We start from the raw sequence: 99,151 nt of genomic DNA on the forward strand, positions 1-99,151 counted from the left end.
CGACGGGGTCGGGGTGGCGGTGGGCATCGCTGTTGCCCATCGCCGGGATCCAGCCGCGGCCCTCCCGGCCCTCCCAGCCATCCCGGCCCTCCCGGACCGACGCGACCAGCATGCCGTCCCAGTCGGCCAGCGACACCTCGTCGTCGGGCCCGTACGGGCCGTTCCACACCTCGACCACGTCCGCCTCGCCGAAGCCGAACTTCCAGTTGCAGCCGATGCAGGTGGCGTGCGGGTGGGCCGGGACGACCAGGCCTCCGGAGCGGCGGATCTCGCGCGCGTACTTGCCGAAACGGTTGTCGCGGGCGCGGTAGCGCCAGTCGATGAACGTCCCGGGGTCCGTGCCGAGCGCGACGACATGGCCGTTACGGGTCGTGACCTCTTCGCCCAGCATGACCAGCAGGTCGTCGCCCGCCTCGTCGGCCCAATGGGCGTGCGCGGCATGGGTGTTGTGCTCCGAGGTGTTGATGAAGTCCAGGCCCGCGGCGCGGGCGAGGGCCGCGATCTCCGCGGGGGTGCGGCGGCCGTCGGAGTACCAGGAGTGCAGGTGGCAGTCGCCGCGGTACCAGGCGCGGCCGCGGCCCTTGGCGCGCGTGGGCGGGTACGTCGGCTTCACGACGGCACCCTGCTCGCCGTAGGTGAGCGTGATGGTGATCTCGTACGGGAGTCCCTCCGGGGCCACGGTGTAGGGGCCGAGGGCGATGTACCAGGTGCCCTCGCGGACCGGGCCCGGGATGTAGCCGGGCGTCGCGTCGTCGGCGCGGATGAAGAACTCCGTCCGGGCCCCGCCCGACCAGCCGCGGAAGCCCTTGCCGCCCAGTTCCGTGCCGCGCTGGTCGAAGATGCCGATGTCGAGCGCGTTGCCCGCGGTGCCGGCCGGGACGGAGGGCTTCTCGTAGGTGTACGCGATCTTGATCTCCCGTACGCCGTCCGGGACTTCGACGGGCAGGTACACGAAGTCGGGAGAGCCGGTGGGCAGCGTGCCGCGCACCGTCCTCGTCTCGTGGTCCGCTGCTGCGTCGGCAGCCTCGCTCGGGAAGCTCACGCTTCCCAACGTAAGCGCGGCGGCGGCTCCCGTCACGAACAGGGCGCGTCTTCCGATGCCGTGGTCGTCCTCGCACATGCTGCTGCTCCCAGGGTGTGGGGTGTGGCAGGGGATGGCACGTACCAGCTTCGTATTCAGCCGTTAACTCCCGTGCAAGGGAAGGGAATCGGCAGCTTTCATCGGTGCTTCCAGGGGACGCTTCCAGGGAGTGCTTCCCATGGCTTCCGAGGCGTTGCCGAGCCATGGTCGAAGGCGTGCCCGACCGGTCGGTATGGACTCTGGAGGCTGGTCAGGCTAGGAAGGGGCTCATGCGGATCTCCACCACGATCTTCCTCACCGACGAGACGATCAGCCCGACCCTGCTCGCCCCCGAGCTGGAGCGGCGCGGTTTCGCCGGGCTGTATCTGCCCGAGCACACGCACATCCCGGTCGAACGGACGACGCCGTATCCCGCGGGCGGCGAGCTGCCGCCCGAGTACGGCCGCACCCTCGACCCCTTCGTCGCGCTCGGCCAGGCGGCGGCGGTCACTTCGGGGCTCGGCCTCGGCACCGGTATCACCCTCGTCGCCCAGCACGACCCCATCGACCTCGCCAAGCAGATCGCGACCCTCGACCATCTCTCCGGCGGCCGCTTCACGCTCGGCATCGGCTTCGGCTGGAACGTGGAGGAAGCCGCCGACCATGGCGTCGACTGGCGTACGCGACGGGAGCTCGGCCGGGACCGGATGGCGCAGATGCGAGCACTGTGGGCGGCGGAACCCACCGCGTACGAGGGCGACTTCGGGTCCGTGCGCGCCAGCTACGCCTACCCCAAACCCGTACAGAAGCCGCGCGGGCCGGTCGTCGGGCCGCGCACGCTGATCGGGGGAGCGGCCGGGCCGAAGCTCTTCTCCCACATCAGCGAGTACGCGGACGGCTGGCTGCCGATCGGTGGCCGCGGGCTGACCGAGTCGATGCCGGTCCTGCGGTCGGCCTGGGCCGAGGCGGGCCGCGACCCGGCGGCGCTCCAGGTCGTGCCGTACGCCGTACTGCCCACCCCCGGCAAGCTCGCGCACTACGCGGACCTCGGCATCGAGGAGGTCGTGCTGCAACTGCCGCCGGCCGGGGAGGCGGAGGTACTGCGTGTGCTGGACGACTACGCGAAGTACGTGTAGCGCGCCATCTGTGCCTGATCAATGCGACCGTATGCTCGAAGGATGACGACTTCCGCGAGCTCCGGAACCGGGCCCACCGCGAACGCCATGCGGAGGGCCCTCAAACGCGCCCGTGACGGCGTCACGCTCGATGTCGCCGAGGCGGCCGTGCTGCTTCAGGCGCGCGGCGAGGACCTCGACGACCTGGCGGCGTCCGCCGGGCGGGTGCGGGACGCGGGCCTGGAGGCCGCAGGCCGGGCCGGCGTCATCACGTACTCGAAGAGCGTGTTCATCCCGCTCACCCGGCTGTGCCGCGACAAGTGCCACTACTGCACCTTCGTCACCGTTCCCGGCAAGCTGCGGCGGGCCGGGCACGGGATGTTCATGTCACCGGACGAGGTGCTCGACATCGCGCGGCGCGGCGCCGAACTCGGCTGCAAGGAAGCCCTGATCACCCTCGGCGACAAGCCCGAGGAGCGGTGGCCCGAGGCGCGGGAGTGGCTGGACGCGCACGGGTACGACGACACCATCGCGTACGTCCGGGCCATCTCCATTCGGATCCTGGAGGAGACCGGGCTGCTGCCGCATCTCAACCCGGGTGTCATGACGTGGACCGACTTCCAGCGGCTCAAGCCCGTCGCGCCCAGCATGGGGATGATGCTGGAGACGACCGCCACCCGGTTGTGGTCCGAGCCGGGGGGCCCGCACTACGGGTCGCCCGACAAGGAGCCGGCGGTGCGGCTGCGGGTGCTGGAGGACGCGGGGCGGTCGTCCGTGCCGTTCACCAGCGGGCTGCTGATCGGGATCGGGGAGACGTACGAGGAGCGGGCCCAGTCGCTGTTCGCGCTGCGGAAGATCTCGCGGGCGTACCACGGCATCCAGGAGTTGATCATCCAGAACTTCCGCGCCAAGCCGGACACCGCGATGCGCGGGATGCCGGACGCGGAGCTGGACGATCTCGTCGCCACGGTCGCGGTGGCGCGGCACATCATGGGGCCGTCGGCCTGTCTTCAGGCCCCGCCCAATCTCGTGGACTCCGAGTACGGACGGCTCATCGGCGCCGGCATCGACGACTGGGGCGGGGTCTCGCCGCTCACCATCGACCACGTCAATCCGGAGCGGCCCTGGCCGCAGATCGACGCACTCGCCGAGCAGTCGGCCGCGGCCGGCTTCGAGCTGCGGGAACGGCTGTGCGTGTACCCGGAGTTCGTGCAGCGCGGCGAGCCGTGGCTGGATCCGCGGTTGCTGCCGCACGTACGGGCGCTGGCCGACCCGGAGACCGGCCTGGCGAATCCCGACGCCCTCGTCCAGGGCCATCCGTGGCAGGAGCCGGACGAGGCGTTCACGGCGTCCGGCCGTACGGATCTGCACCACACCATCGACACCGAGGGGCGTACGGGCGACCGCCGGAACGACTTCGACGAGGTGTACGGCGACTGGGAGGAGCTGCGGGAGGCGGCGGCGCCCGGGATGGTGCCGTCGCGCATCGACACCGATGTGCGGGCGGCCCTCGCGACGGCGGCCGACGACCCGACCCGGCTCACCGACGACGAGGCGCTGGCGCTGCTGCACGCGGACGGGCCCGCCCTGGACGCGTTGTGCCGTATCGCGGACGACGTCCGTAAGTCGGTGGCCGGCGACGAGGTCACGTACATCGTCACCCGGAACATCAACTTCACCAACGTCTGCTACACCGGCTGCCGCTTCTGCGCCTTCGCACAGCGCCGCACGGACGCCGACGCGTACACGCTGTCCCTCGACCAGGTGGCCGACCGGGCTCAGCAGGCCTGGGAGGTCGGGGCGGTCGAGGTCTGCATGCAGGGCGGGATCCACCCCGACCTGCCCGGCACCGCCTACTTCGACATCGCGCGCGCGGTGAAGGAACGCGTTCCCGGCATGCACGTGCACGCCTTCTCGCCCATGGAGGTCGTCAACGGTGCGACCCGCACCGGGATGTCGATCCGCGAGTGGCTGACCGCCGCCAAGGAGGCGGGCCTCGGCTCCATACCCGGCACGGCGGCGGAGATCCTCGACGACGAGGTCCGCTGGATCCTGACGAAGGGCAAGCTGCCGACGGCGACCTGGATCGAGGTCGTGTCGACGGCGCACGAGCTGGGCATCCGCTCGTCCTCGACGATGATGTACGGGCACGTGGACCAGCCCCGCCACTGGCTCGGCCACTTCCGGACGCTGTCCCGGATCCAGCAGCAGACGGGCGGGTTCACGGAGTTCGTGACGCTCCCGTTCATCCACACCAACGCGCCCGTGTACCTGGCGGGCATCGCACGCCCCGGCCCGACCATGCGCGACAACCGCGCGGTGACGGCGATGGCGAGGCTGTTGCTGCACCCCCACATCCCCAACATCCAGACCAGCTGGGTGAAGCTGGGGACGGAGGGCGCGGCCGAGATGCTCCGCTCCGGTGCCAACGACCTCGGCGGCACGCTCATGGAGGAGACCATCTCCCGTATGGCGGGCTCCAGTTACGGCTCGTACAAGTCCATCAAGGACCTGATCGCGGTGGCGGAGGCGGCGGGGCGTCCGGCGAGGCCGCGGACGACGTTGTACGGGGAGGTGCCGGAGGAACGGCAGCGGGCGGCGTCGGCTTCGGACGGGCATCTGCCGGAGCTGCTGCCGGTGCTGGACTGAGACCGGACTGCGACCGGACTGCGACCGGACTACGACTGGACCGAGCTGTCCCACAGAGCAGTGGGAGGAGGTGGGTGCCCGTGGCGACCCGACGACGGCTGCCCGCCCGACGAAGGCTGTCCCCGTGGGTCTGGGTCACCGCGCTGACCCTGGGCGCCCTCGTGGTGGTCGGCGCCCTGGCCGTACGCGCCGAGCAGGCGGCCCAGCCCAAGCCGACCGCCTCCGCGAGCCCTTCCGCTTCGGCAAGCCCGTCCGCGCCGGTGGCGGTTCCGGACGACTCGGGCACGGGGCGGCGCATCGTCTACTCCCTCGGGCAGCGGCGGGTGTGGCTGGTCGACTCCGGCAAGGACGCCCGCCGCACCTTCACGGTGTGGCCTGGCTCGGTGAGCCCACTGCCGGGCACGTACACGGTCACGTTCCGCAATGCCTCCGCGACCGGCTACGACGGCGTACCGATCGAGAACGTCGTCTACTTCTCCACCCGCTCCGGCGTCTCGATCGCGTTCTCCAACGCCGAGGACGGCTCGTCGCCCCCGCCCGCCCCCGGAGTCGAGACGGGCGGCATCCGCGTCCGCAGCGCCGACGGGGACGCCATCTGGGGGTTCGGTGCGACGGGGACGACGGTTTCCGTGGTCGAGTAGCCCTCCGGAGCTGGTGAGTTGGGCCAGACTGGGGTCGGGCGGGCGAGCGGGACATGACGGAGGGGACGTACGGATGACGCGGGCACGGCCGTCGATGCAGCAGCTGATCAGGGAGCGCAGACGGCACGGTTTCGTCGGCCGGGGTGCCGAACGCGCCGCGTTCCGGGAGAACTTCGACCTGCCGCCGGAGCATGAGCGGCACCGGTTCCGGTTCCATGTGCACGGCAACGCGGGGGTCGGGAAGACCTTTCTCGTACGGGAGTTGGAGCAGGTGGCGCGGGAGCGCGGGGCGCTGACCGCGTACGTCGACGAGGCGGTCGGGAGCGTGCCCGAGGCGATGGCGGCGCTGAGTGCCCAGGCCGCCCGCCAGGGCCACCGCTTCAAGGAACTCGACCGGCTGCTGGCCACCCATCGGGAGCGGCGGCACGAGGCGGAGTCGGCAGCCGTGGCGACGCTGGAACCCGAGCACGAGCACGACCCCGAGCCCGCGATGAGATCCGGACCGTCCGGATCATCCGGGCCCTCCGCCGGCAGCATGACCGTGGCGCGGGCGGGCCTCGTCGGGCTCGGCATGGTGCCCGTCGTCGGCCCCTTCGCCGGAGCCCTCGACCCCGCTCAACTCGCCCACGGCACCGACCGGTTGAGGGAACGGCTCAGCGCACGGCTGCGCAACCCGGAGGACGTACAGCTGGTCCTGTCGCCCGAGCGGGTGCTCACGCCGGTGCTGCTGAAGGAACTGTCCGAGGCCGCCGTCGATGTCCCCTGGATCGTCCTGTTCTTCGATACGTACGAGAGGACCGGGCCCTTCCTCGACGGCTGGCTGCACGAGGTGATGACGACCGACCGGCACGGCGGCTCCCTCCCCGCGAACACCGTGGTCGTGACGTCCGGCCAGCGCCCCCTCGACGCCGCACGCTGGGGCGGCTTCGCCGACTTCGTGAGGGACGTACCGCTGGAGCCCTTCACGGAGGCGGAGGCGCGGGAACTGCTCGCCGACCGGGGTGTCGTGTCGGAGCCCGTCGTCGACGAGGTGCTGCGGCTGACGGGCGGGCTGCCGGTACTGGTGTCGACGCTGGCCCAGGCGCGGCCGGCCGATCCCGACGACGTGGGCGATCCGAGCGCTACCGCCGTCGAGCGGTTCCTGAAGTGGGAGCAGGATCCGGTACGCCGTGCCGTGGCACTGGCCTGCGCCCTGCCGCGGCGGCTGGACGCCGATGTCTTCCGGGCGGCCGTGGAGTGCCCGGAGGAGGAGGCGGAGGGGCTGTTCGCGTGGTTGCGGGGGCTTCCGTTCGTCAGCGATCGCGGGGATCGGCTGCAGTACCACGATGTCGTACGGGTGCCGATGCTGCGGTTGCAGCGGCTGCGGTCTCCGCTGGGGTGGGCCGAGCGGCACGGGCGGCTGGCGGAGACGTTCGGGGCGTGGCGGGCGGAAGCCGAAGCCGGCCTGGACGCCGATGAGTTGTGGGCCGAGGAACGGTGGCGCGAGCTGCGGCTCGCCGAGTCGTATCACCTGCTGTGCGCGGGGCCGCGGGCCGCCTTGCCGGTGGTGCTGCGGGACGCCGTGGACGCCTGTGGTGAGGGCGAGGTGGTGGCCCGGCGGTGGGCGCAGGCGCTGGCGCAGGCGGGGGAGGACGCCGATGCGGAAGCGGTCGGTGTGTGGGGGAGCGAGCTGCTGGAAGCACTGGCCCGGGGCGGGACCCTGGAGGCGCTGGGGTTGCTGCTGGCTCGGGGCGGCTTCGACGCGCGGGGGCAGGCGGTCGTCTGCTGGCGGCGTGGACTGGAGCTCGCGAACGAGGGCGAAAACGCCAGGGCAGTGGGCGAGTTCGACCGTGCTGTCGCGCTCGATCCGGAGCTGGCGGCGGCGTACCACGGCAGGGCGGTCGCGCGATCGCACACGGGCGACTACGCCGCCGCCATCACCGATCTGGACCGTGTCGACGAGCTCGCGCCCGGCAGAGCGCGGACCCTCATGGTGCGCGGTGAGTACCACCGGGTCATGGGGAACCACCATGCGGCCCTCGGGGATCTGGACCGGGCGATCGACATCGACCCGGCGATGAAGGACGCCTGGGCCGCCCGCGGCGTCACCCGGCACCGGCTCGGCCACCTCGGCAAGGCGATCGCGGACCTGGACCGGGCTCTGGAACTGGATCCGGAGTTCGTCTGGGCCCTGGTGCGCAGGGCACGCGTATGGAGGTCGCGGCACAGAGAGGCCGAGCGCATGGCCGACTTGGACCGTGCCGTCGCCCTGGCACCCGACTCGGAGTGGGTGCTCTGCGAGCGGGGTGACGCCCTGAGCGGTAGGGGCCGTCACGAGGAGGCCCTGGCGGACTACGACCGGGCCATCGAACTCGACGGTGAGTACGCGTCGGCGTACGCGAGCCGCGGGGCCTGCCGGCGCAAGCTGGGGCGCCACCGGGAGGCGCTCGTGGACCTGTACCGTGCCGTCGACCTCGAACCGGAGTACGCCTGGGCGCTCTGCCAGCGAGCGATCGTCCACCTCGAACTGGACGCCCCTGAACAGGCGTTGGCCGACACGGACCGGGCGCGGCGCATGCGACCCGACGATGCGTGGATCCTCGCATGGCGCGGCAAGGCACTGGCCGCCCTGGACCGCCTGGACGAGGCGCGCACCGGCCTGGACCGGGCTCTCGAACTGAACCCCGACTACGCGACGGCCCACCTCACCCGAGGCACGGTGCTGGCCCGGCTCGGGCGCCACCTGGAGGCGTACGAGGACCTGAACCGCTGCTTCGAACTCCTGCGCTCCCATCCCTCGGACCGGGTCGACCTCCACCGGACGGCCGAGGCCATCGAGAGGGTCCTCGACCTTCCCGGCGCCGACCGGGCCCGCCTCGCCCCGCTCCTCGCCGAGGTCGTCGCAGTCCGTGACGGCGCCCGTGCCGAGGGCGCGGAGTAACGCTCAGCGCGGCCCCGAGGACGCCGTGGCCGCCCGCCCCACCGCCCCCGGCAGCTGCACCACCAACAGCACGACCCCGCTCAGCACGAAGACCCGCAGAGCCGCGTCCAGGCCGTTCCAGTCCTCCGACTGCCACATGGAGAACCACTCGCCGCCGATGGCGATGAAGCCGGCGCCGAACAGGAGCATCGTCATGAGCAGGCCGGCCGTGCTCGCGCGGCGGGCCCGGGTCAGGTCCAGGCGGCGCAGGCCCGTGGCGTAGAAGACCGTGGCGGCGATGAGGACGAGGGCGGTGAGCGTCTCCCAGGCGATGATGGCGATGTAGGCGATGTCCTGGAGGGTGCGGGACTCGATCGCGCGCCACATCAGGTCGTCGTCCTTGAAGGTCGTGTCCATGGCCAGGACATGGCGTACGAACTGCTGGTTCGTGCCGAAGTCGGTGATGTTGCCGAACGCGACCAGCGCCATGTACAGGGCGACCGTGCCGGTGAGCAGGGCCGCCGCGACGGGGAGGGCCCGTCCTTCGGTCTTCGTCATGTATGTCCCCCTGTGGTGTGTCAACTCCGCTCGTTGACAAGGGTGTTGGCTTCTCCTGTATTCCCTGTTCCCGCCGGTTTCTCTGATCGTGCACTCGACGGGCCACGAGCCACAGCAGATCGACAGCGACGCCGTCACAGCCCAGTACCACTGAGTCGTTGACCAACTCGTCGAGAACCACGCGAGCGCCGCCGACCGCTTCGACGGTGCCCGTGACGACCTGGCCACGGACCACACGGCTCGATGACGCGGCTTGAGGTCCCGGGCCGGGAGGTTGCCGGGTCATCCTGGACCTGGCGCGGTGACCGAGTTCAACCGCGGACTAGGGTGCCCACATGTCGCTGGTGGGAAGGGACTTCGAGCAAGCGCGGGTTCAGCGCCTGCTGGCGGATGCGCGCGACGCACGCAGCGGGGCGCTGGGGCTGCGGGGCGCACCGGGGATCGGGAAGTCGGTCCTTCTCGACCATGCTGTGTCGATCGCCGAAGCCGAGGGCATGCAGGTGGTCCGAGGGGCTGGGATCGAGTCCGACTACGAGCTGGCGTACGGCGGCCTGCACCAGCTTCTGTTTCCCCACCTGGATCGGTTGGACGCCTTGCCCGTTCCCCAGGCGACGGCGCTGCGTTGCGCTTTCGGGCTGGCCGAGGGAGACGAGGCCAACCGGTTCCTGATCTCCGCCGGCACCCTGTCGTTGCTCGCCGATCTGGCCGAGGAAGCCCCGCTGCTGTGCGTGGTCGATGACCTGCAATGGCTCGACCAGGGTTCCGTGGAGGCGCTGTTGTTCGCGGCCCGCCGCTTCGTGGCCGACCCGATCGCGGTGCTGTTCGCGGTGCGCGATACGTCGGTGCCGTCCGCGATCGCGGGCGTCGAGGTGGTGGATCTGTCCGGCCTCGCCGCGCCCGATGCCGCCCTGCTGCTCGACGACCACGCACCGGAACTCGGCGAACGGGTGCGGACCAGGGTTCTCGCGGAGTCCGGCGGCAACCCCCTGGCGATCATCGAACTCGGGTCGTCGCGGCTCGCGGCCCGCGATGCCGACGAGTCCGACCTGGCCGAGCAGGTCGGCCCGCTACCGGTGACCCGCCGTGTGCAGGAGGCGTTCCGTCACCAGATCGTGGAGCTTCCCGACCCCACCCGGCGCGCGCTTCTGGTGGCGGCAGCCGACACGGCGGCGCCCCTGGCGACGATCCTGCACGTGATCGAATTCCTCGGTGGTGCCGCCGGCGACCTGGCGCCTGCCGAACGCGACCGGCTGGTGCGGATCGACAGCCGGATCGCGTTCCGCCACCCCCTGGTACGGGCAGCCGCCTACCAGGACGCGCCGCTGCACCGGCGGATCGAGGTACATCGCGCGTACGCCGAGGCCCTGCGCGCGGACGCCGATGCCGACCGTCGGGCCTGGCATCTCGCTGCGGCCACCACCCAGCCCGATGAGGCGGTGGCCGCCGAACTCGAAGGCGTGGCGGAGCGGGCCTGGCACCGAGGCGGCGCGATGGCGGTGTGCGCCGCCTACGAACGCGCCGGTCGGCTCAGCAGCGATCGGGAGTTGAAGGCCCGGCGTATCGCCCGGGCCAGCCAGGCCGCGTTCGATGCGGGCAAGGCCGACCGCGCCGCCCGTCTCGCGGCCGAAGCGCTCGCGCTCACCGCCGACACCGGGGTCCGGGCCGATGCCATCTACACCCGTGGCGCCGTGGAGTACGAACGCACCTCGCCGCGGGCCGATGCGGAACTGACGCTCGAGGCCGCCGCGTTGGTGCGCGACACCGATCCGGAGCGCGCCGCGCTCACGCTCTACGAGGCCGCGCACGCCGCCCGGCACGGAGCGGCGCACGACCTGCTGCAGCGTGCGGCGGATCTGATGCGCGGGTTCACCCCTCCCGAGCACTGGGCACCCGTGGTCGCCGCCCTTCTCGGGTGGGCGGAGCTTTTCGCCGGACGCCCCAAACCGGCCGTCGGCGCGATGCGCGATCTCCACACCGCCACCCGCGGAGACGGACACGACCTGATGCATCGCATCACCGCCGGGTTCGGCGGGCTCATGATCGCCGACGAGGACGGAGTCGTCGCCGGGACCGAGGACATGCTGGCCGTGGTGCGGGCGACCGGGGCGCTCGGGTGGGTCCCGTACACCTTGAACGTGCTTGCCGTGGCGCGGCTGTTGCGCGGCGAGTTCGCGGACGCCCGCGCGTGTGTGGCGGAGGGCGTTTCCGTGAGCGAAGAACTCGGGAACACGACCGAGAGCCTGGCCCACCGGTCGGTGGAGGTGTGGCTGCACGCCGTGTCGGGTGACGAGGCACGCTGCCGGACTCTTGCGGAGGAGGTGCTCCCGCGAGCCCGAACCCGGCACCGGGTGAATGCCGAGATCGCGGCTTGGGGTCTCGGGATGCTCGACCTTTCCGCCCGGCGTTTCGGGGACGCGCTCGACCGGCTCGAGGAAGTCTCCCGGGGACCTGCGAGCCGCGACCTCCTGGTGCGGGCGGTGCCGGACCTGGTGGAAGCGGCCGTGCGCGGCGGCATGCCGGATCGCGCCCACGGACCACTGGCGGCTTTCCTGCACTGGGCCGAGCACGTCGACCGCCCCGTCGCCAGCGGGCTCGCCCTACGGTGCCGGGCCTTGCTGGCCGACGAGAACGACGCCGACGCGCTGTACGCCGAGGCGCTTCGGCTCCACGAGCGGCACGGCGGCCCCTACGAGCACGCCCGCACCCAGCTGGTCTACGGCGAGTGGCTGCGGCGCCGTCGTCGCCGTGCCGAGGCCCGCGGCCATCTCGCGGCGGCGGTGTCCGCGTTCGAGCGCCTCGGCGCGCAGCTCTGGGCCGAGCGTGCGCGCGGCGAGCTGGCCGCCTTCGGCGAGCGGGGCGACGAGCCTCAACGCAGCGGCCCGCTCACCCTGTTGACCCCGCAGGAGCTGCAGGTTGTACGGCTGGCCGCCACCGGTCACACGAACAAGGCGATTGCCGCACAGCTCTTCCTCAGCCCACGGACCGTAGGCCACCACCTCTACAAGGCGTACCCGAAGCTCGGCGTCACCGCCCGCGCCGAGCTGGCCCACCTCGTCTAGAGCCGGCCCACCTCGTCCAGTGACTGACGCCGGTCGTCGGTTTCCCGGACACCAGTCACGATGACTGATTCGTCAGCGGTGAGCCCCGCCTAACGTTTCCGACATCAAGGCAGCGGCCGCTGGCCGCAGGCCGTATGACGAGGAGACGACAATGACGAAGTACTTCCTGAGCCTCCCGCACGACTCCGCCGAGGAGCCCACGATGGAGGACATGGACCCCGCGGAGCTGCAGGAGATGATGGCCGCGGTCGGTGCGTTCAACACCGCCATTCAGGAGGCGGGCGCGTTCGTGACCGCCGGCGGCCTGCAGCCCCCGTCGAGCGCGACCACGGTGGACTACTCCGGGGACAGCCCCGTCCTCACACCGGGCCCGTTCGTCAAGGCCGATGAGTACCTCGGTGGCTTCTGGATCATCGAGGCCGAGAACGACGACGTCGCGATCGAATGGACCAAGCAGGCCTCGCGGGCGCTGCGCAGCAGGATCGAGGTGCGTGCCCTCCAGGAGGAGCCCGGTGCCTGACGGTCGCCGGAGGGCCTGACCGCGACGGACACCAGCACATCGCGAGGTTCGGCGGGGACGATTCGTGCATGACGACGAGCATCGATGGCCGGAGGACCGCAACAACGGCCCCGGGTGCGCCTGCACCTGGGGCCGCAGCTCTGCCAGAGCACTTCCACGGACCGACGCCTACTTTGCACCGTGGGTCAGAGACAGGGCACCGGGGCCGAGCACGTTCCCACCCACAATTCGCAAACCGTTCCGGCTCTCAACCCGCTGTTCCCATTCGATTACAGTGCTGAGCTGTCGGCCGTACGGGACGGCAGCCGTGCGGGACGGGATCGGAGGAGGCCTCGGTGGGTGCGACGTCCGGTGCCGTCTGGGGGCGTGCCGAGCAGCAGGACTTCCGTAGCCGGGTGCGGGGCACACTGCTCGGCGCGGCCCTCGGTGACGCGCTGGGCTCGCCGGTCGGGGACCTCTCGATGGACGAGATCCGGGAGGCGCACGGCGCGGAGGGGCTCGTCGATCTGACCTTCGGGTACGGCAGACGCGGCGCCGTCTCGCATCTGACGCAGCTCACCCTCTTCAGCCTCGACGGACTCATACGCGCCCAGGTGCGCCGGGACACCGGCGCCTGGCATCCGCCGACCGATCTGCACCGCGCGTATCTGCGGTGGGCCGCCACGCAGCACGACTGGGGGCCGGACGAGCGTCGCAAGGAGGACGGCTGGCTGGCCCGCGAGGAGTGGCTGTACGCGCGCCGCGAGCCCGCCCGCGCCTGTCTGCTCGGCCTCGGCGACGACATGATGGGCACGCTGGACGGGCCCAAGAACCCGGAGGAACGGGGCGTCGAGGCCGCGGCCCGCTCCGCGCCCTTCGGGCTGCTCGTCGGCTGGGAGCCGCAGCTGGTGATGCAGCTCGCCGTCGAGTGCGCGGCACAGACCCACGGGCACCCCACCGCCTACCTGGCGGCAGGCGCGTACGCCGTGATCGTGCACGGACTCGCCCGCGGCGAGAGCCTTGACGCCGCCGTGCAGCGCTCGCTCCAGATGCTCGCCGCACGGCCGGGGCAGCAGCCGGTCACCGACGCGTTGCAGCACGCGCTGGGCGCCGTACGGCAGGGCATGCCGTCGCCGGCCCGGATCGAGGAGCTGGCCGGGGAGGGTACGGCGGAGGGGCTGCTGTCGGTCGCCGTGTACTGCGCGCTGGTCGGCGAGGACACCCGTCACGGGCTGTGCCTCTCGGTGAACCACGGCGGCCAGTCCGGTGCCGCCGGCGCCCTCACCGGTGCCCTGCTCGGCGCCCTCCACGGCGAGACGGCCCTCCCGCCGGCCTGGCTCGCCGAACTGGAGGGCCGCCCCACGATGCTCGTCCTCGCCGACGACTTCGCGATGGAGATGACCCAGGGGCCCGCGCTGCACGGTCCGGCGGGGTCGTCGCCGGGGTGGCTGGCCCGGTATCCGCGGGCCTGAGCCGCCAGGCTCCGTGCACTGATGCGACGCGCATGTGACGGACGCCGACGCGCACGCATGTGACTGACGCCGACGCCATGTGACTGACGCCACAGGGACGCCGGGTGCCGAGCGGACAGGGCTGGTTGTGGAACTTTCCCTACGCGCCCGCATACGGGCCGGTGACCCCCAGGCCTTCGCCGAACTGTTCGGCGCGCATGCCAGGGCCGTCTACAGCCATGCCGCCCGGCTGACCGGAGACCGGGGCATCGCGGAGGACGTGGTCTCCCTGACCTTTCTGGAGGCATGGCGCCTGCGGGAGAAGCTGAGACCCGACGCCCCTGAACCTGAAGAGGGTGACGGTCTGCGGCCCTGGCTGTACGGCATCGCCACCAACGTCCTGCGCAACACACGACGGGCCGCCCAGTACGTCTACGTCCGCACCCAGGGCTCCCAGAAGATCATGGAACTCGGCACCCAGATCTTCCGCCGCTCGGACTGGACCGCCGTCGACGGCAAGCGCTCCGGACTGGCCCGGATCACGGTGCTGTCGGGCCCGAACCTCCCGGGGCATCAGGCCCCCAAGGGCACCCCGGAGGACATGACGCTGTCCGCCGACCCGAACGTCACCACCTACCGCGAACTGGAGGCCCTTCCCACCGACCCCGACGCACTGCTCAAGAAGATCTACGCGGACACCGAGGGCCAGGGACCGACCCAGGAGGAGGCGGTACTGGAGGCGATCGGCGACATGCTCGACGACGCCATGCTTCTCCCCGAGCTGGACGCCGCGCTCTACCGCGCCGCCGCGAAGATCCCGGGCGTCAGGGTGGTCGAGAACGCCAAGGACTTCGCCGGCCGCCCGGGTATCGGCCTGAGCTTCAAGGAACACGACGAGAACGACGTGTGGGTCTTCGACAAGAAGTCCCTCAACTACCTCGGCTCCAACGTGGAGGCGCTGCTCGGAGTGGGAGTCGTCGACAAGGTCGGTGACGAGCCGAAGAGTTGACGTCCGGTCAGCACGGAGGGTGGCCGCTCCTCGATCGAGGAGCGGCCACCCTCACGGTCGTACGCAGGCGCAGCTCAGTCCTTGACCGGCGCCCCCACCACACCGTCCGCCGCACCCGCCGGAGTCGGCACCGCCGCGGCCGCCGAACCCGAGCCGCCGCCATCGCTGTTGATCTTCGCGATGAGCGCGTCGCGCTCCGGGGTGTCCTCCGGCTTGATGTACCCGATGAGGATGTACAGGACCAGCGAGACCGCGAGCGGGATCGACACCTGGTACTGGAGCGGGACGCCACCGTCGACGTTCCAGCTGATCGGGTAGTTGACCAGCCAGAAGGTGAGGAGGCCGACGCCCCAGCTGATCAGCGCCGCCGTCGGGCCGCTCTTGCGGAACCAGGGCAGCAGGCCCAGCATCAGCGGGATCGCGATCGGGCCCATCAGACCGGCGACCCACTTGATGACGACGGTGATGATGTCGCCGAAGAAGTCGGAGTTGACCTGGGTCGCGATGGCCATCGACAGGCCGAGGAAGAGCAGCGTGGCCCAGCGCGCGGCCAGCAGTCCCGCCCGGGTGTCCCACTCGCGCGCCTTGCGCGAGACGGCGGGCATGATGTCGCGCGTGACGACCGCCGCGATGGCGTTGGCGTCCGACGAGCACATCGCCATCGTGTGGGAGAAGAAGCCCACGATGACCAGGCCCAACAGGCCGTGCGGCAGCAGCTGTTCGGCCATCAGCGCGTACGAGTCGGCAGGCACGTCCGTCTTGATGATCAGCGGCGCGACCCACATGGGGAAGAACAGCACGAGCGGCCAGATCAGCCAGAGCGCGGCGGACAGGGCGCCCGAGCGCGTCGCGGACTTCGCGGAGTCCGTGGCCATGTAGCGCTGGGCCTGGTTCCACATGCCGCCGTTGTACTCGAAGGTCTTGATGAAGAGATAGGCGACCAGGAAGACCATTTGGTAGTCGCCGGCCAGCGGGTCGGAGTGGTTCTTGAGCGCCGGCTCGTCCCAGACGTTCCACAGCGTGCCGAAGCCGTTCAGTTCGACCATGACGGCGACCAGCATCGCGATACCGGCGACGAACTGGATGATGAACTGGCCGAGTTCGGTCAGCGCGTCCGCCCAGAGCCCGCCGACCGTGCAGTAGACGGCCGTCACGGCGCCGGTGATGAGGATGCCCGTGTTGAGCGAGACACCGGTGAAGACGGACAACAGGGTCGCGATGGCGGCCCACTTGGCGCCCACGTCCACGATCTTCAGCAGTACGCCGGACCAGGCGAGGGCCTGCTGGGTGGGCAGGTTGTAACGGTTCTTCAGATACTCAAGGGGCGAGGACACGTGCAGTCGGGAACGCACCCGGTTGAGCCGGGGCGCGAAGGTCTTCGCGCCGATCGCGATACCGATGGCGATGGGGAGAGACCAGGTCACATAGGAAGTGACGCCGTACGTGTAGGCGATGGCCGCGTAACCCGTGAACATCACCGCGCTGTAGCCGGACATGTGGTGCGAGATGCCGGACAGCCACCACGGCATCTTGCCGCCGGCCGTGAAGAAGTCGGAAACGTTGTCAACCCGTTTGTGGGACCAGACGCCGATCGCGACCATCACACCGAAGTACCCGATCAGCACGGCCCAATCGAGACCGTTCATATGCACCCTCCCGCGATCCGCCTTGTGAACTGCGCTGAACTGCAGTGACGTGCATGGCACTTCACCGGCGCAGGCCAGGGCGGCCGCGAAGTGCCCGCTCATCGTGGGTTCGGCGGGCGCGCGGCGACAACAGTCCGACAGGTCAAGAGGAAGCAAAAAAGTTCTGCTTGGTGACCTGTGTTCACATTCATGACCGGCCGCAGAGGGGTCGGTCCGTCGGCCTACCGCATCAGCTCACCGGCGTTGACCAGCAAGGACTGTCCGGTGATGGCGCGAGCCCGGTCGGAGGCCAGGAAGACGGCGGCGTCCGCGACGTCCCCGTCGGTGGCCAGCTCCGGCAGGGCCATACGGCTCGTGAGCCGCTCCAGGACTTCTGCCTCCGGTACGTCCTCGGTATGCGCGGTGAACTTGACGTACGCCTCGACCGGCGGGCCCCACATCCAGCCCGGCAGTACGGTGTTGACCCGTATGCGGTGCGGGCCCAACTCCCTCGCCAGGGAGTACATCGTGCTCGTCAGGGCGCCCTTCGAGGCCGCGTACGCCGCCTGCCGCACCTGTGTGGGGGCGGCCACCGACGACTGCGTACCGATGATGACGACGGACCCGCCGTTCGCCTTCAGGGCGGGCAGACAGGCGCGGGTCATCCGCAGGGTGCCGAGCAGGTTCACGTCGATGACGGCCTGCCAGGTGGTGAAGTCCGCGTCCTCCAGGCCGCCGAAGTAGCTGTCCCAGGCGGCCACATGAACGACGGCGTCGAGGCGCCCGAAGCGCTCGCTCGCGAGCTCCGCGAGCGCCTCGCACTGCCCCTCGTCGGTGATGTCCGTCGCGCGGTACGCCGTCTGCGCGCCCTCCGGATCGATCTCCGCGGCGGCCTTGGCGAGATTCGCCTCCGTGCGCGCCCCGAGCACGGCGTTGCCCCCGTCGCGTACGACCGCCGCCGCGACCTGATGCCCGAGTCCGGCACCGACCCCCGAGACGATCACGGTCTTGCCCATGAGCAGCGACATCCAGATGCCTCCCTGACTCTGGCGGATTGTCTGACGGGGCGTCAGAGTATGGGCGTCCGTCGGAGGAAGGAAGGGGAGCGACGTGAGCGAGGAGACCCGCAGCGAGGTGTACGCGGAGCTGGCCGCCGTGGGACCGTACGGTGTCCACCCCGGCCACGCCCTGATCACCATGGTCGAGCCGCATCCGGGCCACGAGTACGCGTACAACCGCTGGTACGAGGACGACCACTACTACGCCGGCGCGATGGCGATGCCCTGGATGTACGCCGGCCGCCGCTGGGTCGCCACCCGCGACCTCCAGCTCCTGCGCTACCCCGAGAAGTCGGCGGTCGCCCAGCCGGTCACCGCGGGCTGCTACATCTCGACGTACTGGGTCACCGAGGGCCGTTACGACGACCACATGAAGTGGACCGTGGGGATCAACAAGCGGCTCAACCGCGACGGCCGTGTCTATCAGGACCGCACGCACGTCTTCACGGCCTTCCAGGACCACGAGGCGACGGTGTACCGGGACGGGGCGGCGGGTCCGCGCGACTTCCACGCGCTCGACCACCCGTACGCGGGGCTGGTCGTCGAGGTCATCGACGCGGAAGGCCCGGAGGAGCGCGGGGAGTTGCTGGAGTGGCTGCGCGCCAAGCACCTGCCGAAGCGGCTCGCGGGCTCCCCGGCCGCGATGGTCACGATCTTCCGCCCCACCCCGCTCCCCGGCGACCGCATGTCGTACGTGAAGCAGGTCGAAGGCGTCGATACGCGGCTGACGTTGCTGTGGTTCCTGGAGGCGGACCCGAGGGAGTGCTGGGAGGACTGCTTCACGGGCCTCGACGAGGCAGTCACCGAAGGGGGTCTGGGGAGGGTGGAGCTGGTGGCCCCGTTCATCCCGACGGTGCCCGGGACGGACCGTTACGTGGACAAGCTGCGGTGAGCCCTGGCCCTGGGCCCTGACCCTCAGCTCTCCTCGCCGACCGCCGCCGCGACCGGCCCTGGGATGTCGGGTCGGTCGCGGCGGCGGGCATCCCCGACTTCTGCCGCGGATCACATGTGGACGACGGGCGCCGCGTCGGGGTCGGTGGCGGGTACGCCGCGTCGGTAGAGGACCACGCTGATGACCAGGCCGACGGCGAAGAAGACGGCCGACCACCAGTAGGCGGTGGAGTAGGCCTCCAGGCCGGACTGGGCCTGGACGGCGGGGTCCCTGGGGTCCTTGCCGACGAGGTAGTCGGTGGCGGCGCTGGTGGCGAGGGTGTTGAGCAGGGCCGTGCCGATCGAGCCGCCGACCTGCTGCATGGCATTGACGGTGGCGGAGGCGACACCGGAGTGCTCGGCGTCCACGCCGGCGACGGCCAGGCTCATGGCCGGGGCTATCACCAGGCCGAGGCCGAGTCCCGCGACCAGGATCGGCGGCAGGACGCCGGTGGTGTAGCTGCTGTGGAGGTCGAGGCCGGTCAGCCAGACCATGCCGGCGGCGGCCAGGCCCATGCCGAGCGGTACGACCGGCTTGGGGCCGAGTCGGGGGATCAGCACGCTGGTGGCGAGGGTGGCGCCGATCATGAGCGCGGCGGTCATGGGCAGGAAGGCGAGCCCGGTCTCGACGGGGGAGTAGCCCAGGCTCTGCTGCAGGTAGTAGGTGAGGAAGAGGAAGACCCCGAACATCCCGGCGCCGCTGATCAGTACGGAGATGAAGGAGGCGCCGCGGTTGCGGTCGAGCAGGACGCGCAGGGGCAGCAGGGGGTGGGTGGTGCGGGTCTGCCACCAGGTGAACGCGGCGAGCAGTACGGCGCCGGCGAGCAGGAAGCCCCAGGTCTGCGGGGAGCTCCAGTCGTGGCTTTCGGCGTTGGAGAAGCCGTAGACCAGGCTGAACAGGCCGCCGCCGACGAGGAGGGCGCCGGGGATGTCGATGGTGGAGGTCTTGTCGCGGGTGGTGCGCTGGAGCAGGAGGACACCGCCGACGAAGGCTACGGCGGCGAAGACGAGGTTGACGTAGAGGGTCCAGCGCCAGTCGGCGTACTCGGTGAGCAGGCCGCCGAGGAGCAGGCCGATGGCGCCGCCGGCGCCGGCGATGGCACCGTAGACACCGAAGGCCCTGGCGCGTTCCTTGGCGTCCGTGAACGTCGTCGTCAGCAGGGCCAGGGCGGCCGGGGCGAGCAGCGCGCCGAACACGCCCTGCCCGGCACGGGCGACGATGAGCATCTCGAAGTTCGCGGCGGCGCCACCGAGGGCCGAAGCGCCGGCGAAGCCGACCAGGCCGACCAGGAAGGTCATCTTGCGGCCGAACAGGTCGCCTATACGGCCGCCGAGCAGAAGCAGGCTGCCGAAGGCGAGGGCGTAGGCGGTGACTACCCACTGCCGGTCGCCGTCGGAGAAGCCCAGGTCCTTCTGTGCGGAGGGCAGGGCGATGTTCACGATGGTCGCGTCGAGGACGACCATGAGCTGGGCCACGCCGATGACGGCGAGGATCCACCATCTGTGGCGGGGCGGTGACTCGGCGGACGGGAGGGTGGACACGGTGGCAGTGGCGGCGGTGCCGGGAGTGTCGGCACTGCCGACCGTGTCTGCCGTGTCTGCGGGGGTTTTGGACATGACGAAGCTCCGTATGAAGTGGGACGAGGGGATGGGACGTTCGGTGGTGAGGGGCGGGACGGCTGCGTCGTCGGAGCTCGTCACGTTGTGCGGTCACCGTCGGCCGCGCGTCGCGGCAGGAGGGACCTGAGGACGTTCAGGCCGCCCAGGCGCTCGGGCGAACGGCTCCCGCGTGACGACGGCAAGAGGTGTCACAGGGAAGGACGGCTGCCTTCAGCTCGGGCGCGGGTCCCTCCAGTGCCCGGTGGTGGGCTTCGGGGGCCGAGGCCGAGGCGGGGGAGTGGGTCGCCGAGGTGGGGGAGTGGGTCTGCCAGTACTGGGCCTGGCGATTGAGTTGGCTGATCAGCGGCATGAGATCGGTCGCGGCGGGGACGCCGGGTATGCCCAGGCGATCTCCCCACTCCTCCCCGAAGGCCCGCCGCAGCACGCTGTCGATGAGGTGGCGCAGCTGTTCCTCGGACAGGACGGCGCCCGGCGCGCCGGCCATCGCGCGGGCCTGTGCGTCGACCATGGCGGCGGTCAGTGCCGTCGAGTTCTCGTCGGGGGCGGCCGTCGTGGCGGCCAGCAGGTCGTGCAGACGACGGGCGCCGGCGTGGTCGACCACGTCCTTGTGAAGGTTTTCGTCGAGTCCCAGGAGATGGGCGACGTACGACCAGTACTGGTAGAGGGAGCGCTCCTCCTCGGGCGTGATGTCGATGCCGACGGCGGCCAGGGCCTGGAAGGCGAAGAGGGTGAAGCCGAGCCAGGTGCGGGCCATGTCGAGCTGACCGATCGGCAGACCGCGCACGCCCCCGTCCCAGTCCGTAAGGCCCGTGGCCCGCATACGGGCATGGGCCAGCCGGAGCTCGACGGTGGCCAGGTACCCCGGTCGCCCGCGCAGCAGCCCTCCCGGCCGTATGGTCTGGCGCGCCCACACCCCGGTCTCCGCAAGCCGGCGTGCGGCAGCCATGTCCGCCGCCGGCCTGCCTGTTTCGGCCAGCAGCCGTGCGGTGGCCGGGGAGGCGTAGATGTGCGCGAGCGCGCCGGTGATCGAGCAGAGCCCGAACCACATGGGGGGCACGGACAGGCTCACGACATCGCCCCTGTGGAGCATCGGCGGGTCCACCCAGGAAGGGGTGGTCTCCAGTTGCCTCAGCAGCGCGCCGACGGCCGCGGGGGGCCGTTGGCCAAGACTGGGCAGGCCGCGCCTTAGGCCCGCGTCGAGGGCACGCCGTGCCCGCGGGCCGTAGAGGTTCAGTTCGGCGATGACGGCATCGGCGAGCGGATCCCCGGCGGTGAGCAGGGGCACCACATGGTCGGCCTTGGCGCCGTACCGACGGCGCGCCGCTTCCAGGTCGGCCACGCGTTCGGGGGCCTTGCGGGGTGTGTGGTTCGCGTCCATGGGGCTCTCACTTTCGAGCAGGTGCGGCGGTCCGGCCGCCAGGTGAGGGGAGAGACGTGCTCGTGTGCCGATCCGCGCGGATCAGAAGTGGTTTCTGACACCTGTCAGGTCGTCTGACACCTGTCAGGTTAGCCTCATTCTGACAGGTGTCAAGTAAACTGTTCGTGGGTCGCGAGAGGGCCGCCCTGGCGCGGCTCGAGGCCGTGAGGCAGACGCAGCAGTCTTGGAGGCAGCGGTGGGAGCAACAGCCGAATCCACTCGACGGCCGGGGCGCCCCGGCGCGGAAACTCTCGCCGTGTTCGGGGAGGAAGGCATCCTGCAACGAGGCCTTGAGGCCTTCGCGGAGCTGGGCTACGAGCGTGCCTCCGCACGCGAGCTGGCCCGCCGCCTCGGTGTCAGCCACAACTTCATCAACGACCGCTACGGGTCCAAGGCGGCCTTCTGGCGCGCGGTGGTGGACTCCGCACTGGAGGCGCAGCTGGCGCACCTGCCACAGGCGGATCCCTCACTCGACGACGCCGAGCGTCTGCGGCAGCTCATCACGGGCTTCTACCGGAGCGCCGTGGACACACCGCGGATCAAGCGGATCATGCTCGATGAGTTGTCCCGGGACACCGAGCGACTGGACTACCTGTACGAGCGCCACATCGCTCCGACCCTGCAGCTCATGGCGCCGAGCATCGAGCGGCTCGTCGCCTCCGGGCGCATGGCGCCCATCCCGATGGACGTGCTGTTCTTCGCCGTCATCCCTCCCGTCTCGGGAACTCTGGAGGGGCCTCTTGTACGGCGTCTGGGCAGGCCCGTACCCGCGGCGGCGGAGCAGCTGACGGCCACGGCGGAGTCACTGGCGGCGATCGTGGTCGACGGACTGCTCGCGACAGGTGCGGCAGCGCACCTTGGAGAAGCGGCCATCCAGGTTCGCGGGACAAGGACAGAGAAAAATACAGCCCCCTCGGCCGGGACGGCGGACCAGTCGAGAGGGCTTTAGCGGTAATGCGTATGGAGTTGTCGATCGGTGATGCGTATGGAGTTGTCGGTGGAGCGGTCGGCCGAGGGTCACGGACCCTCGCGTTTCACTCCTTGACCGATGTCACGAAGACGCTCCACGCCTCGGCGGGAAAGGCCAGGGTCGGGCCCTCGGGGGCTTTGGAGTCGCGGACGGCCAGCGCTGCGGCGGTGGGTGATTTGACCTCGACGCACGCGCTGTTGGGGGAGGAGTACGAGGACTTCGTCCATGTCTTCGTGGCGCCTTGCAGAATTGCCATGTTCGCTCCGATGGTGAATCGCTGGCCGAGGTCACCGGGCCATTGGGGCCACAGCGCAGTTCCCGCCAACTTTGTTGATCGAGTGGCGTGATCGACGCTACTCGCCAACTTCCCCATTCGGAGGAGCCGTTCACTCGTCCGGATGACATATGCCAGCCGCTACTTTTGCTCTGGCGCACCGGGGTATAAAATCCGCGCGCTTCAACCCAAGTCGCCTCAGCCGCCCCAGGAGCCCCAGTCGCCTCAGCCGCCTTCGCGGGCGTACTCCTTCGCGATGTCCGCGATGGTCTGACGCGACTGGTCGGGGTTGAGAGCCTGGGCCCGCAGGTGCTCGTACATCAGGCTGTACTTCTGCACATCCGGCGCCTTCTCCAGATACAGGTCGCTGGTGACGCCCTCGATGTACACCACGCTCGAATCGGCCGCGTCCGCGAACTCCAGGATCGCGTACTGCCCGGCCAGGCCGGAGTGCGCGCCCACCTCGAACGGCAGTATCTGCACGGTGATGTGCGGGAGTTGGGCCATCTCGGTGAGGTGCTCCAACTGCTCGCGCATCACATGGCGGCCGCCGACCACCCGGCGCAGGGCCGCCTCGTCCAGCACCACCCACAGGCGCAGCGGATCCTTCTCCGCGTTGATGCGCTCCTGCCGCCGCAGCCGGACCTGGACGCGTTTCTCGATCTCGGCGTCCGAGGACTCGGGTGATCCGCCGCGGACGATGGCTTCGGCGTACGTGTGCGTCTGGAGAAGTCCGGTGACGATCTGAGGTTCGTAGACCCTCAGTGATTCGGCGTCCGTCTCCAGGCCGATATAGACGCTGTACGGGATGTCCCCGAACGCATGCCACCAGCCCTGCTGACGCGAGGCCTTGGCCATCTCCATCAGGCCCTCGACCATCCGCTGGTCCTCGACCTCGTACACCCCGCACAGATCGCGTACGTCGCGCGGGCTGATGCTGCGCCGGCCGTTCTCCAGGCGGCTGATCTTCGACTGCGAGACGAGCAGGCGCTCGGCCACCTCTTCGGCGGTCATGCCCTTCAGCTCTCGAAGCCGGCGCAACTCCTGGCCCAGCCGGCGTCGCCTGACGGTGGGATTGACATTGGACGCCACGGGACGTGCACCTCCGGCTGCGTGCGGCCTGTACTTTGCGTGTCTGCTGTTGAGCAGATTGCCACCAAGGTGCTTGCCAGCGCTGGGAAACAGCGGATGCGCTCCGCTGGGGGGCCAAGAAGTTATCTGCGGGTGCGTTGTGGCTGGGCGCGCAGTTCCCCGCGCCCCTAGGAGGCCTGCGGCCTCCTTCGGGGCACGGGTCGCGCCCGCGCGGCGGACCCGCAGATTGATACCAGCCCGCGCCCTTTACGGGGCGCTCGTGTGCGGAGACATGGCCGCGCGGGGCGGCGGGCCGTGTCGTCGTCCGGACGTACGGCCCGTCGCCCCGCGCGGCTCAGCGGCTCCCGAACCGGGTCTTGGGGACTTGCGGTGCGGCGCTGACGGTGGGTGGTGCTGGGTGGTGCTGTGTGCCGTGGAACAGCGGCTCAGTGGGCCACGGCGCGCGCCATCGATCCTCGGCGCGGTTGCATCGGAACGCCCCGTGCGGGTTCCGGTGCGGGCCTGGCTCCAGCGGTGGCCTGACGGCCGGCCGATGGTGCCGGGCTGCGGCGCGGCTGGGCGGCCACACCGTTCTGGACGTCCATCACGGCATGCGCCACGAGGCCGCCCATGGGGTCGTGCCTGATCAGATCCCGGAGGCGGGAGCGCGAGGAGCGCCCTTCGTTCCCCGGGTAGAGGTGCTTGCCCAGTCCGACGGCGTGCGCCAGCGCGGCGAGCGCGGCGGTCCGCGGGTCCGGCGGTACGCCGGTGCGGATCGCACTGTCCAGCCGGGCCTTGATCTCCCGGCTGATCTCCGTGTCCGTCGCCTGATAGCGAGTCGTCGGAAGCACCCCGCACATCTGGCCCGCCACGGCATGCACCATGCCGCACCGCTCCAGATGCGAGAGATATGTCTGGCGCAGCCCCAGTCGGGGCCCGCCAATCCAGTGAACGGCACGCACGGGAGCGCCACGCCTTCGCAGCAACTCCAACGCGCAGTCCAAAGTCGGATCTCCGGTCGGCCGTGGTACTACCACGGCGATACGATCCCCGTCTGGGGCTATCCGTCCGGCCAGCGCCAGCTCCACTAGCTGTGCTCCGGCCAGACCAAGGTCGAGCGACTGCGGCTGTGCGGTGGTACCCGTGGTCGGGTCCAGCGCCAGCAGCAGAAGCTCCTCCGGAATTGTTCTGCGGCTCCTGCCCATCCATGCCTCCCCGCGTGGATGAATGACAGGGTGACCCCTCTCACAATGGTCTGTCGAGGGTGCGTGACCGGAATGTAGTGGAACCAGTAGGTATGTCGTTCTCGTCTACCGCAGAGGTTAAGCCCCCACACAGGACACTGGTACATGGTTCGGACAGCGATGGCCGGGCATCTGTTGGCGGCTCTTCAAGGGTTCGTGGTTCGGTTGGGCGCACGGTGAGTGGCGCATGGAGGAGGCATCGGTGGCGGGCGAGTCCCCCGACAGGTCGAAGCAGCACGAGTCGTCGGCAGAACCGACGTCGGGGAGCACGGCTCCGGTTCCGGACCCCTCCCGTGCCGGGGGTGGCTCCGGTGGGGGCGGCTCGGACTCGCGTCCCGCGGCGGGCGCCGATCCACGCCTCGCGGTGGCCCGCGAGGCGGTAGCGGCGGCTTCTCGCGTGGACACGGCTACGGCGGTGTTCTCCACGCGGGGGGCCACGAAGCGCGGCGGGGGCTCGAGGACGGACGTGTCGGGCTCCGGCGCTTCGGGTAAGGGCTCATCGAGTACGGGCCCTTCGGGTGCGGTTGCTTCGGATACGGCAGAGGCGGAGGGCTTGACTGCTGAGGGTTCCCCCGAGCGGGAGGGCTCTGAGGATTCTCCGGGCGCGGAAAACGCTGTGGAGGACGCCGCGGAGTCCGGTGCGAACGGCTCCCAGGCGGGTGACTCGCGGCTGCGGGACGCTGTGGCGGCCTGGGTCGCGGGTTCGGACGAGGCGGAGGGCGAGGCTTCGCGGGAGGCCGATGCCGAGAGTGACGGTGACGTCGAGGACGACGGCGACGCGGAGGTGTCCGACGCGGTGCCTTCGACCGACACCGTCGACGAGACGGGTACGGAGCCTGCGGATACGGATCCTGCGGGTGCGGACGCTGCCGATGGGTCGCGTACGGACTCGGACTCGGAGGCGGACGCCGTCGACGAGACGGGTTCGGCCTCCGAGCCGGAGGACGACGAGCCGCAGGACGCCGTCGCGGCGGCTCCGGCCGGGGACGATGTTGCCGCCGACGGCACGGCGAAGAGCGACGCGGAGGGTGCCTCCGACGCCGTTGCGGACACGAAGGCGGACACGAAGGACGACCAGCCTGCGGGCGGCCGCGGCATCAGTGCGGACGAGCCGAAGACGGACGCCGTTCACGCCTCCGAGGCGTCGGCTGCGTCCGGCGCCGACGACGGAGCCGCACCGGCCACCGCCGCCCAGGACACTGACGCGGAGCCCGCCTCCAGCGCGGCCGCGGACGGTGCTTCCGAGTCGACTGACGCCAAGGACGACGGCTCCGCAGGCAGCTCCGATGCGGAGGCCGCGGAGGCCGCGGAGGCCGCGGAGGCCGCGGGAGACGCGGAAGACGCCGATCGGCCAGAGGCCGAGTCGGCGGGCGATGCCGACCCGACGTCTTCGACGTCCGAGTCTTCGACGTCCGAGTCCGCGACGTCTGACGCCGAGCCCTCGGACGAAGGCACCCCGGCGGGCGCCCAGCCGCGCGGTGAGGCCGCTTCGGCCGCCACTGCCCAGGACGCCGACGCGGCTCCCGCCTCCGGCACTGACACCGACTCGGACTCGGACTCCGGCTCCGCGGCCGACCGCGACGTCGACGCGAAGCGCGACCCCCGCGCCGACCCCCGCGCCGACCCTCGTGCCGATGCCACAGCCGCCCCGGCTGCCGATCGGGACGCCGCCGCAGCCAAGCCCGACTCCGGCGAGGCTGCCGACACGGAGACCGAGGGCGAGAGCGAGGGCGAAGGCGAGCCCAAGCCCCCCGTAGACCAGCCCACCGCTGCCTTCAAGGTGCGGTCGCCTGCCGTGGATCAGCCCACGACCACGCTCAAGGTGGGCGACGCCAAGCCGGACGGGAAGGAGCCGGAGGGCGAGGAGGACGCCAAGCCCTCCACCGCCAAGCCCGCCCCCGAACGCGACTCCGATCGCGAATCCGAGCGCACCAGCAAATTCGTCGCGCTCAAGCCGCTCGACGAGCCGGCGCGGCCGACGGAGAAGCCCGCCGTTCCGCCGGCCGCCGAGACTGCTGCGATTCCGCAGGTCGGGCCCGAGCGGACGGCTCAGCAGCCGCTGCCGCCCAAGCCGCCGCTGGATCTGCTGGCGGAGCTGACGAACACGCCGCCGCCTCGGGAGACTCCGGTGCGGACGATCGTGCGGCGGGTCAAGATCTGGACGCCGCTCGTCCTGCTGCTGGCCGTGGTGTTTGCAGTCGTACAGGCGGTACGCCCGCTGCCGACCCCCGCCCTCGCGCTGACGGCCGACGAGACGTACGCCTTCAAGGGCGACAAGGTCTCCCTGCCGTGGCCGGGCGAGGGCCAGGGCTGGATGGACGTGAACGGCATCGGCACGGTCGACAACTTCGGCGAGCAGCAGCCCGTCGCGATCGGTTCGGTCGCCAAGGCCATGGTCGCGTACGTGATCCTCAAGGATCACCCGATGAAGCCCGGCGACGAGGGCAAGAACATCCCCGTCGACGCCAAGGCCGAGACGGAGGGCGGTTACGACAAGGACGGCGAGTCCACGCTCAACACCATCAAGGACGGCGACACCCTCACCCAGAGGCAGGCCCTGGCCGCCATCATGATTCCGTCCGCGAACAACGTCGCGCGGCTGCTGGCCCGTTGGGACGCAAATGGTTCCGAGGAGGCGTTCGTCAAGAAGATGAACGACGCCGCCGCGGACCTCGGGATGAAGAACACGAAGTACACCGACCCCTCAGGGCTGAAGGAGACCACCGTCTCCACCGCCGAGGACCAGGTGAAGCTCGGCAACGAGCTCGTCCAGATGAAGGCGCTGACGGACATCACCAAGCTGCCCACCTGGAAGGACCCCTCGGGCAAGAAGTGGCAGAACTACAACCGCCTCGTCCCGTACGACAACGCCATCGGCATCAAGACCGGCTCGACCACCAAGGCCGGCGGCAACCTGCTCTTCGCCGCCACCGAGGACGTCGGCGGCGAGACCGTCACCGTCGTCGGCGCGATCCTCGGCCAGCACAAGCCGCCGATCATCGACACCGTCAACGCGGTCAGCAAGACCGCGATGATCGCCGCCCAGGACACGCTGACCTCCAGCAAGATCCTGAAGAAGGGCGACGTCGTCGGGTACGTGGACGACGGGCTCGGCGGCCGGACCCCGGTCGTCGTCACGCAGGACGTCTCGGCGGTGGGCTGGGCCGGGAAGACCGTCAAGCTCAACCTGAGCGACGGCGGTACGGCTATTCCGAACGAGGCGAAGGCGGGAACCAAGGTCGGCTCGCTGAGCGTCGGTGACGGTACGGGCGACGCCGTCGAGGTCCCGGTCGCCCTCGAGTCGGACCTCACCGAACCGGGCTACGGCTCCAAGCTGACCCGCGTCAGCTGACCAGTCGGCCCGCGTCGGCTGACGGGCTGACCCGAGTCGACTGACGGCCGTCGCGCCCCAGAAATGAGGTGACGGCACGTACGTCCCCCTGTCATAACGGGACGTACGCGTCGTGGACATGGCAGGCCACAGCGCCCCGCCGACCGCGCCCCACCCGGGGCGCTCTCCGGCGGGGTGCGTGCTAGCGTCGCGAGAATCGGGGCAACCAGAACGGGGCAGGTCGCCGGCCGCGGGGCCCGGCCGGAACAATGGGAAATGGGACACGGGGAGAGCCTTCACGTGGCGACAGCGGAGCCGACGCACGCCGAAGACGCCGAGCCGAGCCGAGGAGGAGCCGGCCCGCGAATACGGGTGCATGCGCGACAGGTCGACGGCCACGACACACATGAGACGCGTAAGGGCAGTGAGAGCACCCCGCCCCCGCCGCCGTCCCCGACCTCCTTCGCCCGCTTCCTCCATCACCCGATCACCCTCGCCACCGTCCTCGCCGGTGTGCTGCACGTCATCTGGTTCTTCACGTTCGCCAACAGCGGCGGCGACCTCGCCGCGCAGGACGCGTGGGCGGAGTTCGTCGGACGGCACCCGGACTCGGCGTACAACCTCGCCTGGTACGGCGGCATGCACCCGGTCTCGTACAGCTTCGTGTCCCCGTATCTGATGTCGGTGCTCGGCGTCCGTACGACGATGATGATCGCCGGAACGGCCTCCGCGGGCCTGCTCACCCTGATCCTCATGCGCAGCCGGGCCGTACGGGATGTGAAGTGGCCCGCGCTTGCCGGAGTCTTCGCACTCGTCTGCAACGCCGTGTCCGGCCGTGTGACCTTCGGTCTCGGCATGGTCTTCGCGCTGGGCGCGACCGCCGTCGTCTTCTGCTGGCCCTACCGCTGGCGCCACAAACGCTGGGCGAAGGCCCTGTGCGCCGCCCCGCTCGCGGCGATCGCGACCGCCGCGTCCCCTGTGGCCGGGCTCTTCGTGGGCCTGGTCGCCGTCGCGCTGTTCCTGCAGAAGCGCCGCCCGGGCGCCTACGCCCTCGGCCTCGCGCCCGCCGCGGTGGTGGGCGTCTCCGCCTGGCTGTTCCCGTTCTCCGGTACGCAGCCGATGATGTTCGGGTCGGTCATCCTGCCCTTCCTGTACTCGGCGTTCATCTACTTCCTCGTCCCCAGACAGTGGAAGACCGTCCGCATCACGGCCGCCGTGTACGGGCTCTCCGTGCTCCTCGTCTGGCTGATCAGCTCGCAGATCGGCTCCAACATCACGCGTCTGGCGATGCTCTTCGCGGGCGTCGTGCTGCTCGCCGCGCTGCCGTTCACGGTGCCGCGCTCGCGCAGGTGGTACGCGCTCGTCGTCGCCTCCGTCGGGTTCGTCGCCTGGATCGGCTTCAAGGCGGTGGACGACACCGTCAACGCGATGCCCGCCGCGTCCTGGGCACGCGAGCTGGCCCCGCTCGTCAACCAGCTCCAGGTCGTGGACGCCGAGAAGGGCCGCGTGGAGGTCGTACCGGCCCGCTCGCACCGCGAGGCGTCCGCGCTCGCGCCGTACGTGAACCTCGCCCGCGGCTGGAACCGGCAGGCCGACATGGAGCGCAACCCGCTCTTCTACGACGACACGCTGAACTCCGCCAACTACCACGAGTGGCTCAAGCGCTGGGCCGTCCACTACGTCGTCCTGCCCAAGGACAAGCCCGACGGGGACGGCGGCGAACGCGAACGCGAGCTCGTGCAGCGCGGCCAGCCCTATCTGAAGCAGATCTGGGGCGACGCGAACTGGCAGCTCTTCAGCGTCACCGATCCCACGCCGCTCGCCGACCCGCCCGCCACCGTCGAGCGCGCCGGACAGGACGAGCTGACGATCAAGGTGACGCAGGCGGGGCGGGTCCTGATCCGTATCCCGTACTCGCCATGGCTCGGCCTCGTCGACGCCGAGGGCAAGAGCGTCACGCCGCCGCAGGAGACCGAGGAGTCCAAACGGCTGCGCGAGGACGACGACGAGATGCCGAAGACGTACACGAATCCCAACGGCTGCCTGATGGAGGCGGAGGAGGACGCGAAGGGCGACGAGTGGACGGAGCTGCTGGCCCCGGAGCCCGGCACCTACCGCCTGGCGGCGCGCTACCAGCTGCCTCGGGGCACGGGGTGCCCCGAGGAGCTGCGGGAGGCGGTCAGGACGGGCGTCGCCGCCGAGTGACGCCCGGCGTCACTTCACGTACGGATCAGGGATCAGGCGACGGCCTTCTCCACCGCCGCCACGACCTCCGCGGACTCCGGCTCGGTCTGCGGCGAGAAGCGGGCGACGACGGAGCCGTCGCGGCCGAGGAGGAACTTCTCGAAGTTCCAGCGGATGTCGCCGCTGTGCCCCTCGGCGTCCTCGGTCGGCACGAGCCGCTCGTACAGCGCATGCCGTCCCTCCCCGTTCACCTCGACCTTCTCGGTCATCGGGAAGGTCACGCCGTACGTCGCCGAGCAGAACTCCGCGATCTCCTCGGACGTGCCGGGCTCCTGGCCCATGAACTGGTTGCAGGGCACCCCGAGCACGGTGAAGCCCTGCGCGGCGTACCGCTCGTGCAGCCGCTCGAGCCCCGCGTACTGCGGAGTGAGCCCGCACCTGGAGGCCACGTTCACGACGAGCACGGCCTTGCCCTTGTACTGGCCGAGATCGGCGGAGCCGCCCTGGAGAGAGTCGATGTCGACGTCGTAGACGGATTCGGAATTGGTCATGCCGGATTCGTTGTTGGTCATGTCCGGATGCTAACCGGGCTGGGTAAGGTCGCCGGCGTGACCACGGTGAATGGGATCTACGAGACACTCGACGACCGTTTCCGCACCGGACGCTGCACGTTCGGGGACGTGCGCCTGGAGCGCCTCCACGACGACTGCCGCTGGGCCGAGGGCCCGCTCTACCTCCCCGCCTGGCGCCAGCTGGTCTGGAGCGACATCCCCAACGACCGCCTTCTGCGCTGGGACGAGACGACGGGCGCGGTCGGCGTCTTCCGCGCGCCGGCCGGACACAGCAACGGCAACACCGTCGACCGCCAGGGCCGCCTGATCACCTGCGAGCAGGGCAACCGGCGGGTGACGCGCACCGAGCACGACGGCCGGGTGACGGTCCTGGCCGACCGTTACGACGGCAAGCGCCTCAACAGCCCGAACGACGCCGTCGTACGCTCCGACGGCACGCTCTGGTTCTCCGACCCCGACTTCGGCATCATCACCGACTACGAGGGCCACCGCGCGGACAGCGAGATCGGCGCGTGCCACGTCTACCGCGTCGACCCGGCGACGGGTTCCGTGAGCCTCGCCGCCGACGGCTTCCGCGGCCCGAACGGGCTCGTACTCTCCCCGGACGAACGGCAGTTGTACGTCTCCGACACCCGCCTCAACCAGGTCCGGGTCTTCGACGTCCACGAGGACGGCACGCTCTCCGGGGACAAGGTCTTCGCCGAGTGCCGCCCCGGTGGCGGGGTCTTCGACAACATCCGGTTCGACGACGAGGGCCGCCTGTGGGTCGCCGCCTGCGACGACGGCGTCCACTGCTACGACCCCGACGGCACCCTCATCGGGCGCCTGCTGATCCCCGAGACGGTGTCCAACATCGCGTTCGGCGGCCCGAAGAACAACCGGATGTTCATCACGGCCACCACGTCGCTGTACTCGCTGGTGATGTCGGTGACGGGGGCGCCGCGGATTTGACGGGACGTCGAGTCGAGGACCGGATCACGACGGGGCGAGGCGGTGGCGGAGGCCGGTTGTGAGCTGGGCGACCGCGTGGGTATAGAGGCCGGTCCGCAGGTCCTCGGGGCTGTTGCGGCGGGTGCGGAAGTGCAGGGAGGACGAGGCCGCGCACTGGCTCGCCTTCTCGGCGATCGCCGCCGCACTGATCTGCCCCCCCCCGGAGACTGGCGACTTGACCGGCGAGGGCGTCTGGCCGGCCGGTTGTCACCACCGCGTCCCGAAGTGCGTTCCTTTGTAACGGTGGGCTGCCGGATCCGGCCCCTCCGCCGGGTCGCGGGTCACGGTGGGAGGAGTGTGTGAGCCATCTGGAGGGGGACCAGAATGAGCGAGAATCCGTCCAGCCAACCGGGGCCGTACGGGCAGCCAGGGCCGTATGGGCAGCCGGGTCCTTACGGGCAGCAGCCGCCGGTCCCGCCGCCACCGCCGGCCCCGCCGATCACCGATTACGGTCAACCACCGGCGCCGGGCGGCGGGAAGAGGAAGGCGGGGCTGATCGCGGGCGCGGTCGCGCTGGTGGCGGCGATCGCCGTCGGCGGGTACTTCGTGATCGGCGGGAGCAGCGGCGGCGGTTCCGCGAGCATCGCGGACGACGGGCCGCACAAGCTGGTCGCGGCGGACACCGCGCTCGGCGAGTACCAGAGGACCGAGGGCCAGAACGGGCTCATGTCGCCCGCCGAGCAGAAGGACGCCGAGTCGTGGGGGGTGAAGGACCCGAAAGACGTCTTCGCCAGCTACGAGGTGAGGCAGCCCGGCGCCGTGAGGCCCGACAAGTGGCTGACGTTCGCCGGTTTCTACGGCACGATCGACGACCCGGAGAAGGCTGTCGACGCGCTCTTCGCCGGCATGGAGAAACGGATGACGGACGACGAGGTCACCTTCGACTTCGTCGGCGCCCCGAAGGAGTACCGCCCCGGCTCGCTGGACGGCGCCATCCTGAAGTGCCAGAAGTCCACGGCCAAGAACCCTGGGGAGGAGCCGCCCGAGGTGGGCATCACGTGGTGCGCCTGGGCCGATCACAGCACGCTCGGCCTCGTGTCGCTCATGGAGCTCGCGGACGTCAGGATCGGCGGGTCGACCGATCCGGAGGGAGGTGGCCGAGATGACCGCACAGCTCCGTGAGGAGATGCGGGTAAAGATCTGACGCCCTGCAACAAGCCGCGGTAACCGCGACGGCAAGTCAAATCTCAAGATCAACGTCGAGAACCCGCTTTGACGAGAACCTCGCCCGCCGGAGTCCGGTAGTAGAGCACCGACCGCCCCGCCCGCCGCCGCTGGACGAGCCCGGCGTCGAGCAGGACCTTCAGGTGGCGGCCGACGGAGCCGAGCCCCTGCCCCGTGACCGCCACCAACTGACTCGTACTCAAGGGGGAGTCGAGCAGCGCGAGCACGCCGGCCCGTGCGGGTCCTAGTAGCCTGTTCAGGCTCCCGGGGGCGGCGGCCGGCTCGCCCCCGGCCAGTGCGCCGGAGCACGGATACACGACCGCATACCGGTGCGGCTCCTCCCAGGAGACCCAGCCGTGCCGCTGGGGCGTGACCGGTACGAAGAAGAGCTCGGCGCCGGAGATCTCGCGCGGCGGATACTCGTGCAGGTTGACCTGGAGCCGGTTCTCGCCCAGCCAGCGCATGCCCGGCCGCATCGCGTCGAGCGCGGCGGCCCAGCCGCCCTGGCTCAACTGGGCGGTGCGGGCGACGACATCGGCTTCGAGTACGCGTCGCCGCCGGGCCCAGTAAGGGCGTACGGCTTCGGCCCAGACGTACTGGAGCAGGTCGGCGGCACGGGTGGGAAGGTCGTCGCGGTCCTGGAGGATGCGCGGCAGCGGGTCGCCGCGCAGGGCGTGCGGGCCGCCGCCCAGGGCGACGGCGAGGTGGGCGCGGGCGGCTTCGGGGGACACGTCCCGTACGCGTGCGACTTCCGCCTCAAAGTCCTCAGGCTCTCCGGTCGGGGTCGGCGTGAGGAAGTCGGCGATCCACTCCTTGCCGAGACCGGCCCGGACGAGGGCGGCAGTGACGGGATCGGCGGCCAACCGCCGTCTGTACTCCGTGAGATGGGCATCGAGCCAGGACCGCTCGCCGGGATGCGCGGCCGTCCCCGCGTGCAGCGTCTTGAGACCGGCGAAGGTCTCGGCGAGCGGGGACAGGACGAAACGGCTCCCGGCGAGGGTGTCGGCGTTGACCTGCCACCAGCCCATGCCCGTATGCCCGCCCGCCGCTCACCGTTGTTGTGGTTTCGCCTCAGTGCGAAACATTAACGGCCGGGATGCGGACGCTCCGAGACTCCGCTCATGCGCTCCTACCGATCCCTGTTCCGCACACCGGAGTTCACGCCGCTGTTCCTGACCTCCTTGGTCCAAGTGGCCGCGCAGACGATGAGCGGTCTGGCCCTGGGCACCTTGGTGTACGCGGCCACCGACTCGCCCCTGCTCTCGGCGCTGAGCATGTTCGGGCCGTCCCTGGCCCAGGTTCTGGGCGCGACCACGCTCCTGTCGGCGGCCGACCGGCTGCCGCCCCGCGCGACGATCACGGGCATCGCCCTGGCGTTCGCGACGGGTACGGCGATCCTGGCGACGCCCGTGCCCCTGTGGGCGACCTTCACCCTGATCCTGTTGCTGGGTCTGGTCGCCTCGCTGGGCGGAGGAGTCCGCTGGGGCTTGCTGAACGAGATCCTGCCCAAGGACGGCTATCTGCTCGGGCGTTCGGTCTTCAACATGGCGACCGGGATCATGCAGATCACGGGGTACGCGACGGGCGGCGCCCTCGTGGCGGTTCTGTCCCCGCGCAGCACGCTGCTCACGGCCGCGGCTCTGTACCTGGCGGCGGCGATCGTGGCCCGCGTCGGCCTGACCCGCCGCGCGCCCCGAGCGTCCGGCCGCCCCTCCGTGGCCGAGACCTGGCGTACGAACGCACGCCTGTGGTCGTACGCACCCCGCCGCAACGTCTACCTGCTCCTCTGGATCCCGAACGGACTGATCGTCGGCTGCGAGTCGCTGTACGTCCCGTACGCTCCCGACCACGCGGGCCTGCTCTTCGCCTGCGCGGCGCTCGGGATGTTCGTCGGGGACGTGACGGTCGGCCGCTTCCTCCCGACCCGGGTACGGCCCCGGTTCGGCATCCCGCTGCTCCTGCTCCTGGCTGCGCCGTACCTGGTGTTCGCTCTGCGGCCGGGGGTGCCGGTGGCGGCGGTTGTCGTGGCGGTGGCCTCTGTCGGCTTCGGGGCGAGCCTGGTCCAGCAGGAACGGCTGATGGCCCTCACCCCGTCCGAACTCAGCGGTCACGCCCTGGGGTTGCACTCCGCTGGGATGCTCACGATGCAGGGGGTGAGTGCCGGGCTGGCGGGGGCGGTGGCTCAACTGACGTCGGCGGGTGTGGCGATGGTGGTGATGGCTGTTGCGTCGATCGCGGTGACGGTGTCGCTGTCAGTCGCGGTCGCGGGCCAGCGTGAGGAACGACGTCCAGGTGGCGGGGGTGACGGTGAAGAGCGGGCCGTCGGGGGTCTTGGAGTCGCGGATGTGGATGGCTGAGGGGTGGGCGGCTACCTCGACGCAGTCGCCGCCCTCGCTGCCGCTGTAGCTGGACTTCCGCCAGTCGTAGGCGACTTCGAGGCAGGCGCCGCCCTGATCGCTGCTGTAGGTCGACTTGAACCAGTGCAGTGCGCTGCTCATTGCTCTCCCAGCAGACGGTCCAACAGGCCCCTGGTGTCTTCGGTGTTGAGGGCCTGAGTCCGCAGCATCGCATACTTCTGAGCGAGGATCGCCACCTCGTCCGGATCACCGACCAGCTGGCTGCCGCGTTGGGTTTCGCTGTAGGCGAGGCGCTGGTGATCGGGCGTCTCCAGCAGAACGAACGGCCCGTCGAGGGCGGCGTGCATGGTGCGCCCGAACGGCAGGACCTGCAGGGCAAGTCCGGGCAGTTCGGCGTACTCGCGCAGTCGGCGCAGCTGTTCCACGTACACCTCCTTGCCGCCCAAGAAGTCCTGAAGCACCGCCTCCCAGATTACGAAGCTGGTGGTCGGCGGCACCTTGCGGTGCAGAATCTGCTGGCGCTCGATACGCGCCGCGACCTTCTGCTCGATCTCGTCCTCGTCGTAGACGGGAACGCGGCTGCGGAAGACCGCCCGGGCGTAAGCCGTCGTCTGCAACTGACCGGGCAGCACCTGGTTCTGGTAGGAGGAGATCGCGATCGCCTCCTGCTCGCAGTCGACGAACTCCTCGGCGAAGCGCGGGATCAGGTCCACCTCGGGCATGTTGTCCACGGCTGCGGCCAACACCCCCCTCGTGTCGAGGATCTTGTCCAGCAGCTCCGCGAAGTCCTCCTTCAGCGGCCGTCTGCCCTGCTCGATCGACGCGATGGTCTCCTCATCCACCAACGCCCGCTCGGGGAGGGTGCGTTGGGTGAACCCGGCCGCCCGCCTCAGCACAGCCAACTGTGCACCGACCATCTTCATCGCCGACGCGTTCTTGCGCGAACGTTTCCTGGAGTTCATGCCGGTCCAACTCCCCACCGCAGTACGTACGTTCACTGCGACAGGCCCGTACAAGAAATCCGTACGAGCACACGCACTGCTCCATAATGAACACAGAGCGTGACACTCGTCCCGTGAACAACGAAAACTCACCCGCTCCCCGCGAACGCTTCTACCGGCGCGAACGCCAATCCATCCCGGCGGCAAGGGAGTTCACAAAGGGCGCGCTGAAGGACTGGGGCGTACCGGCAGAGACGTACGACGATGTCCTGCTGTGCGTCAGCGAACTCACCACCAACGCCCTCCTCCACGGCGTGCCCCCGGGCCGGGGCTTCCGGCTCTTCCTCCTCCCGTGCGGCGACGGAGCGCTCCGCGTGGAGGTCCACGACAGCGGTGACGGGGAGCCGCGCGTCGTGCCGTCCGAGGGAGAGTCGGGGCGGGGCCTGCTGCTCGTGTCAGCGGTGGCGGAGAAGTGGGGCGTGGCCGAGCGGGACCCGGGGAAGATCGTCTGGTGTCAGTTCGGGTCCGCCAGGCGCGAGGGGCGACCGTAGGTGCAGAAAGCGTAAAGGGTGCAACTGTTTCCGCTGCCGTACCGCTCTGCTCGTATGTGAACATGCGCATGCTCAAGGTCAACCTGGCGATCGCCGCGGTCCTGGTCCTGTTCGTCACCGTGGCAGGCCTTCGCGCCGTGATCGACTCCGGTATGACCTGGACGTACGACAAGGTCTTCGAAGAGACCGGCGAGCTGTACGACGTGATGGCGACCGCCGACGACGACATCTGGGTGGCGGGCGACAGCTTTCTGCTGCACGACGACGGCAGCGGATGGCAGCGGCGTCCCATGCCGGCGTCGTTCGGCGGCAGCCTCTTCGAGCATGTGCGCTTCGACGCCGTGGGCTCCAGCGGCATCCTACTCACGGCGACCATGGAGGAGCCGGAGGAGGGGCAAGCGCCGCACATGGCCCGCTGGGACGGCGCGCGCTGGACGGCGCTGCCCGAGCTGCCCGACGGCCACCCGGTCGCTGATGTGCGGGCTTTCGCCGCGGACGACATCTGGGTCCTCGATGGCGACGCCGGCGCGTCCCACTGGGACGGCGCCCGCTGGACCGCCATCGACCTGCCCGTCGCCGTCACCTCACTCGACGGCGTCGCGTCCGACGACCTGTGGGCGGTCGGACACCACTACCCGCACGGTCCCGACGAGGGTCCGGGGTTCCCGGGCGCCCAGCCCGCCACCGTGCACTGGGACGGCCGCGCCTGGAAGCCCGTACCGACGCCGGAGTACCACTACGCAGTTCCGGCGCCGGAGCAGCTCGCCTACTTCACCGAGGTCGTCGCGCTGGCCAAGGACGACATACGTGTCTACGGAGACCACACATCCATCCCCGAGGACGACGAACCCGACCCCGCCCCGGAGGCCCTCCGGGTGCGCTGGAACGGCACGGGCTGGATCAAGCTGCCGAACTCGAAGGGAGCCTGTTCCGATCTCGGCCGCTGGGTCCGTGACGGTGAGCGCGGGGTGGTCCTCAGCGCCGGCCGGTACCTCACCGCGGGCGGCAACTGCGAAGGGATCTCGCTGTCAGAGCTGCCGAGCGCCGACTGGATCGAGGCCGGCTCACAGCAGTCGCTCCGGCTGAACGCCATCGCGGCGGTCCCGGGGACCGACAAGATCCTCGGAGTGGGCTCCGCCGAAGCTGCCCATGACGGCAGTTCCACGAGCAGATCGGTGATCGTCAGCCTGGAGCGTTGAAGGTCGCCTTCCCGCAGCCCTCAGCGCGCCACGAACTGCGTGAGGATCGCCTGGACTTCGTAGATGTCGACGCCCTTGGTGAAGGTCTTCTCGATCGGGGCGGGGGTGCCTGAGATCCAGATCTTCAGTTCGGCGTCGAGGTCGAAGTGGCCGGCGGTCTCGACGGAGAAGTGGGTGATGCTGCGGTACGGGACGGAGTGGTACTCCGTCTTCTTGCCGGTGATGCCCTGCTTGTCGATCAGGATGAGTCGGCGGTCGGTGAAGAGGATGGTGTCGCGGATCAGCAGGTACGCGGCGTACACCTGCTCGTCCTGCCCGAGCAGTCGCGCATAGTCGTGCTGGGCCTTCGCCGGATCGATGGTGTGGGCGTTTCCGAACAGTGCCATGTCAAGTCCCCCAGTGGATGGTGAAGTTGGCGGCTCGCGTACCGCCGGCTCACTCTTCAGTGTCGCAGGAGGTCGGCGTAGGCGCGGGTCTGCTCGGAGGCGTTGCGGTGCCAGTCGGCCTGTGTGCGGTGTTCCTCGGCCAGGGAGGGTTCGGCGGTGACGAGCTGGTCGTAGACGGTGGCTGTCTCGTCGTGGACGGTCGCGAGGGCGAGCCGGTTGGCGCGTACCGCTTTCGCGTGGCCGCGGTAGGCGGTGAGCAGCGTGAGGGGGTCGTCGCCGACGGATGACGAGGGGGTCGCCGGGCCCTGGGCGTGCAGGGTGCTGTAATCGGCGTTGAGCTTGTCGGCCTGTGCGTCCAGGTCCATGCGGCGGGTGTGCAGGGCGGAGCCGCGGGTGCGCAGGCTGGCCTCGTACGCGTGGGAGCCGGGGAAGCGGACCGCGTCCAGGCCCGAGGTGATCGCGTGCGGGCGGTCCGGGCGCAGGGCGGCGTAGCGGGTGTCCGCTTCCGCCGCCACGTCGAGGGTCTTCAGGTCGGGAGGGAGGGCGCTGCGCCCGGTGGCCGCCCAGGCGTGGACGTCGCCGTACCACTTCTCGTGGGCGGACTGCCGGGTGATGCCGGCGGCCTCGCCGATCTGGTACCAGGTGGTGCCGCGCTCGCGTTCCGCGACCACCGCCTCGCGTACCACGTCCTCCACGCGGCGCTGGAGCCGAAGGGCGGTGCGGAGGAGGTCGCCGGGCTCCGGGTCCGGCTCGACCGGTATGGCATCGAGGACGGCGTCGGCCAGTTGACGGAGGGTCAGGGCCAGGGCGACGCGGGACTCGTCTCGGGGCGACAGCCTGTGGAGCTCGTCCGTGGCGGGGACGGCGGCCGGAGCGGAGGGCGTTCCGGAGGACGAGTCTGAGGCATCGGTCATGGCGTCAGGCTAGACCTGACATCCGGTCCGCGTCGGGCTTTGCCGATGGGGCCCCTAGCCGTACTCCGTCATTACTCCGTCATTCGTCTTCCGGGGCTTCCAGCTCCATCAGCCGCTCCGCGATGTCGTCCGCCCACTCCTGAGCCCACCGGCGGAGGTCTGTGATCGCCTCGCCGTCGTCCAGTCCGTGGGCGACGAACTCCCTGTCGTCGATCCACTCCGTGCCGGACAGGCGGGTCTGGAGATCGGTGAGGTCGAAGGTGTCGGGGGCGTGGCGGCGGCCCAGTTCTTCGAGTTCGGGGCGGCTCCAGCGGGCCGCGGCGGCTCGGACGTCGACGAGGTCGCGGACGAGGCCGCGATCGGCGAGGGCGCGGACCTTCGTTCCGACGACGTCTTCTAGGGAGAGGGTCAGTCCGTACTCGGTCTGTACGGGCGGATGCCAGAGGGCTTCCTTGTACAGGTCGACCTCGTACTCAGCGTCGCTCCCCGGCTCGGCGTCGCTCCCCGGCTCGGCGTCGCTCCCCGGCTCGGTGACGATCAGCCGTGCGGCGAGCGGTTCCGCATCCGATGCCCGTACCTCCCAGCCCCGCTCCTCCAGCACCGCGCCCACATCGGCGGCGATCTTCTCCAACGCCTCCGGGCTCTCGGTGGCGAACTCCAGGTCCTGGCTGAGCCGCTCGACCAGCCCGTGCGCCCGTACGGCGGTCCCGCCGGTGAGCGCGAGCGGATAGGGAGCGCCCGCGGCGAGCACGTCGGCGAGCAGGCGGCGGTACGGGTGGGCCATGCACCGATTATCGACCGGGGGTTTCGGCTGTGCGCTCCGTGGCCCACGTGGGAGTGATCGCCTCATCACCCTCCGTTCAACTTTCCCCGTGCGCTCGGGACCCCTCCCCAGTCATCTGGGGGAGCATAAGGAACCCGTAAAGGGTCAAGAAGTCCTGTCCGTACGGCAGTTGGGGGAGTGAATCGGTATGAGTGGGTCCGAAGAGCCGTCGGGTGTCGGTGGGACGGGAGAGCCGTCGGGCGGACCGGAGTCCACGCCGCCGCCCTCCGAGTGGCTTACCTACCAGCTGCCGGAGGACGCGGAGTACCCGGAGGAGCCGGAGGACGCCGTGCCCGAGGACCCGTGGCGGGCCGCGGCAGCCGGGCTGTTCAACCTCTCCGGGCTCGGGCTCGGGTATGTGCTCCTGAAGCGCTGGCCGCTGGCCGCCCTGTGCTGGATCGCGACCGGCTGGCTGCTGGTGGCCGCGCTGCCCGCCGACCCGGACGGGGTGCCGGACGGGGCGGTGTGGGCGTACGGCCTCGTGCTGGTGCTCGCCGCGGCCCACGGGGCGTGGCTGGGGCGCCGTACGCGGCTGACGTTGCCGTGGCGGTCGACGGTCGCCGCCGGGCTCGGGCTCGTGCTGCTCGCCGTGCCGGCCGCCAGCGCGGTGGGGTACGAGGCGGCGCGGGAGGAGGCGTATCAGCAGATGCTTCTCGACCGGCTCGCCAAGACGGACCGGCTGGTCACGGCCGCCGCGCGGCGCGACGGCTTCGCCGAGGCCAAGGGGGACTACGAGCGGGCGCTGAGGGCCTACCGTGCGCTCGGCGACGACCATCCCGGCAGCCGGGCGGCGCAGCACATCCCCGACCGTCTCGACCGGTACTACGCCGCCGTGGCCGCGCCGTACCGCGAGAAGGAGTACTGCGAGGCCCTGGAACCGCTGCGGTATCTGTGGAAGCTGCCCGACACGATGGGCAAGCGGCTCGGCTCCCTCGCCGACTGGCCCGTCCGGCCCCTGGCCACCTCGCTCTACGAGTGCGGCATCACGAACCTCGGCTCCGACGCCGTGACCGAAGCGGACGCGAACGGCGGCGCACTCGCCGAACTCCTGCGTACGTTCCCCGACTCGGCGCAGGCCGCCAAGATCGGACCGGCCGTCAGCGCGGAGATCGCGAAGCAGTCCAAGGCTCTGAAGGGCCAGGCACCCTGCCCGGCCAGCGAGGAGTTGCAGCTCATCAGCAAGACCATGGTCGACCTGCCCGCGGGCAGCCCCGGGGACGGGCTGCGCACGGACGCCGTCAACGCGGTGGAGTCAGGCGCCTACGCCTGCGGGGTCGACGAGTTCAAGGACGACAAGTTCGGTGCGGCAGCCGAGACGCTGGGCGACTTCGCCGACAAGTACGAGGACAACAAGAACGCGAAGCGGGCCCGGCAGATCGCCATCGCCGCGGAGATCGCCGCCGAACGGCCCGAGGCGGGCCGGAAGCTGCCGCCGTCCCGTGGCCCGGGCGGCGCCAGGATGCCCATGGAGATCAGCAACGACGCCCCGACCGCGGTCGAGTTCCTCTACACCGGCCCGGTCACCGGCAGCATCTACCTCCCGGCCTGCGCCGACTGCACCGAGTACTCCAGCGAGTCCGAGGCCGCGAGTGCCGCCTGCTCGAACAGCGGCATCGACTACCCGACCAACTATCTCAACCTGCCCGCCGGCAACTACCACACCCTCGTCAAGTACGCCGACGAGTCCGACGAAGGTACGGAGGGCGTGGAGAACAGGGCCGACGGCATGCGGATCGATCCCGGCTACACGTACACCAACTGCACGTACGTCGTGAGCGAGAGCAGTTACCCGGGATACCCCGGCCTTCCGGGCCTTCCGGCCCTGCCTGAACTCCCGGAGATCGAGCCGATCGAGCCGATCAAGCCCCTTGAGCCGACCGTGTGACTCACTGGTCGAGCCGACCGTGTGACTCACTGGAACCGGCGCAGCACCATCCTGATGGTCCCGTCCCGCTCCGTCGTCTCCTCGGTCAGGTCGAAGCCCTGGGCCGCCAGGGTGCTGGAGGTGAGGTGGTAGGCGTGGCGGGCGGTCACCTTGCCCAGCCAGGTCTCGTCGTGCTTCCTGCGGTCGTACTCGCTGATCACGGCCAGGTAGTGGCCGTCCTCCTGGTGCAGGAAGCCGATGTCGTTCGAGGCCCGGCCGATGTGTGCGCGGCGGACGATGACATGGGCGCGGTCGGAACGCCGGTCGCCCTGGTAGCCGTACAGCGGCTGAGCTGCGTCGTGGACTTCCACGTCGTCGTAGCCGACGTCCGCGAGTGCGGCGCGCAGGGCGTCCGGGTCGGTGATCTGAGTGGTCATGGTGGTGAAGTGCGACATGGGAGCCTCCGGGTTTCAGGGACCGAGCGGTTCGAGGGGGACGACGAACTGGCGCTCCGCCTCGACCGCCTCGTCGAAGGACGCGGACTGGGCGCGGCCCTCCCGCATCCAGGCACGCAGCGCGCCGATGGTCTCGCGCTGGGACACCGACAGCGGGACCTGGCGGGCGAGCGCGGCGAGGATGTCGTCGGTGGTGAACTCGCGGTCCTGGTGGAAGCCGACGTACATCGCGTCCACGATCGTCTGCTCGATCTCGGCACCGACGTACCCCTCGGACTGTGCCGCCAGCCTCGCGATGTCGAAGTCGGCCGGCAGCCGGCGGCGCTTGCGCAGGTGCACCGAGAAGATCTCGGCGCGTTCCTCGGCGGTGGGCAGGTCGAGGAAGAAGATCTCGTCGAAGCGGCCCTTGCGGAGCACCTCGGGCGGCAGGCTGGAGACGTCGTTCGCGGTGCCGACCACGAAGCAGGGCGCTGTCTTCTCCTGCATCCAGGTCAGGATCGTGCCGAACACGCGGGTGCTGGTGCCCGAGTCGCCGCCGCCGTGGGCGAGGGCCTTCTCCATCTCGTCGATCCACACCACGCACGGCGCCACCGTCTCGGCCAGGCGCAGCGCCCGGCGGGTGCGCTCCTCCGCCTCGCCGACCAGCGAGCCGAACAGGGCGCCGACGTCGAGCCGCAGCAGCGGCAGCCGCCACAGCCCGCCGATCATCTTGGCGGTCAGGCTCTTGCCGGTGCCCGGGATGCCGATCAGCGCCATGCCCTTGGGCGAGGGCAGGCCGTAGTCGCGGGCCTCCTGGGTGAAGGCGCGCTCCCGCAGCCGCAGCCACTGCTTGAGTACGTCGAGACCGCCCACGTCGTCCGGGGTCTCGTGCACCGGATAGAACTCCAGCGCCTCGCTCTCCCGGATGACCTCCTTCTTCTCCCGTACGACCGCTTCGATGTGCCGGTCGTCCAGCGCGCCGTCGCGGACGATGGACTTGGCGTAGGCGCGACCGGCCTGCGCGGCCGTCATGCCAAGGGCCGCCTGGCCCAGCTTCTCCCGTCCGCCGGGCGTCAGATCGACCTTGATCCCGGGTGTCTTGGTGAGCCCGCTGAGCACGCCGTCGAGTTGCTCGCCGTCGGGCAGCGGGAGTTCCAGCACCTCCGTCTCGTTCTTGAGCTCCTCGGGGACCGTGCGGGTCGGCGAGATGACGACGATGGACTTACGGGTGAACTTCAGCCGCTGCGCCGTGTTGCGCAGCTTCCGCTTCACCTGGGGGTTGGACCAGCAGTCGTGGAAATCCTTCAGTACGAAGGTGATGTCGCCGTCCGCCTTCTCGATCTGCTCGATCACGGTCAGCGGATCCCGCGCGGAGGGCAGGTTGCCGGGCTTGCCGCTCAGCGCCTCGAATCCGTCGGCCAGATCCCAGGCGAGGCAGGGGCGCCGTCCGCGCTCGCAGACCTCGGCTATGGCCTGTAGCGCCCGTTCCTCTTCGAGGGTGACGACCACCACGAGGGTGTAGCGGGCCCGCAGGAACAGGTCGAGTTCCGCCTCGAAGGTCATCTGCTCTTCTGCGCCGGCGTTTTGACGGGCCTTTTTGTCAAAGCTCATGCGGCCGTTGTCGCTCTTCATTCGCCCACCTCGATGTCTACTGGCTGACGGTGCGGACCCGCGGGTGCCGGGGGAGGGGCGAGCGGGTCGATGCCGGTGAGGGTCAGGCGCCCGTCGGGGTGGATGACCACCTCCGCGTCCGGTACGGCGTCGAGATCGTGCAGCGCGTACCGGTCGCCGAACAGGTGCACCGTCTTGTTGGCGGAGCCCCGCAGGCCCCGGGCGATGCGCTGCCCGGACTCGTACCGCCCGGCGAGCAGCACGTCGACCGAGTCGCACAGGGCCGCCGCCTCCGGCATACGGGTCACCTCCGACCAGCGGTAGCCGGTGAACAGAACGGCCGACAGGGAGGTCTCGGCACGGATGCGTGCCAGCAGGCGCAGGACCGGCTCGCGCTGCTGAAGCGGCTCACCGCCGCTGATCGTCACTCCCTCGACACGGTCACCGAGGCGCACGATGCGCTCGAACAGTTCGTCCACGGTCGTCTCGCCGCCGCCCCGTTCATGGGTCTCGGGGTTGAAGCAGCCGGGGCAGCCGAGCGTGCAGCCCTGCACCCAGACCACGGCGCGGGTGCCCGGGCCGTTGGCGGCGCTGTACGGCTCGAAGCCGTGGAGGCGCAGCCCCCGCTGCGGCCCCCGCTGTGATCGGCTCACGAGCCCGGCCCGCGCCGCACTTGTTCGTCGACGCGCTGCTGGAGCACCGCCTGGGCCTCGGCGGTCAGCTCGCGTTCCACGACCTCGCCGCCGAGCGCCTTCTCCAGGTCCTCGGTGAGGTCGAGGCAGCCCGCTCCGGCCACCCCGCGCACCTCGATCCTGGTGGTGCCGTCCGGTGCGATGAACACCTCGACTTCCTGCAACTCCATATGCCCTCTCCCTCTCCCTCTGCCTCGCCCTGTCCCTGTCCCTACGTCAGCTTCACCACGGGGTAGTCGCGGTGGGTGACCCGCCCGCTGACCAGGTCGTGCGCGGTCAGCAGCAGCCGCTTGTTGGCATCGATGCCGAACTCCACGCGAAACCGCGCCTGCCCGGCGGACGCGGGCGGCTTGGCGTGCAGGAACATCGGGCTCTGTTCGTTGATCCAGAAGCGGTTGCGGATGTCGTCGTCCTCGGCCGAGATCTCCCGGACCCGCCAGGCGCCCGACGGGTCGCACACCAACTCGGTCTCGCCGGTGGAGCCGTCGTGCCGCCGGCCGGCGAGTTCGTAGATGGCGATGCCTAGGTCGCGCTGCCCGTCCTGGGTCGCGCGGACCGTCATGGTGTGGACCGGCTCGGTGGTGGGGTAGGCCGTACCGGCCTTGACGCAGGTGCGGTACTCGTACCGGCCGCTCTTCCGGTCGAACCAGCGCACCGCGTAGTCGTGCTGGATGTGGTCGTAGAAGTCCGTACCGGCCGCGAAGGCCGCGGCGCCACGCGCCACCGCGTCCAACGGCCGGTCGCTGAGGACCCGTTCACGGCCGAAGATGCGCTCAAGGGTCCGGCGTACGGACGGGATCAGGCTGCTGCCGCCGACCATCAGCACCGCGGCCAGATCGTCCTCGTCGTAGCCGCGGGTGGCCGCCGCCCGCAGCGCGCGGCGTACGACCCGGTCGATACGGGAGTACAGGTCCCGCCGGTCCAGCAGGTCCTCGAACGACACCACGCGCTCGCCGGGTGGCTCCGCGCCGCTGCGTATCAGGTCGATGCCGAGCACGGCCCCGGTGTCCGGGTTCATGACGCTGATCTCGGCCCGTTCGCGGCCCGGCTCCGACAGGGCCTCCTTGGCGCGCTCGCACTCCACCAGCAGGGCCCGGCTGAGCCGGCGTACGTCCTCGTCGCTGTCGCGGCGTCCGCAGCGGGCGAGGAGTTCCTCGTAGATCCACTGGTCGATGGTGGACCCGCCGATGTCGTCGCCCGCCTTGCCCAGGACCCGGCAGTACCGGCCGGAGCCCGCGCGGTCGTCCTCGTCCTGTACGCGCACCACGGCCGCCTGGACCGTGCCGCCGCCGAAGTCGAACATCAGGTAGGCGTGGCCGGGCCGGATGTGCGCGCCGTAGCCGAGCACCGCCGCCGACGGCTCGTCGATCAGCCTGAAGCGGGGCATGCCCGCCGTCTCGGCGGCCTCGGCGAGCCAGTCCTCGTAGTGCTCGAACGACTCGACCGGGGCGGTCAGGGCGATCTCCTCGCCCTCGGTGCCCGCCTCGACGGCGGCGAAGGCCAGGACCGTGGACAGGAAGTCGCGGCCGGCCTCGTCGTGCGACACCTTCCGCCCGCCCACGGCTATCTTCTGCGGGCTGCGGTTGGAGATGTAGCGCTTCATCCAGCGGAAGGTGCCCGCCGCGTGGTATTTGCCCGCCGACAGCACCTGGTCCCCGAGGAACTGCCGTCCGTCCTCGGCGTAGTGGATCACCGACGGCACGACGGGCACGCGGTGGGCGCCGTGTCCGAGCAGGCGTCCGTAGTCGGGGATGCCGACGGTCACGCCCTGGCCCGACGCCTCGTCCCAGACGGCCGCGACGGTGTTGCTCGTACCGAAGTCGACGCCCAGTCTGCCCGCCATCAGCGGACCTCCTTCTTGTGCGTCTCGTCCACTGGAGGGTTGTTCTCTGGGTGCGGGTTCGTTGTGGCTGGTCGCGCAGTTCCCCGCGCCCCTTCGGGGCGCTCAACACCAGCTTTGCGTATGGTGCGTCCGTCCAAGGACAAGCCCACCACCCGGATCAGCACCTGCTCTCCCGGCGCGGGCGTCGTCGCCGCGCTCAGCGGCTCGTGGCGGTTCGGGTCGAACGGCTGCGGTGCGCCCGCCTCACCGATGGTGTCGACGCCCACGTCCCGGAGCAGACGCAGCAGCCGGGTGCCGACCTCCACGACGTCAGCGGTACGCACCTGCGCGCTGCCCGAACGATGCAGATGAGCCTGTGTCGACAACTGCACCAGCGGCGAGCCGATCGTCGTCACCAGCTGTTCCAGGTCGGCGCGGGTCCGTTGCCTGGCGCCCTCTTCCGCGCCCTCGCGGGCCCGGGTGAGCTCGGCCCGCAGTCGCTCGACGGTTTTGTCGCGCTCGGCGATCTCCAGGCGGGCCTCTCTCAACTCACGCCGCAGCCGCAGAGTTTGATCCGCGTTTCCCGGCAGCAGCCTGCGCAGCGCCTGGGTGGCCCTGGCCATGATGGTGCTCATCGCCTCCCCTTCCGTTTGCCCTTGGGCCGGTGCGGACGCCGACGGGGCGCGTGGCCTTGTGGGGTCTCGTCGTCGGTGAGCTCGACATCGTGGGCCGCGGCCTGGTCGCCGTACGAGGCGTCGAGGAGTTCGACATCGTGCCGGTGGCGCCACCGTACGAGTGCGGAGATGAGGTCGAACCAGGCGCGTTCGGCGCTGGAGAGCTTGCCGGACGACTGCGCGAAGCTGCGTATCCCGGCGGGATCCAGCTCACCGAGGGGCGTACGGACCAGGGTGTCGAGCTTCGACAGCTTGCGGGTCCACCAGAGCATGCGCCCGTCGCTCGACCCGCTGGCCAGCAGTGTGCCGTCCGGGCTCACGGCCAGGCACTCGACAATGTTTCGGTGGCCCCGGAGTTCCCCCGCCGGGTCGCCGGAGGGCAGATGCCACAGCCGTACGACGCTGTCCTTGCCGGCACTTGCGAGCAGCTTGCCGTCCGGTGTCATGGCCAGCGCCCGGATGAGGTCGGTGTGCCCGGTGAGTACGCCCGCGGGCTCACCCGAGGGCAGGTGCCACAGCCGGACGGTGTGGTCGTAACCGCCGCTGGCCAGCAGCGAGCCGTCCGGGGTGATGGCCAGGGAGCCGACATGGTCGGTGTGGCCCTCCAGGGTGCGGATCGGCGCACCGTCGGGCAACCGCCACAGCCGCAGATTTCCCTTCTGGCCCCCGCTGACGAGCATCGTCCCGTCCGGGGTCACGGCCAGGCACGGGACCCAGAGCCCGTCTGCCCGGAGGGTGGTGGTCGGGGTCAGCCGGTCCGAGTTCAGGCGCCACAGCTGTACGTTCGGGCCGTAGCCGCCGCTGGCCAGGAGGTTGGCGTCCGGGGAGAGTGCGAGGGCGAGGAGATTGCTGCCGAGCACCCTGTTGCGCCTGGCCATGGTGTGGGAGTACTCACCGGCCGGCTCGCCCAAGGACTCCGTACGCCCGATGCGACTGGACACGGTCAGGTTCCAGAGCCTGATCCCTCCGCCCTGGTCTCCCGTGACCAGCAGCCTGCCGTCAGGCGTGGTCGCCATCGTCAGCACACGCTTCGCGTCGCCGCCCGCGAGCCGGCCCATGGGGGTTCCCGTGGGAACCCGCCACAGCTGGGTGTCTCCCCTGCTGCCACCGGTGAGTACCAGTTTCCCGTCGCGGGTCATGGTCAGGCACTGGACGTCGTGGGCCGCTTGGATGACCTGTGCCTGCTGCTCGCCGAACGGGCTCGAGGCGGGGAGTTCCACGGCGCAGGCGTCCCTCGCCAGCCGCACCAGTTCGGCGAGGGCTTCCCGGTCGCTGTGGGCCAGCTGCCAGAGCGCGGCCCCCGCCGTCCGTATGACCGGTGCCGCCCGCTCCACCGGGGCGTCGAGCGCCAGCCGCCACAGCTCCTCCCACCGCTGGGCGGCCGTCAGCGTCTGGACCGCCGCGTCCCACTCGATCTCGGACACCGGACCGGCTTGGCGCGTGGCCCCGTCGGCGACCACCCGTACCCACTCGAGGCGCCCTCCCGCGCGCGCCTTCTCGGCCAGTCGTCGGCGCAGCGCCTCCCCGGCCCCGGCATGGATGCCCCGCAGCAGGCTCCCGTCGAAGTCGAGGTCGGCGTAGCGGTCGAACTCGCCGGCCAGGAACAGCACCACGGCATGCCGACCGGGATCCGAGGGGCTCCGGCCCGTCTCCGCGAGCATTTCGGCGATGCGCGCGTCGCCGGTCGAGACCACCGCGTCCGCCGCGGCGTCGACCGCGTCCTGATCCTTGACGTTCCGGAGGGCACCGCGCGCGATCTCGCCCACGACCGGATCCGAGGAGTGCACGAACGCATCGGCGAGTACGGCCACCGCGTCGGCCGTGCCGAGCGCCGCCAGCTCCTCCGCCGCCCGGTGGCGCCGCCGCGCCCCGAACATCCTGGACGTGTCCCTGATCCCGGCAGCCAGCCGGTCCAGCCGGGGATCACTCATCCGGCCACCTCATCCGGCCACCTCATCCGGCCTCCTGGCCTCGCGTGTCTCGCAGACCAACGTGTCTGCCGCGCATTGTGGTGCGACTCCGCCGGGACCCCTCCCGAGCCGCTCTCCGCTGATGCACCGTCAGAGAGTGGCGGCCGTACGCCGATGTGAAGGTCGGGGACGCGGGCGGCCTGATTCCGTTCGCGTGATTGACCGGGTCTGGTCAGATCGCGATTCTGGAGCGGAGGACTGAACGCGAAGCACTCCTGTGAATGCCGCGTCCAGTCTGTTCTGGTATGCCAGTAATGATCTGTTCGATCCTGAACCCCCACGCAGGAAGGCAGGAACAGACATGCAGAAGATCCGGGAGACCCAGGAGATCCACGAGATTCGGGACGTCCAGGAGACGCCTGACGCGCCGGTGGTGACCGTCGCCGGCGAGACCGGCTGGCAGTCACCGGAGTACGAGGTCGTCGAGACCGCCCTCGAAGTGACGGCGTACGCGCTGGCCACGCGGTAACCCCGGCGTCGTGCTGCTGCAGGTGCTCGGCACCGCGGCCGGTGGCGGACTGCCCCAGTGGAACTGCGCGTGTCCCGGCTGTGCCGGGGCACGCGACCGTCCGGAGCGGCGTCGCCGCCACGCGTCCCTCGCCGTACGAGCGGACGCCGGCCGCTGGTACATCGTCAACGCCACCCCCGACATCGGGGACCAGATCGAGGACACCCACGCGCTGCACCCCGGCCCCGGCGCCCGGCAGACCCCGGTCGCGGGCGTCGTCCTCACCGACGCCGAACTCGACCACACCCTCGGCGTGGCGAGACTGCGGGAGGCGGACGCCGTGGAGCTGGTCTGCACCGCCCCGGTACGCGAGGCGCTGCTCGCCGGTCCGCGCCTCGGAGCCGTCCTCGGACCGTATACGGACCTGCTCTGGCGGGAGTTGGGCCCTGGCGGTCCCGACGGCCCTGGCGGCCCTGGTGGTCCCGACGGCCCGGACGGCCCGGACGGCCCGGACGGCCTCGGCGGTCCCGACGGCCTCGGCGGTCCCGACGGCCCTGGCGGCCCCGACGGCCTCGGCGGCCAAGACCCGCTGCCGCTCGGCTCGGAACTGGAAGCCACCGCCGTGCCCATCGCCGCCAAACGCCCCCGGTACGCGGCGGGAACGGGCGACGACGACCCGCACTGGGTGATCGCCCTCGTGCTCCGCGAACCCGCCACCGGGAAGTCCCTCCTCTACGCCCCCGCCCTCGCCGCCTGGCCGGACGCCCTGCAAGAGGCCGCCGAGGCAGCCGACTGCGTCATCGTCGACGGCACCTTCTGGGACGAGGACGAGCCCGTGCGCACCGGGATCTCCAGCAAGACCGCAAGCGGCATGGGCCATCTGCCGATCGAGGGGCCGGGCGGCACCGCACACCGTCTGACCGGACTGCGCGCCCGCTGCCTGTACACGCATCTGAACAACACCAACCCGCTGACCGACCCGGACGACGACCGGCACAAACAGCTGGCCGACCGGGGACTCGAGGTCGCCGTCGACGGAATGGTCATCGAGCTGTGACGACAACACCCGTACGGGACACCGACACCCAGCAAGGCCCTTGGAGCCGCCCGGAGTTCGAAGAGCGGCTCCGCGACGTCGCCACCACCCACTACCACGACCGCCACCCCTTCAACGTACGGATGCACGAGGGCACCCTGACCCCGGCCGAGCTGCGCCGCTGGATCACCAACCGCTTCCACTACCAGCGGCACATCCCCGTCAAGGACGCCCTGATTCTCGCCAAGTTCGAGGACCCGGCACTGCGCCGCATGTGGCTGCGCAGGATCGTCGACCACGACGGCGTACAGGAGGGCGAGGGCGGCATCGAGCGCTGGCTGCGGCTCGGCGAGGCTGCCGGACTCGACCGGGAACTGCTGTGGTCGGCCGAGGACGTACTGCCCGGGGTGCGGCTCGCGGTCGACGGCTACGTCAACTTCTGCCGGCTCAGGTCCCGGTTGGAGGCCGTCGCCGCCTCCCTCACCGAGCTGTCCGCCCCCGGCCTGATGCGCAGGCGCATCGCCGCCTTCGAACACCACTACCCGTGGATCGAGGCCGAAGGGCTCGCCTACTTCCGTACCCGCGTCGGACAGGGCAGCCGCGACAGTGCCGAGGCGCTCGACCTGGTCGTTCGGTGGGCGCGCAGCCGAGAGGAGCAGGAACGGGCCGTCGCCGCGCTCACCTTCAAGTGCGAGGTGCTGTGGTCGCTGCTCGACGCCGTCGACGCGGCAGGGGAGCGGCGGTGAAACCCATGGCGAAACCCATGGCGAAACCCATGAGGGAGGCGCCCCCGGACTGGAGCCCGGTGCTGAGCCGGTCCGTCACCCTCCGGCACGACCGGGTGCGCGGCACCGACCTGCTGCTCAGGCCGGAACGCGTCGTCGTGCTCCGAGGCGGCGCGGGCACCGTCCTGAGGCTCTGCGACGGCGAACGCACACTCGGGTCGATCGTCGCCGAACTGGCCGAGCGCTTCCCCGGCGCGCCCGTCGCCACCGAGGTCCCGGAGTTCCTGGGACGGCTGCGCGAGGAGGGCTGGGTCCGATGACCGGCTCACCCACGGCCCAGGTCGCCCCTCCCTGGGCGCTGCTCGCGGAACTCACCCACGGCTGCCCACTGCACTGCGCCTACTGCTCCAACCCGGTGGAACTGGTCCGCAGATCCGCCGAACTCGACACCGCCGAGTGGGCCGATGTCATGCGCCAGGCCGGGGAGTTGGGCGTCGTCCACACGCATCTCTCCGGCGGTGAACCGCTGTTGCGGCGCGACCTGCCCGAGATCGTCGCGGCGGCCGAAGCGGCAGACATCCACACCCAGCTCGTCACCAGTGGCGTCGGCCTGACCCGGGACCGGCTGACCGCCCTCACCGACCACGGGCTGCGTAGCGTCCAACTGTCCGTGCAGCACGCCGAAGCCGCCGCCTCCGACCGGATCGCCGGGCACCGCTCCTTCACCGCCAAGCGGAAGGCCGCGACCCTGGTCGGGGAGGCAGGACTGCCGCTCGGCCTGAACGTCGTACTCCACCGGGACAATCTGGACGCGCTCGACGCCCTCATCGACCTGGCCCTCGACTGGGGAGCCGAGCGGATCGAGCTGGCGAACACCCAGTTCTACGGCTGGGCGCTGGTCAACCGCGACCGGCTGCTGCCCGGCCGGGACCAGATCGAGCGGGCGCGGGCCGTCGTCGAGGCCCGGCGGGAGCGGCTGGCCGGAACCATGGACGTGGTGTGGGTGGTGCCCGACTACGTCGACGGGACCGCCAAGCCCTGCATGGGCGGCTGGGGCGCCGTCTCGCTGACCGTGGCCCCCGACGGCACGGTGCTGCCCTGCCCGGCCGCCGCCACACTGCCGGGGCTCGACGCCCCGAACGTCAGGGACCGTTCCCTGGAGTGGACCTGGCACCACTCGCCCGCGTTCAACCGCTACCGGGGCACCGACTGGATGACCGGCCCCTGCCGCTCCTGCCCTCAGCGGGACACCGATCTCGGCGGCTGCCGCTGCCAGGCGTACGCACTTACCGGTGACGCCTCCCGCACCGATCCGGTGTGCGGGCTGGCCCCCGATCACGGTCTGGTGAGGGCGCTTGTCGACACGCCGCGCCGCCCGGGAGTTCCGACGGCCCCACGTTCCTTTGCTCCAGCTCCACGTTCCTTTCCCCCGCGGGGCGTCACCCCGCGCGGCGATCGGCTCGGGTGACTCGTACCAGTGACTCGTACCAATGACCCGCACCAGTGACCCGTACCAGAGCACTTCCGACTTCCAATCCCCACTTGGAGGACCAATGCGACCGACCAGCAAGCGCAGGACCCGTAGACCGATGACCGCGGGCACGGCCCTGTCCCTGGCCGCCGGCCTGTTACTCGCCGGCCTCACCGGGCTCGGGTCGTCCGCCCAGGCCGACACCGCGACCACGGCTGCAAACCCCGCCGCCCCGGCCGCAGTTGACGGCGTACCGACATCCGTCAGCACCCTCACCACCGGCCTGACCGTCCCCTGGGGCGTCGGCTGGATGCCCGACGGCTCACACGCCCTGGTCACCGAGCGCGACGACTTCCGGGTCTGGAAAGTCGCCCCCGACGGCGCCAAGACCCAGGTCGGAACCGTCCCCGAAAGCCAGACCACCAACGGTGAGGGCGGACTCATGGGGGTCGCCGTCGACCCCGACTGGGCCACCAACCACCACGTGTACGTCATGCACACCGCCGCCGAAGGCAACCGCATCGCCCGCATGACGTACGACGGCACCTCGCTCAGCGGCTACAAGGTGATCCTCCAGGGCATCGCGAAGGCCCGGTACCACAACGGCGGACGGCTCGCCTTCGGCCCCGACGGCTATCTGTACGCGACGACCGGCGACGCCCAGAACACCGCCCTCGCCCAGGACCGCAACTCCCTCAACGGCAAGATCCTGCGCCTGACCACCTCCGGGAAGCCGGCCCCCGGAAACCCCTTCGGCAACCACGTCTACAGCCTCGGCCACCGCAATCCGCAGGGACTCGCCTTCGACCGCAACGGGCGGTTGTGGGAGGCCGAGTTCGGCAACACCCGGTTCGACGAACTGAACCTCATCAAGCCCGGCGCCAACTACGGCTGGCCCACCTGCGAGGGCACCTGCTCGGTCGCCGGGATGACCAATCCGAAGAAGACGTGGACCACCGGCGAGGCCTCGCCCAGCGCCATCGCCATCGCCGACAACGTCGTCTACATGGCCGCGCTGCGCGGGCAGCGCCTCTGGCGCATCCCCATCGAGGGCGACACGGAGAACGTGGGCACGGCGACGGCGTACTACGTCGGTACGTACGGACGGCTCCGTACGGTGGTCAAGGTGCCCGGCCGTGACCAGCTCTGGCTGACCACCACCAACGCCGACGCCAACGGAGGCCAGCCGGACGGCGCGGACCGCGTCCTGCGGGTGACTCTCGGCTAGGCGCTCCGCTGGAAATGCGGGTTCGAAACTGCGGGTGCGTCGTGGCTGGTCGCGCCCACGCGGCGGAGCCGCAAATTGACAGGGCCCCGCGCCCCTAACGGGGCGCGGTAACGCGGCGGTCCGTCTTGGGCTGTGACAGCCACAGGGCGACCGCCTCCGAGATCGGCTGTCCGGTCTCCAGTTCGACGAAGCCGAACTGGCCGCCCTGATTGCACTCCAGGAACCACCAGATGCCGTCCTCGTCCTCGGCGAAGTCGAAGGCGGCGTACGCCAGTCCGGCCAGGGCGACGTACTCGTGCACCGACGTGGCGATGCGCGAGGGCACCGAGACCGCCTCCCAGGCGTGCCCGGTGTCTCCGTAACGCCCGTCGACCTGGCCGGGCTCGGCCGTCTTCCGCGCGGCGAACAGCCGGGTGCCGACACAGGTCAGACGAATGTCGGCACGCTTGGGTATGTACCGCTGCAGCAGCGCGGGACCGGCTGCGACGGACGAGAAGTCCGCGTCGGATCCGATCAGGGTGGTCGGCAGGGCAAGCCCGGAGTCACCGGGCGGCGGTCCCGAGGCGGACTTCACCACCACGTGCCGGTGCTCCTCGGCGAACTGCTGTGCCAGGCGCGGGGCCGTGGTGAACACGGTCGGTGGTACGGCGAACCCGCTGAGGTGAGCGACCCTCGACTGCCATGGCTTCAGGCGGGCCCGGTCGGCGTTGTGCGGATGGTTCATCCATCGGGTCGAGGCGGAGTGGAGCATTCCGTACAGCGCCTGACGGGTCTCGGCGGTCAGCCACGGCGAGGGGTGTGCCGCGTGCGCGGCCGGTTCGCCGGGCCTGCGCATCCACACGGAGCGCAGGCCACGCATGCTGAGCACATGCCCGTTCACCGACAGGTGGCCGTCGAAGTCGCCGTGGGCGTATTCGACGGACAGCACGGCCTTGCCCGGCAGGTCGGCGGGGTCAAGGCGCATCACGGGTGTCCCCGTCTCGTGCAGCTTGCTCACCACCATGTCGGCGGTCACGTCCTCCTCGGACGTGAGGATCAGCACGGTCATCCGTTACGGGTCGTCAGTCGTCGAAGTGCGTCTGGGAACCGGCGGTGGACGTCGTCGTGCCGGCCGCCAGGAGGAGGGCCCGGTCACTGACGGCGGGGCGGCCGTCGGGAAGCACGTTCAGCTGGCGCGACGCGTCGAAGCGGTAGGGCGTCACCACGGTCGGAAGCCCTCTGGGAAGGGCGTAGTTGAGGGTGAACGGTCGCACTCGAAACCTCCAAGGTCGCGTGTTGCCTACATACGTCCTTACGTGGTCCTTGCGTAAGGAATTCATCACTTTCTGCCACATCGGGGTGAAGGTCATCACATTGCCTGCCCGCCTCCTTCATGCCTTCAGCATCAACTGCATCGCTTGTTCTCAAGTTCCCCACAAGCCACACAACGTATGGAGGATCACAACCGTCACAGGGCTGCCAAGGGTGACCGATTCCTTACTCACAGGAGATCCGTCAGGAGATCCGTCGGGAGATCCGTGCTGGGCCCTCGTTACTGGCCCACCCTCCCGTCGATGCACTCGCGCAACAGGTCGGCGTGCCCGCAGTGACGGGCGTACTCCTCGATCCTGTGGACCATCAGCTCCCGAACCGCGATCCCGTCCCTCCCCAGACGCTCGCTCAGATCCGGGTGCTCGGCCAGCGCGGCGTCGGTCGCGGCCTGCTCGCGCGCCAGAGCGGAGTACGCGGCGTCGACCTCGGCCTGCTCGGCGACAGCCGCGTCGAAGTCCGCGTCCCTCTCGCCGTACAGCTTCGGCAGCGGATCATCGTCGGTGATCCAGTTGCGCCAGTCCCGTTCCACCTCGGCGAGGTGCCGAAGCAGGCCGAGCAGCGACATCGTCGACGGCGGAACCGACCGACGGGCCAGTTGCTCCGCATCCAGGCCCTCGCACTTCATCCGCAGGGTCTTGCGGTAGTCGGTCAGGTAGTCCTGCAGCGTCGCAAGCTCGCCGTCCGGACCGGCTCCTTCGCTGTGGCGGGGGTCGTCGTCCGGGTCAACCCACATATCGGGGTAGATGGTTGACCGGGTCCACCGTGCGGGTTGATCAGTCATGCGTTCCATGCTTGTCCGTGAGAGCCCGGGCCTGCCACTGAGTTTCGCTGCCGTGCTGTCGGTAGCGGCTGACGGTGTGCCGGTATAGCGTGGTGACTCAGCAGTCGTGGTTCCGAAGTCCTGTTCGCCCGTGATCACGATCACGGGCGTTATTGCTGTTCAGCGCCTCTCCGGACCAGGGCGATCACCTCCCCGGGCGCGCAGGGCGCGGGCCCGGTTTTCCCTCGAAGGACACAGTCATGGCCAAAGGCACTGTCAAGTGGTTCAACAGCGAGAAGGGCTTCGGCTTCATTGAGCAGGAGGGTGGCGGCCCCGACGTCTTCGCCCACTACTCCAACATCGCCAGCCAGGGTTACCGCGAGCTGCAGGAGGGGCAGAAGGTCGAGTTCGACGTCACCCAGGGCCAGAAGGGCCCGCAGGCCGAGAACATCCGCCCCGCCTGATCCCGCAGTCTCAGTACGGATCCCGCAGTCTCAGTAAGCCGGAGCGCCCTCGTGGCTCAGCCACGAGGGCGCTCCTGGGTCATGCCGGGTTACTGCCTCCAGGCCCAGTGCAGGCGGTCAAGGCCGCTCTGGTTGTTCACCGTCAGGCTGAGGTTGGTGCCCGTTCCCTGGAGGGTGGTGAGGGAGTAGGTGTCTCCGTTGCGCAGGCCGGGCCAGTAGACCGAGCCCATGCCCAGTTCGCGGATGGTGTCGGTCGCCGCCTGGATGTAGGCGATCTCGCTGGAGCCCTTGATCGGCCCGTTGTAGTTCAGGCCGGAGGTCATGGTGGCGCCGAACTCATCGAGGATGGTGCGTGAGGCGCAGGTGCCGATGCGCTCCTTGAAGTCCTGCTTCCACTGGTCATAGCTGGTCCAGTCGGTGTGCCAGAAGCCGTAGTTGTGCAGGGCCAGCCGGGTGCCGTTCAGCCGGCTGTCGGCGCATACGGGCTTGACGTCCTCGCTGTACTTGACCCCTCCGATGAGGATCCGGTCGCGGGGCACGGCGCGGTGGGTGGTCACCCAGCGGGCGGCGATGTCGCGCCACTCCTGGGAGGTGTAGCCGAACGGCTCGTTCATCGGCTCGAAGTACACCCGGGAGTTGCGCACGTAGGAGGAGGTGATCCGCGCCCACATCTGGTCGTAGGCGGCCTGGCTGTCGATCTTGCCGTCCTTGGCGTTGTCCGCCTCCCAGTAGCCCAGGATGACCTTGAACCCCTTGGCGGTGGCGGCGTCGATCGCTCCCTTGTAGGACTTCCAGAAGGGGCCGTTGACGGAGGAGGGGTTGACCGGCAGCCGTACGGTGTTGGCGCCCACCTTGGCGAACCCGCCGACGATCGCCTTGGACTTGGCGTAGACGGTGGCGTAACTGTCGGAGGTGGACAGGCCCGAGGGCACGACCGCGTCGTCGGCGTAATTGTCGCGCGGGTCGGCCCAGTTGACGCCGTGGAAGTCGCTGACGGGCGGCACCGCCGCGTCGCCGGATGCGGGGGAGGCGGATGCGGGGGAGACGAGTGCTCCGCCGAATGCCGTGACGCAGGCCAGCAACGCACCGAGGCAAGCTGTCCGGCGATGGTTCTTTCGTGGCACGACGTCCCCTTCTGAGCAGTTGCGTGCGCGAAAACTCGCAGACACAGACTGGCGGCTCGATGGCTCCCGAAAACTAGAAGATGATCCGAACAGAGGTCAACACATCTGCACACAAAGTTTCATCCGGGGGTCTCAGTCCGTGACTGCGCCCCTTTAGGGGCGCGGGGAACTGCGCGACCAGCCACGGACGGCCCGCACCTTTCGTACCGCACTCCCCGCGGAGCGCTCAGCGCTGTGCGAGGCCGTCGATCATCAGGGCGAGGGTGAAATCGAACCGGTCGTGGCCCTCGCCGGCGGTGAGTTCGGCGGCGTGGCGGGTGGTGTGGGGGAAGGTCTCGGCAGGCAGGGCGGCGAACCGGCGTAGCAGTTCGTCGCGGTCGAGGACCCAGACGGCGTCATCATGTGCTGCTCGCCGGCGCATGATCGATGTCTCGAGGCAGTAGGCGGCCACGTACAGCAAGAGGGCGTCGACGGCCCAGGCGCCGGCCTGCGGGGCGACGCCGCCGACGAGCAGGATCGCCAGCATTCCCTCGCTGACGCGCACGATCTCGAGGTCCGTGGGAGCCATGGCGAGCGCGGCGCGGGAGATCCCGGGGTATTTCAAGTACTGGTCGCGTATCTGGGCGCACACGCCGCGGATCTGTTCCCGCCAGGCGCGGCGCGCCACCAGCCGCCCAACCCCGAGGCCGGGGCCGGGGCCGGGGCCGGGGCCGACCCCAGGTCGCGGCGCCGCAAGGCCCCGATCACCGTGGAGCAGGTCATCGACACCGCGCTGGGTGTCATCGCCACAGAGGGCTACGAGGCGCTGACCATGCGCCGACTGGCCGGCGTGCTCGACACCGGACCCGCCTCGCTCTACGCCCACGTGGTCAACAAGGCCGGACCATCCGCTGGTCGGCCGGTTCGTCCCCGACCTGTGGTGCCGGGACGGCTCCCGGCTGGTCGACCACGGTCACGGCGGCGGCTTCCTGCTGCTCGACCGCACTCCGGACGGCCGATGGGCGGGCGCGCCGCCCAGTCAACTCATTCGTCATGCCGCGGATCGCGCCACGCGCCACTGACCGTGGTCTGGATCTCCTGCGGTATCACGACGTCCCCATGTACACGTTGACCTTCGCGCGAAGATGCTGCACGTCAGCCTTGGTCGGACCTGGAGAGGGCCTCGGTGATCAAGCGGGTGGCGAAGTCGTGGTCGCCGGTGATCCTGTTGATGTGCTCCGCGAGGAGGATGGCCGTGGCTTCCAGGGGATTCATCTCGGCGTCGGTCCAGGGTCCGTACTGTGTGCGCCACAAGTTGGGGCTGAGGCCGGTGCCTGCGGCGATGAGCAGGCCGGCCATGGTGGGGATGACCTCGGGACGGAAGGTCTTGGGCATCATGCGCATCGTGGTCACGAGGGCGGGCACCACGTACTCGATGACGTCCTTGGCGTCGCCCTCGCAGGCCGTCCGCAGCCACTGCATGAACGTGTAAATGAGCGTGCCCGTGCCGTCCAGCAGCGCATCGAGTCCCGTAGGGCCCAAGGACGCGGCGAACTGGTCGACCATCTGCTGCTGTTCGGGGTCGGCCTCGGTCTTGCTGTCGTAGACGGCTTTGAGTCGAGAGTCGATCATCATGAGCGCTGCGCCAACATCGCCGACGGGAGCGTACTTGGGATCACAGGGCGATGACACAGGGCTCCTCCTCATACGACCGCAGCGGGCAGCGCGGCATGCCCGTACGGTAGACCGCCGACCGGACGGCGGTCTGGCGAATCCCGGCGGGAGTTTGTGGGCACGGCGGTCCGCCCAGGACGGGCCTGGGCGGACGGCTGCTGTTGCGTCAACACGTCAACACGTCAACACGTCACTGCGGCGGCTTCGGCTGGGGATGGCTGACGGGGTCGCATGGCTTGGCCGGGCCCTTGATGAACGTTTGCTTGAAGAAGCCGGCCGGCCGCATGTCGGATCCCTTCGGCTTGGGACCGGCCAGGTTCTCCTCGACCAGATACGTGTCCGCATGCGTCATGACGTACCGGTAGTCCCACTTGCCGTCGCCGAACTTCTCCTGCTTCAGGTGCTCTCCCCGATCGCGCTGGCACCTCTTCCCCGCGGGAACCTTGTCGACGATCGCCGTGAAGCCGGCTGCCCGGATCTTGCGCGCCAGCTTCTCGAACTGCTCTGGATCGCCCCACCAGTCGAGGTCGCGGAGGGAGACGGTCAGGGTGCCGTCCGGATTCTTCTCCACCGCGTAGGCCGGGGTCTGCGTCCCGTTGGGCACCGCCACGATCACGCCTGCCGCGATCGCTGCCGCCGCCAGCCCCAGGGCGAACCGCTTCTGGACTTGGCGCTTGCGCCCGCCGGTTCGTTGTTCCTTCATCGTCCGCCAACTGCGCATCAGGTGTTCCTCACGCTGGATCCGTCGGCCGGCGGGGAAGTCCCGCTCGGCCGGTACGGCCAGCAGTCGGCGCAGTTCCTGGACGTCGCCGTCCTGGTGCTGGTCCCCGTTCACCACGGTCCCCTTCCGTTTTCTCCGCTCGGCCGGACCACCTCGTGGCGGTCACCTGTTTGCTGCCGTCTCGTCGCCGCGGGTTCCGTGTCCTGGTCAAGATTCTTCTGCGCCAGCTTCTCCAGGCGGCGGCGCGCCCGGGACAGCCGGGAGCGGACCGTGCCCACCGGGACCCCCAGCGCCTCGGCAGTCGCGGCGTAGTCAAGGCCGGCCCACACGCACAGTGCCAGCACCTCGCGGTCCGGCCGCGACAGCTGGCCGAGCGCTGTGCGCACGGCGGCTATCCGCTCCTGGTCCTCCAGCCGGCCGACCACCTCGTCGGCGAAGTCCGGCAACAGGTCGGGCGGGGGCACGCGCTCCATCAGGGCCCGGTGCCGCCGGGCCGTGCGCCATCGGTGGTGTACCACGTGCGTGGCGATCCCCAGCATCCACGGCAGCAGGCTTCCGCCCTGCGGCTCGACTTTCTCCCGCATCCGCCAGGCTTCGAGGAACGCCAGCGAGACGCAGTCTTCAGCGACCGACCAGTCCCCGGTCAGGCGGAAGCAGTGGTTGTACACGGCCCGCCCGTGCTCGCGGAAGAGCACCCTGAAGGAGTCCTCGTCGCCCGCTCGGACGCGGGCCCGAAATAGTGGCTCCATGCCTGGCTCTGCCCTGCGGCCACCCACGGGTTCCATGTGACGTGCATCATAGGTCCGGGGTGCATCCGGGGTCCCGACGGGAGGGTTCCTCGCCGTGCTGTGAGCACGGGACGCCGGCGTCTGGCCTTGGCTCACGGGCTCACGTTGCCTGCATGCCGCCGTCGACGGAGAGGACCACCCCGGTGACGTAGGAGGCGCGGTCGCTCAGCAACCAGGCGGCGGCCTCGGCGACTTCCTCGGGCTCGGCCGCGCGGCGCAGCGGGGTGCGCGCGTTGAGCTGGCCGACAATGCCCGGCGATTGCGCTTCCCAGTGGCGCATCATCTCGGTCAACGTGGTGCCGGGGGCGATGGCGTTGACGCGGATGCCTTCGGCGCCGTACGCGACGGCGGCCGACTCGGTGAGGCTGTGGACACCTCGCTTCATCGCGCTGTACGCGGGCAGCACGGGGTTGCCCCTCCAGCCGCCGACGGACGAGGTGTTGACGATGGCACCCGTGCCGGCACTCGTGCGGATGGCGGCGACCTGAGCGGCCAGGGCCAGCCAGAGGCCCTTGAGGTTGACGCTGTACTGCTGGTCGAAGTCCGCCTCTGGCACCTGGTCCATCGGGCCGGGCTGCCGTGTGGCGAGCGCCGCGTTGTTGAAGGCGACGTCGAGTCGGCCGTACGCCTCCACGGTGCGCTCGACGGCGGCGCGCACGCTGCTCGCGTCGGCCAGGTCGCACACGGCGTACTGAGCGGTGCCGCCCGCCGCCCGGATCTGTTCGGTTACCGCTTTGAGCTGGTCCTCGGTGCGGGCCGCGAGCAGAACCCGGGCGCCTTCCCGGGCGAACAGCCGCGCCGCGGCGGCCCCGATACCGCGGCCGGCTCCGCTGATGAAGGCGACCTTGCCGGCCAGCAGGCCCGAGGCGGCGGCGGGGGCGGGGTCGGAGGTGTCGGTGGTGTGGGCGGTGGTGTGAGCGGAGGTGTCTGTGGTGTGGGTGTGGTGGTCCATGCCGGCGAGCCTGTGCCCGGCCGCGCACCCTCATCCAGGCACCGGCGGTACCTGGATCGGCTGGGTCGGCCCCGTCAATACTGGGCGACATGGACAGGCGAGAGCTGGCCGGCTTCCTGCGCAGCAGGCGCGAGCGGATCACCCCTGCCGACGTGGGGCTGCCCGCCGGATCGAGGCGTCGTACGCTGGGGCTGCGACGCGAGGAGGTGGCGCAGCTGGCGTTCATCTCCACCGAGTACTACACGCGCCTCGAGCAGGCCCGCGGCCCGCGCCCCTCACGCGCGGTGCTGGCCGCTCTGACCCGGGCCCTGCGCCTGTCGGACGCCGAGCGCGCCCACCTGCACCACCTCGCCGGCGCCCCGCCCGCCCCGCCGTCAGGACCCTCCCGCGAGGTGCGCCCGAGCATCCTTCACCTGCTGCGGCGACTCCCGCACGCCGCGGTCCTCGTACTCTCCGCGTCCTATGAGGTGATCGCCCACAACGACCTGGCGGCCGCCCTCCTGGAAGACTTCTCCGCCCTGCCTCGGCACGAACGCAACTTCTTGCGCCGTACCTTCCTCGATGCGCGCGTGGGGGAGCGGCAGTGGTACAGCCGGTCCGGCATGGAGATCTTCGGCCGTACCGCGGCCCGGCACCTGCGGGCCGCCGCCGCCCGCTATCCCGACGACCCCGAAGTAGCCACGCTGGTGAAGGACCTGCTCACGGGCAGCGCGGAGTTCGCCCGGCTGTGGGCCGCCTACGACATGTCGGTGGAACCCGCCCCGTACAAGACCTTCCAGCACCCCCTGATCGGTCCCATCACGCTCAACTGCGATGTCCTGGACATCGCTGACCGGGACCAGCGAGTCGTGATCTACACGGCCGATCCCGGCTCCCCGGCGGAGGGGGCTCTGCAACTGTTGTCGGTGATCGGCGCACAGCGCATGGATGTGCCCGGCTGACCGAAGCCTCCAGCAGCCCCGGTCGGCCTCATTTCGAAGCGGACATCAACTCACGTACCGCCCTCTGAGTGGGGCGATTCCCCAGGTGGACAGCCCAGGGCGCGCGCCACCAACTGCCCGCGGCTGCGCACGCCGAACTTGGCGAAGATGGACTTCACATGGTCCTGCACGGTGTAGGGGGACACGCTCAGCACGGAGGCGATTCCCGTCGACGACCGGCCGGAGATCACCTGCTCCAGGATCTCCCGCTCCCGAGCCGTCAGCCCGTACGCGAGGGCCAGCATCCCGGTGATGCCCGAGGCCGGGGCCGGCTGGATGACGACCGAGGCGCCACCGCGCGGATCACCGTCCAGCGGCGAACCCCACAGCGACAGCCAACGTCCCGTGCGGGACCGTAGCCGCACATACGCCTCCTCGCCCCGACCGGCCCGGGCCGCCGCCGATACCTCGTGCGGGGCCAGCGGGCCGATCTCGTCCAGCCAGTGCCGCGCCGTCTCGTTGGCGACCAGGGTGCGGCCCTCGCCGTCGAGCACCAGGACACCGGGACCGGCCGACCCCGCCGACCCCGAAGACGCGACCGGCGCGGCACGTGCACAGGCCCGGCGCAGCGCCATCGCGACCGGTCGTGACAGCGCGCGCACCAGCGCCGCCTCCCGCGGTGTGAAGTCCGCCCGGTCGCCACGCCGGAACAGGGCCAGCCCGCCCCAGCACTCTCCGTCCGCCAGGAACACGGCACGCAGCTCGTGCCGGGCGTCGATGACCGGCAGGACCGTACGGAAGCGGGCACTGCGCGTCAGGTCACCGCCGACGCTGTGACTGAGAATCCCGACGGTACGGCCGGTCCGCGCCAGGTCCGCGAACTTGTCCACGTCTGCCACGAGGTATTCGTTGTGCGACGCCAGCTCCGCGTTGCCGGGCGGAATGCCGTCGGAGACGTCGTCGCTGACCAGCAGCGTCCACGGGTCGATGGTGCCGAAGCAGAACGCGTCGTAAGCAACGTCCTCACCCAGCCGGGCGACCACCCGGGAGCGCAGCGTCCGCGAGTCAAGACCGAGCCGGCATATCCGCTCGATGTCGCTCTGCAGCCTTCGCACCGGCGCAGCCTAGCGCCATCCGAAGATCCCAGAATTCTGGGATACCGCGGACCAGAGCACCCCACATAGCGTCCACGGTGATCATCAGTCGAGCCGAGTCGAGCCGAGTCGAGAAAGGATCGCAGTGAGTTCTCCCTATGTGGCCGGGGCCGGCGAGCACGAGCAACTGGAGTGGCTCGGTGGCGGGATCATGAAGGTGCTGCTCGACGCACGGCACACCGGCGGAAAGCCGCCGCAGCGAACGGACAGGTCGTACTCGGCCCACCGCTTGCCGCCGACGACATGATTCCGCCGGCCCTCACCGATGTGAATCCGTGATCTGCCTCTCTGCCGACGTGTTTATGCGGCGTCGCGGTTTGTGACGGCTGCCGCGAGGTTCTACGGCGACATCCGTTACGGCGAGGTCCGTTACGGCGAGGTCCGTACGGAACCCGAGCGCCACAGGAGGGAGTTGAAGCATTGAAAGCGAGGGGATCGGGGGAGCGATGAGCAGTGCTGGAGCGGGGATCGACGGGGCGCGGGGGGTGTTCTCACTGGACTCGACCCTGCCGGGCGCCGCGCCGCGAGGCCTCGACGCATTCCGGCGCGGGTGGGAGACGCAGATCGGCGACGATGTCTTCCAACTGCCGGCCTACAGTCCGGACACGATCAGTGACTTCCGGGTCAAGGGCCGCGTGGCCAGGGTGCGCGGCGTGGCGATCGCCGATCTTCACGCCGCGTCGGCCACCCGGACCACGGATCCCCCGAGCGGCGATCAGGATCGGCAGGATCGGATGGAAATGTACGTGGTGCGGCGCGGCGCATGGACTTTGGGCGGCGCACCCGATCACGGCGAACAGACCGTATCCGCCGGGCAGTTCCTCTTCCGGCACGTCGGGCGGCAGTCGGCCTTCGAGACGACGCCGCACCTCACGGCGCAGTTCTACGTCCTGCCCTCCGCGGAGCTCAAACCCCTGCTCGGGAACCGGGCCATCGCGGGGCCGGCCGACTCGGCCGAGGTGCGCCTGCTGGTGGCCCACGCGAACATGATCCACGCAACCATCACCGACCTCGGCCCGGCCGGTGTGGAAGCCGCCCACACCACCCTGATCGAGCTGGCCAAGGCGGTGGCGAAGGACCGGTTCGACGACGTAGAACCCCGGCTGGCTCCCGCACTCGCCCAGGCAGCGAAGGATTTCGCCAACAGCCGGCTCACCGATCCCGAACTCTCTCCGGCGATGCTGGCGCGTGAGCTCAACGTCTCCGTCCGTACGTTGCAGCGGGCGTTCGCCGAGGTGGGGGAGTCGGTGACCGCCTACATCCGCCACCGGCGGCTGGAGGAGGCCCGGCTCGCCCTCACCGCGCCGTTCGGTCGTCTGAGCATCTCGGAACTCGCCGCACACTGGCAGTTCGCGGACAGCAGCCACTTCACCCGGGTTTTCAAGAAGCACTACGGTCAGACACCCACCGAATACGCCCGCTCGACCGGAGCAGCCTCACTCTCGCCGAACCGGCACCCGCTCAGCTGATCAGTTCGGCGGCCCGTTCGGCAATGGCGTAGACGGTCGCGTTGGTGTTGGCCGAGGGGATGGACGGCATCACCGAGGCATCGGCGACCCGCAGTCCGGCGATCCCGTGGACGCGCAGGTCTTCAGGGTCGACGACGGCGTCGGGATCGGTTCCCATGCGGCAGGTGCCGGTGAAGTGGAAGTAGGAGCCGAGCGACTGGCGGATGAAGTCGTCCGCGGATGCGCCGCTCGTCCCCGAACCCGGCAGCGCCTCCTGCTTCCGCCAGTCGGCGAATGCGGCGGCCTCACCGATCCGGCGCGCCAGGGCCAGACCCCTGCGCATGACTTCCAGGTCACGGTCGTCGCTCAGGTGGCCGGGGTCGATGACGGGAGCGCTGTCGGGCCGGCCGTCCGCCAGGCGCACGGTGCCGCTGCTGTACGGAGCCACCGCGGAGAAAGCGACGGTGTAGCCGTTGGCCGGCGGCGGGCCCCACGGCGAGGGCAGCGGTGCGGGTACGAAGAAGATCTGAAGGTCCGGCCGGGCAGCGGCGGGGTCGCTGTGGACGAGGCCCATCACTTCGCTCGGCGGGTTGGCGGCAACGTACGGTACGGGCTCGGTCGCCTCGTACACCACGCCCACCAGCGGGTGGTCCTGCAGACGGGAGCCGACTCCCGGCAGGTCGGCGACGACGTCGATGCCGTGCTCCTCGAGGTGCCGTGCCGGGCCGATTCCCGACAGCATCAGGAGGTGTGCGGAATTGATGGCTCCCGCGGTCAGCACGACCTCGGTGGTGTCGACGGACCGGGACTCGCCACCGATGGTGCCGATGGTGTACTCGACGCCGGTGCAGCGGCCCGCGGTCGTGCGCAACCGCTGGACGGTCGCGTCCGTGACGACATCCAGGTTCGGCCGGTCCAGGAACGGACGGATATAGGCGTCGGCCGCGCTCTGCCGGGCACCTGAGGGCAGATTCATGTCACTCCACCCGAACCCGGTCTCCAGCCCGCTGCTGATGTCGTCGGCCCGCGCGAACCCGGCCTCCACCGCGGCGTCGACACCCGCCGCGGACAGGGGATGGGGTTGTGGCACGGGGGCGACCACGACCGGCCCGTCCGTGCCCCGCACGGAGGCATCACGGCCGCGGGCGCTCTCGCTGCGGCGGAAATAGGGCAGGAGATCGTCGAAACCCCAGCCCGGAGCGCCGAGTTCGGGCCAGACGTCGTAACCGGAGCGGTGCCCCCGCAGGTGGTAGAGGCCGTTGATGCTCGACGATCCGCCGAGCGCCTTGCCGCGCCGCACGTCCACCGCCGTGCCCGTACCGGCCTGCACGGTCGAGGAGCCCATCCAGTTGGCCGCCGGGTCGGGCACCAGGAAACCCCAGGGAGACGCCATCGCCTCGGTTGCGTCCCGGGCTCCCGCCTCCAGCAGCAGCACCCGCACGCCGGGCCGTTCCGAAAGCCGGGAAGCGATCACGCATCCCGCTGTCCCCGCTCCCACCACGACATAGTCATAGGGACTCTTGCTCATCATGTCTCCGCTTCCCACGGTATGCACCCACACCGGAACAGCCCGGGTGTTCTCTCTGCCGCCGAACCAGGCGGGGTCCCTCTGCCGTCGAAGCTTAGGAAGACCGACACAGCACGTACTTGAACCACCGCGACGTCCGTTCGGGACCTGGGCGCCAGAGGAAGAAGTCTTGAACGTGACGTCTGAGCAGCGGCGCGTCGCCGGTCACTGTTCGTGGTCAAGGCCACCGATGAACTCTGTCAGCAGGGCGGCGAACTGCTGCGGTGCCTCTTGGTGCGGAGCATGGCCGACACCTGGCATCACCTGAACCTCACCGCGCCACAGCGCAGGAATGTTCAGCTTTCGCAAGTAGTCAAGGCTGACCAGCTGCTCGTCGGCGCCCTGCATGATGGCCAGCGGCCGGCGGAGCGCCGAGACGATCGCTATCTCATCCGCGAACCGGCCCGCCCCGGCGCTGGCCCCGAGCCCGGCGCGCGCAGCACCGTCGGTGGCCAGGATGTCGGACACGAACTCGCCGGTGTCCAGCGGCGAACCAGGCGCGGTGAAGCTCTCCGCAGCCAGCTTTGCCTCAGATTCGCTGACGTGCGCACTGAAGAGGGCGCCTGCCGCCGGGTTCGGCAGGAACGCCTCCGCCAGCTGCGCGGGTGACGCGACCGGCGGCGCACCGAAGATGACGAAGCCATACGCGTCCGACAGCACAGGTGCCGCCTCCATCACGATCTGCCCGCCCATGCTCCAGCCGACGACGACCGCGTCGGAGGCACCGAGCTCCTGCGCGAAACCGATGAGCACGGCCGCGTGTCCCGGCAGCGAATAGTCGGCCTGGTCTCTGGCCGGCTCGGACTGCCCGTGACCGGGCAGGTCCAGCGCAAGGCAGCGGAACCGTCGGCCGAAATCACCAGTCAGCAGCGGAAGCCAGGTCCTGGCCGAAGACGAGTTGCCGTGAACGAAGATGACCGCGGGGTCCTCGGCACTGCCCTGGTCGGCGGGGCTCTCCAGGTAAGTGATCTGCTGCCCATCGATCTTGACGCTCTGCCGCTTCACTCGACGCCTCTCGGTTGCACTGGCGGTGTTGTTGAGCAGCCCTATCTGAGCAGCTCGATCTGAGTGGTTCGATCGGGAGACCGCTACTTGCCCCGTCAGAGGAAAACGCGAGCAATATCAAGCCACTTCTGCGCGTCCTTGCCGACCGCCGTGAGGTCGGTCTCGGCTCGGGACCTGCGCTGGGTGACTCGAAGGCAGAAGTCGAGGGCGCTGCCCTGAACCCGCTGCACGGCATCTTCCGGGCCCCATGCCCAGGTTTGGCCGTCGGGGCCGGTCAGCTCGACACGGAACGGCTCTGCCGGAACAGGCAACTGGGCAGCGTAGAACGACAGCTCTCGCCCTATCACTCCCAACGCGGCCACATGCCGGAGCCGAGCCGTGGGACGGCGTGAGACACCGAGTGCATCGAAAACGTCCTGCCCGTGAGCCCACGTTTCCATCAGGCGGAGCGGCACCATGAGCGCCGCGGTCAGCTGCGAGCCGTACCACGGAAACGCTTGGTCCAGTGGAACGTCACGCAGCGCCGCTGCCACCTCGGTTCGGCCGGCGCGCCATTGTTCCAGCAGTGCTGAGCGCGGTTTGGCCGCTCCCGCGGCGGCGTCGAGATCAGCATGTTGGCTGCCTGCGGCTTCTGCCTGCTTCAGCACCGCGTCGAACGCATCCGGGGTCCGTATGGCGATGAGGACGTTCGCATCGGCTGAGGCAAGATGAGCGATCTGGTGGGCGATCGTCCACCCCGCCGCCGGCGTAGGCGTGGACCAGTCGGTCTGCGCTGATACCAGGGCGTCCAGCTCATCGCCTTCAGCCACCAAGTCGGGCAGAGCAAGGTCGTGCTCTACACCGGACAAATCAAGGCCGTAGTCCAACATCGGCGTTACCTTCACACATTGACGGCAACGGGCTAATCCCGTTGGGAGGGGCAAAGTTGCTCTAGTGCGGTCAGCGGTCAGGCTTCCTGAGGCTGATTTCATACCGGCCTCGCCGTCATTCGCGTCACCCACTGAACCAACGGCTGACAAGCGTGCCCATACTCGGTTGGCGCGGATGTATACGTACTTGTGCCACAGACGGAAATCGGTCATGCCCCGAGCACACGTCCAGGACGAACGCCACGTACACCCAGCCCGATCAGGTGCGGACACAGCCGCCGTCCGGACCCTGGTTCAAGTCACCAATGTCCCCATGTCAGGTCCCTGGTGGTGCGGCAACAGGTGCTGAACTGAGAGCGCTGCAGGACGCGCCCCCGTAGGGGATGGACAGCTCGGCCCCGGACTGGGGTGATAACACCCCTGTGATCCATCGTTTCGTCCTTCATGCTTGATTCACACAGGGTGATCTGGCAATGACGAACGGGGAGCAGCAGTGATGAGCTTGGCAGCTGGCAAGGCAGGGAGGAACCGCTCGGTCACCGGGAACCCGGCCACGTTGGTGCTGCGTGGCGTCGGGTTGACCGGTCTGGCACTCGCGGAGGCGGTTCTGCTGGTGTGGGTCGGGCTGGCACTGTGCCTGGTGGCCATAGGGGTCGGGGCGTTCCTGCTCCCTGGCGCGCTGAACATGGTGCGCAACGTGACCGACCTGCAGCGTCGACTGGCCCATGAGTGGTCGGGGGTGCGTGTAGAGGCGCACTACCTTCCCGAGAGCGCGAAGACGGCCGAAGCTCCTGCTTGGCGGCGCGCCTTCTGGATGCTGACGGACACGGCGACCTGGCGGGATGTGCTCTGGTTATTGGTCAATCCGGCGGTCGGGTCGGTGCTGGCCCTCCTCCCCGCGATTCTCGTCGTTGACGGACTGTGGGGACTGACGCTGCCGTTCTTGTGGGAGCCGGTCACCAGCACCTGGGACGGCCTGTGGTTCGCCTTCATTCCCGTCAACGGCCAGAGCAGCGCAAACCTTGCGGCGGCACTCGGGGTCGTGGAGATCGCCGCGGGACTCCTGTTGGCTCCAAGGCCGCTGCTGAAAGCGCACGGCCGCTGGGTCCGGTTCATGCTCGGCAGGGACACCCGCGCGGGCTTGACGAAGAGGGTCGAACACCTCGCATCGTCGCGGTCGGACACGATGGGCCATCAGGCGAGCGAACTGCGGAGGATCGAGCGCGATCTGCACGACGGTGCTCAGGTGAGGTTGGTGGCACTGGGTATGACGCTGTCCGCGGCCGAGTCGCTGGTCGAGCAGAATCCGGAGGCGATGCGCGCCCTGCTCAACGAAGCGAAGGACAACTCGGCCAAGGCCCTGGACGAACTCCGCAATCTTGTGAACGGAGTGCATCCACCGCTCTTGGCCGACCGGGGCCTGGTGGACGCGGTACGAACACTTGCCCTGGAACTGCCCTTCCCCGTCAAGGTCACGGGGGCGGTGCCCGGCTGGCTTCCCGCGCAGGTCGAGTCCGGTGCGTATTTCGCGACTGCCGAGTTGCTGGGAAACGTGGCCAAGCACGCCATGGCGAGTCAGGCGAGTGTGGACATCACATACGCCGACGGCGCATTGCGGGTGGCGGTGCACGACAACGGAATCGGCGGCGCCGATCCCGCCGGCGGAAGCGGACTTCGAGGAGTCGAGCGCCGACTGGCCGCCTTCGACGGGCTGTTGGCGATCACCAGCCCGTCCGGGGGGCCGACGATGGCAGCCTTCGAGATCCAGTGCGAACTGCTTTCGGAAAAAGCGGAGGACAACCGCTCCTCCTTCTGACCGGCTTGACTGAACTGACTACATAGTTTTCGCGCCCGTCGGCGCCGATCGTGAATTCTCTCATCGAACGGCGCCGACGGTCAGTCATGCCTGAAACCAGAAGGCTGACCGAGAATCCGCGAGCCAATCATGGGATATACGGGAAGGTCCTGCGTGTAATGGCGAGGAACAAATGAAATGTGGCCGCACGAGCGGGCAGATGGAGTGCCGCCCATCCATGGCGGGCTCTGCTGACCTGGCTGGTCGTGGTCGTGGCCGCGTTCAGCATCGGCAGTCAGCTCGAGACCAAGGAGGCCACCCGGATCGCCGAACGGAACGGCCTGACCAGTCCGACAACTCCAGGTGTTCAACCAGCTGCGGCCGGGAGTCGCGGCGCTGGCGCTCGGCATAGCCGAGTCGGCCCACGAGTACCTACGGGACCACAGGCAGTCGGTCAGGGCCGCCGAACGGGAGCGCATCGTGGTTCTGGGATGGAAGATCAAGGCCGCCAGGCGGCTCGTGTACCAGGCCGCGGCTGCCGTTGACGCCACCGGCGACGGTCACCTCGCTTCCGCGGCGAAGGCCAGGGCGTGCGTGCTGGCCGAGGAGGTGACGCTGACCGCCTGTGAGCTGCTGGGGCCCGCGGCCCGGTTGACGCATCCGCTGCTGGACAAGCTGGTGCGGGACGCCCGGGGCGTGGAGTTCATGGAGGGAACCCGGAACATCCAGTACCTCAACCTGTTCCAAGGACTGCTGGCCGGCAGGGTGGGTCGAGGACCGTACAAGGAGGCGGAAACCGTCCGCGCTCAGGTCTGGTTGAGATAGGTGAGGACGGCCATCACCCTGCGGTTGTCATCCTTGGAGGGCGGGAGGTCCAATTTCGCCAGCATGCTGTTGATGTGCTTGGCGACCGCCTTTTCCGTGACCACGAGGGCGGCGCCGATGGCGGCATTGGACCGGCCCTCCGCCATGTATCCCAGCACTTCCCGCTCACGCTCGGTCAGGCGGGACAGCTTCTCGTCCTGGGAGTTGTGGCTGAGCATACGAGAAACGACGCTCGGATCCATGACCGTGCCGCCCGCGGCCACTTGGCGTAACGCGGAGACGAACTGCGTGGTGTCGAAGACCCGGTCCTTGAGCAGATAACCGACGCCCCCGTCGCCGTCGGCCAGGAGCTCCTGGGCGTAGAGCTGGCTGACGTACTGGGAGAGGATCACGGAGGGCTGGCCAGGGCGTTCGCGCCGGGCCTGCAGCACCGCCTGCAGACCCTCGTCGGTGTGTGTGGGCGGCATCCTGATGTCGACGAGCGCGACGTCGGGCTTGTGTTCCGCCAGGGCTTTGATCAACTCCGGGCCCGTGGAAGCCGTCGCGACGACGTCGAAGCCGTTCAGTTCCAGCAGGCGGGTCAGCCCTTCGCGGAGCAGGAACTGGTCTTCAGCAAGTACCAGGCGCATGCGCCGTCCGTCTCCCCTAATCGTGATACGCCCAGGCCTGGAAAGCCGGGTTCCCCGGCTCACAACGTAGCAATCACGGAGGAGCGTCGGCAACGCTGAAATCGGTCAGCACCTTGTCATCCGAATGTCAGCACGCTTTGACAGGATCACGAAGCCTTGCATGCGACCATGTCTACGTGGACGGTGTCCCATTAAAGTCATCTCCGCTCCGTATGAATTCAACACAGACGATCTCTTCGTCGATCTTGAGGAAATTTTCGGGCAGCGCCTGCTCCTGAAGTGCGAAGGGTTCAACTTCGCGGGGGTGTGGCTCTCAGTGTCGTGGCGGCGAGCCGCGGGTATCGGTTCATCTGCGTCACCGAATCCCGTTGCACGCTGTCGGCGTGGCAGTTCATGCAGACGCTGGGTTCCGATGTGCACATCGTCACCACGCCGCATCGTCCAGTGTCACCTCACGCCTCCGACGCCCGGGGCGTCCAGGCCGCTCTCCGACCGACGTCGAAGACCAAGGGTCTTCGCCGCGCGCAGTCGGATGTGAGCGCGACACGCGTTTCAGCGGCCCGCACCCACCACTCGACAATCCCTCATACCGGCCTGGCTGTCACTGATGGGCGCCCCAGCGCCAGCCGTGCCACGCGCGGCCAGTCGGCCGTCGCCCCGCCCGCCCGTGGTGTACCGGGGCGACGGCGCGGCACGCGCACCCGGAGCGCCCCTGGCGCGCTGCGGCACACCACGGGTGACGGCAGAACGACATGCTCACCGTCGATGGCGACCGGGAGGGTGTGTGTGTCGGCTTCGACGACGACTTGCCCGGCGCTCAGCCGGATGAGTCCCCCGGAGCGCGGACCGCGCGCCAAGCGGGCCGCCTGAGCGGTGTTGCCGACCCGCACGCACACCACGCCGAGAAGGCCCGAGTCCAGCCGCTGCCTGCGCCCCGGACGGACCGCGTCGACGGCACGTCCGTAGGGATTGTTGCTGACGAGGAGTGCCTGAAGTCCGTCGACGTCGGCTCCGTCGGCTCGCGCCCGCAGTCTGGGCGCGTTCTCGCCGGTGAGGAGGCCGGGGAGGACGCGCAGGGTCGTACGGGCTTCGGTATCCCGGTACGCGGGGTCGGTGACGACGGACGCGTACGTGCCGAACGAGGCGTTGTTGACGAAGACCCGGTCCGCGGCGTACCCGAGGTCGATGCGGAGTTCGACGCCGTGGGTCAGGGCTTCCAGGGCCGCTGCTGGATCGTCGCGGTCCAGGCCGAGGTCGAGGGCGAAGTGGTTGCGGGTGCCGGCGGGAATCACCACGAACGGCACGTCGTGGCGTGCCGCGACCTCGGCCACCAGCGCCTGGGTGCCGTCGCCGCCCGCCACAGCCAGCAGGTCGGCTCCCTCGGCGACGGCCTGCCGGGCCAGTTCGGTGACGTCCTGGTGCCGGCCCGCGTCGAGCAGGGCCACCCGGCAGCCCGCGGCCCGGGCCTTCTCCACCAGCTCGAAACGATCCACCTTGCCGCCGCCGGAGCGCGGATTCATGAGGACCCAGGGCGTGCGGGGCACCTCGCCCGCAGCCTGTCCAGACTGCTCGGAGGCGGTGTGTCCGGGGCTCAGGGCCGTACGTGCCGCCGTGACGGCCAGCAGCCACAGGCCGAGGGACAGCAAGGCCGGCCCCAGCATGCCGAACGTGGCATAGAGGGTGAGGACAGCGATCGGCGCCGTCACGGACAGGGCCGCTCCGAGGACACGGAGCGCACCGGTGTGCGCCAGAGTCCACCACGCCCCGACGGCGGCGAGCGCCAGTCCGGCAATGCCGGCCAGCGCCCACAGCACGCTCCGCAGACCGGCGGCGACGAGCGGCACCAGGATGCTTCCCAGCAGGGCGAGCACGGCGAGGCGAGCCCGCCCCGCACTGCCCTCACATCCTGACCGCTGTGCGCTCATGCAGGCCCGTGCGGATACGAGGTCCTTTGCGGTGAGCGCTCCTCGGACAGCGAACCCTCCTCGGTCAGATCGAAGAGTTTGTCGCGCGGTACCACGCACAGGGCCCAGATGATGAAGCCCGAGATCGTGATCATCACCACGGACCAGACGGGGTAGTACGGGAGGGAGAGGAAGTTGGCGATGATGACGAGTCCGGCAATGGCCACGCCGGCGACGCGCGCCCACACCGCGGTCTGGAGCAGCCCGAAACTGACGATCACGGCGACCGCGCCCAGAGCGAGGTGCATCCAGCCCCAGCCCGTCAGGTCCCACTCGAACACGTAATTGCGCGTCGTGACGAAGATGTCGTCCTCGGCGATGGCCATGATCCCCCGGAAGATGTCGAGAAGGCCGACAAGGAAGAGCATCACGGCCGCGAAGGCCGTCAGGCCGGTTGCCCATGTCTGCTTCGCCGTGCGTGCCGGCCGGGTGTGTGTCGCGGTCATCTTGAGCCTCGATTCGTGGTGTGCGGATGCTCAGCGACTGGGGGTGCCGGTGGAGGAGCCGGCGTGCTGCGCCGGGCCGTGACCGGTCAGGACCAGCTCCTTGGCCCTGCGGAACTCCTCGTCCGTGATGTCGCCGCGGGCGCGGATCTCGGACAGCTTGCCGAGCTCGTCGGCGCTGCTGGGCCGGCCCGTACCGCCTGCGGCCTCCCTGATGCGGGCGTCGAAGGCTTCCTGCTGTGCCCGGGCCTGGGCTGTCTCCCGGCGGCCCATGTTCTTGCCGCGGGCGATCACGTAGACGAAGACGCCCAGGAAGGGCAGCAGGATGGTGAGCACCAGCCAGCCGGCTTTCGCCCACCCGCTCATCTCGTCGTCGCGGAAGATGTCGACGACGACGCGGAAGAGCAGGATGAACCACATGATCCACAGGAAGAACAGGAGCATGCTCCAGAAGACGCTCAGCAAGGGGTAGTCGTACGCCAGGTACGTCTGTGCGCTCATGCTTTTTCTCCCATGCCTCTTCTCCGTCCCGGGCGCTCGCCCGGCCGCCGTTGCGTGCCGTCTTCAGCGTGGGCATGGCCAGGGTCGGACGGCCTCACCCGACGCGGGTGATCCTGCGGTCGGCCCGGCGCTCGATGGGCCGGCTCCTGCGCGGCGGGATCAGGGTTCGGCCCGCGTACGGCGGGGGCCGGCGGCCGTCCGGTACCAGGTGGAGGAGGCGACGTACTGGCCGAGGGCGAGGCCCGAGACGGCCACCAGGAACACGGCGATCAACCAGGAGAGGAACGTGAAGACGGGCCCCAGCGGGCCGAACTCCCGCAGGCTGCGCTCCATGGCCGTGGGCACGAACAGGCCGGCGGCCCAGCTCAGCACGACCGTGCCCGTGCCCGCGAGCAGCGCTCCCGGCAGCAGGTTCCGCCAGCCGATCCTGCCGCCCAGCAGGAGGTGCTGGGACCACCACCACAGCAGAGTCGCCGACAGCACGGACAGCACCCATCCGATCACCGCGCCGCCGCCGAACCCGCTGCGCAGCGGTGCCTGGACCAGGAGGACGCCCAGCCAGACGAGCAGCCAGAGCAGCCAGCGCCAGAACGCGGCCCGCACCGGTGTCCGTGGCAGGTGCCAGCACCGCTCGCAGACCGCCTGAAGCGCCCGGCTGAAGGCCGTTGCGGACACGAGAGTCACCAGCACGCCCACAGCTCCGGCGGCGTCCCGTGGTGTGCCGGTGGCGGTGAAGGCACGGCGTACCTCGTCGAGCGTGTCACCGCGCACCCCCAGAACCGCACGGAGGGAGTCGGTCAGCAGGTCCTGCACCCCTTGCGGGGCGAACGCCGCGACGGTCATCAGCAGCGGCAACGCGGTGATGAAGGCTTGCGCGGCCAGCCTCACGGAGCCCTCCACGACGTTGAGCGCGGACAGGCGGGGCAGCAGCCGGGCCACCGGACCGGACCGCAGGCTCGCCAGCGCCCCCTCCACCGCCGTGTGCCTGCGGGACGCCGGGGCGGGGCCGGGTTTCCTCGTCATGGCTCACGGGGCCGCCGCCCGGTCCTCATGCCCGTCGGTCGGGTTCCCGGCGGCCGCGAGGGCCGCCACCACGATCAGGACGGCCACGGCGATGCCCAGAACGAGCGCCACCGCTCCGACCGTGGGGTGGTTCCAGAGCAACAGCGCCAGCGCTCCCGCTGCGATGACGCCACCCGTGATCCATGCCCGGTGGTCCGTCAGCCGGCGTCCGGTGGACCCGGTGCGCACTCCGGCACGACGCAGCCCCCGGCCGGCGGCTGTCGTGCCCCGTACCGCCGTCGTGCGGACGGCGCGGGCCGGACGTCCGGGACCGTACAGGTACGCCACCAGTGCAGTGATCACCGAGACGACCAGCAGGGTGCGCGTGCTGTCGCGCAGGAACCGGATGAACGTGTCGTAGATCGCCGCCGCCGCGTCGGTGGGCAGCGCCGTGGGCGGGACCGAGTCCAGATAGACCCGTCTGACGACGGCCAGCGCGACGAGCAGCACGACCATCATCACGCCGACACCCGTCGCGGTGATCATCAGCATCACCCGGTGTGCCGGAGCGGTCCACACGGCGAGCGCGGCGAGTACGACGGTCAGGACGGGCAGCCAGATGCCGAGAATGTCCAGCAGCCGCATCGTGTCCTGCGCCTTGCCCAGTTCCTCGGTGTGGAACAGCGTGATGGTCCGGTCGGTGTCCGGGATGGCGGCGGCCTTGTCGAAGCCCGCGTCGACGAGCCGCTCCCGTACTTCGTTGACGACCTCTCCCACGTCCAGTTGGACGGTGTCGCCCTCGGCGCGCACGGCACCGTCGCTGTCATCGGTGAGCATGTTCACCACCGCGGCGTGCGACCGCCGGTTGGCGCCCTCCCACACCTGCTGGAAGGCGTCGCTGGTGATCACGCGGCTGACGGTGCGGTCCACGACGGTCCTGACCGCGTTGCGCAGCGGACCCTCCAGGGACTCGGCCCCCTCCACGACACGGGGTGGTGCCCCGGCGTCCCGGAGGGCCTTGGTGAGCGAGTCCGTCACCGCCGCGACGTCCACGTTGGCCACCACGCGGTCCGTGAGCCGCTTGATCACGACCTCCTGCACGGGCGGCTCGGACGCCAGCGGCGCGACGGTCTCCACGTATCTGTCGGTGTCGGAGACCGTGTCCTGGACCCAGGCCGCGACGACGGCCAGGGGCGCGAGCAGCAGGGCCAGCAGGAGGAGGACCGAGGAGCCGGCCTGGCGTACCCGCCGGTGGCGCACCGCCGCGTGACGGCGCAGTCGCTCGTAGTCCGCTCGCTCCTCGGCGGTCATGATGTGTTTCTGGTGCGAGGCTCCGCCGGAGTCCGGCGGATCCGGGGTCGCGGCCGGGTTCATGGGTGCTCCTTTCCGTGTGCGCCGCCCCGGCCGCGAAGGCCGCCGGTCGGACGACCGTGGTGGGGCGACCGCACGGGCCCGGTGCGTTCGTCGCGCGCGCCGGAGCGGCGGGTGCGGTGTCAGGCCGTCTCGGCGGGGGAGTGCGGCCCCGTGGGGTGCGTCTTTCGGAGCGCGGCCCGCCACGCGAGGGCGACCACCGCCTCGCCCAGGCCGAGCAGGACGAGCCACAGACCGAGCAGCCGGGTCAGGGCACGGGCGGACTCGGCCGGCAGCGCGAGCACCACGATCCCCGCGACGATGCCGAGCACCGCGGCGCCCAGCACGACGCCACGGTGCGGCAGGTCCTCGGCGGCAAGAGCCGTGTAGAGGGTGAGGATGCCGGACACCAGCCAGACGACCCCGACGATCAGTGAGAGCACGGCGATCGTCTGCAGTGGGTTCCGCAGGCACAGCACCCCTGCGAGGACGTACAGCACGGCCAGGAGCAGCCCCGGGAGCCGTTCGTGCCCCTCGCGCGCGAAGACGACCACGAACCGGAACGCCCCGGTCACCAGCAGGTAGAGGCCGATGAGGACAGCCAGGACGTGCAGCGTCGCCTCCGGCCAGACCAGTACCAGGACGCCCGGCACCAGCGTCGCGACGGCCGAGGCCAGCAGCCAGGACCATGAACGGCCGAGCCGCCCCAGAGCCTGCGCGGGGTCGTCCATCGGACCGGGGACCGCCCCGTCGGGTTCGTGTTCCTGTCCGGTGCGCGGTGCCGGACCACGCGACATGGTCATGGCTCCTCCTCGCGTGATCGAGCGGTCGTTGCCGGACCGCCGACGGGGCGGTGCAGAGGGGGTGGTGCAGACGGGGGGTGGTGTGCGAGGACCTGACCGCTTCAGGGTCATGCCTGTCGCCGGGTGCCGGGGTCACCCGCCACGGGTGATCGGCGCCGCCGCCGTTGCGGTGGGGCGTCCCTGGCACGGGCCCACACCCGCTCGGGCGATCCCCTCGCCCTCGCCGCCTGTCCAGGCGGCAGTGACCGCTTCGACCCGCGCTCACGAGTTCGCCCAGTCCTGCGCCGACCAGAACGAGCGGGAGTACGAGGCGCCGGCACCCGCATGCCGCTCCGGCCGGATCAGGTCGGAGCGGCGCTGAGGCTCCCGCCCGTCACCAGGCGAGCCGCCCGGCACCGCAACCGCCCGATCCCATCAATCCGGCAACTGCCGCATCTCCACGACACGCAGTCCCAGTGACTGGCAGCGTGCCAGCAGCCCGTACAGATGCGCTTCGTCCACGACAGGGCCGAACAGGACGGTCTGGCCGAACATCACCACGTGGCCCAGCTCCGGAAAGGCTTTGGCCAGCGTCTCCGACAGGTGTCCCTCGACTCGGATCTCGTAGCGCACGAGCTGTCCTTCCACCGACTGCCTCGGACAGGCGGACGGTCGCCCTTCCCTGCGATCGTCTGCCTCCGCGCTCCTTCGGGCCTCACCCGGTACAGGTGACCGTCGCCCGGCAACCGAGCGTCTCGGATCAATGCTTCAGAACGATCTTGAAGGAGATGATCAGCAGACCGAGCAGCAGGTTGACCGATGCGGTGGCGGCCACAAGCCGCCGCGAAGCACCGGCGCGGCGTGCCGCGGCCACGGACCAGCCCACCTGGCCGGCCACGGCGACGGAGAGCGCCAGCCAGAGGGCACCTCGCACGTCGAGGCCCAGGAGCGGGCTGACGGCCACCGCGGTGGCCGGCGGGACGGCGGCCTTGACGATCGGCCACTCGTCACGGCACACCTGCAGTACGACCCGGCGGTCCGGGGCCTGTTGCGCCAGGCGCGCCCCGAACAACTGGGCATGTACGTGCGCGATCCAGAACACCACGCCGGTGAGCAACAGCAGCAGCACCAGTTCGGTGCGCGGGAACTTGCCCAGTGAGCCGGCGCCGATCACCACGGAGGCCGCGAGCATGGATCCGTAGACTCCGCCCGTGTAGTCCGCGCGGGCTCGGCGCTCGGCACGGCGCTCTCCGTGGGCCGTGGCCGGGTCGATCCTGGTCCTGAACACCGGTGACTCCCTCCGGACTCAGCGCGTCGATCCGGTCGCTCCGGCCGGAGTGACGGCGCCCGGCTGCCGCGGACGGTTGTCCCGGGTGGTCGGCAGATGGACACGTTCATGACCGAGGTGTCCAGGACCATGAGCAACTGGGCCGTACCGAGGACGATCAGAGCCCGCCAGTGCTTCACGCTGTCCACCTCGCCGAGTCGGCCGCTACGTCGGCGGAGTCGCTGGCGGTGGCGTGGACACGCCCCGCCGCTCCCGCCCATCGCATCCGAAGTACGCGCCTCGTGCCTCACCCGCCACGGGGGAAGGGCGGCACCCCCGTGATGTCCGGCCGGTGGGGAGCGCGGGCGCGACCCCTCTCACCGGCGCGCGTTCACAGCAGCCGGAGGTCACGCGCGCGGCGCACCGCGTCGCCTCGCCGGTTCACCGCCAGCTTCCGGTAGACGCTCTTGAGGTGGGTCTTCACCGTGTTCACCGACACGTGGAGGTCGGCGGCGACCTCCTCCGTCGACATCATCCGGGCCAGCCGCTCCAGGACGTCGCGCTCACGTCCGCTCAGCTCCAACGCGACGAGCGGCGGGGGCAGCGACTCCGGCCGGGGTCGCTCACCGTGTCGCGGCAGGCCGGGCGTGAGCCAGCCCGCTGCCAGCTCGTGGAGCGGAGGCGTGGCCAGGAGGGGCCGGATCCACGCTCCCGCATCGAGGAACGGACGTCGCAGCCGCTCCCGCCGAGCGTCGAGGAGCGCATGCGCCACGAGCCTGCGGGCGGTGGCGGTGTCTCCAGTCACCTCCGCGGCCTGAGCCCTGACCAGCGCTGCCCTCACGGTCACCGCCGGCCCGGCCCGGCCCCCGGTGCGGATGCTGTCGAGCAGTTCGATGGCCGCCCCGGTACGGCCTGCGGCGACCTGGATCGCCGCGGCCTCTACGGCACACGCCGGCTGGTCGCCGGACATGCCCTGGAGCACCTCGGCCGCTCTGTCCGGCCGTCCTTCCGCCAGGTGAGCGGCGGAGGTGACGAGCGCTTCATGGCCTGCCGCCCAGGGTGAGGCCACGGCCGCGGAGACGGCCGGGTCCGCCGCCTCGACGGCGGCTCGTGCCCTGCCCCTCACCAGCAGGAGGCGAGCTGTGGCGAGGGCTCGTCCCGCCGCCATCACCGGATCACGCGTTCCCGACGGGGGCCGGGCCGCCTCGTCGATAAGGGCTTGGGCCCGGCTCAGCTCATGGCGGTCGACGGCCACGGCGGCCAGGACCAGCTGCCCGATGCCGGAGCCGGACGGCTGGGGCAGACCGACCCGCTCCGCCTCGGACACCGCCGCCAGGGCCTTGCGCTCCGCCCGGCCCAGCCAGCCGCTCAGATAGTCGAGCAGGGCCAGGTGCTCCATCGAGTCCTCCCGGGGCAGCACGGTGGAGGCCCCGCCGGGAGCGCCGGCTGCCGTGGTCAGGGCGGTGCGCGCGCCCTCGAAGTGCCCGGCCCACAGGCGGGCCGATCCCAGATGGGTCAGCAGGAGGGCGGTGAGTTCGGGATGCTTGTCCAGGAGGTGTGCCGGGACTTCCTGCCGCAGTTCATCGGCCGCTTCGGCGGCTTTCTCGGCCTGTGAGGGACATCCGGTCAGCCGGGCGGCCAGTGCCTCGAGCAGGGCACAGCTCAGCTGGACGGCCGCCGGTTCGGGCGCCGCTTCGGGCGCGTCGTCGGCCAGATGCTCCTCGGCGTGGCGCAGGCGGGTCAGTCCGCGGTCGAGGTTGTACCGGGACAGGTCGCGGGCCGCGCGCACGAGGTCTGTCGCTGGACTCCTGGCCTCGGGCCCCATGTGGGAGAACAAGTCCGTCAGGTCACCCGAGCGCAGGCCGGTGAAGAGCTGTCCGATCGCCAGGTCGTCGACGAGGGCGCCGGCGGCGAAATCCCAGTCGCCCGCGGCGGCGCCGTGAGCGAGGGTCTCCGGCAGGAATCCGGAACGACGCAGCCACCGCGCGGCCCGCCGGTGGAGTTCCGGCTCCAGGCCGGGCAGGCGCTCGCGCAGATGGGCCCGGAGTATCTCCCCGAACAGCGGGTGGAGCTGGTACCACGAGTGCCCGAGGTGCTCGACGAACGCGTTGCCGCGGTACAGCCCGGCGAGAATGGGCCCGGCATCGGTCCGGAGGGTCAGCGCGTTGGCCAGACCGGGACAGAAACGCTCCAGGACGCTCACGCGCAGCAGGAGGTCCTGTGTCTCCTCCGGCTGTCCTCTGAGGACCTCGGCCAGCAGGAAGTCCGCGACCGTACTGCGATCCGCCTCGAACTCCTTCAGGTACAGCTCCGGGTCGGCGCTCTCCAAGGCGGCCAGGGCGGACAGGCGCAAGCCGGCGGCCCAGCCCCGGGTGCGGTCCACCAGGGCGCGCGCGGCAGGGACCGGAAGGCTCAGACCGTGCAGCTCCAGCAGTGCGGCGGCCTCCTTGGGGGTGAACGCCAGCTCGGCGGCGCGGATCTCCGTCAGCTCGCCCGCCGCCCGGTGACGGTGCAACGGAAGCAGCGGTTCGGTGCGGGTGACGAGGACCAGGCGCAGCCCCCGCCCGGCGTGGTGCAGGACGAACTCCAGCTGCTCCGCGACCTCCGGAGCGGTCACGCGGTCGTACTCGTCGAGCACGAGGACCACGGGCCGGTCGCGATCGTTCAGCTCGGCGGCGAGCGCCGCCAGCAGCTTGTGGTCCACCCCGGTCGCGTCCGCAGGGGCGCCGACCACGTCGGACGCCGACGCACCGCAGATGCGCAGGGCCTGAAGGACGTATGCCCAGAACACCCCGGGACGCCGGTCCCCCACTTCGACGGTGAGCCAGGCGACGGGCTGCCGCAGTCCGTCGGCCCAGTCGGCGGCCAGCAGGGTCTTGCCGGCCCCGGCCGCCCCGTTGACCAGTGTCAACGGCGTGCCGAGAGCCTGGTCAAGGTGCTGGACGAGCCGCTGCCGCCGAAGGAACGTGGCGGGCCTCGCGGGGACGGCGAACCGGGTGCGCAGAAACGGGTCTCCCAGAGGATCGCCGCACGGAACGGCCGGAACGGTCGGTCCTTGGGCGTTCTCGTAGGTCTCGGCCACGGCCCTCACCACCCTGTCCGCCAGGGTCACGTCACGGGCGGCACTCCCTTCTCCAGCATCCCAGTCTTCCCGTCCGGGCGCGCGGCACAACGGTCCACCGGCCCGTTCACCAGCACTTACGCACCTGCCGCCGGGGCCCACGGCGGTGTTCGTCACCCACGACACCCGGTCCCCACAATGAGCGGCAGCCCGTGCTGCTCAGCTCGAAGCCGAGTCGCCCGGCAGGGCGGGCCGGAAGGCTGCCGGCAGCTCCTCCGCGGGGAGCCGGCCGGCGTGCACCGCGTCGACCAGGGCCTGGTGGTCACGCTCGTTCTGGTCGGCGTATGCCTCCGCGAAGGTGGCGAGTGCGCGGTCGAACGGGTCGCCGCTGCCCAGGTACGCGGCGATCGCGATGCGGTCGCCGGACCGTGCGTGCGCGCGAGCCAGCGTGACCCCGCACAGTTCGCCGAACGCCCGCATGTCCTTCGGCCGCATCCTCTCCGGCATGGCGATGCCCTTCCAGTCGCGTAGCTGGCGGACGTAGAAGTCGCGTTGCTTGCCGTCGATCCCGTCCACCCGTTCCCAGCCGAGGAAGATGTCGCTCGTGGCCTGCATCAACCGCTGGCCCGAGACCACCCGCTCGCCCTGGTTGCGGTACTGGCTCGCGCCGACGTGGGCGGCGAGTACGGAGGTGTCGGCCTCCTTGGCCTGGAGGAAGAGCGGGTCCTGGCCGTCCCGGCCGAGCAGGAGGAAGATCCAGCATCGGGTGCCGACGCTGCCGACGCCGACCACCTTGCGGGCGACGTCCGCCAGTCGGTAGTCCGCCAGGAGCGTGCGCCGGTCGGAGGCCAGAGTGCGGCCGTACCGCTCGATCAGACCGCGGAACCGGCGCTCCAGCGCGCTGCGTTCGACGTCCGGCAGCAGGTCGCCGGCCGGGACGAGCAGCGGGGGATCCGCCGCGATCCTGGGCCGGCCGTCGACCGTCTCGGTGAGCTTGTCGAAGGCCTCCAGGCTGTCGCGGGTGCGGGCCTTGGCCATGGCGCGGGCCAGGTTCTTCTGACCGCGCTTCGTTCCGTGGAGTCGGCTTGCGATCAGGGACTCGAGGAGGTCCGCGTCGATCCTCGCGTACCAGACGTCGAGGTTACCCGTGCCGGCGAAACGGATCATCGCCTCGCGGTACGAGCGGACCGTGGAGCTCACGATGCGGGCGCGTTCGGCGTCGTCGAAGCCGTTCGCCCGGCCCGCGATGACGAGACTCGCCGACAGCCGCTTGACGTCCCACTCCCAGGGGCCCGGCAGCGTCTCGTCGAAGTCGTTTATGTCGAACACCAACTGCCGCTCCGGCGAGGCGAGCAGGCGGAAGTTCAGCAGGTGCGCGTCCCCGCACAGCTGCGCCGTGAGCCCCGAGCGCGGGCTGCCGGCCAGGTCGGACGCCATGATCGCGGCGGCGCCCCGATAGAAGCGGAACGGGGACTCCACCATCCGGCCGTAGCGGATCGGGACGAGTTCGGGCACCCTCGCCGCGGACTGCGCCTCCAGGATCGTCAGCGGGTCCGGCCGGTGAGGGGACGGCTTGTACACGGCGTGACCCGACCGCGGCGAGCGGCCCCGTGCCTCCTTGCCGAGAGCCGCGCGTTCCTCGGGCGTGGTGTGGGGCGCCGCGCGCATCGCCGTGGTCGCGTTCTGAGGCATCGAAGACCCTCCTGCTGCTCCTGCGGCCGCTGGGACCCCCGGCACAGGGCACTTCGGACCCGACGGGCAGTGACCTGACGGGCAGTGACCTGACGGGCAGTGACCTGACAGGCAGTTCCTTGGCCTTCTGCCCGATGTCGGCCGCGCGGATCATCGATGCCGGGTGGGTGGCTGCTCTCAGCCCTGGGCTTCGATCTCGGCATCGGCGACGGCGGGCTGTGAGACGGAAAGCACCGAGTACCGCAAATGTAGGGTCTCCCCTCAACCGTAGAACCCATCCGGGCTTCGCGCATGGCGCGCCCATAGTTCGCCGCGCCGCGGGCGTGAAGCCCGGGGAGGGTCCCGGCCACACCCCGCTGTCAAGGAGCGGGAGGACGGACAGTACGCCCCCGGACGAGTCCCAGCTGCCCTCGTCGATCACGCGGAAGTTGAGTAGATCGAACCGCGGCAGCCGCTAGAGCTGCCGCAGGTGGTCACGGAGTGTGCGGGCGACCTGGGCCATGAGAGCTTCGGCGCCGGGCTGGGAACTGGCCGGAACGAGTGATTCGGTGAGGGCGGTGATGGCGAAGGCCTGACCGTCGGAGTGCTCGACGACACCGATCTCGTGGCGGAGGTTCAGGAGTGTGCCGGTCTTGGAGGACCAGGTGGTGGCGTCGGAGCTGAAGTCGGGGGCGAGTCGGTGCCGGAGCACGTTGTGGGCCATGAGGTCGCGTACGTGCTCGGCCACCTCGGGGTGGATCTTCGACGGTGTCCACAGGGCCTGGAGCAGTTCGGCCCAGGCGCGTGCGCTGCCGGTGTTGGCGCGGGTGGTGTCGAGCTGCGGCACCCGGTGTCCGCGGCCGCTGGTGCCGGCGTCGATGGCGAGGGCGTGGGCGAGATGGACGTCGGTGGCGTCGAAGCGCTCGACGGGGGTGTCCATGAGCTCGTTCATGGTGTGGCGGACGGTGATGTCGCGCAGGCCGAGCTCGTGGAGGATGTCGGCGACCCGGGCGGGTGGGGTGAGGCCGAACAGCGCGTCGGCGGCGTGGCTGTCACTCAGGCAGGTGCTCAGGTAGAGGAGGTCGTCGACCGCGATCCGGGCGGGGTGGCGAAACCGGCTCAGCCCGATGGGGCCGGCTGTGGTGATCCGCCCGGGGGGTACGTCGAGGGGCGTCGCTCCGTCGAGCTCGCCCCGTCGGACGCGTTCGAGTGTGGCAAGCGCGAGCGGGACCTTGACCAGGGACGCGGACGGCAGTTGGGTGTCCGGATCGATTCCCAGCTCCTCTCCCGTGTGCAGGTCCCGCACGAGCAGGCAGCCGTGCAGGCCGCCGTCGCGCAGTTGTCCACGCAGGTCGTGCAGTAGTGCCTCGGTGTTCAAGTCCCTGCCCTTCCTGGGGTTCGGGCACCCAGACAGCGGGCGACGGCATCGCCCAGGCGCGCTTCTATGAGCTGTGGATTGCCGTCTCCGGCGGCGGCGAGGGTGAAGCCCCGGCCGATCGTGATCTCGCCGATGGGCCGCCAGGCCAGGTCGAGTTCCTCGGCCTGGGCGGGGGAGCACAGCAACAGGTCGCGTGAGCACAGGACTTCCGCCGCGGCGGTCGTCAGGTCGGGTGCGGCGACGAGTTGTGCGGGCCGCAGGCCGACCGCGTCGCGCAGGCGCGTCAGCGGGTCGCGGATGTGCGGCACGTCGTCCTCCGGCTGGATCCAGACGCGGCGGGCAGGGCCGGCGGACGCTCGTCCGACCCGCAGGGTTTCGAGATAGACGCGCTTCACGCCCGGTTGCCGGGCACCGCCGAGCCCGAGCGGCACGGACCACCTCGCGTCGTCCGGCGGCACCGCGAGCAGCGCGGCCCGCACTTGCTGTGCGTGCAGGAGCTCCGTGCGCTGAGCCGGTCCCGCGACGCGCAGATCAAGGGTGACGCCGTGCCCGCGTGCCTCGGCGACGAGGCGGGCGAGACCGGCCGTGGAGCAGATGCCGGGCACCGCGAGCCGCCACGGCTTGCGCTTGGCGGCCTCCGCCTCGTGCAGCAGCACGTCGGCCGCCTGCACGAGTTGCCTGGCCGTCGGCAGCATGTCCCGGCCGAAGGGGGTGAGAACGGCCCGTCGTGACGTGCGCTCGAACAACGGCTCACCGAAGCGTTCCTCCAGGGCGGCGACACGACGGCTGGCCACCGACTGGGACATCTGGGCGGCGGCCGCCCCGACGGTGAAACTGCCGTGCTCGCTCACGCTGACGAACGCACGACACGCTCCCACCAGATCCACAGCCGGAACCTTATGCCACATCCATGGCCCATCGATGGCCCGTCCATGGCCCGTTCTCATGCCGAATCAGCATGGAACGGCGCGTTCGCGTATTGGACCGCATGGCCGCCTGCCGGTGAGGGTGATCCCCGAACTCATGACCACCCAGGAGGTTGGACCATGCGGACCCCGCAACACGCCCATGCCCGCACCGCCCTTCGCGGTGCGATCGCCGCGCTCGCCCTCGTCGTCCCGCTCGTCGCCTGCGGCCAGGACGGTTCCTCGGCCTCATCGTCCTCGTCGCCCTCGTCGTCGGCGCGGTCCGCCGTGACGACGGCCCCGATCGCGGCGACGACCTCGTTCACCGGCGAATTAAAGGAACTGGAGCGCAAGTTCGACGCCCGGCTCGGTGTCTATGCCGTCGACACCGGCACCGGGCGCGAGGTGGCCTACCGGGACGGCGAGCGGTTCGGCTACCACTCCACGTTCAAGGCGCTCGAAGCAGGCGCCGTGCTGCGGAAGTACTCCCTGAACGGCATGAACAAGGTGATCAAGTACTCCAGTGACGACCTGGTCGCCAACTCGCCCATCACCGAGAAGCACGTCGAGAGCGGGATGACCCTGCGCGAACTGTGTGACGCCGCCGTCCGCTACAGCGACAACACCGCGGCCAACCTGCTGTTCGACGCCCTCGGCGGCCCCAAGGGTCTTGAGGCGGACCTCAGGAAGCTGGGAGACAAGGTCACCCTGATGGAGCGCATCGAGCCCCACCTGAGCAACTGGGTGCCGGGCGAGACCCGGGACACGACCACCCCGCGGGCGCTCGCCAAGGACCTGCGCGCGTACGTTCTCGGAGACGTCCTCCGCAAGCGCGAGCGAGCCCAGCTCGCGACGTGGCTGAAGACCAACACCACCGGGAACGAGGTCATCCGGGCCGGAGTGCCCGAGGGCTGGGTGGTCGGCGACAAGACCGGAACCGGCAGCGGCTACGGCGCCCGCAACGACATCGCCGTCGTGTGGCCCCCCGACTCCGCCCCCATCGTCATGGCGGTCCTGACGAACCGTGGGAAGGCGGAGGACGTCCACGACAACAAACTGCTCGCGGAAGCGGCGTCCGTGGTCGCCGAAACGCTGTCCTAGCGGGAGACGGGGCCCCGGCCGAGCACCCCCGGGGCGCCGAACCGCCCGGCCGCCGCGGCCGACTCAGTGAGCGGCGACGAGGCCCTGGGCGAAGCCGCCGTCGACGGCGAACTCGACATTGGTGGTGAAGGTCGCGTCGGCCGCCAGGAAGAGCGCGGCCGCGGCGACCTCCGCGACCGTGCCGTTGCGCTTGAGCGGCGTGGTCTCGTTGCCCTGCTGCTCGAACTCCCTGCGCTGCTCCTCCGTCAGGCCGGTCACTCCCATCGTCGGCGTCTTGATGAACCCCGGAGCGACGGAGTTCACCCGGATCTTCCGGGGCAGCAACTCGGCCGCCAGCACGTGCCCGAGGGCGCGCATGGCCTCCTTGGACGCGGAGTACGCGCTCAGTCCGGGGAAGACGACGTCGTTGGCGACCGTGGTGAAGACGATCGATCCGCCGTCCTCGATCAGCGGTGCCAGCGCCTGGACGGTGAAGAAGGTGCCCTTGGTGTTGATGGCGAAGTGCCGGTCCCAGGACGCCTCGGTGACCTCCGCCAGCTCGGCGAACTCCGCGATGCCGTGGTTGACGAAGAGGTGGTCGACACGGCCGAGCTTCTCCTGGGTGAGGTCGGCGAGGGCTGCGATGTCCGCCATGCTGGCGGCGTCGGAGCGTACGACGTGTGCCGCCTCGCCCGTGAGTTCCGACCGCGCCTCTTCGAGGGTCTTCTCACTGCGGCCCGTCAGGACGACCTCCGCCCCTTCGGCGAGCAGCGCCTTGACGATGGCAAGGCCCATGCCGTGCGTCCCACCGGTGACGACGGCCTTCTTGCCGGTGAACCTGCTCATGATGACTCCGTAAGTTGTCGTGTGATGGTGGTGATGGTGCGGCTTGCGGTTGACCGGGGTTGCGAGAACGACTCTGCGGGAGAGCGCTTTCGGTCCGCCTGCGATCCGCATTCGGTCCGCTGTCGGGTGCTCGCCCACGGCCCGTGTGCTGCCCATGTGCTGCCCGTACGCTGAGCCGATGCGCTTCGGGGTACTGGGACCACTGGCCGTCTGGACCGCGGACGGCGAACTCGCGGCGGTGCCCGAGGCGAAGGTGCGCGCCCTGCTGGCCGGCCTGCTGGTCGCGCCCGGACAGGTCGTTTCGGCGGATCGGCTGGTCGAGGATCTTTGGGGCGAGGCGCCGCCCGCCCGCCCGGCCGCAGCGCTGCAGACCCTGGTGTCCCGGCTGCGCAAGGCCCTGGCGAAGGCCGGGGGAGACGGCATGGTGGTGCATCGCCCGCCGGGGTACCAACTACGGGTGACCGGCGACGCGGTGGACGCGGAGCACTTCCTCGCGCTGGCCGCCCGCGCCCGTCGTGCCGCGGACCCCCGCGAGCGGGCCACCGGGTTCGCCGAGGCCCTCGCCCAGTGGCGGGGGCCCGCCTTCGCCGGCTTCGCGGACGAGCCGTTCGTACGGGCGGTGGCGGCTCGGCTCGAGGAACAGCAGCTCCTCGTCCGGGAGGAGCAGGCCGAGGCCCGGCTCCAGCTCGGCGAACACGGCCCGTTGGCCGGCGAGCTCAGGGAGCTGACCGAGCGTCACCCCTTGCGTGAACGGCTGCGCGCGGCCCATATGCGCGCCCTGTACGGCGGCGGTCGGCCCAGCGAGGCGCTCGAGGTCTACCAGGAGGTGCGCCGCCTGCTGGCCGAGGAGTTGGGCCTTGATCCCGGCCCCGAACTGGCCGCGCTTCAGCGGGAGATCCTCAGCCGGACAGGTCAGGTCGACCAGACCTCGGTGGTGCTCCACGGCGCGGAGGCGGCGGAGGCGGCGGAGGCGGAGGCCATCCGTCCGAATCCACCTGCCGCGAAGCTGCCTGTCCCGGTCACCGGCCTGATCGGGCGGTCGCGGTCCGTGGCCGGGATACGGGCCTTGCTTGTGGGGAAGCGGCTGGTGACGCTGACCGGGCCCGGCGGGGTCGGGAAGACACGCCTTGCGCTGGAAGTCGCGGGCGGGGAGGCCGAACCGGCTGACCGCGGGGAGGCCGCGGCGCTGTTCCCGGACGGGGTACGGCTGGTGGAACTCTCCGGCACGGCCCGTTCGGCCGGGGCGTCGGGCGCCGCGGTGGACGAACTGGCAGAGGTGGCGGCGGTGGCGCTGGGCATCCGGGACGACGCCCGTCCCGGCTCACTGCCGCCGTCGGTGGCCGGCAGCCCGCACCCTCTGGCGGATCGGTTGTGCCATGCGTTGCGGGACCGGCGGCTCCTGCTCGTTCTGGACAACTGCGAGCACGTGATCGAGGCGGTGGCGGCCCTGGCGCGCCTGCTGCTGCAGGTCACGCCGGGCGTATGCCTCCTGGCCACCAGCCGTGAGCCGCTGGGTATTTCCGGCGAACAGCTGTGGCCGGTCCCGCCGTTGGACGTTCCGACGCCGGGAGCCGCGCTCGTGGATGTGATGCGGTCGAGCGCGGTCCGGCTCTTCGTGGCGCGGGCCGTCGCCGTGTCACCCGGCTTCACCCTCTCCGAGGCCAATGCCGAGGCGGTTGCCACCATCTGCCGCCGCATGGACGGCATTCCACTCGCCGTCGAGCTGGCGGCCACCCGACTCCGCGTCCTGGGCGCGGCCACACTCGCCGAGCGGCTCGACGACCGGTTCGGCCTCCTGACGAGCGGGCGGCGGGACGCCCCGGCGCGGCAGCAGACCCTGCGAGCGGTGATCGACTGGAGCTGGGAGCTGCTGACCGCCGCCGAGCGCGCGGTGCTGCGCCGCTTGGCCGTTCACTCCGACGGCTGCACTCTGGATGCCGCCGAGGCGCTCTGCTCGGGGGCCGGTGTGAAGCCCGGCGAGGTCGTCGACCTGCTGGCCAGGCTGGTGGACCGGTCGCTGGTCGTCGTCACCGACAGCACGCAGCGCCCTGGCACCTTCGAAGAACCGCAGCTGCGCTACCGGCTGCTGGAGTCGGTGGCGGCGTACTGCCTGGAACAGCTGCGGATGCCAAGGGCGGACCCGGAGCACGGAACCACACCGGCGGTCGCGTACGGGAGCGGACCCGCGACCGAGTACGACCGACTGCGGCGCGCCCACCTCCGCTACTACACCGAGCTCGCCGAGCGGGCCGAGAGTCATCTGCGCGGCGCTGACCAGCAGCGTTGGCTGCGCCGCCTCGACGCCGAGGCGGCCAACATGCGCGCCGCACTCGACACAGCGGCCGCCACGGACGAGGCCCTGCTCGCCCGGCGCCTGGTGCGGGCCCTGGCCTGGTACTGGTTCCTGCGTGGCCGGCTCACGGAAGCGAAGCGCTCCATGGCCACGGCGCTGGCCATCGCGGAGACGCCCACGGAGGCGCCCACGGCGGATCAGGAGAACGGGACATCCGGTGGCGACCGTGCCCATGTGGCCGCATGGCACGCGGGAATGACCCTGTTGTCGGGCGACCCGCTGGGCTCCGGGCGGGAGAGTCGCGTGCCGCTGCGGCTGTACGAGGACATGACCGACGTCGGTGATATCGGCCGGGGCGGCCCAGGTTGGTTCCTCGCCCATGCCGCGACGATGTTCGGCGCGATGGAGGTGGGTGAGGAGCTGGTGCGCCGTACCCTGGCCGATGTCCGGACGCGGGGCGACAGCTGGGGCATCGCGGCGGCCCTGAGCGTACGAGGCGTGCAGCGCTACGTACGCGGTGACCTGACAGCCTCCAGGGCCGACGCCGACGACAGCCTCGCCCTCTTCCGTGAACTCGGCGACCAGTGGGGACAGTTGCAGGCCATCGGAGTGCTGGGCAGGCTGGCGGAGATCGAGGGCGACTACCGGTCCGCGGAGGCCGAGCACCAGAACGGCCTGCGCATCGCCGAGGACCTGGGCCTGTGGACCGAGGCGTCCGTCCGCTGGTCCGAACTGGGCCGGATCGCCCTCCTCGACGGCGACCACACGCGAGCCGAACGTCTCCACCACAACGGCCGACGGCTCGCCGTCCAGCATGCCGACCACCGCGCCCAGGAGTTCGCCGAGGTCGGCCTCGCTCTCGGCGCCCGGCGTCAGGGACGCTTGGCAGAGGCCGAGTCCTACCTGCGTACCTGGCTGGAGTGGAACCGCCGTTTCGAGGCCGAGAACGGTGCCGCTCTCATTCTCGCCGAACTCGGCTTCATCGCCGAACTGCGCGGCGACCACGAGGCAGCCTTGAACCTCCACGCCGAGGGCCTGACGGCCGCCCGCGCCACCGGGGACCCCCGAGCCGTCGCCCTCGCCCTGGAGGGCTTGGCCGGCGCCCATCAGCTGGCCGGCCGCTCCGAACTCGCCGCCCGACTGCTCGGCACCGCCTCCCGCTCCCGCACCTCCGTGCGGGCCCCCCTGCCGCCGGCCGAACGCGGCGATGTCGACCGCATCACGGCCGCCGTCCGTACGGCCCTGGGCGATCCCGGCTTCACCGCCGCGTTCGCCCAAGACGCGGCAATGCCGTAACGCACCGCTCACACAAACGGCCCCGAACGAGAAGTCCGAGGCCGAACAGAACGCGTCCCTGGGGGAAAACCCCAGGTCAGTGGCTCAACGCGCTGTGCCCCCGGCAGGATTCGAACCTGCGACACCCGCTTTCGGCGGCCCGACCTCGAGGATGTCGAGCATCGCTCGGGCGGCAGGGCTGGGGTTGAAGCGGCTCCACGCCAGGTACTCGATGCGGTGCGGTCCGTCGACCACCGGAACCAGCGCCAGTTCGGGGTCGTCGGTGGCCCGCGGTCGGATGAACGCCGACGGCAGCAGCGCGATGCCCAGCCCGCGGGCGATCAGCTGGGTGATCAGCTCGACGACGCCGGCTTCGTACGCGACGTCGCGGACCAGGCCCGCGACGGCGAACGCCTGATCGGACTGGGCCCGGGCGGGCGTCCCGCTCACGAAGTCCACGAACGTCTCTTCGGCGATCTCCCGCAGCGTGACCTGGGAAACGCCCGCCAGTCGGTGCCCGGCCGGCACCACCAGCACGTGCTCGTCGTGAGCGAGAACAAGGCACTCCACACCGGAAGGCCGTTCGCTCTCCGGCATGCCTAGGAAGGCGATGTCCAGGTCGCCGTTCCGGACCGCCGCCGCCAGTTCATCGCTGCGTCCGGAACGGAGGGCGACGTGGACGGCCGGATGCTGGGCGTGGTACCGCTGCAGCAGCTCCGGTACGTCGACGGCAGCCGCCGTCACGATCACGCCGACGGCGAGTCGGCCGCGTACCACGCCGGTAGCAGCGGCGGCGTCGGCAGCCGCGCGCTCGGCGGCGGCCAGGCACTCGCGTGCGCCGGCGACAAACGCCGCTCCCGCAGGGGTCAGCTCGACGCGGCGGCTGGACCGGGCGAACAGCTTGACTCCGAGTTCCCGTTCCAGGCCGGCGATCCGGTGACTGAGCGACGACTGCACCACGAAGCAGCGCTCGGCGGCGCGGGTGAAGTTACGGGTTTCGGCCACGGCGACGACGTAACGCATCTGCTGGAGATCCACACGGCCATCGTTCTGGTTCATGGCTGTGATGACAAGCATGTGTTGGACTCATGATGGGCTGGTCCTGAGACTTCATCACATGCACACCTCCACCGAGCGGGCACCGGACCAGCCGCGAATCCCGTACGCGCCGCAGGTGGTCACCGTCGCACTGACCGCACTCGCCCCCGCGTCCTGGGGGACCACGTACGTCGTCACCACGGAGCTGCTCCCGCCCGGGCATCCGCTGTTCGGCGGGATGCTGCGCGCCCTGCCCGGCGGGCTGCTCGCGCTGGCCATCACCCGTGTGCTCCCGCGCGGGGATTGGTGGTGGAAGGCCACCGCCCTCGGCGTGCTCAACATCGGTGCCTTGTACCCCCTCTTGTTCGTGGCTGCCGAGCGACTCCCTGGCGGTGTCGCCGCCACTCTCGGTGCCACCCAGCCGCTGATGGTCGCCGGGTTGGCCGTCGCGCTGCTCCACGACCGGCCGACGGCCTGGCGATTGACCTGGTGCGTGCTCGGCGCGGTCGGTGTCGGACTCGTCGTACTGGGGCCGCAGGCCCGGCTGGACGCCGTCGGGGTCGTCGCCGGCCTCGGTGGTACGGCCGCCATGGCCGCCGGGATCGTCCTCACCAAGCGGTGGGGCCTTCCCGCGGGTGTCGGTCCACTGACCCTGACCGGTTGGCAACTGACGGCGGGCGGCCTGCTCTTGCTCCCGCTCGCCTTCGCGATCGAGGGGGCGCCGCCGCGCATCGACACCGGAGCCGCCGGCGGATACCTGTGGCTCGGCAGCGTGGGTGGGCTGATCGCGTCCACGCTGTGGTTCCGCGGCATCGGAAAGCTGCCGGTCGGCGCGTCCGCACCGCTGGTGCTGCTGTCCCCGCTGGTCGCGGCCGTCATCGGCATCGCACTGGGCGAGTCACTGAGCCTGCTGCAGACCTCTGGCTTCGCCCTCGCCCTGGCCGCGTTGTTCGCGGCGCAGCTCAATGCCCCGAACCTGTCGGGCCGCGCACCGCGCCGCAGGCTGGCAGAAACCCAAATCCGGGAAGCCCAAATCCGAGAAGACCAGATGCGCGACGATCACATACGAGAAGGACGGATCTGATGAAGACAGGCATGACGATCGCTGTACTGGGCGCCACCGGGATGGTCGGCAGCCGGGTGATCAACGAGGCCGGTGCACGCGGACACCAAGTGATCGCTCTGTCCCGGAAACCCGCGAGTGAGAACCCGAGAAACCCGAACGTGACGCCGATCGCGGTCGACGCGAACGACTCACACGCCATACGCGAGGCGCTGGCAGGATCCGCCTCCCACGGTGCTGCGGACGCCGTCGTACTGACCGTGCGGACCACGCCGGTCGACGAGGAGTTCCTGGTCGGCGCTACCCGTACGGTGCTGGACATCGCCGCACAACTCGGGATCCGTGTCCTCGTGGTCGGCGGCGCCGGCGCATTGCGCAGCCCCGGTGACCGCGATCTGCTGGTCGCCGACAACCCGGCGTACGTGCCCGCCGAAATCAAGGCCGTCGCCGCCGCCGGAATCGCTCAGCTGCGAACCTGCCAGTCCCATGCCGATGCCGATTGCGTCTACCTGAGTCCACCGGCCCTGCTCGAACCCGGCAAACGGACCGGCCGCTATCGGCGCGGCAGCGACACCTTGCTCATCAGCGCCGACGGCCAGTCCTGGATCAGCGCCGAGGACCTGGCCGTCGCCGTGGTCGACGAACTCCAGACGCCTGGCCCCGACCCCCTCATCACGGTCGTCCACCGAGGCGAACATCTGTCAGCGTGAACTGGTCAGGATCGCCCAACGGCAGGCCATCGAGCGGACGTTCTGGAAAGTCGCGACTTTGCCCACCCAGGAACGGTCGACAGGTGCACGAGCCTGCTGCCCGGAGCGGATCTGGCGATCGGCGAGATTGCAGCTGGCCTTTGTACCGCGCGCAACGCGCAGGTGGCGGCCCCGCCGCGCCGCGCCGTGGAGCACACCGCCACCGAGCCCGGGCCGGATGATGGCCGGATGATGCGGGTGCGATCACCCAGCCTGGCACCAAGTTGCATCGCCTCGCCGCACCAAAGCCCTGGTCCAGCAGGCCGCCACTGGCGAAGCGGAGTGGAGCCGGGACTTGATCCGACTTCCGAGAGACCCCCGCTGCCTCCGGCTCGAGCCTGCGGGAGCTGATGACCAGGATGGGCCACAGCACGCCCCGGGCGGCACTGATCTATCAGCACGTGGTCAGCGGTCGTGACCGTGAGATCGCCGATCAGCTCGGCTCGATGATCCGTAAGACGCGAGGTGAGACGGAGTCCTAGCGGACCTTGTGGCACGGGTGTGGCACGGCCGTGATCATGCGAAAGGGCCAGTTCGAGAGGATCAAGCCTCTGAACTGGCCCTTAGTCGTGTGCCCCCGGCAGGATTCGAACCTGCGACACCCGCTTTAGGAGAGCGGTGCTCTATCCCCTGAGCTACGAAGGCAGGGGCTTGTAGAAAACCTTGTCAAAAATCCAGAATGTGGATCTTTGACGCAGAATACAAACCCGCTGGTCAGACATGGTGCGATGCCCTCCGCAGTGTCACTTGGGCAGGCAGGGCAACTTACCAACGACCGACCAGGGACAGCCTAGCGGATGCAGGCCGGTGGACGCTGAGAGGTCAGGGACCGAGGTCGGTTGGTCCGTTCTGCTCCCTGTCGACTTGTGGGGTTGCTTGGGTGCTGCCTCTCGGGGCTTGGCACGGCTAACGGCTCTGCCACGGAGACCAGCCAGCCGAGGACGTCCGGGGCTGCGACACCGGCGATCGGGTGCAGTACGTCGATGAAGCCCTGCGGGTCAGTGATTTTTTCCGGCCCGTGGCCGAGCAGGACGGATCCGGCCGTGAGGCGGGCGATGAGGCGGGCGATGAGAGGGGTACCGCCTCTGCGATGAGGGTGTGGCGTCCTGTCACATGCCACTGCAGTTGGCTCCATGGCGGGACGCGCCCGGGGTGCGGACTCTCGACGCCTCCGACCATCTGCGCGCGCGGCTCGACGCCGCTCGGCCGGACCCGATCGTCATGGCCGCTGGCGACCATCTGAACCAGTGGTTCATGGACAACTGCCGCAACACCGAAGACGCGGAGGCTGCCAGCGCGTGACTGTCCGACATGGATCCGTACACCAGCCATTGGCGTACGGATCACCTGACGCGAGTGTCCAGACGTACGGGGGCGTGTGCGTGGGCTGTGAGGGTTTTCGCGGTGACGCCGGGAGCGGTCTCGACCAGCGCGAGGCCGTCGTCGGTGATGTCGAGGACGCCGAGGTCGGTGATGATGCGGTGGATGCAGCGTTCGCCGGTGAGGGGGAGGGTGCATTCCTCGAGGATCTTCGGGGAGCCGTCCTTGGCGGTGTGGTCCATGAGGACGATGACGCGGCGGGCGCCGTGGACGAGGTCCATCGCGCCGCCCATGCCCTTGACCATCTTGCCGGGGATCATCCAGTTGGCGAGGTCGCCGTGCTGCGAGACCTGCATGGCGCCGAGGACGGCGGTGTCGATGTGGCCGCCGCGGATCATGCCGAAGGACAGGGCGGAGTCGAAGAAGCTCGCGCCGGGCAGGACGGTGACGGTCTCCTTGCCCGCGTTGATCAGGTCGGGGTCGACCTCGTCCTCGTACGGGTAGGGACCGGTACCGAGGATGCCGTTCGCGGAGTGCAGGACGACGTGCACGCAGGGTGGGAGGTGGCCGGGGATGAGGGTGGGCAGGCCGATGCCGAGGTTGACGTAGGAGCCGTCGGTGAGTTCGGCGGCGGCGCGGGCGGCCATCTGGTGGCGGGTCCAGGCCATCAGGTACGTACCGTCCCTGGTGTCGGAGATGCGGAAGTCAAAAGGCGTTCGATCTGCTTGTCGGCGGCCTCTTCAGCGGTGAGAGTCACGACCCGTTGGACGAAGATGCCGGGAAGGTGCACTTCGTCGGGACGCAGCTCGCCCGATTCGACGAGTTCCTCGACCTCAGCGATGGTGATGCGGTCGGCCATGGCGGCCAGCGGGTTGAAGTTGGCGGCCGCGCGGCGGAAGCAGAGGTTGCCGTGCCGGTCGCCGCGCCAGGCGCGGACGAGCGGGCAGCGGCGAACTCGCTTGACGTCGATCTCGCACCGCAGGGGCCGCGACATCGCTCACCCGAGACAGTTGGAGCCGAGGCCGGGACTGCTCGCGGAGCTTGACGGCCTTCAGTACACCGGCGGCCGCAAACGCCGCACGATCTCCGGGAACACGCTCACTCGAGCGGATGCCTTCTCCTTGGCCGCGACGCGGTACGGCATGCCACACCGCGTCGCGGCCAAGGGTCGGCGCGGGAGCCGACGTGGCCTCAGCCCCTGTAGACGATCTCGCCCTGGTCACGCTTGGTGGTGTGCAGCTCCCAGTAGACGGAGGAGATGGCCTCGGGGGTGGCTGCCTTGAGCGTGGGGTCGATCGAGGCGCCGCCGAGCGCCACGTCGATGGCGATGTGGGCGGCCTGGATGCCGGTGCCGTCCAGCTCCTTGTGCAGGTTGACGACCCAGTTGCGCAGCGCCGCGGCGGCAGCGTTGACGTTGCCGACCATCGGCAGCGGGTCGAGGGAGCCGGCGCCGGTGGTGTAGAGCAGGGTGCCCGCGCCGGCCTCGCGCATCGCGGGCAGGACCGCCTTGGTGGCGGCCATGGCCCCGTACAGCTGGACCTCGATCTCGCGCTGGATGTGGGAGGGGTCGCTCTCGGCCGGAGTGGCCAGCACGGTGGATTCCATGGCGAGCGGGGAGTACTCCAGGACGTCGATGCCGCCGAACCTGGCGGCGGCGTCCTTGAGCGCCTGGGTAAGTGCGTCATGGTCGAGGACGTCCGCGGGGAACGCGGCGGCGGTGATGCCTTCGGCGGTGAGCGTGTCGACGAGGCCGTCGAGCTTGGCGCGGTTGCGGGAGATCAGGGCGACGTCGAAGCCCTGGGAGCCGAAGGTGCGAGCGATGGCCATGCCCATCTGGGGGCCGGCTCCGATGATGGCGATGCTGGTCACAGCGATCCTTTCGTAAGGCTCGGTACGAGGCGGATGCCCCGGGGAGCGGGGAAGCGGCAGCAATCGGATAGGTCTATCCGATTCAAGAACCGGATAGACCTATCCGGCTCGCTGGAACGAGACTAGCACTAAAAATGGATAGGTCAATCCGATTGCTAGGCTGGCAGGCATGACCCCTGGCTCCCAGCACCCCGACGGTCCCGCCGCTCAGTCTCTCCGCAGCGACGCCGAGCGCAACCGGGGGCGGATCATCGCTGCCGCGCGCAGGGTGTTCGCCCGCGACGGCCTGAACGCCTCCATGGCGTCCGTGGCCCGTGAGGCAGGTGTCGGTATCGCCACCATGTTCCGCCGCTTCCCCACCAAGGAAGAGCTGGTCGCCGCCGTCTTCTCCGACCGCATGGACGCCTACGCCGACGCGGTCGCCGTCGCCCTCGACGACCCCGACCCCTGGCACGGTTTCGTCGGCTACATCGAGACCGCCTGCGCGATGCAGGCCGCCGACTACGGCTTCGCCGACGTGCTGACCACGTCCTTCCCCACCGCCAAGGCCATGGAGGGGCGCCGCAACGAGGCACTCGAGGGCATGGTGCGGCTCGTCAGCCGGGCCAAGGCCGCGGGCCGGCTGCGCGAGGACTTCGACACCTCGGACATAGTGCTGCTCCACATGGCCAACGCCGGTGTCGTCAACGCCACCGGCGGCGCCGCCCCCGACGCCTGGCGGCGCGTCGTCGCCCTGTTCATCCAGTCCCTCGAAGCCCCGGCCCGCGGCCCCC

General features: G+C 70.2%; 90 protein-coding genes, 1 tRNA gene and 6 pseudogenes. 40 read left to right on the forward strand and 57 right to left on the reverse strand.

The window, feature by feature from the left end; genetic code table 11:
* On the reverse strand, window positions 1–1,120 hold a 1,120-nt coding region (locus G5C60_RS05070), incomplete at its 3' end, for a CehA/McbA family metallohydrolase (protein WP_165254962.1).
* A 230-nt stretch (window positions 1,121–1,350) separates the two neighbouring features.
* Between G5C60_RS05070 and G5C60_RS05075 the strand changes: the two genes are divergently transcribed.
* The 4 genes from G5C60_RS05075 (at window position 1,351) to G5C60_RS05090 (ending at window position 8,385) form a co-directional block, all read left to right on the forward strand.
* On the forward strand, window positions 1,351–2,196 hold the full coding sequence (locus tag G5C60_RS05075) for an LLM class F420-dependent oxidoreductase (protein ID WP_165254963.1): 846 nt from the start codon (window positions 1,351–1,353) through the stop codon (window positions 2,194–2,196).
* A 42-nt stretch (window positions 2,197–2,238) separates the two neighbouring features.
* Window positions 2,239–4,824 carry a bifunctional FO biosynthesis protein CofGH gene (locus tag G5C60_RS05080; RefSeq protein ID WP_165254964.1) on the forward strand — a complete coding sequence of 862 codons (2,586 nt, stop codon included), beginning with the start codon at window positions 2,239–2,241 and terminating at the stop codon, window positions 4,822–4,824.
* 80 nt (window positions 4,825–4,904) lie between these two features.
* Window positions 4,905–5,465, forward strand: a complete 561-nt coding sequence (locus G5C60_RS05085) for a hypothetical protein (protein WP_338145697.1) — start codon at window positions 4,905–4,907, stop codon at window positions 5,463–5,465.
* A gap of 73 nt (window positions 5,466–5,538) precedes the next feature.
* Window positions 5,539–8,385, forward strand: coding sequence for a tetratricopeptide repeat protein (locus G5C60_RS05090; RefSeq protein WP_165254965.1), 2,847 nt, complete (start codon window positions 5,539–5,541; stop codon window positions 8,383–8,385).
* A gap of 3 nt (window positions 8,386–8,388) precedes the next feature.
* Here the strand turns inward: G5C60_RS05090 and G5C60_RS05095 are convergent, their stop codons facing one another.
* Complete coding sequence (locus G5C60_RS05095; RefSeq protein ID WP_165254966.1) at window positions 8,389–8,922, reverse strand: DUF2165 domain-containing protein; 534 nt, start codon at window positions 8,920–8,922, stop codon at window positions 8,389–8,391.
* A 335-nt stretch (window positions 8,923–9,257) separates the two neighbouring features.
* Between G5C60_RS05095 and G5C60_RS05100 the strand changes: the two genes are divergently transcribed.
* From G5C60_RS05100 to G5C60_RS05115, 4 genes are all read left to right on the forward strand, one after another.
* Window positions 9,258–11,981 (forward strand): helix-turn-helix transcriptional regulator, encoded by a 2,724-nt coding sequence (locus tag G5C60_RS05100; RefSeq protein ID WP_165254967.1) that lies wholly within the window; start codon window positions 9,258–9,260, stop codon window positions 11,979–11,981.
* Between the two features lie 151 nt (window positions 11,982–12,132).
* Window positions 12,133–12,501, forward strand: a complete 369-nt coding sequence (locus tag G5C60_RS05105; protein ID WP_165254968.1) for a YciI family protein — start codon at window positions 12,133–12,135, stop codon at window positions 12,499–12,501.
* Window positions 12,502–12,836: 335 nt separating this feature from the next.
* Window positions 12,837–13,952, forward strand: a complete 1,116-nt coding sequence (locus tag G5C60_RS05110; RefSeq protein ID WP_165254969.1) for an ADP-ribosylglycohydrolase family protein — start codon at window positions 12,837–12,839, stop codon at window positions 13,950–13,952.
* A gap of 127 nt (window positions 13,953–14,079) precedes the next feature.
* Window positions 14,080–14,940, forward strand: a complete 861-nt coding sequence (locus tag G5C60_RS05115; RefSeq protein WP_165254970.1) for a CU044_5270 family protein — start codon at window positions 14,080–14,082, stop codon at window positions 14,938–14,940.
* Window positions 14,941–15,014: 74 nt separating this feature from the next.
* Here G5C60_RS05115 and G5C60_RS05120 read toward each other — a convergent pair whose 3' ends face one another.
* Window positions 15,015–16,586 carry a sodium:solute symporter family protein gene (locus G5C60_RS05120; RefSeq protein WP_165254971.1) on the reverse strand — a complete coding sequence of 524 codons (1,572 nt, stop codon included), beginning with the start codon at window positions 16,584–16,586 and terminating at the stop codon, window positions 15,015–15,017.
* Between the two features lie 221 nt (window positions 16,587–16,807).
* Window positions 16,808–17,593: an SDR family oxidoreductase gene (locus tag G5C60_RS05125; protein ID WP_165254972.1), complete on the reverse strand. Its 786-nt coding sequence runs from the start codon at window positions 17,591–17,593 to the stop codon at window positions 16,808–16,810.
* A gap of 82 nt (window positions 17,594–17,675) precedes the next feature.
* Between G5C60_RS05125 and G5C60_RS05130 the strand changes: the two genes are divergently transcribed.
* Window positions 17,676–18,515: a hypothetical protein gene (locus tag G5C60_RS05130; RefSeq protein ID WP_165254973.1), complete on the forward strand. Its 840-nt coding sequence runs from the start codon at window positions 17,676–17,678 to the stop codon at window positions 18,513–18,515.
* A 110-nt stretch (window positions 18,516–18,625) separates the two neighbouring features.
* Here the strand turns inward: G5C60_RS05130 and G5C60_RS05135 are convergent, their stop codons facing one another.
* Together G5C60_RS05135 and G5C60_RS05140 are read right to left on the reverse strand one after the other, a co-directional pair.
* Window positions 18,626–20,170, reverse strand: coding sequence for an MFS transporter (locus tag G5C60_RS05135; RefSeq protein WP_165254974.1), 1,545 nt, complete (start codon window positions 20,168–20,170; stop codon window positions 18,626–18,628).
* Between the two features lie 136 nt (window positions 20,171–20,306).
* A complete protein-coding gene (locus G5C60_RS05140) occupies window positions 20,307–21,551 on the reverse strand; it encodes an oxygenase MpaB family protein (RefSeq protein WP_165254975.1) in 1,245 nt (414 codons plus the stop codon).
* Window positions 21,552–21,846: 295 nt separating this feature from the next.
* On the opposite strand from G5C60_RS05140, the gene G5C60_RS05145 reads away from it, so the two are divergent.
* On the forward strand, window positions 21,847–22,539 hold the full coding sequence (locus G5C60_RS05145; RefSeq protein ID WP_165254976.1) for a TetR family transcriptional regulator: 693 nt from the start codon (window positions 21,847–21,849) through the stop codon (window positions 22,537–22,539).
* 85 nt (window positions 22,540–22,624) lie between these two features.
* Here G5C60_RS05145 and G5C60_RS05150 read toward each other — a convergent pair whose 3' ends face one another.
* The 3 genes from G5C60_RS05150 to G5C60_RS05160 all read right to left on the reverse strand — a co-directional run bounded on the left by G5C60_RS05150 (window position 22,625) and on the right by G5C60_RS05160 (window position 25,110).
* Window positions 22,625–22,816 (reverse strand): DUF397 domain-containing protein, encoded by a 192-nt coding sequence (locus G5C60_RS05150; protein ID WP_165254977.1) that lies wholly within the window; start codon window positions 22,814–22,816, stop codon window positions 22,625–22,627.
* 243 nt (window positions 22,817–23,059) lie between these two features.
* Window positions 23,060–23,926: a Scr1 family TA system antitoxin-like transcriptional regulator gene (locus G5C60_RS05155; RefSeq protein WP_165254978.1), complete on the reverse strand. Its 867-nt coding sequence runs from the start codon at window positions 23,924–23,926 to the stop codon at window positions 23,060–23,062.
* 425 nt (window positions 23,927–24,351) lie between these two features.
* Window positions 24,352–25,110 (reverse strand): GOLPH3/VPS74 family protein, encoded by a 759-nt coding sequence (locus tag G5C60_RS05160; RefSeq protein ID WP_165254979.1) that lies wholly within the window; start codon window positions 25,108–25,110, stop codon window positions 24,352–24,354.
* Window positions 25,111–25,765: 655 nt separating this feature from the next.
* Between G5C60_RS05160 and G5C60_RS05165 the strand changes: the two genes are divergently transcribed.
* Window positions 25,766–28,501, forward strand: a complete 2,736-nt coding sequence (locus G5C60_RS05165) for a serine hydrolase (protein ID WP_338145698.1) — start codon at window positions 25,766–25,768, stop codon at window positions 28,499–28,501.
* Window positions 28,502–28,780: 279 nt separating this feature from the next.
* The gene (locus G5C60_RS05170) at window positions 28,781–30,685 is read left to right on the forward strand and encodes an MFS transporter (RefSeq protein ID WP_165254981.1); all 1,905 of its coding nucleotides are present in this window, start codon (window positions 28,781–28,783) and stop codon (window positions 30,683–30,685) included.
* Between the two features lie 32 nt (window positions 30,686–30,717).
* On the opposite strand, the gene G5C60_RS05175 is transcribed toward G5C60_RS05170, so the two are convergent.
* Window positions 30,718–31,236 (reverse strand): glutathione peroxidase, encoded by a 519-nt coding sequence (locus tag G5C60_RS05175; protein WP_165254982.1) that lies wholly within the window; start codon window positions 31,234–31,236, stop codon window positions 30,718–30,720.
* Window positions 31,237–31,272: 36 nt separating this feature from the next.
* Between G5C60_RS05175 and G5C60_RS05180 the strand changes: the two genes are divergently transcribed.
* Both G5C60_RS05180 and G5C60_RS05185 read left to right on the forward strand, forming a co-directional pair.
* Complete coding sequence (locus tag G5C60_RS05180) at window positions 31,273–32,187, forward strand: SMP-30/gluconolactonase/LRE family protein (RefSeq protein WP_420907343.1); 915 nt, start codon at window positions 31,273–31,275, stop codon at window positions 32,185–32,187.
* A gap of 363 nt (window positions 32,188–32,550) precedes the next feature.
* Entirely contained in the window at window positions 32,551–33,348 is a 798-nt protein-coding gene (locus G5C60_RS05185; RefSeq protein ID WP_338145699.1) for a hypothetical protein, read from the forward strand.
* A 71-nt stretch (window positions 33,349–33,419) separates the two neighbouring features.
* Here the strand turns inward: G5C60_RS05185 and G5C60_RS05190 are convergent, their stop codons facing one another.
* Window positions 33,420–34,418, reverse strand: a complete 999-nt coding sequence (locus tag G5C60_RS05190) for a winged helix-turn-helix domain-containing protein (protein WP_165254984.1) — start codon at window positions 34,416–34,418, stop codon at window positions 33,420–33,422.
* Between the two features lie 93 nt (window positions 34,419–34,511).
* On the opposite strand from G5C60_RS05190, the gene G5C60_RS05195 reads away from it, so the two are divergent.
* Window positions 34,512–35,747 carry an MFS transporter gene (locus G5C60_RS05195; RefSeq protein WP_165254985.1) on the forward strand — a complete coding sequence of 412 codons (1,236 nt, stop codon included), beginning with the start codon at window positions 34,512–34,514 and terminating at the stop codon, window positions 35,745–35,747.
* On the opposite strand, the gene G5C60_RS05200 is transcribed toward G5C60_RS05195, so the two are convergent.
* Window positions 35,643–35,888, reverse strand: coding sequence for a DUF397 domain-containing protein (locus tag G5C60_RS05200; protein ID WP_165254986.1), 246 nt, complete (start codon window positions 35,886–35,888; stop codon window positions 35,643–35,645). The genes G5C60_RS05195 and G5C60_RS05200 overlap by 105 nt on opposite strands.
* On the reverse strand, window positions 35,885–36,709 hold the full coding sequence (locus tag G5C60_RS05205) for a helix-turn-helix domain-containing protein (RefSeq protein WP_165254987.1): 825 nt from the start codon (window positions 36,707–36,709) through the stop codon (window positions 35,885–35,887). Before G5C60_RS05205 ends, G5C60_RS05200 begins: the two co-directional genes overlap by 4 nt.
* Window positions 36,710–36,795: 86 nt before the next feature.
* Here G5C60_RS05205 and G5C60_RS05210 point away from each other — a divergent pair, with 86 nt between their 5' ends.
* Both G5C60_RS05210 and G5C60_RS05215 read left to right on the forward strand, forming a co-directional pair.
* Entirely contained in the window at window positions 36,796–37,239 is a 444-nt protein-coding gene (locus tag G5C60_RS05210) for an ATP-binding protein (RefSeq protein WP_165254988.1), read from the forward strand.
* 62 nt (window positions 37,240–37,301) lie between these two features.
* Window positions 37,302–38,438: a beta propeller repeat protein gene (locus G5C60_RS05215; RefSeq protein ID WP_165254989.1), complete on the forward strand. Its 1,137-nt coding sequence runs from the start codon at window positions 37,302–37,304 to the stop codon at window positions 38,436–38,438.
* Window positions 38,439–38,458: 20 nt separating this feature from the next.
* On the opposite strand, the gene G5C60_RS05220 is transcribed toward G5C60_RS05215, so the two are convergent.
* From G5C60_RS05220 to G5C60_RS05230, 3 genes are all read right to left on the reverse strand, one after another.
* Complete coding sequence (locus G5C60_RS05220; RefSeq protein ID WP_165254990.1) at window positions 38,459–38,824, reverse strand: PH domain-containing protein; 366 nt, start codon at window positions 38,822–38,824, stop codon at window positions 38,459–38,461.
* Between the two features lie 56 nt (window positions 38,825–38,880).
* Entirely contained in the window at window positions 38,881–39,738 is an 858-nt protein-coding gene (locus tag G5C60_RS50945; protein WP_206439108.1) for a hypothetical protein, read from the reverse strand.
* Window positions 39,739–39,817: 79 nt separating this feature from the next.
* Window positions 39,818–40,522 (reverse strand): nucleotidyl transferase AbiEii/AbiGii toxin family protein, encoded by a 705-nt coding sequence (locus G5C60_RS05230; RefSeq protein ID WP_165254991.1) that lies wholly within the window; start codon window positions 40,520–40,522, stop codon window positions 39,818–39,820.
* 187 nt (window positions 40,523–40,709) lie between these two features.
* Between G5C60_RS05230 and G5C60_RS05235 the strand changes: the two genes are divergently transcribed.
* The gene (locus G5C60_RS05235; RefSeq protein ID WP_241266522.1) at window positions 40,710–42,446 is read left to right on the forward strand and encodes an OpgC domain-containing protein; all 1,737 of its coding nucleotides are present in this window, start codon (window positions 40,710–40,712) and stop codon (window positions 42,444–42,446) included.
* A gap of 26 nt (window positions 42,447–42,472) precedes the next feature.
* Here G5C60_RS05235 and G5C60_RS05240 read toward each other — a convergent pair whose 3' ends face one another.
* From G5C60_RS05240 to G5C60_RS05270, 7 genes are read right to left on the reverse strand one after another with little or no spacing between them, the layout of a single operon-like run.
* Window positions 42,473–42,880 (reverse strand): DUF1257 domain-containing protein, encoded by a 408-nt coding sequence (locus G5C60_RS05240; RefSeq protein ID WP_165254992.1) that lies wholly within the window; start codon window positions 42,878–42,880, stop codon window positions 42,473–42,475.
* A gap of 15 nt (window positions 42,881–42,895) precedes the next feature.
* Window positions 42,896–44,470: an AAA family ATPase gene (locus tag G5C60_RS05245; RefSeq protein ID WP_206439109.1), complete on the reverse strand. Its 1,575-nt coding sequence runs from the start codon at window positions 44,468–44,470 to the stop codon at window positions 42,896–42,898.
* Between the two features lie 17 nt (window positions 44,471–44,487).
* On the reverse strand, window positions 44,488–45,123 hold the full coding sequence (locus G5C60_RS05250) for a 4Fe-4S cluster-binding domain-containing protein (protein WP_165254993.1): 636 nt from the start codon (window positions 45,121–45,123) through the stop codon (window positions 44,488–44,490).
* Complete coding sequence (locus tag G5C60_RS05255) at window positions 45,120–45,332, reverse strand: DUF2997 domain-containing protein (RefSeq protein ID WP_165254994.1); 213 nt, start codon at window positions 45,330–45,332, stop codon at window positions 45,120–45,122. The genes G5C60_RS05250 and G5C60_RS05255 overlap by 4 nt, the downstream gene beginning before the upstream one ends.
* Before the next feature lie 41 nt (window positions 45,333–45,373).
* The gene (locus G5C60_RS05260) at window positions 45,374–47,005 is read right to left on the reverse strand and encodes an Hsp70 family protein (RefSeq protein ID WP_165254995.1); all 1,632 of its coding nucleotides are present in this window, start codon (window positions 47,003–47,005) and stop codon (window positions 45,374–45,376) included.
* Window positions 47,005–47,619 carry a nucleotide exchange factor GrpE gene (locus G5C60_RS05265; protein ID WP_165254996.1) on the reverse strand — a complete coding sequence of 205 codons (615 nt, stop codon included), beginning with the start codon at window positions 47,617–47,619 and terminating at the stop codon, window positions 47,005–47,007. Before G5C60_RS05265 ends, G5C60_RS05260 begins: the two co-directional genes overlap by 1 nt.
* A complete protein-coding gene (locus G5C60_RS05270) occupies window positions 47,616–49,589 on the reverse strand; it encodes a WD40 repeat domain-containing protein (protein ID WP_165254997.1) in 1,974 nt (657 codons plus the stop codon). Before G5C60_RS05270 ends, G5C60_RS05265 begins: the two co-directional genes overlap by 4 nt.
* A gap of 376 nt (window positions 49,590–49,965) precedes the next feature.
* On the opposite strand from G5C60_RS05270, the gene pqqA reads away from it, so the two are divergent.
* From pqqA to G5C60_RS05300, 6 genes are all read left to right on the forward strand, one after another.
* Complete coding sequence (gene pqqA / locus G5C60_RS05275) at window positions 49,966–50,097, forward strand: pyrroloquinoline quinone precursor peptide PqqA (RefSeq protein WP_165255075.1); 132 nt, start codon at window positions 49,966–49,968, stop codon at window positions 50,095–50,097.
* A gap of 10 nt (window positions 50,098–50,107) precedes the next feature.
* Window positions 50,108–51,133 (forward strand): MBL fold metallo-hydrolase, encoded by a 1,026-nt coding sequence (locus G5C60_RS05280; protein ID WP_165254998.1) that lies wholly within the window; start codon window positions 50,108–50,110, stop codon window positions 51,131–51,133.
* Window positions 51,130–51,858, forward strand: coding sequence for a pyrroloquinoline-quinone synthase PqqC (gene pqqC / locus G5C60_RS05285; protein WP_165254999.1), 729 nt, complete (start codon window positions 51,130–51,132; stop codon window positions 51,856–51,858). The genes G5C60_RS05280 and pqqC overlap by 4 nt, the downstream gene beginning before the upstream one ends.
* Window positions 51,859–51,875: 17 nt before the next feature.
* Window positions 51,876–52,157 (forward strand): pyrroloquinoline quinone biosynthesis peptide chaperone PqqD, encoded by a 282-nt coding sequence (gene pqqD, locus G5C60_RS05290; RefSeq protein ID WP_241266523.1) that lies wholly within the window; start codon window positions 51,876–51,878, stop codon window positions 52,155–52,157.
* Window positions 52,154–53,305 carry a pyrroloquinoline quinone biosynthesis protein PqqE gene (pqqE, locus tag G5C60_RS05295; RefSeq protein WP_165255001.1) on the forward strand — a complete coding sequence of 384 codons (1,152 nt, stop codon included), beginning with the start codon at window positions 52,154–52,156 and terminating at the stop codon, window positions 53,303–53,305. Before pqqD ends, pqqE begins: the two co-directional genes overlap by 4 nt.
* A gap of 121 nt (window positions 53,306–53,426) precedes the next feature.
* A complete protein-coding gene (locus tag G5C60_RS05300) occupies window positions 53,427–54,536 on the forward strand; it encodes a PQQ-dependent sugar dehydrogenase (RefSeq protein WP_165255002.1) in 1,110 nt (369 codons plus the stop codon).
* Window positions 54,537–54,630: 94 nt separating this feature from the next.
* Here G5C60_RS05300 and G5C60_RS05305 read toward each other — a convergent pair whose 3' ends face one another.
* The 3 genes from G5C60_RS05305 to G5C60_RS05315 all read right to left on the reverse strand — a co-directional run bounded on the left by G5C60_RS05305 (window position 54,631) and on the right by G5C60_RS05315 (window position 56,628).
* On the reverse strand, window positions 54,631–55,584 hold the full coding sequence (locus G5C60_RS05305) for an MvdC/MvdD family ATP grasp protein (RefSeq protein ID WP_165255003.1): 954 nt from the start codon (window positions 55,582–55,584) through the stop codon (window positions 54,631–54,633).
* A gap of 13 nt (window positions 55,585–55,597) precedes the next feature.
* A complete protein-coding gene (tgmA, locus tag G5C60_RS05310; RefSeq protein ID WP_165255004.1) occupies window positions 55,598–55,789 on the reverse strand; it encodes a putative ATP-grasp-modified RiPP in 192 nt (63 codons plus the stop codon).
* 278 nt (window positions 55,790–56,067) lie between these two features.
* Window positions 56,068–56,628, reverse strand: coding sequence for a DinB family protein (locus G5C60_RS05315; protein WP_165255005.1), 561 nt, complete (start codon window positions 56,626–56,628; stop codon window positions 56,068–56,070).
* Window positions 56,629–56,867: 239 nt separating this feature from the next.
* Here G5C60_RS05315 and G5C60_RS05320 point away from each other — a divergent pair, with 239 nt between their 5' ends.
* Window positions 56,868–57,071 (forward strand): cold-shock protein, encoded by a 204-nt coding sequence (locus G5C60_RS05320; RefSeq protein ID WP_014670069.1) that lies wholly within the window; start codon window positions 56,868–56,870, stop codon window positions 57,069–57,071.
* An 89-nt stretch (window positions 57,072–57,160) separates the two neighbouring features.
* Here the strand turns inward: G5C60_RS05320 and G5C60_RS05325 are convergent, their stop codons facing one another.
* Together G5C60_RS05325 and G5C60_RS05330 are read right to left on the reverse strand one after the other, a co-directional pair.
* Complete coding sequence (locus tag G5C60_RS05325; RefSeq protein WP_165255006.1) at window positions 57,161–58,195, reverse strand: cellulase family glycosylhydrolase; 1,035 nt, start codon at window positions 58,193–58,195, stop codon at window positions 57,161–57,163.
* Between the two features lie 226 nt (window positions 58,196–58,421).
* A pseudogene (locus tag G5C60_RS05330) lies at window positions 58,422–58,853 on the reverse strand (TetR/AcrR family transcriptional regulator C-terminal domain-containing protein); the annotation flags it as partial.
* Here G5C60_RS05330 and G5C60_RS50950 point away from each other — a divergent pair.
* Window positions 58,836–59,075: pseudogene (locus G5C60_RS50950) on the forward strand (TetR/AcrR family transcriptional regulator); the annotation flags it as partial. The pseudogenes G5C60_RS05330 and G5C60_RS50950 sit on opposite strands and share 18 nt — an antisense overlap.
* On the opposite strand, the gene G5C60_RS05340 reads toward G5C60_RS50950, so the two are convergent.
* From G5C60_RS05340 to G5C60_RS05360, 5 genes are all read right to left on the reverse strand, one after another.
* Window positions 59,065–59,229 carry a hypothetical protein gene (locus tag G5C60_RS05340; protein ID WP_165254961.1) on the reverse strand — a complete coding sequence of 55 codons (165 nt, stop codon included), beginning with the start codon at window positions 59,227–59,229 and terminating at the stop codon, window positions 59,065–59,067. The pseudogene G5C60_RS50950 and the gene G5C60_RS05340 sit on opposite strands and share 11 nt — an antisense overlap.
* 100 nt (window positions 59,230–59,329) lie before the next feature.
* The gene (locus G5C60_RS05345; RefSeq protein WP_165255007.1) at window positions 59,330–59,866 is read right to left on the reverse strand and encodes a hypothetical protein; all 537 of its coding nucleotides are present in this window, start codon (window positions 59,864–59,866) and stop codon (window positions 59,330–59,332) included.
* A 172-nt stretch (window positions 59,867–60,038) separates the two neighbouring features.
* Entirely contained in the window at window positions 60,039–60,683 is a 645-nt protein-coding gene (locus G5C60_RS05350) for a hypothetical protein (protein ID WP_165255008.1), read from the reverse strand.
* Window positions 60,680–61,318, reverse strand: coding sequence for an RNA polymerase sigma factor (locus G5C60_RS05355; protein ID WP_165255009.1), 639 nt, complete (start codon window positions 61,316–61,318; stop codon window positions 60,680–60,682). Before G5C60_RS05355 ends, G5C60_RS05350 begins: the two co-directional genes overlap by 4 nt.
* A 139-nt stretch (window positions 61,319–61,457) precedes the next feature.
* Window positions 61,458–62,309, reverse strand: coding sequence for an SDR family NAD(P)-dependent oxidoreductase (locus G5C60_RS05360; protein ID WP_165255010.1), 852 nt, complete (start codon window positions 62,307–62,309; stop codon window positions 61,458–61,460).
* 89 nt (window positions 62,310–62,398) lie between these two features.
* Between G5C60_RS05360 and G5C60_RS05365 the strand changes: the two genes are divergently transcribed.
* Window positions 62,399–63,250 carry a helix-turn-helix transcriptional regulator gene (locus G5C60_RS05365; RefSeq protein ID WP_165255011.1) on the forward strand — a complete coding sequence of 284 codons (852 nt, stop codon included), beginning with the start codon at window positions 62,399–62,401 and terminating at the stop codon, window positions 63,248–63,250.
* A 50-nt stretch (window positions 63,251–63,300) separates the two neighbouring features.
* Here G5C60_RS05365 and G5C60_RS05370 read toward each other — a convergent pair whose 3' ends face one another.
* Window positions 63,301–64,344 carry a LuxR C-terminal-related transcriptional regulator gene (locus G5C60_RS05370; RefSeq protein WP_165255012.1) on the reverse strand — a complete coding sequence of 348 codons (1,044 nt, stop codon included), beginning with the start codon at window positions 64,342–64,344 and terminating at the stop codon, window positions 63,301–63,303.
* 124 nt (window positions 64,345–64,468) lie between these two features.
* On the opposite strand from G5C60_RS05370, the gene G5C60_RS05375 reads away from it, so the two are divergent.
* Together G5C60_RS05375 and G5C60_RS05380 are read left to right on the forward strand one after the other, a co-directional pair.
* On the forward strand, window positions 64,469–64,630 hold the full coding sequence (locus G5C60_RS05375; protein WP_165255013.1) for a hypothetical protein: 162 nt from the start codon (window positions 64,469–64,471) through the stop codon (window positions 64,628–64,630).
* A 199-nt stretch (window positions 64,631–64,829) separates the two neighbouring features.
* The gene (locus tag G5C60_RS05380; protein WP_241266524.1) at window positions 64,830–65,852 is read left to right on the forward strand and encodes a helix-turn-helix domain-containing protein; all 1,023 of its coding nucleotides are present in this window, start codon (window positions 64,830–64,832) and stop codon (window positions 65,850–65,852) included.
* On the opposite strand, the gene G5C60_RS05385 is transcribed toward G5C60_RS05380, so the two are convergent.
* The 3 genes from G5C60_RS05385 to G5C60_RS05395 all read right to left on the reverse strand — a co-directional run bounded on the left by G5C60_RS05385 (window position 65,845) and on the right by G5C60_RS05395 (window position 69,272).
* Window positions 65,845–67,359: a GMC family oxidoreductase gene (locus G5C60_RS05385; RefSeq protein ID WP_206439123.1), complete on the reverse strand. Its 1,515-nt coding sequence runs from the start codon at window positions 67,357–67,359 to the stop codon at window positions 65,845–65,847. The two genes, G5C60_RS05380 and G5C60_RS05385, sit on opposite strands and share 8 nt — an antisense overlap.
* 204 nt (window positions 67,360–67,563) lie before the next feature.
* A complete protein-coding gene (locus tag G5C60_RS05390) occupies window positions 67,564–68,403 on the reverse strand; it encodes an alpha/beta fold hydrolase (protein ID WP_165255015.1) in 840 nt (279 codons plus the stop codon).
* Window positions 68,404–68,498: 95 nt separating this feature from the next.
* Entirely contained in the window at window positions 68,499–69,272 is a 774-nt protein-coding gene (locus tag G5C60_RS05395; protein ID WP_165255016.1) for a TIGR03084 family metal-binding protein, read from the reverse strand.
* A gap of 496 nt (window positions 69,273–69,768) precedes the next feature.
* Between G5C60_RS05395 and G5C60_RS05400 the strand changes: the two genes are divergently transcribed.
* Together G5C60_RS05400 and G5C60_RS05405 are read left to right on the forward strand one after the other, a co-directional pair.
* The gene (locus G5C60_RS05400) at window positions 69,769–71,088 is read left to right on the forward strand and encodes a sensor histidine kinase (protein ID WP_165255017.1); all 1,320 of its coding nucleotides are present in this window, start codon (window positions 69,769–69,771) and stop codon (window positions 71,086–71,088) included.
* Window positions 71,089–71,430: 342 nt separating this feature from the next.
* Window positions 71,431–71,892: an acyl-CoA dehydrogenase family protein gene (locus G5C60_RS05405; RefSeq protein WP_165255018.1), complete on the forward strand. Its 462-nt coding sequence runs from the start codon at window positions 71,431–71,433 to the stop codon at window positions 71,890–71,892.
* Here the strand turns inward: G5C60_RS05405 and G5C60_RS05410 are convergent.
* On the reverse strand, window positions 71,874–72,521 hold the full coding sequence (locus tag G5C60_RS05410; protein WP_165255019.1) for a response regulator transcription factor: 648 nt from the start codon (window positions 72,519–72,521) through the stop codon (window positions 71,874–71,876). The two genes, G5C60_RS05405 and G5C60_RS05410, sit on opposite strands and share 19 nt — an antisense overlap.
* A gap of 160 nt (window positions 72,522–72,681) precedes the next feature.
* On the opposite strand from G5C60_RS05410, the pseudogene G5C60_RS51585 reads away from it, so the two are divergent.
* A pseudogene (locus tag G5C60_RS51585) lies at window positions 72,682–72,953 on the forward strand (hypothetical protein); the annotation flags it as partial.
* A gap of 152 nt (window positions 72,954–73,105) precedes the next feature.
* On the opposite strand, the gene G5C60_RS05415 reads toward G5C60_RS51585, so the two are convergent.
* The 6 genes from G5C60_RS05415 to G5C60_RS05440 form a co-directional block, all read right to left on the reverse strand.
* Window positions 73,106–74,446 (reverse strand): diacylglycerol/lipid kinase family protein, encoded by a 1,341-nt coding sequence (locus G5C60_RS05415; protein WP_165255020.1) that lies wholly within the window; start codon window positions 74,444–74,446, stop codon window positions 73,106–73,108.
* Window positions 74,443–74,931, reverse strand: coding sequence for a DUF7144 family membrane protein (locus G5C60_RS05420; RefSeq protein WP_165255021.1), 489 nt, complete (start codon window positions 74,929–74,931; stop codon window positions 74,443–74,445). The genes G5C60_RS05415 and G5C60_RS05420 overlap by 4 nt, the downstream gene beginning before the upstream one ends.
* Before the next feature lie 30 nt (window positions 74,932–74,961).
* The gene (locus G5C60_RS05425) at window positions 74,962–75,429 is read right to left on the reverse strand and encodes an SHOCT domain-containing protein (protein ID WP_165255023.1); all 468 of its coding nucleotides are present in this window, start codon (window positions 75,427–75,429) and stop codon (window positions 74,962–74,964) included.
* Window positions 75,430–75,588: 159 nt separating this feature from the next.
* Window positions 75,589–76,452: a YhjD/YihY/BrkB family envelope integrity protein gene (locus tag G5C60_RS05430; protein WP_165255025.1), complete on the reverse strand. Its 864-nt coding sequence runs from the start codon at window positions 76,450–76,452 to the stop codon at window positions 75,589–75,591.
* Window positions 76,453–76,455: 3 nt separating this feature from the next.
* Window positions 76,456–77,805, reverse strand: a complete 1,350-nt coding sequence (locus G5C60_RS05435) for a hypothetical protein (protein WP_165255027.1) — start codon at window positions 77,803–77,805, stop codon at window positions 76,456–76,458.
* Window positions 77,806–77,924: 119 nt separating this feature from the next.
* Complete coding sequence (locus G5C60_RS05440) at window positions 77,925–78,584, reverse strand: HdeD family acid-resistance protein (protein WP_165255029.1); 660 nt, start codon at window positions 78,582–78,584, stop codon at window positions 77,925–77,927.
* A gap of 162 nt (window positions 78,585–78,746) precedes the next feature.
* On the opposite strand from G5C60_RS05440, the pseudogene G5C60_RS51590 reads away from it, so the two are divergent.
* A pseudogene (locus G5C60_RS51590) lies at window positions 78,747–78,945 on the forward strand (DUF2252 family protein); the annotation flags it as partial.
* Window positions 78,946–78,998: 53 nt separating this feature from the next.
* Here the strand turns inward: G5C60_RS51590 and G5C60_RS05445 are convergent.
* The 6 genes from G5C60_RS05445 to G5C60_RS05475 all read right to left on the reverse strand — a co-directional run bounded on the left by G5C60_RS05445 (window position 78,999) and on the right by G5C60_RS05475 (window position 86,848).
* Window positions 78,999–79,196 (reverse strand): hypothetical protein, encoded by a 198-nt coding sequence (locus G5C60_RS05445; protein WP_165255032.1) that lies wholly within the window; start codon window positions 79,194–79,196, stop codon window positions 78,999–79,001.
* Window positions 79,197–79,323: 127 nt separating this feature from the next.
* The gene (locus tag G5C60_RS05450; protein WP_338145700.1) at window positions 79,324–79,851 is read right to left on the reverse strand and encodes a hypothetical protein; all 528 of its coding nucleotides are present in this window, start codon (window positions 79,849–79,851) and stop codon (window positions 79,324–79,326) included.
* 370 nt (window positions 79,852–80,221) lie between these two features.
* Window positions 80,222–82,912: a winged helix-turn-helix domain-containing protein gene (locus G5C60_RS05455; protein WP_165255084.1), complete on the reverse strand. Its 2,691-nt coding sequence runs from the start codon at window positions 82,910–82,912 to the stop codon at window positions 80,222–80,224.
* A 198-nt stretch (window positions 82,913–83,110) separates the two neighbouring features.
* Window positions 83,111–84,583 carry a DUF2252 domain-containing protein gene (locus G5C60_RS05460; RefSeq protein ID WP_165255035.1) on the reverse strand — a complete coding sequence of 491 codons (1,473 nt, stop codon included), beginning with the start codon at window positions 84,581–84,583 and terminating at the stop codon, window positions 83,111–83,113.
* 454 nt (window positions 84,584–85,037) lie between these two features.
* A complete protein-coding gene (locus tag G5C60_RS05470) occupies window positions 85,038–85,940 on the reverse strand; it encodes a serine hydrolase (RefSeq protein WP_165255038.1) in 903 nt (300 codons plus the stop codon).
* Window positions 85,937–86,848 (reverse strand): LysR family transcriptional regulator, encoded by a 912-nt coding sequence (locus G5C60_RS05475; RefSeq protein WP_165255041.1) that lies wholly within the window; start codon window positions 86,846–86,848, stop codon window positions 85,937–85,939. The genes G5C60_RS05470 and G5C60_RS05475 overlap by 4 nt, the downstream gene beginning before the upstream one ends.
* 138 nt (window positions 86,849–86,986) lie before the next feature.
* Between G5C60_RS05475 and bla the strand changes: the two genes are divergently transcribed.
* The gene (bla, locus tag G5C60_RS05480; RefSeq protein ID WP_165255044.1) at window positions 86,987–87,946 is read left to right on the forward strand and encodes a class A beta-lactamase; all 960 of its coding nucleotides are present in this window, start codon (window positions 86,987–86,989) and stop codon (window positions 87,944–87,946) included.
* Window positions 87,947–88,009: 63 nt separating this feature from the next.
* On the opposite strand, the gene G5C60_RS05485 is transcribed toward bla, so the two are convergent.
* Window positions 88,010–88,771: an SDR family oxidoreductase gene (locus G5C60_RS05485; protein WP_165255046.1), complete on the reverse strand. Its 762-nt coding sequence runs from the start codon at window positions 88,769–88,771 to the stop codon at window positions 88,010–88,012.
* A gap of 178 nt (window positions 88,772–88,949) precedes the next feature.
* On the opposite strand from G5C60_RS05485, the gene G5C60_RS05490 reads away from it, so the two are divergent.
* Window positions 88,950–92,360: an AfsR/SARP family transcriptional regulator gene (locus tag G5C60_RS05490; protein WP_165255050.1), complete on the forward strand. Its 3,411-nt coding sequence runs from the start codon at window positions 88,950–88,952 to the stop codon at window positions 92,358–92,360.
* A gap of 84 nt (window positions 92,361–92,444) precedes the next feature.
* Here the strand turns inward: G5C60_RS05490 and G5C60_RS05495 are convergent, their stop codons facing one another.
* Entirely contained in the window at window positions 92,445–93,377 is a 933-nt protein-coding gene (locus G5C60_RS05495) for a LysR substrate-binding domain-containing protein (RefSeq protein ID WP_165255087.1), read from the reverse strand.
* A gap of 79 nt (window positions 93,378–93,456) precedes the next feature.
* Here G5C60_RS05495 and G5C60_RS05500 point away from each other — a divergent pair, with 79 nt between their 5' ends.
* From G5C60_RS05500 to G5C60_RS05510, 3 genes and pseudogenes are all read left to right on the forward strand, one after another.
* On the forward strand, window positions 93,457–94,461 hold the full coding sequence (locus tag G5C60_RS05500; protein ID WP_165255053.1) for an EamA family transporter: 1,005 nt from the start codon (window positions 93,457–93,459) through the stop codon (window positions 94,459–94,461).
* A complete protein-coding gene (locus G5C60_RS05505) occupies window positions 94,461–95,150 on the forward strand; it encodes an NAD(P)-dependent oxidoreductase (protein ID WP_241266525.1) in 690 nt (229 codons plus the stop codon). Before G5C60_RS05500 ends, G5C60_RS05505 begins: the two co-directional genes overlap by 1 nt.
* A gap of 368 nt (window positions 95,151–95,518) precedes the next feature.
* A pseudogene (locus G5C60_RS05510) lies at window positions 95,519–95,671 on the forward strand (tyrosine-type recombinase/integrase); the annotation flags it as partial.
* 90 nt (window positions 95,672–95,761) lie between these two features.
* Here G5C60_RS05510 and G5C60_RS05515 read toward each other — a convergent pair.
* Window positions 95,762–95,834, reverse strand: a tRNA-Arg gene (locus G5C60_RS05515).
* A gap of 145 nt (window positions 95,835–95,979) precedes the next feature.
* Window positions 95,980–96,324, reverse strand: a complete 345-nt coding sequence (locus tag G5C60_RS53975) for a DoxX family protein (protein WP_420907344.1) — start codon at window positions 96,322–96,324, stop codon at window positions 95,980–95,982.
* Between G5C60_RS53975 and G5C60_RS05520 the strand changes: the two genes are divergently transcribed.
* On the forward strand, window positions 96,303–96,491 hold the full coding sequence (locus G5C60_RS05520) for a hypothetical protein (protein WP_165255056.1): 189 nt from the start codon (window positions 96,303–96,305) through the stop codon (window positions 96,489–96,491). The two genes, G5C60_RS53975 and G5C60_RS05520, sit on opposite strands and share 22 nt — an antisense overlap.
* Before the next feature lie 41 nt (window positions 96,492–96,532).
* Here G5C60_RS05520 and G5C60_RS05525 read toward each other — a convergent pair whose 3' ends face one another.
* The 3 genes and pseudogenes from G5C60_RS05525 to G5C60_RS05535 form a co-directional block, all read right to left on the reverse strand.
* Window positions 96,533–97,177 carry a CoA transferase subunit B gene (locus G5C60_RS05525; RefSeq protein WP_165255059.1) on the reverse strand — a complete coding sequence of 215 codons (645 nt, stop codon included), beginning with the start codon at window positions 97,175–97,177 and terminating at the stop codon, window positions 96,533–96,535.
* Window positions 97,177–97,449, reverse strand: a pseudogene (locus G5C60_RS05530) (CoA-transferase); the annotation flags it as partial. The gene G5C60_RS05525 and the pseudogene G5C60_RS05530, both read right to left, overlap by 1 nt.
* A 251-nt stretch (window positions 97,450–97,700) precedes the next feature.
* On the reverse strand, window positions 97,701–98,378 hold the full coding sequence (locus G5C60_RS05535) for an SDR family NAD(P)-dependent oxidoreductase (RefSeq protein WP_165255061.1): 678 nt from the start codon (window positions 98,376–98,378) through the stop codon (window positions 97,701–97,703).
* Window positions 98,379–98,547: 169 nt separating this feature from the next.
* Between G5C60_RS05535 and G5C60_RS05540 the strand changes: the two genes are divergently transcribed.
* A partial coding sequence (locus G5C60_RS05540; protein ID WP_165255064.1) for a TetR/AcrR family transcriptional regulator occupies window positions 98,548–99,151 on the forward strand: 604 nt, incomplete at its 3' end.

It is taken from the genome of Streptomyces scabichelini (assembly GCF_011045015.1).
Lineage (GTDB): Bacteria > Actinomycetota > Actinomycetes > Streptomycetales > Streptomycetaceae > Streptomyces > Streptomyces scabichelini.

Excerpts from the sequence above, each read along its gene's own strand:
- G5C60_RS05175 (WP_165254982.1), bottom strand. The coding sequence starts at position 31,236 with ATGACCAACAACGAATCCGGCATGACCAATTCCGAATCCGTCTACGAC.
- G5C60_RS05305 (WP_165255003.1), bottom strand. The coding sequence starts at position 55,584 with ATGACCGTGCTGATCCTCACGTCCGAGGAGGACGTGACCGCCGACATG.
- G5C60_RS05475 (WP_165255041.1), bottom strand. The coding sequence starts at position 86,848 with ATGTGGCATAAGGTTCCGGCTGTGGATCTGGTGGGAGCGTGTCGTGCG.
- G5C60_RS05185 (WP_338145699.1), top strand. The coding sequence starts at position 32,551 with ATGAGCGAGAATCCGTCCAGCCAACCGGGGCCGTACGGGCAGCCAGGG.
- G5C60_RS05460 (WP_165255035.1), bottom strand. The coding sequence starts at position 84,583 with ATGCCTCAGAACGCGACCACGGCGATGCGCGCGGCGCCCCACACCACG.
- G5C60_RS05150 (WP_165254977.1), bottom strand. The coding sequence starts at position 22,816 with ATGGCAATTCTGCAAGGCGCCACGAAGACATGGACGAAGTCCTCGTAC.
- G5C60_RS05435 (WP_165255027.1), bottom strand. The coding sequence starts at position 77,805 with ATGAACCCGGCCGCGACCCCGGATCCGCCGGACTCCGGCGGAGCCTCG.
- bla (WP_165255044.1), top strand. The coding sequence starts at position 86,987 with ATGCGGACCCCGCAACACGCCCATGCCCGCACCGCCCTTCGCGGTGCG.
- G5C60_RS05220 (WP_165254990.1), bottom strand. The coding sequence starts at position 38,824 with ATGGCACTGTTCGGAAACGCCCACACCATCGATCCGGCGAAGGCCCAG.
- G5C60_RS05395 (WP_165255016.1), bottom strand. The coding sequence starts at position 69,272 with ATGTTGGACTACGGCCTTGATTTGTCCGGTGTAGAGCACGACCTTGCT.
- pqqE (WP_165255001.1), top strand. The coding sequence starts at position 52,154 with ATGACCGGCTCACCCACGGCCCAGGTCGCCCCTCCCTGGGCGCTGCTC.
- G5C60_RS05490 (WP_165255050.1), top strand. The coding sequence starts at position 88,950 with ATGCGCTTCGGGGTACTGGGACCACTGGCCGTCTGGACCGCGGACGGC.
- G5C60_RS05430 (WP_165255025.1), bottom strand. The coding sequence starts at position 76,452 with ATGACGAGGAAACCCGGCCCCGCCCCGGCGTCCCGCAGGCACACGGCG.
- G5C60_RS05320 (WP_014670069.1), top strand. The coding sequence starts at position 56,868 with ATGGCCAAAGGCACTGTCAAGTGGTTCAACAGCGAGAAGGGCTTCGGC.
- G5C60_RS05415 (WP_165255020.1), bottom strand. The coding sequence starts at position 74,446 with ATGAGCGCACAGCGGTCAGGATGTGAGGGCAGTGCGGGGCGGGCTCGC.
- G5C60_RS05200 (WP_165254986.1), bottom strand. The coding sequence starts at position 35,888 with ATGAGCAGCGCACTGCACTGGTTCAAGTCGACCTACAGCAGCGATCAG.
- G5C60_RS05235 (WP_241266522.1), top strand. The coding sequence starts at position 40,710 with ATGAGTGGGTCCGAAGAGCCGTCGGGTGTCGGTGGGACGGGAGAGCCG.
- pqqD (WP_241266523.1), top strand. The coding sequence starts at position 51,876 with ATGGCGAAACCCATGAGGGAGGCGCCCCCGGACTGGAGCCCGGTGCTG.
- G5C60_RS05255 (WP_165254994.1), bottom strand. The coding sequence starts at position 45,332 with ATGGAGTTGCAGGAAGTCGAGGTGTTCATCGCACCGGACGGCACCACC.
- G5C60_RS05100 (WP_165254967.1), top strand. The coding sequence starts at position 9,258 with ATGTCGCTGGTGGGAAGGGACTTCGAGCAAGCGCGGGTTCAGCGCCTG.
- G5C60_RS05360 (WP_165255010.1), bottom strand. The coding sequence starts at position 62,309 with ATGGACCACCACACCCACACCACAGACACCTCCGCTCACACCACCGCC.
- G5C60_RS05120 (WP_165254971.1), bottom strand. The coding sequence starts at position 16,586 with ATGAACGGTCTCGATTGGGCCGTGCTGATCGGGTACTTCGGTGTGATG.
- G5C60_RS05340 (WP_165254961.1), bottom strand. The coding sequence starts at position 59,229 with ATGACGAATGAGTTGACTGGGCGGCGCGCCCGCCCATCGGCCGTCCGG.
- G5C60_RS05425 (WP_165255023.1), bottom strand. The coding sequence starts at position 75,429 with ATGAGCGCACAGACGTACCTGGCGTACGACTACCCCTTGCTGAGCGTC.
- G5C60_RS05140 (WP_165254975.1), bottom strand. The coding sequence starts at position 21,551 with ATGGACGCGAACCACACACCCCGCAAGGCCCCCGAACGCGTGGCCGAC.
- G5C60_RS05090 (WP_165254965.1), top strand. The coding sequence starts at position 5,539 with ATGACGCGGGCACGGCCGTCGATGCAGCAGCTGATCAGGGAGCGCAGA.
- G5C60_RS05080 (WP_165254964.1), top strand. The coding sequence starts at position 2,239 with ATGACGACTTCCGCGAGCTCCGGAACCGGGCCCACCGCGAACGCCATG.
- G5C60_RS05410 (WP_165255019.1), bottom strand. The coding sequence starts at position 72,521 with ATGCGCCTGGTACTTGCTGAAGACCAGTTCCTGCTCCGCGAAGGGCTG.
- G5C60_RS05355 (WP_165255009.1), bottom strand. The coding sequence starts at position 61,318 with ATGGAGCCACTATTTCGGGCCCGCGTCCGAGCGGGCGACGAGGACTCC.
- G5C60_RS50945 (WP_206439108.1), bottom strand. The coding sequence starts at position 39,738 with ATGACCGATGCCTCAGACTCGTCCTCCGGAACGCCCTCCGCTCCGGCC.
- G5C60_RS05260 (WP_165254995.1), bottom strand. The coding sequence starts at position 47,005 with ATGGCGGGCAGACTGGGCGTCGACTTCGGTACGAGCAACACCGTCGCG.
- G5C60_RS05525 (WP_165255059.1), bottom strand. The coding sequence starts at position 97,177 with ATGGCCTGGACCCGCCACCAGATGGCCGCCCGCGCCGCCGCCGAACTC.
- G5C60_RS05485 (WP_165255046.1), bottom strand. The coding sequence starts at position 88,771 with ATGAGCAGGTTCACCGGCAAGAAGGCCGTCGTCACCGGTGGGACGCAC.
- G5C60_RS05095 (WP_165254966.1), bottom strand. The coding sequence starts at position 8,922 with ATGACGAAGACCGAAGGACGGGCCCTCCCCGTCGCGGCGGCCCTGCTC.
- G5C60_RS05135 (WP_165254974.1), bottom strand. The coding sequence starts at position 20,170 with ATGTCCAAAACCCCCGCAGACACGGCAGACACGGTCGGCAGTGCCGAC.
- G5C60_RS05190 (WP_165254984.1), bottom strand. The coding sequence starts at position 34,418 with ATGGGCTGGTGGCAGGTCAACGCCGACACCCTCGCCGGGAGCCGTTTC.
- G5C60_RS05400 (WP_165255017.1), top strand. The coding sequence starts at position 69,769 with ATGAGCTTGGCAGCTGGCAAGGCAGGGAGGAACCGCTCGGTCACCGGG.
- G5C60_RS05245 (WP_206439109.1), bottom strand. The coding sequence starts at position 44,470 with ATGAGCTTTGACAAAAAGGCCCGTCAAAACGCCGGCGCAGAAGAGCAG.
- G5C60_RS05500 (WP_165255053.1), top strand. The coding sequence starts at position 93,457 with ATGCACACCTCCACCGAGCGGGCACCGGACCAGCCGCGAATCCCGTAC.
- G5C60_RS05420 (WP_165255021.1), bottom strand. The coding sequence starts at position 74,931 with ATGACCGCGACACACACCCGGCCGGCACGCACGGCGAAGCAGACATGG.
- G5C60_RS53975 (WP_420907344.1), bottom strand. The coding sequence starts at position 96,324 with ATGGAGCCAACTGCAGTGGCATGTGACAGGACGCCACACCCTCATCGC.
- G5C60_RS05230 (WP_165254991.1), bottom strand. The coding sequence starts at position 40,522 with ATGGCCCACCCGTACCGCCGCCTGCTCGCCGACGTGCTCGCCGCGGGC.
- G5C60_RS05440 (WP_165255029.1), bottom strand. The coding sequence starts at position 78,584 with ATGACCATGTCGCGTGGTCCGGCACCGCGCACCGGACAGGAACACGAA.
- G5C60_RS05075 (WP_165254963.1), top strand. The coding sequence starts at position 1,351 with ATGCGGATCTCCACCACGATCTTCCTCACCGACGAGACGATCAGCCCG.
- G5C60_RS05385 (WP_206439123.1), bottom strand. The coding sequence starts at position 67,359 with ATGAGCAAGAGTCCCTATGACTATGTCGTGGTGGGAGCGGGGACAGCG.
- G5C60_RS05125 (WP_165254972.1), bottom strand. The coding sequence starts at position 17,593 with ATGTCGCTGCTCATGGGCAAGACCGTGATCGTCTCGGGGGTCGGTGCC.
- G5C60_RS05300 (WP_165255002.1), top strand. The coding sequence starts at position 53,427 with ATGACCGCGGGCACGGCCCTGTCCCTGGCCGCCGGCCTGTTACTCGCC.
- G5C60_RS05365 (WP_165255011.1), top strand. The coding sequence starts at position 62,399 with ATGGACAGGCGAGAGCTGGCCGGCTTCCTGCGCAGCAGGCGCGAGCGG.
- G5C60_RS05215 (WP_165254989.1), top strand. The coding sequence starts at position 37,302 with ATGCGCATGCTCAAGGTCAACCTGGCGATCGCCGCGGTCCTGGTCCTG.
- G5C60_RS05210 (WP_165254988.1), top strand. The coding sequence starts at position 36,796 with ATGAACACAGAGCGTGACACTCGTCCCGTGAACAACGAAAACTCACCC.
- G5C60_RS05195 (WP_165254985.1), top strand. The coding sequence starts at position 34,512 with ATGCGCTCCTACCGATCCCTGTTCCGCACACCGGAGTTCACGCCGCTG.
- G5C60_RS05160 (WP_165254979.1), bottom strand. The coding sequence starts at position 25,110 with ATGGGCAGGAGCCGCAGAACAATTCCGGAGGAGCTTCTGCTGCTGGCG.
- G5C60_RS05205 (WP_165254987.1), bottom strand. The coding sequence starts at position 36,709 with ATGAACTCCAGGAAACGTTCGCGCAAGAACGCGTCGGCGATGAAGATG.
- G5C60_RS05505 (WP_241266525.1), top strand. The coding sequence starts at position 94,461 with ATGAAGACAGGCATGACGATCGCTGTACTGGGCGCCACCGGGATGGTC.
- G5C60_RS05270 (WP_165254997.1), bottom strand. The coding sequence starts at position 49,589 with ATGAGTGATCCCCGGCTGGACCGGCTGGCTGCCGGGATCAGGGACACG.
- G5C60_RS05105 (WP_165254968.1), top strand. The coding sequence starts at position 12,133 with ATGACGAAGTACTTCCTGAGCCTCCCGCACGACTCCGCCGAGGAGCCC.
- G5C60_RS05380 (WP_241266524.1), top strand. The coding sequence starts at position 64,830 with ATGAGCAGTGCTGGAGCGGGGATCGACGGGGCGCGGGGGGTGTTCTCA.
- G5C60_RS05315 (WP_165255005.1), bottom strand. The coding sequence starts at position 56,628 with ATGACTGATCAACCCGCACGGTGGACCCGGTCAACCATCTACCCCGAT.
- G5C60_RS05520 (WP_165255056.1), top strand. The coding sequence starts at position 96,303 with ATGCCACTGCAGTTGGCTCCATGGCGGGACGCGCCCGGGGTGCGGACT.
- G5C60_RS05240 (WP_165254992.1), bottom strand. The coding sequence starts at position 42,880 with ATGTCGCACTTCACCACCATGACCACTCAGATCACCGACCCGGACGCC.
- G5C60_RS05265 (WP_165254996.1), bottom strand. The coding sequence starts at position 47,619 with ATGAGCACCATCATGGCCAGGGCCACCCAGGCGCTGCGCAGGCTGCTG.